This is a genomic window from Corallococcus sp. BB11-1, assembly GCF_026626625.1.
Lineage (GTDB): Bacteria > Myxococcota > Myxococcia > Myxococcales > Myxococcaceae > Corallococcus > Corallococcus soli.
Window position 1 is genome coordinate 287225 of record NZ_JAPNJY010000035.1, and the last position, 112662, is coordinate 399886.

Genomic DNA, 112662 nt, shown 5'->3' on the forward strand with positions numbered 1-112662 from the left:
CAAGTGCCCCAACGCGCCCGAGGACAAGGACGGCTTCCAGGACGAGGACGGCTGCCCGGACCCGGACAACGACAAGGACGGCATCCCGGACACGGCGGACAAGTGCCCGAACGAGCCGGAGACCATCAACGGCGTCACCGACGAGGATGGCTGCCCGGACAAGGGCAAGGTCAAGGTGACCGTCGAGGGTGAGCGCATCTTCATCCTGGAGAAGGTCTACTTCGCCACGAGCAAGGACGTCATCCTGCCGCGCTCGTTCCCGCTCTTGAAGCAGGTGGCCGCCGTGCTGCGCGCCAACCCGCAGGTGGAGCTGCTGCGCATCGAGGGCCACACGGACGACCAGGGCAAGGACGCCGCCAACCTGGACCTGTCCAAGCGCCGCGCCGCCAACGTGCGCACGTTCCTGGTGAACGAGGGCATCGCCGCGGAGCGCCTGGAGTCCGAGGGCTTCGGCGAAACGAAGCCGGTGGACACCAACAAGACGGCCGCGGGCCGCGAGAACAACCGCCGCGTGGAGTTCAACATCCTGAAGCTGGGCAAGGTCGAAATCGAGCGTCCGGCCCCGTAGTCCTCCACCGTCGTGCTTGAACGCGAAGGCCCGGTTCCCGTAGAGGGAGCCGGGCCTTTTCGTCATCCGGACCCCGTCGTCACACGTCCACCCGCGTACGCGGCACGCACAACCGACCACGGCGAGTCATGCGCGCGAGTCAAGAGGGCGTTTCACCCACCGCCGCGCACGCATGACTGCTGACGCCGCGCGCGTAAGTGGGCGTCAGGACTCGACACCGCAGCAGGGCGCTACAGGCTGGTAGCGGAATACTTGCCAAAGCGCCCGACTTCCTGATGATTGTCGACGGCGGCAGTCATCGCGGACGGCGCCGCGGTGCTTCCGCCACGAGGAACGACATGGACCAGTTCGAGCAGAACAAGCAGGCCGCGAAGATTCGTGTCGTGGGCGCGGGTGGGGCGGGCTGCAACGCGGTCAACACGATGATTCTGTCGAAGCTGGACCGCGTGGACTTCATCGCCGCCAACACCGATGTCCAGGCGCTCGCCGCCAGCAAGGCGCCCACCCGGCTGCAGCTGGGCCAGGCCCTCACCAAGGGGCTGGGCGCCGGCGCCAACCCGGAGATGGGCCGCGAGGCCGCCCTGGAGTCGCGCGATCAGATCGCCGCGGTGCTGGAAGGCGCCGACATGGTCTTCGTCACGGCCGGCATGGGCGGTGGCACCGGCACGGGCGCCGCGCCCATCATCGCGGACATCGCCAAGAGCCTGGGCTGCCTGACCGTCGGCGTCGTCACCAAGCCCTTCCTGTTCGAAGGCAACAAGCGCCGCAAGCAGGCCGAGCAGGGCATCGTGGAGCTCAAGGCCGCGGTGGACACGCTCATCACCATCCCCAACCAGCGCCTGCTGTCGCTCTCCAATGAGCCCATGCCGCTCCTGGAGACGTTCAAGCGCGCGGACGAGGTCCTGCTCAACGCCGTGCAGGGCATCAGCGATCTCATCCAGTACCACGGCTACATCAACGTGGACTTCGCGGACGTGAAGACCATCATGAGCGACAAGGGCCTGGCGCTCATGGGCACGGGCAACGCCTGCGGCGACCGGCGCGCGGTCATCGCCATGCAGCAGGCCATCTCCAGCCCGCTGCTGGAGGACGTCTCCATCGACGGCGCCACCGGCCTGCTCATCAACATCACCGGCGGCCGCGACATGACCCTGCAGGAGGTCAACGAGGCGCTGACGCTGGTGCACGACGCGGCGGACGGCGAGGCGGAGATCATCTTCGGGTCGCTCATCGACGAGCAGATCCAGGACGAGGTGAAGATCACCATCATCGCCACGGGCTTCGTGCACCGCGAGGCGGCGAAGGTGCGGCCCATGGCGCAGGTGGTCCAGGTCCCGCTGCCCAGCCGTCCGGCGCCGTCGGTGCTGTCCTCCTCCCGCGAGGAGGTGGCCAGCCTGGTCCCCGCGAAGGGCACGCCCCGTCCGTCGATGTCCACCGTGGAGAACCCGAAGTCCTCCATGCAGAGCGCGCGCACGTCGGTGGTGAAGGACGCGCCGCTGCCCCTGGACGAGGATCAGTTCGACATCCCGACGTTCCTGCGCCGCCAGGGCCAGACGGAGCTGCCGTAGTCGGGCAGGCGCCTAACGGCGGGGGAGGCGGGCGACGCTCGCCGTGCCCCGGCCAGTGAGGCGGTCACAGCGGGTGAACAGGCCGTCCACCTCGTTGTAGAGCGCGTCGATGCGCTCCGACGCACGGGGGGCGGGCAGGACGCCACTGCCGGCCAGTTCCTCCAGCTTGGGGCCAACGCGCTGCAGCAGTTGGAGGGCCTTCAGGAGCGAGCGGCCCTGCTTCGTGCCGTCCGGCGTGAAGAGGGTGCCACCCTGGTAGAGCGTCACCAGGTTGGCGCGAGTGTCCTGCACCCGCTCGTTGAGCCGGGTGCGGTACAAATCCAGACGGCGAGCGCGACGGGCACCATGCAGGTCCACGACGCCTTCCGTTCCTGTCGAGGGAGGCTTCACGTCGGGCAAGGTACGCCAGGGGTCCGCAGGCCCGCAAATTTACTGGACTGTACGGACCTGTTGCGCGACTGCCCGAGCGCTTGTCAGGCAGGGGGGTGGGGGTTAGTTTGGCCGCCCTTCGCAACGCCGGGGTTTCCGCCATGTTCCAGAAGCTGCTCATCGCCAACCGGGGTGAAATCGCGCGCCGCATCGGGACGGTGGCCCGGGGAATGGGCGTCCGTACGGTCGCCGTGCACTCGGACGCGGACGCGACGCTGCCCTTCGTGAAGGAAGCGGACGAAGCGGTGCGCATCGGTCCCGCGCCCGCGAAGGACAGCTACCTGAGCATCCCCGCCATCCTGGAGGCGGCGAAGAAGACGGGCGCGCAGGCCGTGCACCCGGGCTACGGCTTCCTGTCGGAGAACGGCGAGTTCGCGCAGGCATGCAAGGACGCGGGCCTGGTGTTCGTGGGGCCGCCGCCGGAGGCCATGGCGCGGATGAAGGACAAGAGCCAGGCGCGCAAGCTGGTGTCCGCCGCGGGCGTGCCGGTGGTGCCGGGCAGCGACGGCGTGTTGCCGGACGTGCAGAGCGCCCTGGAGGCCGCGGAGCGCATCGGCTACCCGGTGCTGTGCAAGGCCGCCAGCGGCGGTGGCGGCATCGGCATGGCGGCGGCGAACAACCCCGCGGAGCTGGAGAAGGTGTACCGGCAGTGCACGGACCGCGCGAAGGCCGCCTTCGGCCGCGAGGGCGTGTACCTGGAGCGCTACTTCCCCGCGCCCCGCCACATCGAGGTCCAGATTCTTGGGGACACCCACGGGCACCTCATCCACGGCCTGGAGCGCGAGTGCTCCATCCAGCGCCGGCACCAGAAGGTGGTGGAGGAGGCCCCGTCGGTGCTGTTCGCCAACGGGAAGAACCCAGCGCTGTCGGAGCAGCTCTTCACGGCGGCCGTCACCGCGGCGAAGGCGTTCGGCTACGCGAACGCGGGCACGGTGGAGTTCCTGTACTCGGACGGGCAGGTGTACTTCATCGAGATGAACGCCCGGCTCCAGGTGGAGCACCCGGTGACGGAGCTGACCACGGGCCTGGACCTCATCGGCTGGCAGCTGCGCATCGCGGCGGGCGAGCACCTGACGGTGAAGCAGGAGGACGTGAAGCGCCGGGGCGCCGCGCTGGAGTTCCGCATCTACGCGGAGGACCCGGTGAAGTACTTCCCGTCCCCCGGCCCGCTGAAGGTGTACCAGCCGCCCGCGGGCGAGGGCGTGCGCCTGGACTCCGGCTATGCCGAGGGCGACGTGGTGACGCCGAACTACGACCCGATGATCGCGAAGCTCATCATCACCGGCGCCACGCGCGACGAGGCGATTGCCCGCGCGGTGAAGGCGCTGGAGGACTTCCGCATCGAGGGCATCAAGACGAACATCCCGCTGCACCTGCGCATCCTGAAGGACCCTGCCTTCAGCGCCGGTGAGCTGGACACGCACTTCCTGGATCATCACGCGAAGCCGTAGGGAGCGCGGCAGGTCGCGCTTCGTTTTTCACACCCGAGGAGGGACTGGTTCATGGCGGACGTTGCGGCGCACATCACGGGAACGGTGTGGAAGATCGAGGTGAAGGTCGGCGACAAGGTGGAGCCCGGCACCACGCTCGTCATCCTCGAGTCGATGAAGATGGAGATGCCGGTGGAGACCGAGGAGGGCGGCACGGTGAAGGAGATCCGCTGCAAGGAAGCGCAGCCGGTCAACGAGGGCGACGTCCTCGTGGTGCTCGAGTAGTCCGGGCACCAATCCCAGGAGACGGCGATGGAGCCCACGCTGGAAGTGGAGGACCGCGAGGGCGGCGTCCGGGTGCTCACCGTCTCCAACCCCTCGCGGCGCAATGCCCTCAACGACGCGCTGCTGGCCCGCCTGGACGCGGCGCTGGAGCCGGCCCCCCACGTCCGCGTGCTGCTGGTGCGCGGGCAGGGAGGGCACTTCTGCGCGGGCTACGATTTGACGCACCTGGGCCCGCCGGGCGCGGACGGCCGGCTGCCGGATGACCCGCTGGTGGCGTGCCTGCTGAAGCTGGAGCGGCACCCGGTGCCGTCGGTGGCGCTGGTGCAGGGCGGCGCGGTGGGGGCGGGCTTCGACCTGGCGGCCTCCTGCGACTTCCGCGTGGGCGCCCAGGACGCCTTCTTCCTCATGCCTCCCGCCCGGCTGGGCATCGTGTACTCGCCGGAGGGGCTGGCGCGCGCGGTGCGGCTGGTGGGGCTTTCACGGGCCAAGCAGCTGTTCCTCACCGCGCGGCGGCTGCCGGCGGCGGAGGCCCTGGCGTGGGGGCTCCTGGACGCGTGTCCGGAGGACGCGGAGGCGCATGCGCTGGCGCTGTGCGCGACGCTGGCGGCGCACGCTCCGAGGGCGGTGTCGGGGATGAAGGAGGCGTTCGGGCTGCTGGCGCGCTCCGGCCTGTCACCGGAGGACGTCGCGCGGCTGCGCCAGGTGCGCGGCGAGGCGTTTGGCAGCGAGGATGCGAAGGAGGGGCGCGCGGCCTTCTTGGAGAAGCGCGCGCCCCTGTTCAACGGGCGCTAGGTGTCGCCGAACAGCTCGCCCATGCGCAACTGGAGCGCGGAGGCGATCTTGTAGAGCGACGAGATGGACGCGGAGGACTCCGCGCGCTCAATCTGCGACAGCAGGGACACGGACAGGCCGGTGCGGCGGGCAAGCTGCTTGAGCGTGAGCTCCTGCGTCTTGCGGGCGTCGCGGATGGTGCGGCCAATGGCGCGGTGAAGGTCCGCCTCCGGGTCCTGCGACAGACCCTTCTTCTGGAGCGCGTTGCGCACGGCGGCCGTGAACTGCTCCGGCTCCATGGGCTTCTTCACGTAGTCGGACGCCTGCGCCTTGAGCGAGGCGACCGCCGTGTCCACCGTGGGGTAGGCGGTGGCGACGATGACCGCGATGTCCGTGTCGTACTTGCGGATGAGCTCCAGCACTTCGGTGCCCGACATCTGCGGCATCATCATGTCGAGGATGACGAGGTGGAAGTCAGAGCCCCGGAGGATGTCCACCGTCTGGGTGGGGTCGGTGGTGGTGACCACCTCGTAGCCCTCGCGGGTCAGCACCAGCTTGAGGTAGTCGCAGTTGTCCTGCTCGTCATCAACTACCAGGATGCGAATCTGCACAGCGTCTCCTCGCTGCAAGGTTGAGGGAAGTGCTGCGGGGGGGAGTTACTGGCCAGTCTTCACGGCACTGGAATCCGGCGGCGGGGCCGTTCCTGAATTGGCCCGCGTGCTGGTGCTGCTCAGGATTTCGATCACCCGCGCCCGATTCTTGTGATCCTCGGGTGCGAGGACGAGGAACCGCTCGTAGTAGGTCTGGCTCTCTTTGAAGTTGTTGGCCTTGGCATAAAGGTAGCCCAGCATCAGCGCGCACTCGGGATTGTTGGCGGCAATTGCGGTGCATTCCTGGGCCACCTTGAGCGCCTGCTCGTACTTGCGCTCCTTGACCAGGGCCCAGGCATCCCTGTGGACTTCCTTGAACTTCGCGTCGGCCGCCGTCGTCTTCTCGGACGGGGGCGCACCCTCTGCACCCGAAGGCACTTCTTTCGCGGCGGCCTTCTTCGCTTCGTCCACCCGGGCGCCCAACTGGCTGTAGCGGCTGGTGAAGCGCGTGTCCTTGGAGACCTTCGCGAAGGCGCTGATGGCCTCAGCATCTTTGCCCGCGTTCAGGGCGGTCTCGGTCTCGGTAAGGCCCTTGTCGGCGGCGATCTCCCGCTTGAGCACGGTGTCCAACTCGTCCAGGGCCTTGGCGGACTGTCCCTTCGGGGTGGTCTCGCGCAGGCCCTTCAGGATGACGCTGGCGTTATCGAGGTTGCCTGACTCGAGGGCCGCGTAGAAGTCATCCCGGGTCACCGGCGGCGCGGCGGGCGCCTTCGGGGTTTCGGGCGTCTTCGCCGGAACCGACGGCTTATCGGGCGCCGCGACCACGGCGTCCGGCTGCGTCGGGGGCGCGCTGTCGGGCGGCTTCGGCGTCTCCGGCGTCGGCGTGTTGTCGGTGACCACGGCCGGCGGCGGCTGCTGCTGCGGGTTGCCCAGCCAGTCGTCACCCTTCGCGATGAAGAGCGCGGCGCCCGCGGCGATGGACACGAACGCGATGCCCGCGGCCAGCAGCATCTTCTTCGAGCCGGAGCGGTTCTGCGCGGCGATGTCCTCCGCCAGCGTGCCCGGGCCCACGAAGCGCAGCTTCACGTGGCCCATCTCGATGATGTCGCCGTGGGACAGGGTGGCCTGGGCGTAGCTCTCGCCGTTGACCATCATCCCGTTGGCGGACTGCATGTCGATGACCCGCCACTCCCCGGTCTCCTCGCGCACGATCTTCGCGTGCGTGCGGGACAGCGAGCGGTGGTCCAGCGCGACGTCGTTCTCCGACGTGCGACCGATGCGCAGCTCCGTGCGGTTGCAGTCGTACTCCTGCCCCTTGAACTCGTTGGGGGCGAGCACCAGCAGCCGAGGCTGTTCGTCCTCCGGGACGCGCTCCACCTTGCGGGGGCGGTCCGCCTCCATCTGATCCATGCGGATGATGGAGGTGGCGTTGCGCCGCATCTCCGCGGAAGGAGGCGTGTGGTCGTGTTCGTCGCCATCCTCGGCGTCGTCCTCGTCCTCCTCCTCTTCGTCTCGCGACGCGGCGGGCGCCGGGGCGTCGTCCTCGTCGTCGGGCTCGGCCCGGCGGGAGGCAGGCACCTTGGCGGTGATGGCGCCAGTAGGGGCGGCGGTGGCGGCCGCGCCTTCGACCTGCAGCGCCAGATCGTAGTCGCCGATCTGGATGAGGTCGCCCTCCTTGAGAGGGAGCTGGCCTGCGACGCGCTCTCCGTTGATCCGGGTGCCGTTGTAGCTCCCCAGGTCTTCGAGCACGACGTGGCCATTGAGGCGCACGAGCCTGGCGTGTCGACGTGACACGTTGCGCTCGGTCAGGCGGATCGTGTTGCCCTCCTGACGGCCAATGGTGATTTCGTCGCGCACGAAGGGAACAACGGTCTTGCGCCCCTCGTCGTCTTCGATGATGAGCTTCAGCACGGGTCCGGTCCGAGTACAGCTATAGCAGAATGCCCTTTGCCGAGACAAGCCATGTATCCCCCGGGAACAACAGGGTTTTTTGCCCATCCCAGGGTCAGGGAGGCAGTGTTGTCCATCGGTCGATTGGCCGGAAAGGGTGGGGAGTCGAGGCTACCTTGGCTCACGGTAGCACTGGTAGCGGCACAGGCCATTCTGTACGCGGTCCTGGCGCCCGGTGGCCCCCCCGGAGTGGATGCGCTCGTGCGATGGGGAGCCAAGACGGGCCCCCTGGTGACGGACGTGGGGGAGGGCTGGCGGCTCCTGGCGGCCAACCTCCTGCACCGGGACGGGCCGCACCTGGGGCTCAACCTGCTGGTGTTCGCCGTGGTGGGCTCGGCGGTGGAGCGGGCGTGCCGCTGGTGGGACTACCTGGCGCTGCTCGCGGTGGCGGGCCTGGCGACGATGGCGGGCTCGCTGTGGTGGTCCCCGGCGGTGAGCGTGGGCGCCTCGGGGCTGGTGTTCGGCTGCGTGGGCGCGCTGCTCGTGCTGGGGCGGCGCTCGCGGGCGGGCCCAGCGGCGCGCTTCCGGTGGTTCTCCGGGGAGAGCGCCGTGCCCACGGTGCTCGTCTTCCTGTGGCTCGGGTGGACGAGCGCGGGCGTGGACAACGCGGGGCACCTGGGCGGCCTGCTGGCGGGGCTCCTCGTGGGCGTCCTCCTGCGGTCCCGGACGTGGGGGCCCGGAGCGGGCGTCCCGGGCGTGGCGCGCGCGGCGGGGGTGGTGGCGCTGGCGGGGGTGGTGGCGGCGGGGGTGGTGGCGGAGCGCTCCGGGTGGCGGGTGGAGCGCGATGATGGCTTTGGACTGGCGGTGACGCTCCCGGAGGGCTGGCGGCGGGAGGACGATGGGCAGGGCCGGCGGGCCTTCTCCAACGGGCTGCCGGGGCGGGGGCGGGCCACGCTCGCGGCGGAGGCCATCGAGACGGGCGAGCCCGGGGATGGCTCGGCGCAGGCGCGGTACTTCCGGGACGAAGTGCTGGTGCCGGGCCTCGCGGGGCCGGAGGGGCGCACGGTGTCCGTGGGCGCCCTGGAGCCCGCGTCCCTGGGCGGCCGGCCCGCGCAGCGGATCCGCGCGGAGCTGGACGGCGCCGGCGGGCCCACGCACCTGGTGGCGTGGTTCGTGCCCCGGGGGGAGTGGGTGTACCGGCTCGTCTTCACCTGGCCGAGGGCCTATCCGGCCTACGCGCAGGTGGTGGGGCGGATGATGGCGGACGTGCGCTTCGAGGAGCCCTCGGGGCTGCGGGTCGCCCGGGCCCGGGCGTTGCTGGTGCCGGGCGTCGCGGGGCCGCTGCGCGACCTGGGGCAGGCGCTGCGGCGGTGGGGGCTGCCGGCGGACGCGGTGGAGCCGCTCGTCTCCGCGGTGCGGCTGGCGCCGGCCCACGTCGACACGCGGGTGGAGCTGGCCCGGGCCTACTTCGAGTCCGGTCAGGTGGAGGAGGGCTGCCACGCCGCGGCGGAGGCGCGGGTGTACGGCCCATCCGACACGGGGGCGATGGAGGCGGGCGTGCGGTGCGAACTGGCGCGGGGGGATACGGCGCGGGCCCTGCTGCGCCTGGAGGAGGCCCGCCGTCTGGATCCTCGCGATGCCCGGCTGCGCGCGGCCGAGGGTGCGCTGAAGGCGGCGCTCGAAACCCCCGGGCCGTAGGCGCGGGCATGCGGTCCCGGCCGTGCACAGCTGTGCTGTGCCCGCTGTACCCCGGAGACGCCCGCATCAGCGCCAGCCGAAGGGGCGCACCACCAGCCCGGCGCCCAGCATCGCCTCGTCGCGCCGGGCGAGCCCCGCGTCACCGAGCACCCCGGTGGCCGCGAGGCGCAGGGACACCGGCGCGTCGTTGACCGCGAGGAGCACATGCTCCACCGCGACGTCGCCCCGCGCCCGGAAGTGGGAGCCTCCGTCGAAGTCGAAGCTCCAGCCCGCGAGCCCCGTCACGCGCAGCGCCCACCGTCCGTCCCGCGTCTCCCAGCCCGTGTCGAGCAGCAGCGACGTGAAGGGCGACAGCTCGTGCGTGGTGCCGTCCCGCCCGTGGCGCAGGGCGTGGCTCGCGGCGGGTCCCACGGCCAGCCAGCCCCATTCGGTGTTCGTGCGCACGGGGTCCAACAGCAGGCCCACGCGGCCCGTCTCCAGCGTCCAGCCCGGCCCTTCCCAGCCGCGCCGCTCCAGGTGGGCCGCGCGGAGGGACAGGGCCACGTCGAAGGGGAAGGGGATGCGCGTGGGGCGCCCGAGGGAGACGAGGATGTTGCCCTCCTCGACGTGCCTTCGCAGCAGGCCCTCGTAGCCGGTGAAGGAGAGCCCCCTGCGAGCGCCTCCCCACGCCTCCGTCAGGAGCAGGCGGTGCGAATCGAACCAGCTCGAATCGACCTTGCTGTCGCTCGAACGCGCCACCCGCACGAGGAAGCCGGCGCGCAGGAGCAGGGCGGCGTCCCCGTCCTGCATGCGCAGCCCGGAGCCCAGCACCCACCCCGTCCCGGGGTCGAAGCAGGTGGGGAACGTCTCCCCGGACTCCGTCCAGCCCTGACACGCCGTGGACGGGGCGGGCAGGGTGCCCAGGAGCAGCGCGAGCGCGAGCGCGACCATCGCGCCTACCCCTTCCCGTCATGCGAGTCCGGGGCGGAGCGCCGCGCCGGAGCCCACAGCGAGAAGCGCAGCCCCGCCTGCGCGGACCACTCCCAGCCGGCGGGCGCGTTCGCCAGGTCGTCGCGCCACGTGCCCCGGCCATCCAGCGTCAGGCTCACGGGCTGGTCGTTGATGGCCAGGGCGATGACCTCGTAGCCCGCGCGCAGCCGCAGTCGCTCCGGCCGGAGGGGCCGTCCCTCCACGCGCTCCGCGAGGAGGATCTTCTGCGCCTCCGCGCCGAAGCGCAGGTGGTGGAAGCCGTTCTTGTCCAGCGTGAGGTCCCCCTCCAGCGCCGCGCCGGGCACCAGCGTGGCGAAGCCGTTCGTCCGGTCGCGCTCCAGCGTCGGTCCCGCGCGCACGCGCACGTATGAGACGAGGTCGCGCGAATGCCACAGGTCCAGCGTCACGTACGTGGAGCCCAGGGCCAGGAAGTCCGCCTTCACGTCCTCCCGGCGGACCTGTTCGGCGTGGAGCATCTCCATCCAGAAGCCCAGGTTGGCGAAGACGTCGAAGCGACGGGGCTTGCCGTAGAAGGTCGTCACCCGGAAGAGCGGCTCCTCCCGCTCGCTGCGGAAGTCGTAGCGCAGCAGCGTGGCGTCGAACGACGAGGCGTCCCCCAGGTACAGCTCCGTGTCCAGGAGCGTCATCCGGTGGAGCTGCCCCGGCTCTCCGGGCCACTCCAGGTCCACGCCGAAGTCCACCCGGACGCGGTGGTCGCGGCCTTCCGCCTCGCGCAGCCAGCGCGGCGCCCAGGCGCCCCCCACGCGGATCCGACGGTGCAGGTCGAAGTTGTACTGCAACACCCGACCGCGCTCGTCGCGGTACCACCCCGGCGCGGCCTCCGCGATGGCGGGCACCAGCCGGTAGCCGCGGGCCACCTCCGTGGACAGCACGTCATGGCACCCGGTCACCCGGGCCAGTCGCTGGCCGGTTTCGTGTCCTCCCGAGTCCAGCTCCCTCGTGGGGCTGACGAGACACTCCTTCTTCGCCTCGTCGCAGGATGCGCGCCACTCGCCCGACGGGACCGCGGGCGTGGGGGGAAGCCTCAGGCACAGCACCAGGCCGTCGGAGGGCTGGCGGGGGGAGTCCGCCTGCGGCACGGCCATCTGGAAGGCCCAGGTGTCCGGAGCGGCCTCATCGCGGGCCGGCGCCCCAGGCCTCGCATCCCGCACGGGCGTTTGAGCCGGCCCCCCCAGCGTCTCTTCCCGCACGGGCGTTTGAGCCAGCTCCTCAGGCATCGCTTCCCGCACCGGCGCCGCCAGCACCGCTCCCCGCACGGGCGCATCCGCCGGCACCGCCGCCTCCGGAGGCTCCACCTGTCCGAACAGGAGGGCACAGCCCAGGGTCACCGCTGGAACGAGCATCACGTCTCCTCGCAGGGTCCCGCGCTCCGGCCGCGCGGGTCGCACCTTGCGGCGCTCCCGCCACTACAAGGCGCGTGCCCGGGCGGACGGACGGGCTCTTCGCGGGCCCGCCCCGGCCGACTGTGCAGGCGCCTGCACATCGCCTGCACACCCGGGCCCCGCGACTGACGCGAGAATGGCGCACCCCCGCGCAGGTCGGTCGACCGGCGGGGGTGGGGGGGATATAAGCCCCCCGGCCCCGTGCCGTGCACGGAGGGCCCGTCCCGGACGACGAAGGAGCACGTGCGCGTGGCAAGCGACGGCGAACAGACCCCGCAGCGGGAAGAGACCTTCACCCAGGCCATCCTCGGTGAGGACACCCTGACGACGGCATGGGCGAAGAAGTGGTTGGCCCTGTCCCTCAGCGCGCGCGTGGTCCTGGCGACCGCGGGCTTCGCGGCGCTGCTCTTCGTGCCGTACCTGGGCGCGGTCGGCCTGTGGGACCCCTGGGAGACGCACTACGGCGAAGTGGGCCGGGAGATGATCCAGCGCAGCGACTACGTCTATCCCTTCTGGGAGAACGCGTGGTTCTTCTCCAAGCCGCCCCTCACCATGTGGATGCAGGCGCTGGGGATGAACATCGTCGGCGCCCTTGGGGGCGACGGCGGCATGGGCCTCTACACGGAGTGGGGCATGCGCATGCCCTTCGCGCTGCTGAGCATCGCGGCCGTGTCGCTCCTGTCCCTGGCCGTGGCGCGGGTGGTGAACACGCGCGCGGGCCTGGCCACGGGCTTCGTGCTGGCCACCATGCCGCTGTACTTCCTGCTCACCCGGCAGACCGTCACCGACACGCCCTTCGTCACCACCTTCGTGTGCGCGATGGCGTGCGCGCTCATCGGCCAGCTGGACGACACGACGAAGCACCGCGCGGGCTGGTGGTACGGCTTCTATGTCTTCGCGGGGCTGGCCTCGCTGGCCAAGGGCCTGCTGGGCGTGGGCCTGCCCGCGGTCATCCTCATCCTCTACGCGGTGGCCGCCGTCATCCCGTGGGACCGCGAGAGCCTGGAGTCCCACCTGCGCTGGCTCACGAGCGGCGACGTGCGCGCGCAGGTCCGCGCGGGCACCCGGCCGATGCCCGTCCTGTGGGCGCAGATGTACCGGATGAAGCTGGGCACGGGCATCCTCGTGTTCTTCGCGGTGGCGGCGCCCTGGTACCTGACGCTGTGCCTGTTCGACAAAGTGGACGATGAGGGCAAGCTGTTCTGGTACCGCTTCTTCGTCCACGACCACCTGAACCGCCTCACCGCGGGCGTGCACACCACCACCCCGGGCGGGTCGTTCACCTACTTCATCGAACAGGGCGGCTTCGCCATCTTCCCGTGGGTGGCGCTGCTGCCCGGTGCGTTCGCGGTCGTGTCGCGGCTCAAGCTGCGCTCGCGCGACAAGGCGGACCACCTGGCGCTCATCGCCGTCATCTGGGTGGCGTTCGCGTTCTACCTGCTGGCCTCCAGCGCGACGAAGTTCCACCACTACGTGTTCCCGGTGCTGCCGGGCCTGGCCATCCTCATCGCGCTGTTCGTGGACCGGCTGTGGCGGGACGGCGTCTCCGGGCACGCGGTGAGCCTCATCTTCGGCCTGGTGCTGTTCATCCTGGTGGGCAAGGACCTGGCGGAGAACCCCAAGGACTTCACCGACCTGTTCGTCTACAACTACGACCGGCCCTATCCGCAGGACCTGGTCACCAAGCCCATCGCGTTCTTCTCCTCGCGCCCGCTGTGGATGGGCGACCTGGTGACGCTGGTGCTGCTGGCCTTCGGCGTCTACCTCTCCTTCGAGGCGTTCTCCTCCAAGGACAAGGCGGAGCGCCCGGGCGCCGGGCGCGCGGTGGCGCTGGGCCTGCTGCTCACGGGCGCCGCCACGCTGGCCGCGGTGGCCACGCAGGGGCAGGTGTCCGCGCTGGGCCTGTGGGGCCTGGCGCTGGTGGCGCTGTCGGCCTTCGTCTTCTGGCAGGCGTCGCGGCCGGAGGAGGCGCCGGGGCGCACGATGCTCCAGGCGGTGGGGTTCGTGCTGGCGCTGCTGGGCGTGGTCCTGGCGGTGCGCGGCTTCCGGGGCCCGGCGGCCTCGGACTCGCTCTTCAAGGCCCTGTCCGCCACCATCAACGTGAAGGGCGCGCTGGGCTTCGCGTTCGGCGTGGCCGGCGTGCTGGCGGTGGTGGCCGCGCTCCAGCGCTCGCGCGTGATGCTGTTCGGCACGTTCTGGGCCCTGGCCGCGGTGTTCGCGCTCTGGTTCAACTGGAACCACTGGGTGGACCTGTCCCACCACTGGACGCAGCGCGACCTGTTCTGGCGCTACTACGCCCAGCGTCAGGCGGGTGAGCCCATCGCCGCGTACATGATGAACTGGCGCGGGGAGACGTTCTACTCGCGCAACACGGTGGAGCAGTTCCGCTCCGGGGACGCCAACACGCGCATGCGCCAGTACGCGGCGCGGCCGGGCCGCGAGTGGGCGCTGGTGGAGCACAGCCGCGTCTCCCTGCTGCGCAACGCGGTGGGCACCGACAAGACCGTCACCCTCATCGACCGGGACATCAACAACAAGTTCGTCCTGGTGACCATCGAGTGACGCGCTCCCTTCCCGTCCTACCCGTGGAGGCCCACGCGGAGGGCGGCATCCGCGTGCGGGGGCTCGCCAAGCGCTTCGGCGAGCGGCTCGCGGTGGAGGGCCTCACCTTCGACGTGCGGCCCGGGGAGGTGTTCGGCCTGCTGGGGCCCAACGGCGCCGGCAAGACGACGACGGTGCGCATGCTGACGGGCCTGCTGCGCCCCTCCGAAGGCCAGGCGGAGGTGTGGGGCCACTGCGTCGCGCGGGACGGTGAGGCGCTGCGCAAGGTGGTGGGCCTGCTCACCGAACAGCCCGGCCTGTACGACAGGCTCACCGCGCGTGAGAACCTGCGCTTCTTCATGAAGCTGCACGAAGTGGATGAGGCCACCGCGTGGCCCCGGGCCCTGCACTACCTGGAGCGCTTCGGGCTGGGCGGCCGGGAGAACGAGCCGTGCGGCGGCTTCAGCAAGGGCATGCGCCAGAAGCTGGCCATCGTGCGCACGCTGGTGCACGACCCGCGCGTCATCTTCCTGGACGAACCCACGAGCGGCCTGGATCCGGAGTCCGCGCGCACCGTGCGCGACGCGGTGGCGGAGCTGGCGTCGGAGGGGCGCACCATCGTCCTGTGCTCGCACAACCTGGCGGAGGTGGAGCGGCTGTGCGAGCGCGTGGCCGTGGTGCGCAGGCGCCTGCTGGCGCTGGGGCCGGTGCGGGAGCTGCGCCGCGCGGGACAGGCGCTGGACGTGCGCGTGGAGGGGGACGCGGAGGCCTTCCTGCCCGCGCTGTCCCGGCTGCCCTTCGCGCCCAACGTGCTGCTGGAGGGCGGGCGCCTGCGGGTGATGGTGGCGGACGAGTCCCAGGCGCCGGACGTGGTGGCGTGCCTGGTGGGCGCGGGCGCGCGCGTGCACAGCGTGGTGCCGTCGCAGCGGCCGCTGGAAGAGGTGTACCTGGACCTGCTCAAGGACGAGGCGGTGTGAACATGGCGTTCCGGCCGCGACGGGCGATGGCGGTGTTCTGGAAGGACTCGCTGGACCTGCGCAAGAACCTGGGCCTGCTCTTGTCCATGGCGGTGCTGCCGCTGGTGGTGGTGACGGTGCCCATCGGCGTGGTGTGGACGTACGTGTCGCAGCCGGACCACTCCGACCTGCGCACCGTGGCGCTCTTCTACGACCCCACGCTGCCCCTGGGCGCGAGCGCGGCGCGCTTCCTCATCGACAAGTCGCTCACCGACTGGTTCGGCATGTTCCTGGTGATGCCCGTCTTCATCCCCATCCTCATCGCGTCCCAGAGCGTCGCGGGGGAGAAGGAGCGCCGCACGCTGGAGCCGCTGCTGGCCTCCCCGGTGTCGGCCGCGGAGCTGGTGGCGGGCAAGAGCCTGGCGGCGCTGGTGCCCGCGGTCCTGATGACGTGGTTCGCCTTCGCCGTGTTCTGCGTGGGCGTGGACATCGTCGCGTGGCCGCTGGTGCAGGGGCCCCTGATGCCCAACGCGCTGTGGGGCTTCGGCGTGTTCGTGTTCGCGCCGCTGTTCGCCTTCTTCGGCAACGGGGTGGCGGTGCTCATCTCCGCCAGGGTGTCCGAGGCGCGCATGGCCCAGCAGCTCTCCGCGCTGGTCGTGCTGCCCCTGGTGGGGCTGGTGGGCGGGCAGGTGGCGGGCGTGCTCAAGGCGGACCTGAAGTACTACGCCATCCAGGCGGGGGTGGTGCTGGTGCTGGACCTGGTCCTGCTGGTGGCCAGCATTCGTGTCCTGGACCGGGAACGTCTGGTCAGCCGCTGGGGTTGAAGCTCTGGCGGGTCGGGGACTGGACTCCCGGCGGGCCGCCAGACGGGCAGGCGCTCGTGAAGCTGTTATGTTCCGGGCGGGACGTCGGGTCGAAAGCGGAAGCGCTTTCGTGCCGGTGGCCATGCATTTAGGGGATGGGGTTACGGAGCTTTGAAGACCTGCCGCCCAGGCGGCCACGGAGGCGCTGAAACACACATGGGGATCTTCGACAGCATCAAGGGCGAGGCGAAGCGGAACTTCATCGCCCGGTCGGACGAAGCGAAGGGCGAGATCGTCTACAAGTATCCGGAGAAGAACGTCCGGATGATGACGCAGCTCACCGTCGACGCCGACGAGGTGGCGCTGTTCGTCAAGGATGGCAAGGTGGAGGGCAAGCTGGGGCCCGGCCGTCACCAGCTGGACACCAGCAACATCCCGTTCCTGGGGAAGCTGATTGAGGGCTTCACCGGCGGCAACATGTTCATGGCGGAGATCTTCTTCGTCTCCACGCGTGAGCACACGGGCGTGAAGTTCGGCGGCCCCATCGGTGACGTGCGCGACCCGGAGACGGGCCTGGGCATCGGCACCATGGTGTACGGCGACTTCTCCATCCGCGTGACGGAGCCGGAGAAGCTGGTGGTGGGCCTGGTCGGCATGGGCCGCGCGAGCAACGAGGAGTTCCTGGGCTGGTTCAAGGGCCAGGTCCTCAAGGTGACGCGCGACCGCACCGCCGAAATGCTGGTGAAGAAGAAGTGGCCGCTGCTGGACGTGACGAGCGGCGCCTACCTGGAAGAGATGGAGGTGGAGATCCTCGCCGGCCTGAAGCCGCACGTGGACAGCTACGGCCTCACCATCGTCCGGATGGGCAACTTCCACGTCAGCATCAAGCCCGAGGACGAGGCGACGCTGAAGAAGCTGTCCAAGGACGTGGCGTACTCGCGGCTGGCGGGCGGCTTCCAGCAGTATGCGCAGGGCCAGGCGATGCTCGGCGCTTCCGAGGGCATGGCCAAGGGCGGCGGTGGATCCGACGGCGCGCTGCAGGGCATGGGGATGGGCATGGGCTTCGGCATGGCCCAGGCGTTCTCCAACCAGCAGCAGCAGCGGCCCCCGCAGCCGGCGGAGACGGCGGCGCCCGCGGGCGACACGCGCAGCCCCGCGCAGCGGCTCAAGGAGATCAAGGAGCTGAAGGACGCGGGCGTGCTCTCCGATGAGGAGTACACCGCCAAGCGCGCGGAGCTGATGAAGCTCCTGTAGTCGGGGGCTCCGGCTTGTAGGACCCGAGGGCCCTGTCTCCCAGGTGGAGGCGGGGCCTTCGTCGCGTTCAGGGGGAGGGCCTGCCGGGCGCGGCGAGGCGCAGGTGCTCGTGCAGCGTCTCCGCGCGCAGGTAGAGGAACTGCACGTCGCCGAAGGCCAGCGTGGCGCCGTCGTGGAGCATCACCTGGGCCTTGAAGCCCAGGGGGGCGCCGTTGATGAAGGTGCCGTTCATGGACTGGGCGTCGCGCACGGAGAAGTCCCCGGAGGCCGCGTTCCAGCGCAGGGTGGCGTGGTGCTGGGACACGGAGAGCTCCGGCACGACGAGGTCCGCGTCGGCGCGGCCCACGGTGAACTCCTCGCCGTCCTGGTTCGGCTGGAGGAAGTGCACCTCCAGGTTGTCGAAGTCGCGAAGCATCGCGAGCAGCCGCTCCGCCATGCGGGAGCGGTGCGCCATGCCCACCGTGCGCGCGCCGATGAAGTGGGGCGTCGGGTCGCGGAAGACGGCCTCCACGGGCTGCTGGATGAGGGCCACGGAACCGGAGGCGGCCCGGAAGGACTCCAGCGAAGCCTCCGCGAAGGGACGAAGCTGATTCACGGACACCATGGCCCGGAACCCTACGTGCTACCGGCGGGGACGGGAAGTGGCGTCCGGTGCCAGCCCCGGGGGGAGGGCACCGGTGTGCAGCACGGTGGGCGCCACGGTGCGGACACGGACGGCACCGTTGGATTTTTGCTGGCGCGCCTACGCGGCGGACGGCACCGACGCGGACGTCGATGACGGCTTCGCGTTGGGCGTCGCGGAAGGCTTCGCGGCGGGCGGCGCGGGCGCGGCTGGCGACGGGGGCGAAGGCGTGTCGTCCAGCCTGCGCAGGTCCAGCTTCATGGGCACCTGGAGCGTGGTGCTCAGCCGCAGCAGCAGCACGTCCGGCGCGAGCCCGTTCTCCCCGATGGCCTCGGTGATTTCGCGCGCGGACGGCGCGGTGCCCCTCGCCCAGAGCTCCTTCAGGAAGGCGCCCGCCTCCGGCGCGTGCCACCACGCCGGGCCGAAGCGCGCCTTCAACTGCCCCTGGAGCTGGCCCGCCAGGAACCAGGCCCGGAAGTTGTCGGCGGACTGGTAGAAGTCCTCCTGCTCCACGAGGTAGCGCTCCACGTCGTCCTCCGTCATGGGCATGGCGCCCGCGCGGGCCATCAGCGCGCGGTACAGCTCGCGCGGATCCACCTCCACGCGCCGGTGCAGTTCCATCTGGTAGAGCAGCCGGCCCGCCGCGTGGCGGATGAGGTACAGCTTGTGCGCGCTGGAGGCCGCCAGGAACGGGGCGCGCTTGTCGTTGTCCCCCAGCACGCCCGCGGCGTGCTCCTCCAGCCACACGGGGTCCTCCAGCAGGTCCTCGAAGAGCGCCGAGTACGCCAGGCCCACCGTGGGGTTGCCCAGCCGCGCCAGCTCGAAGCGGGGCTCCTGCGTGAAGGCCACGTGCAGCAGGTGCCCCACCTCGTGCAGCACCCGGCCCTGGTGCAGCACGCCCGTGCCGGGCTTGAACGACAGCCGCACGTCGGACGGCACGCGCACCCCCAGCGCCAGGGGGCGCGGGTTCTTGCGGGGCAGGTCGCGCGCGTCCACCTTCACGTTGGGCAGCGCCGCCAGGTCGATGCCCATCCCCGCCACCGTGGCCTGGGCCTTCGCGAGCGACTCGCCCTTGGGGAACGCGTCCTCCACCTCGCGCGAGCGGAACAGGCGCGGGATGTCCGCGCGGGTGATCTGCGCGAAGGGCTGCCCCAGCTCGCGCTGGCTCAGCCGCTCCATCACCAGCCGGTACGGTTCCTGGGTGGCCTGGAGCACCTCCTCCGCCAGCTGGGCCAGCCGCTCCAGGTCCGCCTGCCGCAGCTCGCTGCCGAAGGCCTCGTAGGACTCGAAGCCCATCTGCTTCACCAGCTCCTCCGTGCGCTCCGCCTTGCGGTACAGCGTCTGGTTGAGGCGCGTGAGCGCGGGCGTGGCGGACGCGTAGAGCGCCTTGCGCTTCGCGGCGCTCTTCTCGTTGGCGAGCAGCCGCTCCATGTCGCGGTAGCGCACCTCGCGCCCGTCCACGCTCAGCTTGAGCGACGCCTCCAGGTTGGCGGACGCGTCGTTGTACTCGGCCAGCTCGCGCGCCAGGATTTCGCCGGCGAAGTGGCCGTGCAGCGCGGTGAGGGCGCGCAGCTCGCGCGGGTCCTTCGTCAGGTGCCGGAGCCGGTCGATGCGGCGCAGGTTCTCCATGCTGAAGAGGACCTCCTTGCCCGAGTACGTCGCGGCGATGTCCGCCATCGTGCCCTCGGTCCAGAAGGCCCACACCAGCCGGTGCTGTTCCTCCAGGAGCAGGGCCGCCTCCTGGGTCAGGGCGTTCACCTCACCGGTCAGTTGCTGCTCCTCGCTGGGAGGGGGGAGCGGCCCCGTGGGTGGCGCCTTGTGACAGGCGCCCAGCAGACACAGGGCGGCGAAGAGGGCGGGAATCCTTGGGGACATGAGGCCGCCCATGTTACTTCCGACCCGCCGATGCCCAACGTAAACCCATGGCGGGCGGCCCGGGGACGCCAGGGCCTGTACTCCGCCCTGCGTCAGTTCTTCGCCGGCCAGGGATACCTGGAAGTCGAAACACCCCTGCTCGTGCCCACACCCGGCATGGAGCCGTACATCAGCGCCTTCGAGGCCCCCTTCGTCCCCGAAACGGACCTGGGCAGGGCCCGCACCCTGTACCTGCACACCAGCCCCGAATACGCGATGAAGCGCCTGCTCGCGCAAGGGGCCGGGCCGCTGTTCCAGATCTGCAAGGTGTTCCGCAACGGCGAGGTGTCCCAGACGCACAACCCGGAGTTCACGCTGCTGGAGTTCTACCGGCCGCACGCGGACTACCACGCCATCATGGATGACCTGGAGGGCGCGCTGGTGGCGGCGGGGACGGCCGCGGCGGCCGCGGGCGAGGAGGCCCCGGGCGCGGATCCGGCGTTCTTCACCCGCACCCCCTACGAGCGGGTGACGGTGCGGGACGCGGTGCTGCGGGCCACGGGCGTGGACATCCGGAAGCACGCGGACGGCGCGTCGCTCAAGCGGGCGGTGGAGGCCGCGGGCGTGCGCACCGGGGACGCGGAGTCCTTCGACGACGTGTTCTTCCACCTGTTCCTGCAGAAGGTGGAGACGGGGCTGGGGCACGAGCGGCCCACGTTCCTCATCGAATACCCGGCCTCCATGGCGGCCTTGTCCCGGCTGAAGCCCGGCGACGGCGCGGTGGCGGAGCGGGTGGAGCTGTACGCGAAGGGGCTGGAGCTGGCGAACGGCTTCTCCGAGCTGACGGACGCGGCGGAGCAGCGCGCCCGGCTCGTGGAGGAGCAGGAGCTGCGACGGCGGCTGGGCCGCCCGGTGTATCCTCTGGACGAGCGCTTCCTGGAGGCCGTGGGGCGCATGCCTCCGGCGGCGGGCATCGCCGTCGGGCTCGACCGTATCCTCATGCTGCTGCTCGGGGTCCAGCGCATCGAGGACGTCCTCCTGTTCCCCGCACACGGGTTCGTCTGATGCGCAAGGTGCTCCAGACGGTGTTCGCCGGCACGGCCGCGGTGGGACTCACGGGCGTGGCGTCGGTGACGGTGTCGGTGCTGTCCGGGGTGGACACCCGGGCGGCGGACCAGGTGCTGCGCGCCTGGGGCCGCTCCTCGCTGGCGGCGGCGGGCGTGCGACACGAGGCGTACGGCCTGGAGCACATCCCGGAGGACGGCAACGTCGTCTTCGTGTGCAACCACCAGTCGCACTTCGACGCGATGGTGAACTTCGCGCACATCCGCAAGCACACGCGCTACGTGGCCAAGGCGGAGCTGTTCAAGATTCCGGTGTTCGGCCGGGCCATGCGGCGGGCGGGCAACATCCCCGTGCAGCGCACCGGCGGCGCGGGCGACAAGGCGCGGCTGTCGGAGGCGGTGACGGCCGTGCGCGAGCGGGTGAGCGTGCTGTTCTTCGCGGAGGGCACGCGCAGCCCGGACGGGGAGCTGAAGCCCTTCAAGAAGGGCGCCGCGACGCTGGCCATCCAGGCGCAGGTCCCCGTCGTCCCGATGGCGCTCTCCGGGACGCGGCTCATCCTCCCCAAGGGAGGCCGGGCCGTCCGGTGGGGCCAGCGGGTGGCGCTGGTGGTGGGCAGGCCCGTGCCCACGCAGGGACTGACGCTGGATGACCGGGACACCCTCACGCGACGCCTGGAAGAAGCGGTCGCCGGGCTCTATGCCGAAGCGCGAGAGCGCTCGGGAGACACGCCATGAAGAAGTCGAACCAGACCACGTTCCAAAGCCACCCCTGGCACGGCATCTCGCCGGGTCCGGAGTCTCCTGAAGTCGTCAACGCGTACATCGAGATCGTCCCCACGGACGCGGTGAAGTACGAGCTGGACAAGGAGTCCGGCATCCTCAAGGTGGACCGTCCCCAGCGCTTCAGCAGCCAGTGCCCCACGCTCTACGGGTTCATCCCGCAGACGTACTGCGGCGACCAGGTGGCGAAGCGCTGCGCGGAGCGCACCGGCTACAAGGACATCCACGGCGACGGGGACCCCATCGACATCTGCGTGCTGACGGAGAAGGTCGTCTCCAACGGCAACCTGCTGGTGCACGCGGTGCCCATCGGCGGCTTCCGGATGGTCGACGGCAACGAGGCCGACGACAAGATCATCGCGGTGCTGGAGTCGGACCTGGTGTACGGCGAGCTCCAGTACATCGCGCAGCTGCCGCGCCCCCTGCTGGACCGCCTCAAGCACTACTTCCTCACCTACAAGCAGATCCCCGGTGAGGGAAAGCGCAGCGTGGAGATCGCGGAGGTCTACGACCGCTCGGAGGCCCTGGAGGTCATCCGCCGCAGCATGCGCGACTACGACAAGCTCTTCACGGAGCCGGTGGTGGAGAAGCCTTCCCGGAGGGCCGCGCCCGCGGCTTCGTCGCGTCGCAAGGCGCCGGCGGGCAAGGTGTCGTCGGGCAAGGCGCCAGCGGGCAAGGTGTTGTCGGGCAAGGCGCCGTCCGGCAAGGGCCTGGCGGTGAAGGGCGCGGGCCGGGGCGCGGGCAAGGGCTCGAAGTAGCCCCACGCTGTCCGGGAGGCGCGGAAGGGCGTGGCCCTGGGGCCCCTGCTTCCGCGCGGTCCCGGTGCCTCCTGGCTACGAGCGGCGCGCGCGCTTGGGCGTCGCGGCGGGCGTGCGCTTGCCCCGGGCCGGCGCCGCGGCCTTGCGGACGGGGGCGGCCTTCTTGGCGGCGGCGGGCACCTTCTTCGCGACCTTCTTGGCCACGGACTTCACCCGCGCGGCGGCCTTCTTGGCGGCGGACTTCACCCGGGCCACGACCTTCTTGGCGGCCTTCTTCACGGGGGCGGCGGCCTTGCGCGTGGCGGCGCCCGCGCGGGCGGTGCGGCTGGCGCCGCGCGAGGCGGACGCCCTGGAGGCCTTGGAGGGCTTCGCGGCGGGGCCGGGCACCATGGTGCCGCGCTCGGGCAGCTGGCTCACGAGCTTCTTGGGGGCGATGGCGCGGTAGCTCTCGTCGATCCACGCCTTGATGACGGGCACCGGCACTTGCGACGCCGCGCCGAAGTGGGCCGTCACCCAGCCGCTCTTGCCCAGGCCGTACTCGGTGGGCTCGGTGAAGGGCAGCGTGAGGGCGGCGTCCTTCGAATCCGGAAGCTTGGCGGAGAGGTTGAGCTTCTCGCCCTCCACGGTCATGAAGAGGAAGGTCTTGTCGTTGACCTTCATCGCGCGGTGCCCCCAGGGAAAGTCCTCGTGGGCGCCGGGATAGCTCAGCGCATGTTCGCGCAGTACCGCTTCGACCTTCTGCGTCTCGTTCTCTGCGGGCATGGGCACCTTGGCTTCGTTGTGGGTCAGGACCAGCTTAACCGCAGCCGTCGCGTCGGGCGTACCGCCAGATGTGTGGCTTCGTCCGGTCCGTGAAGAGGCGGGTGACAGGTCACCCGTGGCTCGCCCCCCGAGCCTCTTCACCCCGCATCCTTCCGGACGCGCGGCATTAGGTAACGGGCCGGCGCAACGCATAGTCTTTGGGTCAACAAGGAGCCCTGTCGCAATGCCCCAGTCGCTGCTCGCCACGGATGGTTACAAGTTCAGCATGGCGGAGGCCGGCTGGCCGCTGCGGAAGGAGACGTTCTACTACTCGCACCGCAAGGGCGGGCCCCAGGTCATGCCGCTGGACCTGGAGGCGTACGTGCGCAAGCTGCTGCCCGTGCCCCAGCCGGAGGACTACGCCTTCCTCGCGCAGCACGACTACGAGATGGGCGTGGGCTTCAAGGCCGCCATCCTGCGCACGGAGCGCCTCACCGTGCGCGCCGTGCCCAGGGGCGCGCTGTTCCTGCCGCGCGAGCCCCTGCTCACGGTGACGGGCCCCTCCGCGCTGGTGTCCTGGCTGGAACCGCTGCTGCTCCAGCTCAACTACCGCATCCAGGTGGCCACCCAGGCGCTGCAGGACCGCGAGGCGCTCGCGCGCGCGCTGACGACGGTGTCGTGCGAGGAGGAGAAGCGCATCGCGCTGGAGACGCTGGACCAGGTGGGCGTGAAGGCGGTGCCCATCCAGGTGGACACGGAGGGCTACCTGCGGCGCGTGCGGGCGCAGGTGAAGGAACTGGTGGACATCGTCGAGGACCCGTCCCGCATCTTCGAGGTGGGCCTGCGCGCGGCCACCTGCCTGGAGCAGCACGCGCTGGCCCTCAAGGCCTGCCAGGACGCAGGCGTGCAGCGCACGAGCAACGTGGAGGGCGCGCGCGTGCTGGGGATGATCCCCGTGGGCACCATGGGCCACGAGCACGTGCAGCGCTACGGCTCCGACGACGCGGCCTTCCGCGCCATGCACGAGCGCCGGCCGCAGCGCTCCAGCTACCTGCTGGACACCTTCGACACGCTGCTGTCGGGCATCCCCGCCGCGTTCAAGCTCATCTCCGAGGAGCCGCAGGGCGGGGACTCCATCCGGTTCGACTCCGGCGACAAGAAGCTCCAGTACCTGTACGCGGTGACGCGCGCCAAGGACATGGGCATCAAGCCGGTGCTCATCCTGGAGGACGGCCTGGACGCGCGCATGACGCGCGAGTTCGAGGAGCTGCGCCGGCAGGTGGGCTGGGAGCCGACGGCGCAGTTCTACGGCTACGGGGGCCACATCGTCGCGCGCACCATGGCGCATGCGCTGACGCGCGACCGGGTGGCGGCCGTCTACAAGTTGTCGTGCTCGGGCGCCTCTCCGGTGATGAAGTTCGGCAACGAGCTGGCGGAGGGCAAGCAGAGCGTCCCCGGCACGCCGGTCATCTTCCGGCGCCGCAAGGGCGAAGGGCCCCTGGGGCTGGTGGGACAGGCGGGGGAGGCGACGCCCCCGGGCTACTTCCCGCTGATGGAGTCGGAGGCCGTGACGCCGTCGCTGGCGGGCGTGGAGGGCGTGGCGCCGGAGGACCAGCGCATCGGCTACACTGCGACCACGCAGGCGCTGGTGGAATCGCTCACGCGGCGCCACTTCCCGCAGGGCCGCTGACGCCTCCGGAAGGGCGGGGCAGGCGGCTCCAGGCGGTCTGGAGAGGACCTCATGTTTCTGCCGCTGCCCCGGTTTCTCGACATCCACCGCGTCGGTGAGCTGTACCTGGAGCGCGTGGCGGAGGTCTCCGAGGAGGCCCACCGCTACGCCGCCGAGCACCGCGTGCGGCCGGCCCGCGAGGATCCCCTCCGCGTGGCGGCGTTCGGCATCGACGTGCAGGTGGGCTTCTGCCTGCCGGGCGCGAGCCTCTTCGTCCCCGGCGCGGTGGAGGACACCTCGCGTGCGCTGTTGTGGATGTACACGAACCTGGCGCACATCACGGAGCTGGTGTTCTCGTTGGACACGCACCGGGTGTTCCAAATCTTCCACCCGGCCTGGTGGAAGGACGCGGAGGGCCGTCCGCCCGCGCCCATGACGGTCATCAGCGCGCAGGACGTGCGGCAGGGCCGCTGGCGCCCCACGCGCCACCCCCGGGAGAGCCTGGCGTACTGCGAACAACTGGAGGCGAGCGGCCGGTACGTGCTCACCATCTGGCCGTACCACTCGCTGCTGGGCGGAATGAGCCACGCGCTGGTGCCGGCCATGTACGAGGCCAGCCTCTTCCACGCGCTCGTGCGCGACACGCCCACCCGGTTCGACCTGAAGGGCGAGCACCCGCTGACGGAGAACTACTCCGTGATGTCGCCGGAGGTGACGGAGGTGGGCGGCCAGCGCGTGGGCGAGTTCAACCAGGGCCTCATGGACCACCTGCTGACGTTTGATCGCGTGTACGTCTTCGGGCAGGCCAGCTCCCACTGCGTGCTGTCCACGCTGAGGGACTTGCAGCAGTACCTGGAGCGCACGGACCCGTCGAAGCTGTCGCGCATCCACATCCTGGAGGACGCGATGAGCCCCGTGCCCGCGCCCCCGTTGGAGCCGCTGCCCGCGGCGCTGGACTTCCCCCGCATCGCGAAGGAGGCGCTGGAGGGCTTCCGCGCCTCGGGGATGCGCGTGGTGCGCACCACGGATCCGGTGGGGGCGTAGCCGCGCGGAGCGCCTCTCAGCGGCCCAGCCGGCCCATGGCCCAGCGCGCCGTCGCTTCGCGCAGGGTTTCGTGGGCGCTGGCGCCGGGGCGGGCCTGCGCGCTCAGCTCCACCACCTCGCGGAACAGCGACAGGTCCAGCACGGCGTCGGCGTGCACGCTGCCGGTGAAGAGCACCACCTGGGTGCCGTGCTCGCGCGCCAGCCGCGCGAGCGCGCCGGGGCCCTTGCCCAGCCATGTCTGCCGATCAAAGCGGCCCTCGCCGGTGAGCACCAGGTCCGCGAGCAGCACGCGCCGCTCCAGCCCCAGCGCCCGGGACACCAGGACGTAGCCGGACGTCAGCTTCCCGCCCAGGACCGCGGCCAGCCCGTAGCCCATGCCCCCCGCCGCACCCGCGCCGGGAATGGACGCGGCCTGCTCCCCGGCGACGCGCGCGAACGTGGCCAGCGCGGCCTCCAGCTCCTCCACCACCTCCGGCGACGCGCCCTTCTGCGGGCCGAAGAGGCGCGCGGCGCCGTCGTCGCCCAGCAGCGGCGTGATGACATCCGTGGCCACCAGCAGCTCCACCTGCCCCAGGCGGGGATGGCGCGCGTCCGACTCCACGCGCGCGAGCCTCGCCAGGGCCGCGCCGCCGGGGGGCAGCGGGGCTCCCTGGGCGTCCAGGAAGCGGTAGCCCAGCGCCTCCAGCGCGCCCTTGCCCCCGTCCGTGCTCGCGCTGCCGCCCAGCCCGACGATGAGGCGCTCACAGCCCTCATCCAGGGCCGCGCGCATCAGCTCGCCCGCGCCATACGTGCACGCGGTGCGGGCATCCCGGCCCTCCGACGGCAGCAGGGAGAGTCCCGACGCGGCCGCCATCTCCACCACCGCGGTGCGGCCGTCTTCCAGGCGCGCCCACGCGGCCTCCACCGGCGCGCCCAGCGGGCCCCGCACGGTGCGCAGCCGCCGCTCGCCGCGGCCACCCGCGAGCAACGCGTCCACGGTGCCGGGACCTCCGTCCGCGAGCGGCGCCACGTCCAGCACCACGTCGAGCGACGCCTCCCGCAGTCCTTCGGCCATGGCGGCCGAGGCCTCGGCGGCGCTCAGGGTGCCCTTGAACTCCTGGGGCGCGATGAGCCAGCGCGGACGAATCACGGGCAGGGCCCCACCGTTCCGGTGCGCATGCGACGCAGCAGGGGCATGAGGGAGGGAGGGGACTTCGCGGACACGGCGGGACACCGGTGGGCGTCGCGCCGCCGCGTCAGCTTCAGGGTCTTCACGGTTCCTCCCGGGCCGGGGCGGTACGCGCCTCGGCATACCATTCCAGGAGGGGCCGGGGGCCCTGGAGCGACGGCATCACCCGCTGCGAAATGCGCTCCAGCCGAAGCAACAAGCGCGTCACGTCCTCGGCGGGCTGCCGGGCCGGGCCGCGGATCCGTTCACAGAAGAACGTCCGACAGCCGAACGGCCGATCCGCGTACACCGTGCAGCGCTTGCCGGCCGCGTCCAGGAAGGGACAGCCCCCATCCGTGCGGGGCGGTGGGAGTTCACGGCCCCGGGAGAGCACCTCCCACTCCGGGCGCCACAGCCAGGGCTGCCGCTTCGTGGTCGCCAACTGGCAGCACTCGCCGCTGGCGGGGCAGGAGTAGGGGACGTACGCCGCGTCCGCCTGCCGGTAGACGGTGCGCGTCTCCTGCATCGCGCGCTCCAGCTCACGCGTGCCGGACGCGGGGGCTTCGTCGTCTGCGTCGTCCCAGTCCCGGCGCGCCATCCCTATGAACCGTTCTCGCACGTCGGGGTCCGAAGGACGGACCCCTTGGGTCCTACCCTAACTCACAGCATGCGCAGGACGAAACATTTGAGGTAGCGCGTCTCGCGCAGGTTCATGAGCACGGGGTGATCCCGGCCCGCGCCGCGCCGCTCGATGATCTGCACCCGGCGCCGCGCGTCCGACGCCGCGGAGGCGAGCATGTCCTCGAAGGCCTGTTCGTCCACGTGGTAGGTGCAGCTGGCCGTCACGAGGATGCCGCCCGGGCGCAAGAGCTGGAAGGCGCGCAGGTTGAGCTCGTTGTAGCCGCGCACCGCCGCCGGAATGGCGTCCTTGTTCTTCGCGAACGAGGGCGGATCCAAAACGATGGTGTCGTAGCGCTTGCCCTCGTCCACCGCGTCGCGCAGGAAGTCGAACGCGTTGCCCGTCACCACGTCCAGGTTGGTGAGCTTGTTGGCCTGGGCGTTCTCGCGGAGCTGCGCGGAGGCCGCGTCGGAGATCTCCACCGCGGTGACGTGCTTCGCCTTCGTGGCCAGCTGGAGCGCGAAGCCGCCCACGTAGCTGAAGCAGTCCAGCGCGTCGCCGAAGGCGTAGTGCGCCGCCATGACGTGGTTCTCACGCTGGTCCAGGAAGGCGCCCGTCTTCTGGCCTTCGAGCAGGTCCGCGCGCATGCGCACGAGGCCCTCGTCGAAGGACACGGGGCCCGGCGGCAGCGCTCCGCGCAGCAGGCCCTTCTCCGGCAGCAGCCCTTCCAGGTGGCGCACGCTCACGTCGGAGCGGTTGACGATGCCCTTGGGGTGGAACTGCTCCTCCAGGAGGTCCGCGATGAGGTCCTTGCGCTGCTCCATGGCGGGGATGAGGAACTGCACGCTCAGGTAGTCGCCGTAGCGGTCCACCACGAGGCCGGGCAGGCCGTCCGCCTCACCATGCACCAGCCGGTACGTCGTCTCACCGGGGAGCGCCAGCTTGCGCAGGGCCTCCGCGGACTGGAGGCGCTTCCTGAAGAACTCCACGTCCACCGCGATGTCGTCGCTGGTGAGCCAGCGCAGGGAGATCTTGGACACCTTCGAATAGAAGGCCTTGCCCATGAACCAGCCGCGGCCGTCCACCACGCGGACGACTTCGCCGCCCTGGAGGCCGGGGTCGCCGTTGAGGTCCGCGCGGTAGATCCACGGCGGGCCCGCCTGCCAGCGGTCGCTGCCGCGGCGCAGCAGCATCACCTGGGGCGTGCCGTCCGGGCCCAGGTCGGGCGTCTTGCGGTCGGGGTGGTGCTTCTCCGGACGCGAGCCGGGCCTCCCGCGTCCGGGGGGAAGGGGGCTGGGGCCCGAGGGCCGGCCGGAGCGAGGGGGGGAGGAAGGCTTCATGAGGCGTTCTCGGAGGGAAAGGGGGCGGGGACCGCCCCGCGCGGCGTATACTCGTAACCCGCGTGAGATACGAGTTGGTCCTTCAAGCGATGGCCCCGGACGTCCCCTTCGACGCGGCGCGGGTGGATGCCCTCCTGGCGACGAGGTCGGGGGCCGCCCGCCCGGATGGCGTGCGCGACTGGGCCTTGTCCCAGGGCGGGGTGGAGGTGGCGCCGCTCCACGACAAGGGCCGGGTCGTGGCCACGGAGCTGCGCGTGCCGCTGCTGGCCCAGGCGGACCTCATCCGCGAGGTGCTGGCGGAAGCCGCGGCCCTGGCCCGCGAGGCGAAGGTCCGGCTGTTCGACCCGCAGCTCGGGCAGGTCCTGGCGTCCTCCGACACGGAGCGCGTGGTGGAGCAGTACACGCGCACGGAGCAGTACGCCCGCACGGCGCCCCGCATGGAGATCACCCCCGGCCTGGCGGAGGCGATGGACGCGGCGGCCCGGTACGCGCCCAAGGGGCCCGGGATGTCGCTGCCCCTGAAGCTCATCCTCTTCGGGGTGGGGGGCTTCGCCATCCTCTACTTCGTGATGACGTCGCTGCTCGGGCAGCTCAACGGCGAATGAGTGCGCCCGGGGCCCCACCGGCCCCGCTCCAGCAGGGCCGGCTGCCAGGCGCGGGAGACCGTCCCCTCCCGGCGGGCGCTCGCGGGCGTACAGCACGGGTTGTGTGACTGGAGATGAGCGCGGAGGCGGTTCTGGCGTTAACGTGCCCTCGTGCTCAAGGCCCTCGTCATCATCTGCATCCTGTTGCCCCTGGCGGAGCTGTACCTGCTGATCACGCTCGGTCATCACATCGGATTGGCCTCCACGCTCGGGCTGCTCGCGGCCTCCGCCGTGCTGGGGAGCCTCATCGCCCGGAAGCAGGGCGAGCGGGTGTTCCGCAACTGGCGTGAGGCCATGGCGGGGGGCGGCGTGCCCGAGGAGGGCCTGCTCAGCGGGGTGCTGGTGATGGTGGGCGGCGCGCTGCTCATCGCGCCGGGGTTCCTCTCGGACGTCATCGGGCTGGCGCTGATGGTGCCGCCGGTGCGCCGCTTCATGACGGCGCGCGTGCGGCGCTCGTTGGAGCAGACCCTGCGCTCGGGCGCGGTGCGCGTCGTGCACTTCGGGGGCGTCGGGCCGGTGCCGGATGGGAGCCCGCTCGACCCGAACCGGCCGCCGGGTCCCTTCCAGGACGCGCGGCGCTTCGACACGTCGGAGGTGCCCGCCTCGGTGGAGCCCGCGGAGGGCCCCGCGACCTTCCGCCGCCCCCGGAGCGAGGGCGGCGAAGTGGACGCGGAGTTCACCAGCGACGAGAAGTCCCGGGGCTGACGGGAGGCCGCTGGGGCGAGCCCATCTCCCCAGGAGTCCAGCGCGGCTGGAGGGGAACGGGCTTCGGCAGCGGAGCGGGAGCGCCTTCGGGCGCACCCGGCGCGGGCACTGCGGGGAGGCCCAGGGCGACGCGGGCCTCGGTGGCGTAGCGGCCGTTGGGGAACTCGGTCAGGTACTGGCGGTATTCGTCCTCGGCGGCGGCGGGTTGGCGCTGCTTCGTGAAGCAGCGACCCCGCAGGGCGCGGGCGTCCTCGCGGTGCTTGTCGCGGGGGCTGGCCTGGGCAATCTCTCCCAGCCCCACCAGGAAGCGTCCACACGTCGAGCCCTGTGATTGCAACCGGGCGTACCCGAGGAAGCGCTCGTCGGAGTCGTCCGACAGCAGTCCGCCCGGGACGAGCATGGCCAGCGACTTGCGACGGCGCGGCTGCACCGGAGGCGGCGGGGCGATGGACGGTGCCTGCACCGTGCCCGGAGCCAGCAGGGGCGCGGCGGACGCGAGCGCGTCACCGGTGGAGCCGGGGTAGGGCACGAAGTCCCCGTCAGCGGTCGCGGGCCCGGTGGGCGTCGCGGTCACGGCCTTGTCCGGTGCGGCGTTCCCCGGGGTCGTGGCTGCGGACGCATGGGCCGCGTCACCCGAGGCAGGGGGTGCGGTGGCCACGGACGGAGGGGACGCGGTGTCGGATGGGGGCGTGGAGCCTGGAGCCGGGGTAGGGACCTCCTCCAAGGGGTTGGAGGCGGTGGCAACGGATTGGCGCGGCGCGGTGCCATCCGTCGGCGCAGGAGCTTCGGGCCTGGCGTTCGGGGCCTCCACGTCATTGGAGGCGGTCGCGACGGCCTGGCGCGGCGGGGCGTCGTTCGCGGGCTGGGACCTCCCGCCCTTGGGCGTCAACGCCCGCGGGGCAGGGGACACCCCGGTCGGCGTCGGTTCCATCCTCGGAGGCGTGGCGCTCGCGACGGTCGGGCGAGGCTCGGCGGCACGCAGGTCGCGGAAGGCCTGCCGGTCTCCAGCGGAGAGCGCGCGAGGCTTCAGCGCGCCTCCGGCCTGGGCCAGCTCCACGCGTTCGCCTGCGTCCACGAAGCGCGGAGGTTGACCCTCCGCATCCACGCGCACGCGTCCTTCGAGCACCGCCACCGCGGCACCGCCCGCCGTGCGCTCCACGGAGAAGACCGTGCCGACCACGGTGACGCGCAGGCCGGCGGACTCCACGAGGAAGCCTTCCCGCTGCGCGTGCGAGGCCGTCACGGAGAGGCGTCCCTGTTGGACCGTGAGGTGCACCGCGTTCGTCTCCGCGCGAGCGAACACCACGTCCGAACCCGACGACAGCCGCACCCGGCTCGCGTCCGGGAGCCGCAGCACGGCGGAGGCCTTCGCGGGCGTGCGAACCGCCATGCCGGAGCGCAACCGCATGCCCGGAGCCAGCGCGTGCTCCGCTCCGGTGGCCTCGCGCACCACCGCGCCCGCGACCCGCTCCGCCTCGGTGGTGGACGCGGCCTCGGCGCGCGCCGCGACCGCCTCCCGTGCAGCCAACGCCGGAGCGGAGCCAACCGCCACGGCAGCCGCCTCCTGCTGCCCATTGCCCCCGGCAGGTGCGGATCCGGATCCAGCCGCCACGGCCGCCGCTGCTCCCACTGGAGCCTCCGCGTCGCGCGGCCCCTGCGTCGCGACAGCGGACGTCCCCGTGCCCGTGGTCCTCCCCGTGAGCAACGCCTCGCCCAGCCACAGCACGAGCGCGACGGCGCAGGCCCCCGCGAGGGTCAGCGCCCAGGGTGACAGGACCCTGCGCTCGGGCACGGCCATCCGCTTCGCCGCCGCCGCCTTCAGCCTGGCTCCCGCCTCCTCCCACCGCACGGCGGGCTCCACCTCGCGCGCGGTGCTCAGCAGCGCTCGGGCCTCCACCACCTGCTTCAGCGCCGCCGCGCAGGAAGCACAGGCCTCGACGTGTGTCTCCACGCGGGCTCGCGCCGCCGCGTCCAGCTCGCCCGCGGCCAGCGCCCACAGGGCCTGGGTCTCATGGCCGGCCATGGGGACCTCCCACCGGCCGGGCGACGACCAGGCGCTGCATGGCTTCGGTGAACTCCACTCTCGCGTGGTGCAGGCGGCTGCGCACGGTGTTGACCGAGCTTCCCACGGCCAGGGCGATCTCGTCCGGGCTCATGCCGCACAGCTCGTGGTAGACGAAGACGATCCGCTTCTTGGGCTTGAGCTTCTCCAGCGCCGCCTCCACCAACCGGGCCGCCTGACGGCGCTCCGCGGCGCGCTCGGGGTCCTCCCCGGGGGCCACCACCTCCGGCGGATCCGCGAACGCATCCTCCGGCCGGCGCCGCTTCCAGCGCAGGTGGCTCAGCGCCACGTTGGAGCATACCCGGTAGAGGAACGTCCGGAAGCGCGACTCGCCCCGGAAGCCCTTCACCGCCGTGAGCAGCCGGAGGTACGTCTCCTGGAGCAGGTCCTCCACCTCCACGCGGTTGCCCACCAGATGGCGCAGCGTGCGCGCCGCGTCCTCGCGCGTGGCCTCATAGAGCTGCTCGAAGGCGGTAAGCTCTCCGGCCTGGACACGACGCACCAGGGCGAGCAGGTGCGCCTCGTCCGTGGGCAGCGGCGCGCGCGCGGTCCCCTCGCCCGACCCGGTCCCGGGTGGGTTCGCGGCTGCCCATGAGCGCGCTCCACGGATGAACACCTGCGCTTCTCCTTCGAGGGTGGCGAGCGTACGCCGAGCGCACCCCCCATCCAGGAACGCCCCCCAGTCTGTGTCGGTGGTCCAGACGTGCACACTGCCTCCGTGCCCCTGGGTCTCCGGTCAGACGAAAAAAGATCAAAATAATTTGATCGATCCGACCCCCTCTTGCGTCGAAGCCTCACGAAATCGGATGACCCCCCCGGTGGCCGGTCCGGACCCATCCTATTCCTTTGGAGCCCCCACTCATGAGGAACACCTCGCTTCGCGGCACGCTGTTCGTGCCGTTCCTTGCGCTGTTAGGCCTGTTGTCGGGTTGCATCCTCGATACGCGTGGCGACGGGTACTGGCCCGACGATGACTACGACTACAGCTCCAGCTGCGTGAGCACCTCCGACTGTGGCAGCGACCAGTACTGTCGCGCCGGCAGTTGCTGGGACCTCTCGTCCGACACCGCGTCCTGCGTGTACTCCAGCGAGTGCCCCGACTCGCAGATGTGCATCAACGGCTGGTGCGCCCAGCCCTGCTACCGCGACTCCGAATGCGGCTCCTCCGGCCGCTGCCAGGACAACTTCTGCACCCCCAAGCCGGGCGGCTCCAAGCCGGACGCCGGCACGACGGACGGCGGCTCCAAGCCGGACGGCGGCGCCAAGCCGGATGGCGGCACGACGGACGGCGGCTCCAAGCCGGACGGTGGCTCCAAGCCGGACGCCGGCACGACGGACGGCGGCTCCGCCCCCACCTGCCGGGTCAATACGGACTGCGGCGAGGACCGCTACTGCATCAACAGCATCTGCAAGAAGGGCTGTGACACGGATGCCAAGTGCGGCCCCACGGGCATGTGCGTCCAGGGGCTGTGCGAGCCGCGCCAGCAGGACCCGAACGCCTGCACCACCCAGGCCCAGTGCCCGGCGAGCAAGGACTGCGTGAACGGCCAGTGCCGCGCGCCCTGCACCTCCACCACGGAGTGCTCGGCGGACACGAAGTGCGAGATCGGCTACTGCCTGCCCATCCCCCCCGGCGGCGCGTGCCAGGCCAACTGCGAGTGCCCCGCGGGCCAGGTCTGCAACAGCGGCCAGTGCAAGTCGCCGCAGCCGAACCCGGGCCAGTCGTGCCAGGCCAACTGCGACTGCCCCTCCGGTCAGGTCTGCAACGGCGGCTACTGCAAGGCGCCCACGCCGGACCCCGGCACGGGCAGCAACCAGTCCTGCACGGTGAACTGCGAGTGCCCGTCCGGTGAGGTCTGCACCAGCGGCAAGTGCAAGCTGCCCGCGCCGCAGCCGTCGCCCGACGCGGGCACGTCCGGCTCCGTGTGCCGCGCCAACTGCGAGTGCCCCGCCGGCCAGGCCTGCACCAGCGGTCAGTGCAAGCCCGTCAACAACGGCTCCGGCAACGCCTGCCAGGCCAACTGCGAGTGCCCGTCCGGCGAGCGCTGCCAGGACAACGTCTGCTGGCTGTAGTCACCGCCAGCGGGTGACGGCCTTCATCGCGAGGGGGCCACCATGCGCCAGCAGCGGTGGATCTCCTTGCGGTGGAAGTCCTCGGGGATGGAGCGGGGGGTGAGCTCCTCCACCTGCTCCAGGCCCCGGGTCGCGGAGTCCTTCAGTTCGAAGCCCAGGTAGTTCGTGGAGAAGTACAGGACACCTCCGGGCGACAAGAGCGCCTGGAGGTGTTCGAGCATCCGGACGTGGTCGCGCTGCACGTCGAAGTTCCCCGACATCTTCTTCGACGTGGAGAACGACGGCGGGTCGCAGACGATGAGCTCATACCGGTCCTCCCCGTGCCGCGCCTGGTCCTCCAGCCACGCCTTCGCGTCCGCGCGGATGAGCACGTGGCGCGGGTCCGCCAGGCCGTTGAGCACCAGGTTGTCCTCCGCCCAATCCAGGTACGTGTTGGACAGGTCCACGCTCACGCTGCCCGCCGCGCCGCCCGCCGCCGCGTACACCGTGAACGCGCCCGTGTACGCGAAGAGGTTGAGGAACTGCTTGCCCCTGGCCTCCGTGCGCACGCGCGCGCGGGTGTTGCGGTGGTCCATGAAGAGGCCGGTGTCCAGGTAGTCGCCCAGGTTCACCCAGAACTTCAGCCCCTGCTCCTCCACCACCAGTCGCTCGCTGCCCTGGCCCACGCGGCCGTACTGCGAGCGGCCCCAGGGCTGGGGCGTGTGCGTCTTCACGGACGTCTTCTCCGCGGGCACGCCCAGCACGGCGGTGACGGCGGCGAGCACCTCCGCGCGCTCCGACTCCGTGCTGGCGCCCTTCGCGTGGGCCTTGCGGCGCGGGTACTCCACGACGTGCGCGTGGTCGCCGTAGAGGTCCACCGCGTAGGAGTACTCCGGGATGTCCCGGTCATAGACGCGAAAGGCGGTGAGCCCCTGCGCGCGGGCCCACTTGCGCAGGCGCTTCGCGTTCTTGCGCAGGCGGTTCTCGAACATGCTCGTGCCCGCTGGCGCCGTGCCCTGCGTGTCCTCTTTGCCTTCGTCCGCCATGCCCGTCGGTCCTTCCTGTTTCGCACCCGCGCGCGCCCCTCATATTGCAGCCCGGACGCGGGGCGGGGGAAAACCCGGGGCCATGAGCGTGCGCGTCGAGAAGAACGGCCCCGTCACCACCGTCATCCTCCACCGCCCGGAGGTCCGCAACGCGGTGGACCGCGACACGGCCGCTGGGTTGGCGGACGCCTTCCGCGCCTTCGACGCGGACCCGGGCGCGCGCGTGGGCGTGCTCTTCGGCGACGAGGGCACCTTCTGCGCGGGCGCGGACCTGAAGGCCCTGTCCGAGGGGCGCCTGTCGCGCCTGGAGCCGGAAGGGGATGCGCCCATGGGCCCCTCACGCCTGCTGCTGTCCAAGCCCGTGGTGGCGGCCATCTCCGGCCACGCGGTGGCGGGCGGGCTGGAATTGGCCCTGTGGTGCGACCTGCGCGTGGCGGAGGAGGACGCGGTGCTGGGCGTCTTCTGCCGCCGCTGGGGCGTGCCGCTCATCGACGGGGGCACCGTGCGCCTGCCCCGGTTGATTGGCCTGTCCCGCGCCCTGGACCTCATCCTCACCGGCCGCCCCGTGCCCGCCTCCGAGGCGCTGGGCATGGGCCTGGTCAACCGCGTGGTGCCGAAGGGCGAGGCCCGGAAGGCCGCGGAGGCCCTGGCGCACCAATTGGCCGCCTTCCCCCAGGCGTGCATGAACGCGGACCGGACCTCCGCCTACACCCAGGACGGGCTGGGGCTGGAAGACGCATTGCGCCAGGAGTTCCGGGAGGGGGTGAAGGTGGTCCAGGCGGAGTCCCTGTCCGGGGCCGCGCGCTTCGCCGGGGGAGCGGGCCGGCACGGCCGGTTCGAGTAGCACCCGAAGACAGCCCGGGAGCGCTGCGCGGGCGTTGGGACTGTGTTAGTTCGCGGGCCATGCGCTTCGACACGCTCGCCATCCATGCCGGCCAGGAGCCGGACCCCACCACGGGCGCCATCATGACGCCCGTCTACCTGACCTCCACCTACGTCCAGGACGGGCCGGGGGAGCACAAGGGCTACGAGTACAGCCGCACGCAGAACCCCACGCGCAAGGCGCTGCAGGACTGCCTGGCCGCGCTGGAGGGCGCGAAGTACGGCGCCGCGTTCGCGTCCGGCCTCGCCGGCACGGACATGCTGATGCACATGCTGGAGGTCGGTGACCACGTCATCGTCTCCGACGACGTGTACGGCGGCACCTTCCGCCTCTTCGACAAGGTGTGGAAGCGCGCGGGCATCTCGTACTCCTTCGTGGACCTCTCCAAGCCGGAGAACTTCGAAGCGGCCATCACCCCCAAGACGAAGATGGTCTGGGTGGAGACGCCGACGAACCCGATGCTCAAGCTCATCGACCTGGGCCGCATCGCGGAGATCGCCAAGAAGCGCGGCATCCTGTCCGTCGCGGACAACACGTTCATGACGCCGTACTTCCAGAAGCCGCTGGCGCTGGGCTTCGACGTCGTCGCGCACTCCACGACGAAGTACCTCAACGGCCACAGCGACGTGGTGGGCGGCTTCGTGTGCACCAGCCGCGACGACGTCGCGGAGCGGATGTACTTCCTGCAGAACGCGGTGGGCGGCGTGTCCGGCGCCTTCGACAGCTTCCTGGTGCTGCGCGGCGTGAAGACGCTGCACGTGCGCATGGACCGCCACGCGCACAACGCGATGAAGGTCGCCCAGTACCTGGCCACGCACAAGCAGGTGAAGAAGGTCACCTACCCGGGCCTGGAGACGCACCCGCAGCACGCCCTGGCCCGCCAGCAGATGACCGGCTTCGGCGGCATGCTGACGTTCGACATCCACGGCGGCCTGGAGGCGGCGCGCACCTTCCTCAAGACGGTGAAGGTCTTCGCCTGCGCCGAGTCCCTGGGCGGCGTCGAGTCCCTCATCGAGCACCCCGCCATCATGACCCACGCCTCCGTCCCCCAGGAGACGCGGGAGAAGCTGGGCATCTCCGACGGCTTCATCCGCCTGTCCGTGGGCATCGAGGACTCGCAGGACCTCATCGACGACCTGGCGCAGGCGCTCGAGCGGGCGAAGTAGCCCCCGGTCGCCTCGCTGCTGGAACAGGAAGGGCCTTCACGCTCCCCCACACCGGGCGCGTGGAGGCCCTTCGCCGTTTCCGGACCTGGAGCGCGGCCCGCGCCTGCCTCCCCTCCAGGCTGCCTGGATGCCCTCCAGGGCGGGGGGAATGTTGATTGGAGCACAACGTTTCCGGCGCGATGCGCAATCGACTGCTTGTCTCCACCGGCCTCCTGGGCGCGTGGCTCGTGACTGGCTGCGAGTCCCCGCCTGTTCCCACCGACTCCGACTTCCCCCCCGTCGCACTTCCTTCACCGGAAGCGCAGGGGGATGAGTCCTTTCTCTCCGCCGCGAACTGCAACCAGCTCGTGACGAAGGCCGTGACGGCCAGCGGTGACGACGGCAACGTCGCCGCGAACACGCAGGACGACAACCTGGGCACGCGCTGGAGCGCGCAGGGGCAGGGCGTCTGGCTCCAGATGGACCTGGGCTCCGTGCAGTCGCTCACGGGCACCACCATCGCGTGGCACCGGGGCAACGAGCGGCAGAACCACTTCGTCATCGCCACCTCCGCGGACGGCGCCACCTTCACGCAGGCGTACGCGGGCGACAGCGCCCTCACCGCGTCCGCGCAGACGACGTCCTTCTCCGCCCGGAGCGCGCGCTACGTGCGCATCACGGTCAACGGCAACACGGTGAACGACTGGAACTCCATCGCGGAGACCCGGGCGTGCGCGGCGGCCGCGCCCCCGTCCTCGTCAGACGCCGGCCCCGCGCTGCCCCGGCTGCCGTACCTGCAGAGCGTGAAGCAGACCTCCGCCATCGTGGCCTTCCGCACCGCCAGCACCTGCACGCCCACCGTGCGCTACGGCGAGGGCACCAGCCTCACGAGCACCGTCAGCGCGGGCGTGTCGGGCACGCGCCACGCGGTGAAGCTGTCCGGCCTGTCCGCGGGCCGCACCTATGGCTACGTGGTGTCCGCGTGCGGCAGCACCACCGGCCTGCGCACCTTCCAGACCGCGCCCACGTCCTTGGCGACGAAGGTGCGCTTCACCGCGATGGGGGACTTCGGCACGGGCGGCAGCTTCCAGAGGAAGGTGATGGCGGTGATGGCCACGCCCGCGTGGCGCTCGGAGCTGCTGCTGGCGCTGGGCGACAACGCCTACCCGGACGGCACGGACGCGGAGTTCCAGGCGCACCTGTTCACGCCCATGGCCCCGCTGCTGCGCGAGGTGCCCATGTTCGCCACGCCCGGCAACCACGAGTACGTGACGAACCAGGCGCAGCCCTACCTGGACAACCTCTACCTGCCGGCCAACAACCCGGCGGGCACGGAGCGCTACTACTCGTTCGACTGGGGCCCGGTGCACTTCATCTCCCTGGATTCCAACTGCGCGGTAGGCCTGGCGTCCGCGGACCGGTGCACGCTCTCGGCGCAGAAGGCGTGGGCGGAGGCGGACCTGGCCGCGAACACGCGCCCGTGGACGGTGGCCTTCTTCCACCACCCGTCGTGGTCCAGCGGCGAGCACGGCTCGCAGCTCACCATGCGCCGCCAGTTCGGGCCCCTGTTCGAGAAGTACGGCGTGGACCTGGTCCTCACCGGCCATGACCACAACTACGAGCGCAGCAAGCCCATGTTCGGAGACACCATGGCGTCCGGAAGCCAGCGCGGCATCCCGTACCTCGTGGTGGGCAGCGGCGGCGCGACGCTGCGCTCCTTCCCCAGCAGCCAGCCCGCGTGGACCGCGCTGCGCGACAACCAGTCCTATGGCTTCCTGGACGTGATGGTGGATGGCGGCACGCTGACGGCGCGGCTCATCACCTCCACCAACACCGTGCGCGACACGCTCACCCTGCGCAAGACGCTGGTCAAGAGCGCGGCCCGGGCAGCGAGCAGCGCGGCGGCGGAAGCGGCGGCGGAGGAGGCCCAGGACACGCCCCCGGCCCCGACGGACGACCGCGCGGAGCCGCGCCTGCTCCGGCCGGTGCCTCCCGCGGACACGCTCGAGTCCGTGGCGGACCCCGAGGAGCCGCTTCCGCAGTAGCCGGAAGGGCCCGCCGGAAGGTAGGGAGGGGCGGACACCGCTCCACCTCTTCCATCGCCGGCGGGCCGGCACCTTCCGAGGGACACCATGCGCTACTTCGACGACTTCCCCATCGGTGAGATCCTGGAGCTGGGGCCGTACGGGGTGACGCGCGAGGAGATCCTCGCGTTCGCGAACCAGTTCGACCCCCAGCCCTTCCACGTCGACGAGGTGGCCGCCGGCCAGAGCATCTACGGCGGCATCATCGCCAGTGGCTGGCACACCGCCTCCATCTGCCACAAGCTGCTCGTGCAGGGCCTGCTGGCGACGTCCGCCAGCATGGGCTCGCCGGGCCTGGATGAGCTGCGCTGGAAGAAGCCGGTGCGCCCCGGCGACACCCTCAAGGTGCGCGTCGAGACGCTGGAGACCCGCCCCTCCACGAGCAAGCCCGACCGGGGCGCCATCAAGTTCCGCTTCGAGGTCGTCAACCAGCACGGCGACGTGGTGATGACCGAAATCGCCAACGCCCTCTTCGCCCGCCGCCCGCCGGCCCCGTAGCAAAACCCGGACACTTTGAGTTCCAGGGGCAACCTGGGCTAGCAATAGCCCCCAAGGAGATGCCCATGTCCGACAAGAACGAAGTGGTGCCGCCTCCGGCGCCGAGCCGCCTGAAGCGTCCCGTGGAGGTGGTGCGCGCGGAGCTGCTGGCCGACGCGGACGTGAAGCAGCAGGCGGAGATGCTCAAGCTGCCCGTGGAGGCGTACGTGGAGAAGATCCTCGACTACGCCATCCACCCGGACAAGCCGCCGCAGCTCCAGATCGTCCCCGACGAGGAGCTGAAGGCGCGCGACCCGAAGATCGCCACGGTGGCGGAGATCGAAACCCACCTGCAGAAGATCATCGACGGGGAGATCGTCATCAGCCCCGCCCAGCAGCGCGACGGCTTCAGCAGCGACAAGAGCCATGATCAGCGCTACAGCGCCGCGCTCGGCACGGCGCCCAAGCCCGGCGAGCCCGTGACCCCGAAGAAGCCCGGCCCCCCCGCCGACCCGGCCGTCACCAAGAAGGGCCCCATCCGGGGCTGAGTCGCGCAAGCGCCTGGAACTCCAGGGGTTTCCCCGGAAGAATCCTGATAATTCCAGGACCGGCAACTAATCGCCCCCGGCGCCGAGAATCCTTCAACGTCTCACTTCGAGGGCCGCCTGGCGGTCCTCCCCGAAAAGGATCACGACCATGGGTGGCATCGGCAAGGCGCTCGGCAAGGTGATGGACATCGTCAAGCCGTTCGTGACGATGGTGAATCCGCTGCTCGGCGCGGCGATGGGCTTCGCCAGCGGCCTGATGCAGGGCAAGAACCCCATCCAGTCGCTGCTGGGGGCGGCCACCGACCTCATCCCGGGCGGAGGCGTGTTCAAGAACGCGCTCAGTACCTTCGCCAACTCCGGCCTGATGGACGGAGCGGGCGGCAACAGCCTGCTGTCCGGCGCGCTGAACCTGGCGTCCGGCAAGAGCAAGGTCACGGACGTCATCGGCGACCTGTTCAAGGCGAACAAGAAGAACCCGCTCACGGAGCTGGGCACCAGCAACGCCGCCGAGCTGGCCGCGCAGCGCATGTCCACGCTCGTCGCCTAGTCCATGAAGCCCGTTCCCTTCGACCCCAAGCTGCACCATGGGTTGCTCGAGCTGTGGCGCAAGCCATGGGACGAGACCATGACCCCGGATGCCCTTCCCCAGACGGGCTTCGTGGTCCCGGACAAGGCCGCAGGCTTCCTGTACCGGACGGACAGCTCGGTGGCGCTGATCGAAGGCATCATCGCCGCCCCCGGGCTGAGCAAGGAAGTGCGCAACGAGGCGGTCAACGCCATCGTCGCCGCGATTCGCGACGAGGCCCGGCGGCTGGGCTTCAAGCTGCTCCTGGGCTACTCGCAGCTGGACGTCATCATGGAGCGCGCCAAGCGCTTCGGCTTCATCCACGTGGGCCCGGGCTTCCACATGGTGGCCCTGGACCTGACGAAGCCGGATCCCTGAAGCGCCGCTGAAGCGCTGGACGCACGAAGGGCCCGAAGGGAGGTTCGCTCCTCCTTCCGGGCCCTCGGTGTTTCAGGCGCCTGCTGCCGCGCGGTGCCTTCTCAGGCCGTGGTGCGGTGCAGGTAGTCGATGAGGTCGATCTTCGTGACGATGGCGATGACCTTCTCGCCGTCCTTCACCACGGCCACGTTGTCGCGCGCGAAGATTTCGCGCAGCCGGTCGATGCTGGCCTCGGCGGCCACGGCGCCCTGGAGCGGGGCGACGATGGGGTCGATGGTGTCCTGGAACTTCACCTTGTTGGCCACCAGGGCGTTGAGCAGGTCGTACTCGTGCACCATGCCCGCGGCGCGCCCGTCCTCGGACACCACCGGCATCTGGCTGATGCCGTGGCTGCGCATCGTCTCCACGACGTGGTCCACCCGGTCCCCGCGCTTCGCCGTCTTCAGCTCGCGCGGCTTCGCGCCGATGATGTCGCGCACGGTGCCGGCGCCCTTCTCCTGCATGAAGCCGTTGTCGCGCATCCACTCGTCGGAGTGGAACTTGGAGATGTAGCTGCTGCCGGAGTCGGGCAGGACGACGACGATGGTCTTGCCCTTGCCAATCTCCTTCGCCAGCTCCACCGCCACGTGCACCGCGGCGCCGGAGGAGCCACCCGCGAAGATGCCCTCCTCGCGCGCGAGCCGGCGGGCCGCGTTGAAGCACTGGCGGTCATCCACCTGGCGCACGTCGTCCACGACGGAGAAGTCCATCGCGCCGCAGAGCATGTCCTCGCCAATGCCCTCCACCTTGTAGACGTGCGGCTCGGTGAGCTTGCCCGTCTTGAAGTAGCCCTCGTAGACGGAGCCCTCCGGATCCACGCCCACGTTCTTCAGGCCGGGGATCTTCTCCTTCAGGAACTTGCCGGCGCCGCTCATCGTGCCGCCGGTGCCCAGGCCCGACACGAAGTAGTCGAACTTGCCCTCGGTCTGCTCGAGGATCTCCGGACCCGTGGTGTTGTAGTGCGCCTCGATGTTGTCCGGGTTGTGGTACTGGTTCAGCATGAACGCACCGGGCGTCTCGCGGTGCAGCCGCTTGGACGTCTCGTAGTAGCTGCGAGGGTCCTCGGCCGGCACGTTCGTCGGCGTCACGACGACCTGGGCGCCCATGGCCTTCAGGCGGTTGATCTTCTCCAGGGACATCTTGTCCGGCATGGTGAAGATGCACTTGTAGCCCTTCACCGCCGCCGCCAGCGCCACGCCCATGCCGGTGTTGCCGGACGTGTTCTCCACGATGGTGCCGCCGGGCTTGAGCTTCCCCTCCCGTTCGGCCTTTTCGATGATGTAGAGCGCCATGCGGTCCTTGATGGACGCGCCGGGGTTCATGAACTCGCACTTCACGAGCACGGTGGCGTCGTTCGGACCGACCAGCTTGTTGAGCTTCACCAACGGCGTGTGGCCAATGGCGGTGAGGATGTTCTCTTGGATGTCCATCGTGCGTGGCTTCCCGAAAAGGGGGGTATCGGGGCCTTATACGTGCTCCGCCCCGTCTGGGGGAACATGCCCGAAGGCCCCAGGCTTCCTGACGCGGGAGGACGCAAGGCGGGCCGGACGGGCGCTCGCGTCGCTTGGGCGACAGGTTGAACGGTCGCCGGGCATGCGCTCCACGCGGACTTTGACCCGCCGCGCCGTGCCTTCGATACTCGCGGGCGATTTTCCTTCCCCCGCTGGAGCACCCGTCCGCCATGGAACTTGAGGCCGCCCTTCGCGACCAGGTGGGACAGGCCATTGGCCGTCCCGTTCCCCACGCAGCCATCACGAAGCTCAAGGGCGAGGCGAGCAGCCGCTCCTACTACCGCGTCGGCGCGCCCCCGGAGAGCTGGGTGGTGATGGTGATGCCGCCGGACGCGACGAAGAAGAGCGACGAGGCCACCAAGGGCGAGCCCCCCAAGGAGCTGCCCTTCATCAACGTCCACCGCTACCTGGAAGGGCTGGGCGTGCGCGTGCCGCGCATCCTTCGCTACGACGAGCCCGCCGGCTTCATGGTGCTGGAGGACCTGAGCGACATCACCTTCGAGTCCGCGCTGGAGGGCGGCCGCCACAACCAGGCGCTCTACACGCGCGCGGTGGAGCTGCTGGCGCGCCTGCGCGTGCAGGCGGAGAAGAAGCGGGATCCGGAGTGCCTGGCCTTCACGCGCGCCTTCGACGAGGACCTCTACGACTGGGAGCTGCACCACTTCCGCGAGTGGGGCCTGGAGGCCTGGAGCGGCAAGCAGCCCACGGCCGCGGAGCGCGCGGAGCTGGACGCCACGTTCAAGGACATCGCGAAGCAGCTGGCGGCCGCGCCCAAGGGCTTCACGCACCGCGACTACCAGAGCCGCAACATCATGGTGAAGGAGGGCGAGCTGGTCGTCATCGACTTCCAGGATGCGCTCCAGGGCCCGCGCCAGTACGACCTGGTGGCGCTCCTGCGCGACAGCTACGTGGAGCTGGACCGCGGGTTCGTGGACACGATGCTGGACGTCTACATCGCCACGTTCGAGCAGGAGAGCGGGGAGAAGATCGACGCGAAGGAGTTCAAGGCGTTCTTCGACCTGCTCACCATCCAGCGCAAGCTGAAGGACGCGGGCCGCTTCGAGTTCATCAACCGGGTGAAGGGCAACCCGGGCTTCCTGGTGTCCATCCCCGCGTCGCTGCGCTACGTGAAGGACGCGTTCGCGCTCCGGCCGGAGCTGTCGAAGCTCCAGGCGCTGGTGGCGAAGTACGTGCCCGAGCTGGCGGCCTGAGCGCATGAAGGCCATGGTCCTCTGCGCGGGCCTGGGCACGCGCCTGCGCCCGCTCACCGAGCGCTGGCCCAAGCCGGCCATGCCGTTCCTCGGCCAGCCGCTGTTCCGCTACCACCTGGCGGTGCTGAAGGCCGCGGGCGTGACGGCGGTGGGCATCAACACGCACCACCTGCCGGACACGATGGCGGCGGTGGCCCGCGCGGAGTGCGAGCGCGCGGGGCTGTCCCTGCACGTCGTGCACGAGCCCGTCATCCAGGGCACCGGCGGCGGCATCCGCGGCCTGCGCGACTTCCTCGCGGGCGAGGACTTCGTCGTGTTCAACGGCGACATCCTCTTCCCGGTGGACCTGCGGCCCGTGGTCGCGGCGCACCGGGAGTCCGGCGCCGTGGCGACCATGGTGCTGCTGCCCATGCCGGCGGGGGAGACGTACGCGGCGGTGGAGGCGGACGCGGGCGGGCAGGTGCGGAGAATCGCGGGGTACGGGCCGGGCGGTGACGGGCTCAAGCCCTGGCACTTCACCGGCGTGCACGTCATGTCCCCCAGCGTGTTCGACTTCATGACGGCCGAGGGGCCCGAGGACATCAACCGCGAGGTCTACGTGCGGGTGATGCAGGCGGGGCTCCCGGTGCGCGGGCACGCGGTGGACGCGTACTGGTCCGACCTGGGCATGCCGTCGCGCTACCTGGCCACCGTGCGGGACGTGCTCGAAGGGCGCGTGCCGCTGGCGGCGTTGGGAGCGGACTCACCGCTCGCGGGGCTGGAGGCGGACGGCGCCGGGGCGTGGGTGCATCCGGAGGCCCGCGTCGCGGGGACGGTGCGGGGCCCCGCCTACGTGGGCCCGGGCGCCGTCGTGGACGCGGGCGCCACCGTGGGCCCGGGCGTGTCCGTGGGCCCGGGGGCCCGGGTGGGGCAGGGCGCGAGGCTGGAGCGCTGCGCCGTGTTCGAGGAGACGCAGGTGGCGCCGGGCGAGGCCCTCACCGAGGTGCTCGCGTGGGGCCCCCACCGGGTGCCCGCTTCGCTCGCGGGGCGCTGAGGCTTCGGGCTTCCGGCTGACGGGGCCCGTCCTCCTGTGGGAGGCCGGGCCCTTGTCATGTGCGCGTCAGGCGGCGTGGTAGCGCGCGAGCACGCACGTCACGTTGTCGTTGCCGCCCGCCGCGTTGGCCAGGTCGATGAGCTGGCCGCACGCCTTCTCCAGCTCCGGGGTGCGCGACAGGATGTCCTGCATCTGCGCGTCGGAGATCATGCCGCTCAGGCCGTCCGAGCACAGCAGGAAGACGTCGTTCTCCAGCGGATCCACGCGGGTGACGTCCACCTGCACCTGCTCCTTCATCCCCAGCGCGCGCACGATGACGTTCTTGTGGGGGAAGTTTTCAATCTCCTCCGGCGAGAGCTTCTTCGCCTTGAGGTAGTCGTTGAGCAGCGAGTGGTCTTCCGTCACCTGCTGCAGCATGCCGCCCCGGAAGAAGTACACCCGGCTGTCGCCCACGTGGCCCACGTAGGCCGCGCTGTCGGCGAAGTGCACGGACACGATGGTGGTGCCCATGCCCTTGTACTTGGTGTCCACGGTGGCGCGCTCGAAGATGCGCGCGTTCGCCAGCTTGATGCCGGTGGACAGCCGGTTCTCATCGTAGTTGCGCTGCTTGTCCATCTTGAACGGCCAGGTGGCGTCCTGGTCCTTGGACGTCATGCGGAAGAACTCACCCAGCTCGTCCACCGCGATGCGGCTGGCGATCTCACCGGACGAGTGACCGCCCATGCCGTCCGCCACGACCACGAGGTTCTCCTCGGTGAGCACGAGGTAGTTGTCCTCGTTGTGGTTCCGCTTCATCCCGACGTGGGTGCTGCCAGCGACCTCGATGCGCATGCGTGGGGACTCTTCCGGAAGAGGCGTGAAAATCGGGCCGTGACGTTAACAAAGCGTTCCGAAAGGGGTCAAAAAGCTCTCGCTGATGATGCGCCCCCACCCTCCGGGTGTGGGCGGGCAGGGAGGCGGATGCGGGGGCCCCTCAGGCGCCGGCCGGCTCCGCTGGGGCGAACACCAGCCGGTCCCCCTCCTGGGTGCCGCTGGCCTGGAGGACGCCCGAGGGCAGCTCCAGGACCGAGCGGGCCCGCCGGTAGATGGCGGTGGCGCGCCAGGGGGGAAGCGCGGACAGTTGCTTGACGATGCGCCCTTCCGCGTCCAGGAAGGCCACGTCGATGGGGATGCGCATGAAGAACGTGTGGATGGAGTCGCAGGGCTCGATGTGCATCCCGGCCCCCATCGGCAGCGAGGCGCGGCCCATGAGGCCCTGGAAGCGCTGGACGAAGGACTCGGCCCGTTCGGCGCGGTCCGCGAGCAGCCGCTGCCGCGTTTCGTTGGTCACCCTCCAGTGCATGCCCCGTGTTCTACCCCATGCTTGAGCCCCTGGCGTCCCCCCTGCATCTGGTCCTGGTCTCCCCGCAGATTCCGCCCAACACCGGCAACGTGGCCCGCCTGTGCGCGGTGACAGGCTGCCGGCTCATCCTGGTGGAGCCCCTGGGGTTCTCCATCGACGACCGGAACCTCAAGCGGGCGGGGCTGGACTACTGGGACAAGGTCTTCCTGAAGCTGTATCCGACCTATGACGCCTACGTGGCGGAGTACCCGGCGGCCCGCCGCTGGCTGTTCTCCGCCCGGGCGGAGACGTCGCTCTACGCGGCCCGGTTCCAGGCGGGGGACCACCTGGTGTTCGGCTCGGAGGTGACGGGGCTCTTGCCGGAGGTGATGGCGGGGGGGACGGGGACGGCGGTGTCCATCCCCATGCTGCCGGAGCGCCGGAGCTTGAATCTTTCGACGTCGGTGGGGATTGGGGCCTACGAGGCCCTGCGGCAGGTGCAACTGGGGGCGGCGGGCGGGCAGGCACCGCCGTCGAATTGAGGGTCGGGCGGGAAGGGCTACACTCTGGAGCCGAATGTCCGCCTCGCAGGTCGCCGAAGCGCTGTATGCCGCCCACAAGTCCCGAGCCACCGGCCGGCTGACGCTGCACGCCGGAGGGCGTGAGTCCGCGCTGTGGCTGCGCGAAGGCGACCTCGTGGGCGCGAGGCTGGGCTTTGGCTACCAGAGTCCGGCGCAGGCGCTGTTCCAGACGGGCCTGCTGGGCGTGGACGCGCTGGACGCGCTGTGGGCGCGGGGTGGGGCGGGGGCGCCGGACGAGGAGCTGCTGGAGGACAGCGGGCTGAAGCCGGCGGTGGTGCACGAGCAGCAGGTGCTCGCGCAGGTGCGGCGGCTGAGTGCGCTGGCGGAGCGCGCGGACTTCGAGGCGGAGGCGGTGGAAGCGGCGGGAGACTTCGCGCCGATCGCGGGCATGCGGGTGGTGCGCGCGGCGCTGGAGCCGACCCCGCGAGAGGCGGTGCCCGCGAGGGTGTACCGGTGCCCGGAGGTGGCCGCCTGCGAGCCGTGGCTGACGGATGCGTCCGAGCGGCGACTGCTGGAGACGCTGGGAGCGTTCCGGCAGCCGGAGGCGCTGACGGGGGCGCAGCAGGCGCTGCTGCGCGTGCTGGAGCGCGAGGGCCGCATCGAGGCCCTGTCGGTGGAGGACTGGGAGGAGCGCGAGCGGCTGCGGCGCGAGGAGGAGCTGCGCCAGGCCGAGGAGGAGGCCTGGATCATCGAGGAGGCCCGCCGGCGTGAGGAGGCAGCGCGGCTGGCGGAGGAGGCTCGGCTGGCGGAGCTCGCGCGCATCGAGGCGGAGCGGCTGGCGGAGCTCGCGCGCATCGAGGCGGAGCGGCTGGCCGAGGAGGCCCGGCTGGCCGAGGAGGCCCGGCTCGCGGAACTCGCGCGCATCGAGGCGGAGCGGCTGGCGGAGGAGGCTCGGCTTCGGGCGATTGAAGAGGCCCGGCTGGCGGAGGAAGCGCGGCTTCGGGCCATTGAAGAGGCGCGACTGGCGGAGGAGGCCCGGCTCGCGGAGGAAGCACGGCTGGCGGAGGAGGCTCGGCTTCGGGCGATTGAGGAGGCTCGGCTCGCCGAAGAGGCTCGACTCGCGGAAGAGGCCCGGCTGGCTGAAGAGGCTCGGCTGGCGGAAGAGGCTCGCCTCGCTGAAGAGGCCCGGCTGGCGGAAGAGGTTCGACTCGCGGAAGAGGCTCGACTCGCTGAAGAGGCTCGACTCGCTGAAGAGGCTCGGCTGGCGGAAGAGGCTCGACTCGCGGAAGAGGCCCGGCTCGCTGAAGAGGCTCGACTCGCGGAAGAGGCTCGACTGGCGGAAGAGGCCCGACTGGCGGAAGAGGCTCGACTGGCCGAAGAGGCTCGACTGGCGGAAGAGGCCCGGTTGGCCGAAGAGGCTCGGCTCGCGGAAGAGGCTCGACTGGCGGAAGAGGCCCGGCTGGCGGAAGAGGCCCGGCTGGCTGAAGAGGCCCGGCTGGCTGAAGAGGCTCGGCTGGCTGAAGAGGCCCGGCTGGCTGAAGAGGCCCGGCTGGCGGAAGAGGCCCGCCTCGCTGAAGAGGCCCGGCTGGCGGAAGAGGCCCGCCTCGCTGAAGAGGCCCGCCTCGCTGAAGAGGCTCGGCTGGCTGAAGAGGCTCGCCTCGCCGAAGAGGCTCGCCTCGCTGAAGAGGCTCGCCTCGCCGAAGAGGCCCGCCTCGCTGAAGAGGCCCGCCTCGCTGAAGAGGCCCGCCTCGCTGAAGAGGCTCGGCTGGCTGAAGAGGCTCGCCTCGCCGAAGAGGCTCGCCTCGCTGAAGAGGCTCGCCTCGCCGAAGAGGCTCGACTCGCTGAAGAGGTTCGACTCGCTGAAGAGGCCCGGCTGGCTGAAGAGGCTCGACTGGCGGAAGAGGCCCGGCTGGCTGAAGAGGCTCGGCTCGCTGAAGAGGCTCGGCTGGCGGAAGAGGCTCGACTCGCTGAAGAGGCTCGGCTGGCGGAAGAGGCTCGACTCGCGGAAGAGGCCCGGCTCGCTGAAGAGGCTCGACTCGCTGAAGAGGCCCGGCTCGCTGAAGAGGCTCGACTCGCTGAAGAGGCTCGACTCGCTGAAGAAGCCTGGGCGCGGGCGACGGAGGAGGCCCGGCTCGCGGAAGAAGCTCGGCTTCGTGCTGAGAAAGAAGCACGAATCGCGGAGGAGATCCGTCTTGCTGAAGAGGCTCAGCTTCGTGAGGAGGAAGCTCGGCTTGCGGAGGAGGCCCGTCTTGAAGAAGAGGCGCGGCTGCGTGCAGAGGAGGAGGCGCGTCTAACAGAGGCCCGGCGCGCAGAAGAAGCCCGCCTCGCAGAAGAAGCCCGCCTCGCGGAAGAGGCTCGCCTCGCGGAAGAGGCTCGCCTCGCGGAAGAGGCTCGCCTCGCGGAAGAGGCTCGCCTCGCGGAAGAGGCTCGCCTCGCTGAAGAGGCTCGGCTGGCTGAAGAGGCTCGGCTGGCTGAAGAGGCTCGCCTCGCGGAAGAGGCTCGGCTGGCTGAGGAAAGTCGCCTAGCCGAAGAGGCCCGGCTGGCTGAAGAGGCTCGCCTCGCCGAAGAGGCTCGGCTGGCTGAAGAGGCCCGGCTCGCGGAAGAGGCCCGCCTCGCTGAAGAGGCCCGGCTCGCGGAAGAGGCCCGCCTCGCTGAAGAGGCTCGCCTCGCGGAAGAGGCTCGGCTGGCTGAGGAAAGTCGCCTCGCGGAAGAGGCTCGTCTCGCAGAAGAGGCTCGGCTCGCTGAAGAGGCTCGGCTCGCTGAAGAGGCCCGCCTCGCGGAAGAGGCCCGCCTCGCGGAAGAGGCTCGGCGCGCAGAAGAAGCCCGGCTGGCTGAAGAGGCCCGCCTCGCGGAAGAGGCTCGGCGCGCAGAAGAAGCCCGGCTGGCTGAAGAGGCTCGGCTGGCTGAAGAGGCCCGGCTCGCGGAAGAGGCCCGGCTCGCGGAAGAGGCTCGGCGCGCAGAAGAAGCCCGGCTGGCGGAAGAGGCTCGCCTCGCGGAAGAGGCTCGACTGGCGGAAGAGGCTCGACTGGCGGAAGAGGCTCGACTGGCGGAAGAGGCTCGGCTGGCTGAAGAGGCTCGGCTGGCTGAAGAGGCTCGGCTGGCTGAGGAAGTTCGCCTCGCCGAAGAGGCTCGACTCGCTGAAGAGGCTCGGCTGGCTGAGCAAAGTCGCCTCGCGGAAGAGGCTCGGCTGGCTGAAGAGGTTCGCCTCGCTGAAGAGGCCCGACAGGCCGAAGAGGCTCGACTCGCTGAAGAGGCTCGACTCGCTGAAGAGGCTCGACTCGCTGAAGAGGCTCGACTCGCTGAAGAGGCTCGACTCGCTGAGGAAATTCGCCTCGCCGAAGAGGCTCGGCTGGCTGAAGAGGCCCGGCTCGCGGAAGAGGCTCGCCTCGCCGAAGAGGCCCGCCTCGCGGAAGAGGCCCGACTCGCTGAAGAGGCTCGACTCGCTGAAGAGGCCCGGCTGGCTGAAGAGGCTCGCCTCGCCGAAGAGGCTCGGCTGGCTGAAGAGGCCCGGCTGGCCGAAGAGGCTCGACTCGCTGAAGAGGCTCGACTCGCTGAAGAGGCTCGATTCGCTGAAGAGGCCCGACTCGCTGAAGAGGCTCGACTCGCTGAAGAGGCCCGACTCGCTGAAGAGGCCCGCCTAGCCGAAGAGGCCCGGCTTGCCGAAGAGGCTCGACTCGCCGAAGAGGCTCGACTCGCCGAAGAGGCTCGACTCGCCGAAGAGGCTCGACTCGCCGAAGAGGCTCGACTCGCCGAAGAGGCTCGACTCGCCGAAGAGGCTCGACTCGCCGAAGAGGCTCGACTCGCTGAAGAGGCTCGACTGGCCGAAGTGGCCCGCCTCGAAGAAGTGGCCCGTCTTCGCGCGGAGGAACAAGCGCGGATCGCCGAAGAGATCCGTCTCGCGGAGGAAGCCCAGCTTCGTGAGGAAGAGGCCCGCCTCGCGGAGGAGGCCCGCCTCCTCGCCGAAGCCGAGGCCCAGCAGGCGGAAGCCCAGCGTCAGGCTGAACAGGCCCGCCGTGCGCAGCAACCCGCCCAGCCTCCGGCATTGCCGCGGCGGGACCGCCCGACCACTCCTCCCACGCCGCCCCCCGTGCTCGTCCCGGTCGCCGCGGCCGAACCGGAGCTGCTGGCGCTCGAACCCGAGGACATCGTCCTCACCGCGGATCCCGAACCGTCCACGGAATCGAACTCCTGGGCGGACTCCATCCCCGCGTCTCCTCGCGACGCGCTGGAGCTGCCCGCCACCGAGAACACCTCCGCCCTGCGTGACGCCCGCAAGCGCGCCCAGGCGGCCCTGCTCGAGGACATGGCGGAGGCGCTGCGCCGCTCGGCCTCACAGCCCCTGGATCCATGGCTCACCGAGGAGCCCTCGCGCTTCCCCACCGCGCCGCCTCCGGAAGCGGACCTCCCCCTCCTGGAGGTGGAACCGGAGAGCTGGGGCGACGTCGTGCCGGCCGCGGCGCCCCTTCCGGCCCTCGTCGAGTCCGCCCCCGCACCCTCCGTCCTCCCCCCGGAGGCCGCGCCCCAGCCGGACCTCTGGTCCGTCCAGCCCCCGAAGTTCCCCGCCGCCGCCACCCCGCCGCTGCGCCTGGGCCCGGTGCGCGCCAGCGAGGACGACCTGTGGCGCATCGTCTCCTTCGACGAATCCAACGACCCCGCCCAGAACCTCACCGCGTCCTTCGAGGCCGCCCTCCAGCAGGTGGATGCCCACCTGGAAGCGCTCATCCGCTCGGACGTCGGGCCGGCGGCGGGGGAGGCGAACGAATTCCTCGTCGAAGCCATCGTCGAGACGACCTTCGAGCCGGAAGCGAGCTTCGAACCGCTCCCTTCCCCCCGCTTCGCTGCCTTCCCCGGTGACAACGGTGGGGGTTCTGGCCAGACTGATGAATCCGAGCTGTCCGGTGACCTGGACGACTGGGACTTTGACGAGGACGACGTGGCGGCCGAAGACCCCTCCAACCCCGACGAAGCCTCCAAGCTCCGGCGCCAGCGCCTCCTGCGCCGCGCCATGGAGAACATGGGTGCGCTCGGCGGACGCCCGCTCCCGACCCCCGCCGCGCCCACCGCCGTCGAACCCGCCGCCGTCGCCGCGGCGCCCGCCGCGCCGCTGGAGCCCCCCAAGCCCGACGAGGGCCGGCTCGCGCAGCAGATTGAGCAGCGCTACGCGGACATCCAGGCCAAGCGCGACCACTTCCTGGTGCTCGGCGTACCCCAGGACGCCTCCCGCGACACCGTGAAGGCCGCCTTCCTCAGCCTCGCGAAGGTCTTCCACCCGGACCGGCTGCCCCCGTCGCTGCCCCACCTGGCGCAGAAGATCACCTCCGTCTTCGAGTCCATCCGCGAGGCCTACGAAGTCCTGCACGACGACACGCGCCGCAACACGTACCTGCAGTCGCTGCAGGTGGCCCAGGCCGCGCCCAAGCCCGCGCCCCAGGCCGCCCGTCCCGGGGGCGCCGCCGCCCGGGGCAACACGAACGCGGAGGACCTCTTCAAGATGGCGGAGGTCTACTTCCGCAAGCGCGACTTCGTGGCCGCCAACGAGCATTACGAGCGCGCGCACGCCCTGGACCCCAAGCCCCTGTACCTGGCCGCCCGCGCGTGGGCCGTCTACATGGACCCCAGCCGCAAGGCCGACATGGCCCGCGCCAAACAGTGGATGGCGGATGCGGTGCGCATGGACCCGAACTGTGATCGCGCCCACTACCAGCTGGGCGTCATCGCGCGCGTGGAGAACGACATGGACCGCGCCGAACGCCACTTCCGTGAGGCCGTGCGGGCGAACCCCAAGCACCTGGAGGCCAATCAGGAGCTGCGGCTCATCGACATGCGCAAGAAGAACCCTCCCAAGAAGGGCCTCTTCCGCTGACCTGCCTGTCCTCCAGGGAGGGAACCGGACGGTTTTCCGGACAGTCCCGCCCATTGACACACCTGGAAACCGGGCCCGATGCTTGCCCCCACGGGGCGCGTCCGTTGGATCCGCCGCCCCTCCCGTTTTGAAAGGCATGCAACGTGGCCAAGCAGCACCTGCTCCTGGTCGATGGTGACGCGAAGAGCCTGCGCGTGATGGAGGTCAGCCTGAAGAAGGCCGGCTTCTCCGTCACGACGGCGATCCACGGCAAGGATGCGCTGGAGAAGGTCCAGATCAGCCCCCCGGACCTCGTGCTGGCGGACACGAAGATGCCGGAGATGGACGGCTTCGAGCTCTGCAAGACGCTCAAGTCCGACGAGCGCTTCAAGTCCATCCCCTTCGTCTTCCTGACGAACCAGAAGTCGGTCGAGTTCAAGGTGCGCGGCCTTGAGCTCGGCAGCGACGACTACCTGACGAAGCCGATCTACATCAAAGAGATCGTCGCCCGCGTGAAGATGATCCTTCAGAAGGCCGAGAAGGAACGCATCGAGAAGCGCGAGACGACCAAGGGCGGCTTCGCGGGCAGCCTCGCCGACATGGGCGTCGTGGACCTGGTCCAGACCTTCGAAATCGGCCGCAAGACGGGCGTCATCGCCATCCAGGGCGAGCGCACCGGCACCGTCTACTTCAAGGAAGGCCGCGTCGTGGACGCGGAGCTGGGTCGGCTCAAGGGCGAGAACGCCTTCTACCGGCTGCTCAACACGTTCGAAGGTCAGTTCGACGTGCAGTTCACCACGCTGGACAGGCCCGAGCGCATCGAGGTCTCCACGCAGGGCCTGCTCATGGAGGGCATGCGCCGGCTCGACGAGTGGGGCCGGATGCTCGAGCAGCTTCCGCCGCTGGAGACGGTCTTCGAGATCGACTACCACCAGCTGGCGGATCGCCTGTCGGAGATCCCCGATGAAGTGAACGGCCTCCTGCGCCTGTTCGACGGCAAGCGCGCGCTGTCGCGCGTGGTGGAGGACTCGGACTTCGAGGACCTGGCCGCGCTGGGCATCATCAGCAAGCTGTACTTCGAGGGGCTGATCCGCGAGCTGGGCAACGCGCCGCTGGAGCCCGTGCAGAGCAGCAAGCCCGGCATCGAGCAGTGGCTCAACGCCGCCCCGCCCATCCCGGTGGAGGTCGCGCCCGCGCCCGTCGAAGCCGCGCCCGTGGAGGCCACCCCCCCGGAGCCGGAGCCCGCGCCCGTGGCGGAGGCCGCGCCCCTGGAGGACGTGGCGCCCGAACCGGAGCCCGCGCCCGTCGAGGACGTCACGCCCGTCGCGGACGTGGCACCCCCGCAGGCCGGGGTGCAGCCGGCGCAGGTCATCCTCTTCCCGCCGCGCTCCCGTCCCGGCGAAGGCGCTCCTCCGCCCCCCGCGTTCGAGCAGGAGGCGGGAGAGCCCGTCGTCCCGCCGCTGTCGCAGGAAGGGTCCGCCTTCCTCGTGGAGCCGCCCCCGGCGCACCGCGCGGTGGACCACGCGCGGCGCAGCCTGCTGCTCGACTGGGGCCGGGTGGACACGGAGGGCCTGAGCGCCTCCAGCACCTGGGGCCCCGGCTCCATCTGGTCGCCGGCGCCCCGCGCGCCCGTCTCCCCGCAGGGCCCCGCCGTCACGCCCGCGCCGTCCGCCGCGCTCGCGCCCGTCGCCGCGCCGCCGCTCACGCGCGCGCCCATCTTCGGGGGCGCCGCCACCGAGCCCAGCCCGCTGGCCCCCGTGCCGCCGCCGACGCCCGCGCCGCCTTCGTCCGAGGTCACGCTGGTCAGCGGCCACGGCGTCACCCACGAGGAGGCGGCCACCGACCTGGAGCCGATGGACGAGGCCTCGGAAGCGGCCCCGCCCCAGCAGCTCGCGCTGCCCCCGTATCCGGGACACGGCATCGTCCCGCCCCAGGTGGGACCCGCGAGCCTCAACGTCGAGTTCCCCGCGACGACGCCCTTCGAGGCGACCGCGCCCGCCGTCGTCGCGCCGGTGGAGCCCGTGGCGTCGGTGGAGCAGGAGCTGCCGGTGTCGGAGGCGTCCTTCACGGATCCCCCGCCCCCGGAGCCCGTGCCCGCGCCGGTCGCGCCCGCGGTGACGGCCCCGGTCGCGGCCTCCGCGCCGTCGACCCCGAAGAAGCAGGCGCACGACGAGGACGACGCGGCCCTGCACGCCGCGCTGAAGCCCAAGCGCACGGGCCTCTACGTCGCGGGCGGGCTGGTGCTCCTGGCGGCCGTGGCCGCGGTGGTCATCTCCCGGGGCTCGGGCACTGAGACGCCCCCGGTGCTGACTCCGAAGGAGACGCCGGCCCCGAAGCCGGTGGAAGCGCGCAAGCCTCCGGAGACCCCGACGCCTCCGGCGGTCGTCCCGCCCGTGAAGACCGTGGAAGCCCCGGTCGAGGCCCCGGTGGACGCGGGCACCCCGCCTCCCCAGACGGTGGCCGTCGTGGCCGCGCCGGATGCGGGCGCCCCCGTGAAGCCCGTCACGCCGGAGCCCGTCCCGGTCCCCGCTCCGCCCGACGCGGCGCCCAAGGCCACCTACGCGGATCTGATCAAGGAAGGCCGCACGGCCATGGGCAGCAAGCGCTGGAAGTCGGCGGTGGCGGCCTACCGCAAGGCGCTCGTGCTCAACGCGGACTCGACGGAAGCCAAGGCCGGCCTGGGCATCTCGCTCGCCAACAACAGCAACGCGAGCGAGGCGGGCTTCCGGGAGGCGGCCAGGCTGCTCCAGGACGTGGTCCGCGAGGAGCCGAAGAACGCGAAGGCCTGGTTCTGGCTGGGCAGCTCGCTCCAGCTCTCCGGTCAGGAACCCCGAGCGGCCGAGGCCTATAAGAAGTATCTGTACCTGGAACCGACGGGGAGCTCGGCGGAAGAGGTGCGCGTCCTGCTCAAGGGGATGGGCACCTAGGCGACCGTCGTTCCGCCTCTCCCGTCCTTCCTGGAGTCGTCGTGCTCGTCCTCGGACTCGAAACCTCGTGCGATGAAACCGCCGCCGCCGTCGTGGAGGATGGCCGGCGCGTGTTGTCGGACGTCGTCTCCACGCAGGTGGACATCCACCGCCGGTGGGGCGGCGTGGTGCCGGAGCTGGCCAGCCGCAACCACATCGTCCAGGTGATGCCCGTGCTCCACGAGGCCCTCACCCGCGCGGGCAAGACGCTGGACGACATCGACCTGCTGGCCGTCACGTCCGGCCCCGGCCTCATCGGCGCGCTGCTCGTGGGGCTCCAGGTGGCCAAGGGCCTGAGCCTCGCCACCGGCAAGCCCTTCGTCGGCGCCAACCACCTGGAGGGGCACCTGCTCGCCATCCGCCTGCTGGAGGACGCGCCCTCGCCGCCGTTCCTGGGGCTGGTGGTGTCCGGCGGGCACACGAGCCTCTACGAGGTGCGCGACTACGGGAACTACCGCCTCATCGGCCGCACGCGCGACGACGCCGCGGGCGAGGCCTACGACAAGACGGCGCGCATCCTGGGCCTGCCGTACCCCGGCGGGCAGCCCATCGACGAGCTGGCGCAGCAGGGCAACCCGGAGGCCATCCGCTTCCCGCGCGCGCTGCCGGGCGACAACTTCGACGTGTCCTTCTCCGGCCTGAAGACGGCGGTGCTGCACCACGTGCAGAAGCACGGCGTCCCGGAGGGGCAGGCGCTCCACGACCTGTGCGCGTCGTTCCAGGAGGCGGTGGCGGACGTGCTGTCGAAGAAGCTGGTCGCCGCGGCGAAGCGGCTGGGCCACACGCAGCTGGTGCTGTGCGGCGGCGTGGCGGCCAATTCGCGGCTGCGGGCCCTGTGCAAGCAGCGCGCGGAGGAGCGCGGGCTGCGCATGTTCCTGCCCCCGGTGCGGCTGTGCACGGACAATGGCGCGATGATCGCCGTCGCGGGGTATGAAGCGTGGCGCCGCGGTCTGCGCGGTGACTTCCGCCTCGCGGCCGACCCCGCCTGGCGCATGGAGTAGGGAAGGGAATCCCCCAAGTGGAATCGCCGCGCGAAATCCTCAAGCGCCACGGCCTGCGCGCCAAGCACAGCTGGGGCCAGAACTTCCTCGGAGACGCGGACGCGCTCCAGTCCATCGCGGACGCGCTGGAGCTGCGCCCCGGTGAGCCCGTGGTGGAGCTGGGCCCGGGCCTGGGCCACCTCACGCGCTTCCTCGCCGCCACCGGCGCGCAGGTGACGGCCGTGGAGCGCGACCGCGACATGGTGGCCGTGCTGGAGAAGGAGGCCATCCCCGGCGTGCGCGTGGTGTCCGGCAACGCCGCCACGGTGGACTTCGCCCAGGTGTCCGGCGCGCCGGAGGTCGCCCTGGTGGGCAACCTGCCTTATCACCTCACCAGCCCCATCCTCTTCCAGGTGCTCGCGCAGCGCGCCCACCTGTCGCGCGCCGTCTTCACCCTCCAGAAGGAGGTCGTGGTGCGCCTGGCCGCCGAACCCGGCAACCGCGACTACGGCCTGCTCACGGTGCTGCTCGGCCTGCACTTCGACATCGAGCAGGTCCTCACGCTGGAGGCGTGGCGCTTCCATCCGCCCCCGAAGGTGGACTCCGCGGTGCTGCGCCTCACGCGGCTGTCCAAGCCCCGCGCGCCGCTGGTGGACGAGGCCCGCTTCACCCGGCTGGTGAAGGCCGGCTTCGCGCAGCGCCGCAAGACGCTGATCAACTCGCTCAAGTCCGACAAGGGGCTCGCGACGCCGGAGGCGATGCTCGCCGCGCTCCAGACGGCGGGCATCGACCCGGGCCGCCGCGCGGAGACGCTGTCGCCCGCGGAGTTCGCCGCCATCGAGCGCGCATTGGGCCCCGTCACCGCGATGGCGCCTCCGCCTCCGGACGCGCCCGAGGCCGACACGGACTCCGGAGCGGACGCGGACTAGCGGTTCAGTGCTTCTGGCCCAGCGCGGCCAGGAGCCCACCCTGCTGGGCGAGGAAGGCGCGGAACTCGCCCTCGTCGATGCGCAGGCGCGCGAGCACCGCGCTGAGCACCTCGTCCACGGAGCCGTCCGGGCGGCGCTTCAATTCGAAGGCCGTCTTGAGCAGGGCCACGCCATAGAGTGGATCCACGTCCACCGGAGGTGCGGGCGGGGCCGTGGCCGGACGCTGTGCGGGCGCGGCTTCCTCGTGCGCCTCCAGTTCCACCACCGCCGTCTTCACCCGCTGCCTGCCGCGCATCTGGCCGACCACTCCCGTTGTCCGTGCCTGTTGGCGGGCACCGTAGGGGATGGCCCGGGGGCAGTGCAAGGCCGGGATGGGCCGGCGAAAATTGCCGGATGCGCGAGGGCATGGTTGTGTTATCCGCCCCCCGCGCGCATGCGCCGCATGCGTTGTCACCGGGGGCGGAGGCCTCGGGCCGATGGACCACCGCTACATCGTCGTCGAAGGGCCCATCGGCGTGGGCAAGACGAGCCTCGCCAACCTCCTCACGGAGCGCCTGGGCAGCCGCCGCATCCTCGAAGTGGTGGAGGAGAATCCCTTCCTCTCCAGCTTCTACGCGGACCGGCAGAAGTTCGCGTTCCAGACGCAGGTGTTCTTCCTGCTGTCGCGCTTCCGCCAGCAGCAGGAGCTGTTCCAGCAGGACCTGTTCCGCTCCGTCACGGTCAGCGACTACCTGTTCGCCAAGGACCGCATCTTCGCCAACCTCACGCTGGCGTCGGACGAGCTGGCCCTCTACGACCGCGTCTTCGAGGCGCTGGGGCCCCGCGTCACCCGGCCCGACCTGGTCATCTACCTCCAGGCGCAGCTGGACGTGCTCCTGCACCGCATCAGGAAGCGCGGCCGTGAGTTCGAGCGCAAGTTCGACGCGGGCTACCTGGAGTCGCTCACGCACGCCTACAACGACTTCTTCTCCCACTACACGGACACGCCGCTGCTCATCGTGAACACCTCGGAGATCGACTTCGTGCACAACGAAGGCGACCGCGAGGAGCTGATGCACGCCATCCAGACGGCGAAGCCCGGCGTTCAGCACTACGTGCCCAAGGCGTCCCGGCGGCCCTGACGCCGCCCGCCTGCCCGGGCGGTTCATCGTGCGGTGATCCCCCACGGAGGCCCGGGGGGCGTTAGAGTGCACCTTCGTGGAACCCTGGCCTCCGGCGATCCCCCTGGGGACGGCGAGGGGCCTGACGCTCCACGAGGCTGTCCCACCCGTCTCCACAGGAGGTGAACCGTGAAGGACAAGGTCACCATCCACACGCTGAAGCGCCTGAAGCAGTCCGGTCAGAAGATCTGCATGGTCACCGCCTACGACGCGACGTTCGCGCGCATCCTCGACGAGGGTGGGGCGGACGTCCTCCTGGTCGGTGACTCGCTGGGCATGGTCATCCAGGGGCAGGACTCCACGCTCCCGGTGACGATGGACCAGATGGTCTACCACTCGGCCGCGGTGAGCCGGGGCGCGAAGCGGGCGCACGTCGTGGGCGACCTGCCCTTCATGAGCTACCAGGTGTCGCCGCAGGAGGCGGTGCGCAACGCCGGCAGGCTCGTGGCCGAAGGCAACGTGGGCAGCGTGAAGCTGGAGGGTGGCGCGGAGTTCGCCGACACCGTGCGCGCCATCGTGCGCGCCAGCATCCCCGTCATGGGCCACCTGGGGCTGACGCCGCAGTCCGTGCACAAGATGGGCGGCTACGTGGTGCAGGGCCGCGACGAGGACGCCGCGCGCCGCATGCTGGATGACGCGCTGGCGCTGGAGGAGGCCGGGGCGTACGCGCTGGTGCTGGAGGGCGTGCCGCTGGAGCTGGCGCGCACCATCACCCAGAGCCTGAAGATTCCAACCATCGGCATTGGCGCGGGCAAGCACTGTGATGGCCAGGTGCTGGTCTGCTACGACCTGCTGGGCATGAACCCGGACTTCAAGCCGAAGTTCGTCAAGCGCTTCGCCAACCTGCACGGCAACATCACGGAAGCGGCGAACACGTACTTCGCGGAGGTCCGCGCGGGCACGTTCCCCGACGAGGACCACAGCTTCAAGGCGAACAAGAACGTCCGCCTCGTGGCCGCGACGCCCGTGGGCCCCGGAGTGGTGGATGCGCCCGCCGAGGGCGTGGAGAAGGTCGGCGCCATCTACGGGGCCCCGGTCTAGCCATGGCCCCTCGCGTCCTGCGCACCGTGCCGGAGGTGAAGGCCTGGGTGGAGACCCTCCAGCAGGAGGGCCGCCGCCTGGCGCTCGTGCCCACCATGGGCTTCCTCCATGAGGGCCACGTCTCGCTCATGAGGGAGGGCGGCCGGCGCGCGGACGTGGTGGCTGCCTCCATCTTCGTGAACCCCACGCAGTTCGGTCCCCGCGAGGACCTGGCGCGCTACCCGCGCGACTTCGAGGGGGACCTGGGCCGGTGCGCGAGCGCGGGCGTGGAGGCCGTGTTCGCGCCCGAGCCGAGCGGGATGTACCCGCCCGGCTACCAGACCTACGTGGACGTCACCGACGTCAGCCAGGGGCTGTGCGGCGAGCGGCGTCCCGGACACTTCCGGGGCGTCGCCACCATCGTCACGCAGCTGCTGGCGCTGTTCCGGCCGAAGGTGGCGCTGTTCGGGGAGAAGGACTACCAGCAGCTCCAGGTCATCCGGGCGCTCAACCGCGACCTGCACCTGGGGGCGGACATCGTGGGCATGCCCACGGTGCGTGAAGCGGACGGGCTGGCGATGAGCAGCCGCAATGCCTACCTGTCCGCCGACGAGCGCCAGCGGGCGCTCGCCCTGTCGAAGGGCCTGCGAGCGGCCCAGGCCCTGCTGTCCTCCGGCACGCGGGACACGGGCGTGCTGGTGGACGCCGTCCGGCGCGAGCTGAAGGCGGCGGACCTGCGCGAGGACTATGTGGAGGTGCGGGACGCGGAGACGCTCTCGCCCCTCGGGACAGTGGCGCCGGGCCAGACGGCGCGCGTGCTGGTGGCGGCCTTCTGTGGCGCCACACGGCTCATCGACAACATGCCCCTGGACGGTTAGGAGACTCGGGACACGTTATGGCCGGAAAGTCGAAGGGTGTGGGTGCGGAGCCGGGGGTGAAGGTCATTGCCGAGAACCGGCGTGCGCGCTTCGACTACACGGTGGACGACACGATCGAAGCGGGGCTGTCGCTCACCGGGAGCGAGGTGAAGTCTTTGCGGGATGGAATCGCCAACCTGTCGGACGCCTATGCGCTGCAGAAGGGCACGGAGCTGTTCCTGCTCAATGCGCACATCGGCTCCTACAAGGCGGCGAGCGTGTTCGACCACCTCCCCACCCGGGGCCGGAAGCTGCTGATGCACCGGACGGAAATCGACCGCTGGACGGCGAAGGTCCGCGAGCGCGGTTACTCCATCATCCCGCTCGTGCTGTACTTCAGGAAGGGACGGGCCAAGGTGGAACTGGCCCTGTGCCGCGGCAAGACGCACGAAGATCGCCGTCACGACATCAAGGAACGGGAGACGAAGCGGGAGATGGACCGGGAAGTGCGCCGTCGTTGAGGGGCGCGCCCGAATTTCCCCGCTGACAGGCTGGAATGGACAAGAAGGTTTCCGACAAGAAGGAGCGGCTCCTGGCCGCGCTGGATCAGGGGATGGTGATGATCCACCTGGACGCGCGCCGCCCCGGCGTGCTCGTCCCCGCCAGCCTCCGAGGCGAAGCGCACCTGCGCCTCAACCTCTCCTACCGCTTCGAGCCGCCCGACCTCACGGTGGGCGAGTGGGGCGTGCGCTCCACGCTGAGCTTCTCCGGTTCGCGCTTCACGGTGGCGGTGCCCTGGTCGGCGCTGTTCGCCATCGCCAGCCACGTGACGAAGGAGTTCTGGATGTACCCGGAGGAGATGCCGCCAGAGCTGCTCCAGCAGCCCCCGGTGGCGTCCGCCTCCGTCGTGCGTCCGCCGCAGCCTGTTCCGGTGCCCATGCCCGTCGCCGCGGAGCGCCCCCGCGCCTTCCTGCGCGAAGTGCAGAGCGAACACTCCGACGAGCCTGAGACGCGCCCGGAGGTCGCGGCCGTGCCCGCACCCGCGCCCGAGGGAGGCCCGCCCGAGGAGCCACAGCCCCCGCGCCGCGGTCACCTGCGGCTGGTGAAGTAGGGCCGGCCCCCCTCAAGGGGCCGGGGGCGGCACGGCGGGCCTCAGCGCCGCAACTGGGCGTCCAGGTCCGCCTTCTTGCCGCCCATGAACGAGCCCGTCCACATGCGGTGCCCTCGCAGCTTGATCTGCACGGGGACGGAGCGGGGCGGGTAGACGTTGTCCATCACCAGCGGCGTCACGCCCACCTCCACGCCGTCCACCGTCACCTGCGCCCCGGGGGGCTCGCTGCGGATGGACAGCGGAGGAGGCGGCTGGAGGCTCTTGAGCTTCTCCATGATCTGGGCTTCGTAGCGCGGCCACAGGAACATCACGCTGCCCGCGAGCACCGCGGTGACCCCGAACAGCGCCACCGTCCGTCCCCAGCGTCCACGCCTGCGCGGAGAGGCTGGGACGGGCGGTTCCAGCTCCCATGACGTGCCCTCCGGACGGGGGGCGCGCTCCTCCAGCTCCAGGTCGCCCGCGCCGGCCTGCTGGATGCTGGGGCGGCTGCTGTGCCCGGCATCGTCGAAGTCCGCGAGCGACTGCTGGACCCGCTCCTCGCTGTTCGTGTGCGCCGCGCCTGACGCGGAGCCCCGGGGCCCACCGGGCAAGGCGCGCCCCCCCGACGCCACGGCTCCGGGAGCCCCCTGGCGCACGGCACCCGGTGCCGGACGTCCGTGCGCGCCAGGAACTCCCATGGCGGTGGAGGTGTCGGCGGCGGAGCTCCAGGGCGCGGACGCCGGCCCCTGCGTGCACGCTTCACAGGGGGCGGTTGGCGAAGCCAGGGCGGCGCCGCACAGCGCGCAGGCGTGGATCACCTCGCCCGAGGCGGACAGCGCCAGCCCGCCGGGGCTCGGGTTCCACGGCTCTTCTTCGTCACGGCCCACGGGCACGGCCGCCGTACCCGCCGTCCACGGCGGCATGCCCGAACCGAAGGGCGACGTCCCCGTGCCGGCCCTTGGGGCCCCGCTGCCCTGACGCCCGGCGGCGGAGTCCATGACCGACGCGGAGGGCGCCTGCGCGCTCTCGCGAGGCCCGGCGGACGTCACGAACGACACGGCCGCGCCCTTCATGTCGCCACCCTCCAGGGCCGCGGCCCGGGCCACTTCTCCCACGGAAGGAGGCAGCCGCACGCCGCGCAGGAACGAGGCCAGGGCGTGCGACGATGCGGGCTCTCCTGCCTGCGCGAGCCACCGCGCGAGCGCCTCGGACACGTCCTCCGGCTCCGGGAAGCGGCTCTCCGGGTCGCGCGACAGCATGCGCAGCACCAGCGTGGCCAGCGACGCCGGCACGTCCGGCAGCGACGCGGGCGCCCGGTTGAGGATGGAGTACGCCACCGCCACCGGCTCCGCGGAGGGGCCGAACGGGTGCTGCCCGGCGAGCAGCTCCGACAGGATGATGCCCAGCGAGAACTGGTCGCTGCGCGCCGTGGCGGGCGCGCCCTTCAACACCTCCGGCGCTGCGTAGGGCACCTTGCCCTTGAAGGCCCCCGGCTCGGTGCGCGAGATGCCCTCCATCCGCGCGATGCCGAAGTCGGTGACCTTCACCTCCCCTTCGCGCGACACCAGCAGGTTGGACGGGGACACGTCCCGGTGCGCGGTCATCACCGGCTGCCCGTCATGCTGGCGCCGGTACGCATGGAGCAGGCCCGCCTGGGCCTGGCTCGCGATGAACACGGCCAGGTGTGGCGGAAAGCGCAGCCCCTGCCGGTTCACCGCCCGCAGGAGCGCGCCCAGGTCCCAGCCGTCCACCAGCTCCATCACCAGGAAGAGCCCCTCGGAGCCCTCGCCCACGTCGTGCACGGTGACGATGTTCTGGTGCTGCAGCAGCATGGCCAGCCGCGCCTCCGCGACGAACATGCTCGCGATGCCCGGCTCGCGCGCCAGGTGCGGCAGCACGCGCTTGATGGCCACGGTGCGCTCGAAGCCCTCCGCGCCCTTCGCCACCCCCAGGAAAAGCTCCGCCATGCCACCCGTGGCCAGCGGTTGCAGCAGCCGATAGCGCGAAGTCACGAAGTGCTCCGAAAGGTATTGGGGCTTCAGCCCTGGGACTGGGTGATGTCGCGCAGGTGCTTCCACGGATAGATGCCCGTGTTGTGCTGGTCGCTGAAGACGAACGCGAGCGCGTAGTTGCCCACCGGCTGCATCTGCAACACGCGCAGGTTCGCGGGCACCTGCGCGGGGTCCAGCGTCCGCTTCGCCGTCCATTCGTCCACGCACGCGGCGCACGGGCACTGCTGGCGCAGCACCTGCGCGGTGGCGCTCGTCGTCACGCCGTCATCCCACGTGAGCGTCAGCGATTCTCCGTCCGCGGACAGCCGGGCGTCCGTCGCGCTGAGGGGCTTGGCCGCGGGCTTGATGCGGTCCCAGAAGTTGCTCACCGATCCACCTTCCAGAGTCTTGGGCAGGAAGCCCCTCCCTACCATCCTTCTGGCGGGGTGGGGGACCTGCCGCGCGCGCCCGGCGAAGGACGCGGGCGCGGGGGCGCTCAGGACGCCAGCTTGACGGGCTGCCGGTGGCCTTCCAGCCGCACGCCCCGCTGGGCGAGCACCGCGCGCAGGGCCAGCACCACCTTCGGGTCCAGCTGCGCGCCGCTCAGGTTGTCCAGGATCTCCATCGCCTTCTCCAGCGGCATGGCCTTCTGGTAGGGGCGCGTGGAGGTGCACGCATCGAAGGTGTCCGCGCACGCGACGATGCGCGCCAGCAGCGGGATGGACTCCCCCTTGAGCTTGTCCGGGTAGCCCGTGCCGTCCCAGCGCTCGTGGTGGTGGCGCACGCACGCGCGCACCGGCCCCAGGAACGTCACCGGCCCGATGATGGCGTCACCGATGGCGGGGTGCTCCCGCATCGTGGCCATCTCCTGATCCGTCAGCCGGGACTGCTTGGTGAGGATGCTCTCCACGATGCCAATCTTCCCGATGTCGTGGAGGATGCCGCCGTACTGCAACTGCCGCAGCTCACGCTCGGTGAGCTTCAGCTCCCTGCCGATCTCCACCGCCACGTCGCCCACCCGCTGGCTGTGGCCGCGCGTGTACGCGTCCTTGGAGTCGATGGAGTTGGCCAGCGCGACGATGGTCTCCAGGTAGCCCTTCTCCAGGCTCTCGTAGAGGCCGCGCGTCTCCATGTCGTACGCGAGCAGCTGCTTGCTCATGTAGTTGAACGTCTGGGCCAGCTCCCCCAGCTCGTTCTTCTGGCGCAGGTTCACCTCCACGCCGAACTTGCCGCGCGCCAGCTCCAGCGACGTCGCCATGAAGGTCTTCAGGGGCTGCGTCAGGTTGCGGGAGAAGATGGCCGCCAGCACCAGCGCGACCAGGATGGCGCCGCCCAGGCCCGCCAGGATGCGCCGCTCCATCGTCTCCACCTGCCGGTAGGCGTGCTCCACCGGCTGCTCGGACACGATGGCCCAGCCCGCCTCCGGCAACACGGAGTACGCCGCCACCACCGCGTCGCGTCCCTCGCCGAAGTTGCCCACGTGGAACAGCTCCGTGTCGGGGGTGCCTTCGCGCTGTTTGATCAGATGCGCCAGGGGCGTCCGCTTCGACACGTCCTCGCCCACCGCGCCCAGGTCTCCGCCGCCGGTGATGAGCCGCCCGTGCCGGTCCGCCAGGTACGCGAACCCCGTGCTCCCCACGCGCTCCTGCGCCAGCATCTGCCGCAGGCCCGCGAGCGTCAGGTCCGCCGCCATGTAGCCCTGCACCGGGTCCCCCACCGGGAACGCCAGCGTCACCACTGGACCGCCGCCACCCGGGGACGCCACCACGTCCGAATAGCGCACCCCCGTCAATCCCGCGTTGAGCAGGGCCCGGGCGCGCTCCTCGTGCTCGGCCACCGCGCTGGGCGCCATGTCGTGCACCGCGAAGGCCTGGAGGCCCGGCTGCCGCTGCTTGTCCGCGCTGAACACCGTGAGCGCCAGCACCTCCTGGCGCTGGTTGAGCACCGCCGCGATGTGCGAGCGCTGCGTGTCGCGCGGCAGGGTGAAGAAGCCGCCCGGCACGCTGGACAGCCCCACCACCATCTCCGTGGGGTCCTCCAGGAAGCGCTCGGCCTTGAGCCGCAGCTGCTTCACGCGCTCCTGCGCCAGCTCCTGCGCGTCGCGGATGAGCAGCTCGCGCGTATGCGACACCGACAACCAGCCCACCATCACCGTGGGGATGATGCTGACCACGAGCATCAGCAGGAGGATGGCTTTGAAAAGACGCACGGGCGGTCGCTCCTCACGGGCCGGCTACTTCTGCCAGCCGTCCTTCACCTTGATGTTGAGTTCGAGCGCGTCCGCGGCCAGCTCGAAGCGCCGCGCCGGCGAGGGCACGGACCGGCCCTGTCCCGGACTCACCGCCGTCACCGTCCAGCGGTAGCGGCCGGCGGGCAGCGCGGGCAGCGCCCACTGCCGGGCGCCCAGCACCTCGCGCACGGGCGAGGGCAGGGGGCCCGACTCCACCGCCTCCGGGATGACCTCCACCTCGTACCGCGTGGCGCCCTCCACCGCGGCCCACGACAGCGTCACCGGGCCCAGCAGCCCCCCGGGCGACGGCTTCAGCGTGAAGCGGTACTTGTCCGTGGGCTGCACCGGCTGGGGCGCGGGGGGCGGCTCCGGCAGGACGGTGCCCTGCTGCACCCGCACGGACTCGCCGCTGGCCAGGACGCGGGTGGCGTGCTGCGCCTCCACGGTGACGGGCGGCCCCTGGCGGTGGGTGACGGTGGTGGTGCCGCCGTCGTGGCCCACCTCCACGGTGAAGAGGGAGGGCTGGGGCGGGTTGAGCAGCGCCCAGGCCTCGTCCGCCTTGTGCAGCGCGTCCGCGTAGCGCGCCTGCTGGAAGTGCGCCTCGGCGTCCTTCAGCCGGTCCTCGGCCTCGCGGCGCCGGGCGTCGTCCGGGGCGGCCTTCACCGCCGCGCGCGACATCTCCAGCGCCTTGCGCGCCGTCTGCGGCACCGCGCTGGGCGCCTTCGGCGTGGCCCCTGAACCGCCGCTGCCCCGGAGGGCGGTGGCCTCTGGGGCCTCGCGTCCCACCACCGTCGGGGTGGACGGCACCACGGACAGCCCCATCCACGCGCTGAGCCAGAGGGCGGCCTTCATTGGAACTCGATCTTCCTGCCAGCACGAACCGTGGCGGATGGCGTGGTGACGGACAAGGACTGCGTGGCCGGCTTCTCCAGCGTGGCGTCCACCCGTCCCCGAAGGACGGTGACATCCGTGCGCAGCTTGCTCTCCGCGATTCCCACCAGGGAATCGCCCCCCAGGTGCACCATGCTGCCGTTGGCGAACACCACCTGGGCACTGGCCCCGGACTCGGTGCGCACCTTGTCGTTCTCGTACAGCGGAAGCTCGTCCCTCGCGGCGCTCCACTCGTCCGCGATCGCGCGTTTGATCTGCACGTCTCCCTTCAGGCCCCGCAGGTGCGCGCGGGGCACGGGCGGAGGCAGCGGCGCTTCGGTGGGCCCACGCGGCTTCTCATCGGCGGTGCAGCCGAAGGGGAGGGCCGCGAGCGCGACCGCGAGCAACAAGGGAGGCCAGCGTCGTCCGTTCACCAGTGGGTCTTCCGTGGAACGGGAGTCTAACCGCAAAGCGGCCCGGGAAGGGGACACCCCCCAGGGCATCGCGACCCGGCTAGTCCAGCCGCCGGTGCTCCAGACACGGCAGGTTGCGTCGGATGCGCGCCTGCAGCTCCGGGTCCACCGGCGCCACCGCCAGCCCCTCTCCCTCGGAGGCCCGCGCCGTGACCAGACCCCAGGGGTCCACCACCATCGCGTGCCCGTACGTCAGCCGCTGGGCGGAGTGCCGCCCGCCCTGGGCCGGCGCCAGCACGTACGCCTGGTTTTCAATCGCCCGGGCGCGCAGCAGGACCTCCCAGTGGTCCTTGCCCGTCATCATCGTGAACGCCGCCGGCACCGCCAGCAGCGTCGCCCCGTCCTTCGACAGCCGCCGGTACAGCTCCGGGAATCGCAGGTCGTAGCAGACGCTCAGCCCCAGCCGGCCCACCGCCGTGTCCGCCGCCACCACCTCCGTCCCCGGCGCCACCGCCGCGGACTCCTGGTAGGTGGCACCATCACCCACATCCACGTCGAACAGGTGCATCTTCCGGTAGACGGCCAGCCGCGCGCCGTCCGGGCCGAACAGGACGCTGGTGTTGTAGAGCCGGCCGCCGGGCGCGCCCTCTTCCAGGATGGAGCCGGACAGCAGGGTGAGCTTCGTCTCCCGGGCCAGGTCCGCCATCCGGCTCAGGGTGGGGCCGTCCAGCGCCTCGGCGGCGCTGGCCCGTTCGGGCTCGGGACCCATCCAGGAGAAGTTCTCCGGCAGGCCCACCAGGCGGGCTCCCAGTCCGGCGGCCTGGCGCACGAGGCGGGCAGCCACGTCCAGGTTGTGGCCCTTGTCCGCGGTGGACACCATCTGGGCGGCGGCGATGAGGTGCATGGCGGCCTTTATAGCGTCGCTCCAGCACGCGAACCCCTGGGAATCCTTCGTTCCAGGGCTGCGTTGACCAGGAGCCTCGGGGTGTGTCCTTCCTTTACACCCCGAGGGGGCGTGTGTTACGGACGCCCCGACATTTTTCGACGCACGACATCGAAAAGTGGGCCGCCGTGCCCGCTTTTCGCGTTTTTGGAGACCTGCATCCCGGTATGGAGTCGAAGAACATCAAACAGACGGTGGAGGAACAGGCGGCGACGCTGCTCGACCCCATCGTGGCGAACGAAGGCCTGGAGCTGGTGGACCTGGAGTACGTCCGCGAGCGTGAGGGCTGGGTGTTGCGGTTGTTCATCGACAAGCCAGGTGGCCGGGTGGGTCTGGAGGAGTGCTCCCAGGTGTCGCGCGCCGTGGATCCGGTGCTCGACGTGGAGGACTTCATCCCCCAGGAATACAGCCTGGAGGTTTCCAGCCCCGGCGTGAACCGGCCGTTGAAGAAGCCGGTGCACTTCGAGCGGGTGAAGGGACAGAAGGTCAAGGTGAAGACCTTCGGTCCGTTGGGCGATCCTCCGCGAAAGAACTTCGCCGGAACGCTCACCGACGTGGCGGCCGACGCCATTTCCGTGGACGTGGAAGGGGGCGGCAACTTCCGCATCCCCTTCAAGGACATCGCCAAGGCCAATCTGGAGTTCGAGTTCTAGTCGTCGACATACAGGGGACCCTGATCGCGCCAGGGCCGCCCGTGGACCCATTTTAGGAGAACGTCATGGCAACCCCAGCCAACCCGGCCGTCAACCTCAACCTCGTTCTGGACCAGGTCGCCAAGGACAAGGGCATCGAGCGGGCTGTGCTCATCGCGACCCTCGAGGACGCGATGAAGACCGCGGCCAAGAAGCACTTTGGCCAGGAACGCAACCTCGAGGCCAAGTACGACCCGGACAAGGGCGTGGTGGAGCTGTTCCAGGCCATCACCGTCGTCGACCAGATCGTCGACCCCATCCAGGCGGTCAACCAGATCGCCATGGAAGAGGCCCACAAGAAGGGCATGGAAGTGGAAGCCGACGACGAGCTCGTCTTCCAGATCTTCTACCGTGACGAGGACGCTGCGGAGGCCAAGGCCCAGGACGACCAGTACGGGGACATCCTCCGGCTGAAGACCTTCCGCCGCGGCTTCGGCCGCATCGCGGCCCAGACGGCCAAGCAGGTCATCCTGCAGCGCACGCGGGACGCCGAGCGCGAGAACGTCTTCAACGAGTACCGCGACCGCAAGAACGAGATCGTCACCGGCATCGCCCGCCGGTTCGAGCGCGGCAACATCGTGGTGGACCTGGGCCGCGCGGAAGCCGTGCTGCCCGTGCGCGAGCAGGTCCCGCGTGAGACCTACCGCCCGGGCGACCGCGTCCAGGCCTACGTGCTGGACGTGCTGCGCGAGTCCAAGGGCCCGCAGATCGTCCTGTCGCGCGCGTCCGTGAACCTGCTCACCAAGCTCTTCGAGATGGAGGTGCCGGAGATCGCCGAAGGCATCGTCGTCATCGAGGCGGCGGCCCGCGAGCCCGGTGGCCGCGCGAAGATCGCCGTGTCCAGCCGTGACTCGGACGTGGACCCGGTGGGCGCGTGCGTCGGCATGAAGGGCAGCCGCGTGCAGGCGGTGGTGCAGGAGCTTCGCGGGGAGAAGATCGACATCGTCCCCTACGACGAGGATCCGGCCCGCTTCGTGTGCTCGGCCCTGGCCCCCGCGGAGGTCAGCCGCGTCATCATCGACGAGGCGAACCACGCCATGGAGCTCATCGTCCCGGACGACCAGCTGTCGCTCGCCATCGGTCGGCGCGGGCAGAACGTGCGCCTGGCCGCCCAGCTGACCGGCTGGAAGCTGGACATCAACAGCGAGAGCCGCGTGCGGGAGATGCGCGAGTTCGCGAGCCGCTCGCTGGGCGCGCTGCCGGGCGTCAACGAGATGCTGGTGGAGACGCTCTACGCCCACGGCTTCCGGCAGGCGAGGGACGTGGCGGACGCGAACGCGGAGATGCTGGCGCAGATCCCCGGCATCGACCCCGCCCGCATTCCCTCCATGCAGGAGGAGGCGCGCAAGCGCATGGTGGAGGACCAGCAGGAGCTGTCGCGCATGGACCACGAGCGCGAGCAGGCCCGCCTGGCCGAGGCCCGCCGCCACCCGGACGAGCTGTCCCAGCCGGAGCGCATGGCGCGCGTGCGCGGCGTTGGCGAGAAGACCATCGAGCAGCTCATCCTCGCCGGCTACCGCACGGTGGAGGACATCGCGAACGAGAAGGACCTCACCCGCCTGGGTGACGTGCCAGGGGTGGGCATCAAGAAGGCCCGCCAGCTCAAGAGCGCCGCGGAGAACTACCTTGTGGAAGAGGCCAAGCTCCGCGCGGAACTGAACGCGGAGAGGAGCCTGCTGGCGTCGGCCGGCGGCTCGGAGGGCGCGGAAGCGGCCAAGGCACCGTAAGCTGGAGGGGGACGGGGAGATGCGCCGCGCAACGAAACGGCCTGGGACACATCCGATTGAAATCACGACGTCAGGTCCGGTCAGGACCTGCGTCGGGTGCGGTTCGCGCAAGGCACAGGCGGAACTCACCCGGTTCGTGGTAGGTCCCCAGGGCGGCGTGGTGGCGGACAGGCAGCGAAGGCTGCCGGGGCGGGGGGCGTACCTGTGCGGTGCCGGTTGTTTGACGGCAGCGCTCAAGCGTAAGGCGCTGGGCAGGGCCTTCCGAGGCAAGGCGGGGCAGGTTGACCCGTCGCAGCTCGGACAGGCTTGGGAGTGAGGGCGGGTGGGTGGAGAGGTTGCGGGGGGGCGGCTGTTAAGCACCACTCGCACACAATTTCGGCTTTGGACTAGGGTGCTCGGCCTCGTCGCTGGCGGAGCAGAAGGCCAATCAAGGTATGTCGAAGAAGCGCGTTCACGAAATCGCCAAGGAGCTCAAGAGCCACGGGATTGAGCTCGACAACAAGGAGGTCGTGACCGAGCTCGCCGGGCTGGGTTACGACGTCAAGAGCCACTCGTCCTCGCTGGATGACGACCAGGCCACCGCCGCGGTCCAGAAGATCCTGGACAAGCGCAAGCCGAAGCAGGCCGCCGCGCCCGTCGCCGCCAAGGGGTTCGTGGTGCGCCGTCGGGTGGGTCCGCCCGCGGGTGCCTCCAACACGGAGGCCCAGGACAGCTACGCCCAGTCGAACGACCAGGGGTACGACAACCCCGACACCTCGTACGAGCAGTCCGCTTCGTCCGAGCAGCCGGAGGCCTACCAGGCCCCCGCCGTGGAGACCGCTCCCGACGCCGTGGAGCAGGCCCCCCAGGCGAACGTCGCTCCGGAGGCGCCCGCCGTGACGGCCGCGTCCCCCGAGACCGCCGCCACCCCCGCCGCTCCGGAGGCGCCGTCCGCCCCCGAGACCCCGGCGACGCCGTCCGTTTCCGCAACCCCGCCCGTGACGCCGCCTTCCACTCCGCCGACCGCGGCCGTGGTGGAGACGCCGCGGGCCGCCGCGCCGACCCAGGCTCCGGCGACACCGCGCACCCCTGCTCAGGAGAGCACCCACTTGCCCAACCCCCCTACGCGCTCGCCGGTTCCGCCCACCGCACGGACGCCTTCTACGTCGACGTCCGCGACGGTCATCTCCCGCGGTCCCGGTTACGTGCAGCGCCCGGGCTCGACGGGTGGGCGCCCTGGTGGCCCCCCGGGCAGTCGCCCCGGAGGCCCCGGTGGACCTGGCGGTCGTCCCGGAGGGCCGGGGGGGCCTGGCAGCCGTCCTGGCGCGCCCATGCAGGGTCGCCCGGGTGGGCCGCCCATGCAGAGCCGTCCGGGAGCGCCCATGCAGGCGCGTCCGGGCCAGACGGGTCCGGTGCGTCCGTCCTCGCCGCCTCCGGGCGCCGCGGGGGCCCCCGTGCAGCCCAGCGGTCCGACGATCATGGTGGGCGGCGTGCCGCACGCCCAGGTCGCGCCCACGCCGGGCGCCCAGGCGCGCCCCACGGCCACCCAGGCCGTGGTCATCTCGCGCCCGCTCATCCAGGTCCGCCGCGTCACGCCGACCACGACCCAGGCCAAGCAGTACCCCATGGCCCCGGGCCGCACGGCGCTCGGCACCGAGAAGCGCGAGTACAAGGTCGTCCCGGATCACCTGGGTCGCGGCCGTGAGCTGGTGGACGTCTCCAAGAGCAAGGAGCGTGGCCAGCGCAAGCGCACGGGAGGCCCTGAGACGACCACCGTGTCGAAGCAGGAACTGTCCGACATGGTCTGGGGCCGGATCGCGATTCCGATCCGCGGCAAGAAGCGCAAGCCGACCAAGAAGGGCGCCAAGACGCAGATCACCCAGATGGCCGAGGACAAGAAGGTCATCAAGCTCCAGGAGGGCATCAGCGTGTCCGACCTGGGCCAGCGCATGGGTGTGCGCACCACGGAGCTCATCAAGAAGCTGATGGCCATGCAGAAGATGTCCACCGCGAACTCCATCCTGGACGCGGACACCGCGGAGCTCATCGCCACCGACTACCACTGGAAGGTGGAGCGCGTGGGCTTCGAGGTGGAGGACTACCTGCCGGAGGTCGCGACCAAGGTGGAGGACGAGCGTCCCCGTCCGCCGGTCATCACCATCATGGGCCACGTCGACCACGGCAAGACGTCCCTGCTCGACGCCATCCGCCAGGCCAGCGTGGCCGCGGGCGAGGCGGGCGGCATCACCCAGCACATCGGCGCGTACAGCGTCACGACGGCGCGCGGCGACGTCACGTTCCTGGACACGCCGGGCCACGAAGCCTTCACGTCCATGCGCGCCCGTGGCGCCAACGTGACGGACATCGTGGTGCTCGTGGTGGCCGCGGACGACGGCGTGATGCCCCAGACCATCGAGGCCATCAAGCACGCCAAGCAGGCCGAAGTGCCCATCGTCGTCGCCATCAACAAGGTGGACGTGCCGGGCGCGAACCTGGACCGCGTGAAGAAGGACCTGGCCAGCCACGAACTGGTCCCGGAAGAGTGGGGCGGCGACACCATCATGGTGCCCGTCTCCGCGAAGACGAAGCAGAACCTGGACCTCCTCCTGGAGAACCTGGCGCTGCAGGCGGAGGTGTTGGAGCTGACGGCCAACCCCACCCGTCCGTCCGTGGGCGCCATCGTGGAAGCCAAGCTGGATCGTGGCCGCGGTCCCGTGGCCACGGTGCTGGTGCAGGAGGGCACGCTCAAGCTGGGCGACGCCATCGTCACCGGCACGCACTACGGCCGCGTCCGCGCCATGAACAACAGCCGTGGCGAGTCCGTGAAGGAAGTGAAGCCGGGCTACTGCGCGGAGGTCATCGGTCTGTCCGGCGTGCCCACCGCGGGTGATGCCATCAACGTGGTGGCGGACGAGAAGGCGGCCAAGCAGATCGCCGACCACCGCGGCATGAAGGAGCGTCAACAGGAACTCGGCAAGGTCAGCCGCGAGTCCCTGGAGCAGCTGTTCGCCAAGACGAAGGCGGGCGGCGGTCCCAAGGAGCTGCGCGTCGTCATCAAGGCGGACGTGCAGGGCTCGGCGGAGGCGGTGCGCCAGGCGGTGGAGAAGCTCACCACGCACAAGGTGCGGGTGGTCATCATCGACGCGGGCGTGGGCGCTGTCACCGAGACGGACGTCATGCGCGCCGCTGCTTCCAAGGGCGTCGTGCTCGCCTTCAACGTGAAGCCGGAGTCCGGTGCCGAGGCCGCGGCCAAGGTCCAGCAGGTCTCGCTTCAGAGCTACTCCATCATCTACGAGCTCATCGACGGCGTTCGCCTGGAGATGGAGAACCTCCTGGAGCCCATCCGCACCGAGCGCAAGCTGGGCCGTGCGGAAGTGCGCAACACCTTCAACGTGCCCAAGCTGGGCACCATCGCCGGTGCGGCCGTCCTGGACGGCGTCATCAAGCGCGGCTCGTTCGTGCGCCTCATGCGCGAGAACAAGCAGCTCTTCTCCGGCAAGATGGCGTCGCTCCGTCGCTTCAAGGACGACGTCAAGGAGGTCGCGCAGGGCTTCGAGTGCGGTATCGGCATCGAGAACTTCAACGACCTCAAGGCCGGCGACATCATCGAGGCCTACGAGATCGAGGAGACGCGTCAGAGCCTCTCCTGAGCCCCGCGGTACACACTCGACGGACCCCCGGGAAGGCCCCACCTTCTCCGGGGGAATGACGATGTGCCGGCGGTGGACGCACGCGGTTGATGCGCTGCGTTTCCGCCGGCCTGGGGGACCATCATGTTCGTGGGTGTCGCACGCCTGACCCTCCAGATTCCGGAGAGCGCCTCGCTGAAGTCCAAGCGACAGGTGCTCCGCCGGGTGACGGAGCGGGTGAAGGCTCGCTTCAACGTGGCCGTCGCCGAAGTGGATGACCAGGACCTCTGGCAGAAGGCTTCGGTGGCGTTGGCGGTGGTGGGCAACGACCGCCGCCACGTGGATGAGCAGCTGGAGAAGATCATCCACTTCATTGAAGAGATGTATGTCGCGCCGCTGATGGCCCGGGAGACGGAGATCCTGGGCTTCGGAGACCGGCTCTACCCGGACCAGGGCGCGGGGATGTTCCGGGCCCCGGCCAAGGTGCCGGAGCCGGACCTGGACGCCGAAGCGGGGCTTTCGCCCGAGGATGCGCACGCGCACTCGGAGGCGGCCATTGCCCGCTTCCTGCGCAGCGACCGTTCGCTGGCGGAGGCCGAGGGGCTGGGCTCCTGGGAGCAGCGGCACGAAGGCGCGGCCCCGGGGACTTCCCGGCCGGCCGCCGAAGGTGGAAATCTGTCGCTGGACGACGCGCGGGCCCGGGCCCGCGCGCTGCGCAACCCGCGAGATTGGGAGAAGAAATGACGACGCATTCACGACCCGAGCGCGTGGGGCAGGAAATCCAGGCGGCCATTGGCGCCCTGCTGACGCGGGGGGAGCTGCGCGACCCGCGCATCGGCTTCATCACCATCACCGGCGTGAAGGTGTCGCCCGACCTGCGCGTGGCGAAGGTCTTCTATTCGATGCTCGGCACCGAAGAGGAGAAGAAGGCCACCCAGGAGGGGCTGGACGCGGCCAAGGGCTTCGTGCGCCGCGAGGTGACGTCCGCCGTGAAGCTGCGCGTGTCGCCGGAGGTCTTCTTCGCCTTCGACGCCTCCGTGGGCGAGGGCGACAAGATCGACCGCCTCCTGCGCGAGGTGCGCGGCAAGGAAGGTTGGTAGAACCCAGGTCATGGACGGCGTCCTCGTCATCGACAAGCCGCTCGGTCCCACGTCGTTCGACGTGGTCCGTCAGGTGCGCAGCCTGCTGAAGGTGAAGAAGGCGGGCCACACGGGCACGCTCGACCCCATGGCCACCGGCGTGCTGCCGGTGTGCCTGGGCGAAGCCACCAAGGTGGCGGGCTACATCACCGAAGGCGACAAGGCGTACGACGCCGTGGTGCGGCTGGGCGTGGAGACGGACACCCAGGACGCCCAGGGCAAGCCGACCTCGGAGGCCCCGGTGCCGCCGCTGACGGCCGCCATCCTGGAGGCGGCGCTCGCGCCCTTCCGGGGCACCTTCGAACAGGTGCCGCCCATGTATTCGGCGGTGAAGATCGCCGGCAAGCGCCTGTATGAACTGGCGCGCGCGGGCGAAGAGGTGGAGCGCGCCAGCCGCACCGTGACGGTGCATGAGCTGGTGCTGCGCGACTTCTCCGCGGACCGGCTGACGCTGTCGGTGCGCTGCTCGAAGGGCTTCTACGTGCGCACGCTCGCGTATGACCTGGGCCGCGCGCTGGGCTGCGGGGCGCACCTGGAGGCCCTGCGGCGCACCGCGAGCGGGCCCTTCACGCTGGCGCGCGCGCTGCCCCTGGGAGAGCTGGCGTCGCTGTCGCGGGAGGCAGTAGCCGGGCGCCTGGTGTCGCTGGGCGAGGCGCTGACGGAGCTGCCCTCCGTGCGCGTGAGCGCGGAGGAGGCGAAGCGGGTGTCGCACGGCGTCCCCGTGGAGGTCGCGCCCCAGCCGGGCAAGGTGCGGGTGCTGGGCCCGGGCGGCGCGCTGCTCGCCATGGCCGAGGTGGTGGGCGGGCGGCTGCGCTACCTGCGGGTCTTCGCCTGAGTGGCCACCCGCTCGCATGACATCTCCGTGAGCGTCGCGCCGGGCCTGCGAGGCGCCTTCGACGGCCGGCGTGAGCTGACGCTGGGCGTGCCGGCAGCGGCGGGCATCGGCGACGTGGTGGAGGCGCTGCTGCGGCTGTACCCGCGCACGCGCGCCCTGCTCGCGGGGGATGGCGGTGAGCCCGGTGGCCTGTACCTGCATGTGGCCCTGGACGCGGCGTCGGCGCGGGAGCTGGCGACCGGGGAGGTGGGACTTCCCACCGGCTGCCGGTTGTACGTCTTCGCACTGTCGCGTCCCCCGAGGGGCGGACGGGCAGGCGGCGAAGGTTGACCCTACGGGGGGTGAAGCTTATAAGCGGCCCGCTCGTTAGAAGAACAATGACCGGGTCTGTACCCCTCCACGGACCCTGGCGGCGCGAGCAGTCACCCCGGAGTGGGATTCAGGAAGAAGCCCCATGTCGCTGCATCAGGATCGCAAGAGCGAGCTGGTCTCGAAGTTCCGCACCCACGAGTCCGACACGGGCTCCCCCGAGGTGCAGGTTGCGCTGCTGTCCGAGCGCATCAACATGCTCACCGAGCACTTCAAGACCCACAAGAAGGACCACCACTCCCGGCGCGGTCTGCTGAAGCTGGTCGGTCAGCGCCGCCGTCTGCTGGACTACCTCAAGTCCAAGGACGTGGCGCGCTACAAGAAGCTCATTGAGAGCCTCGGCATCCGCAAGTAGGCACTCACAAGCACCCGGGGCGCTGGCAGTCACCAGCGCCCCGCGCGTTTGCGCGGCACCGTTTTTTCCATCGCCTGGGGATTCACGCTCCAGGCGGTGGGTTGTTGGAAGTGTTCAAAGAAGCGCGGGCGTGGGTGAGGTGGCGGGCAAGGGAGTGATGGAGACGGGCTCTTTTGGTTTCCGTTCAGACCGGCCGACCTGAAGCAACGGGTGGGCGGGTGTGATCAGGGATCAAGAGGTCCGAGTCATCCCTCCGGCGCTCCGCAACGGAGCCCATTTCCGCAGTACAGGCAGCGGTGGTCTGGCACGTGCCTGCTTCAAGGCCCTGGCGACCGCTCATTCCCCAGAGGGCCCCTGTTCGGGCGGCCCGGCCCCGCTCATGCGGGCCGGCCGTGGCTGACGCGGGTCTTCGCACGCGAAGCAGGCACAGAGGCCACACGACATGTTGAAGAAGAGCGTCAAGATTGGTGAGAGCGAGCTGAGCATCGAGACGGGCCGTCTGGCCAAGCAGGCCGACGGCTCCGTGGTGGTCCGCTACGGCGACACCATGCTGCTCGTCACCGCGGTGAGCGCGCGGGAGAAGAAGGACATCGACTTCCTGCCCCTCACGGTGGAGTACCAGGAGAAGCTGTACTCGGCGGGCCGCATCCCCGGCAGCTTCTTCAAGCGTGAGGGCCGGCTGACGGAGAAGGAGACGCTGACGAGCCGTCTCATCGACCGCTCCTGCCGTCCGCTGTTCCCGGAAGGCTACGCGTACGAGACGCAGGTCATCATCAGCGTCATCTCCTCGGACCCGGACAACGAGGGCGACATCCACGGCCTCACCGGCGCCTCCGCGGCGCTGTGGGTGTCGGACATCCCGTTCAACGGCCCCATCGCGGGCGTTCGCGTGGGCCGCGTGGGTGGCCAGTTCGTCGCCAACCCCACCGCGAAGCAGCGTGAGCAGAGCGACCTGGACCTCGTCATGGCGGTGAGCCGCGAGGCCATCGTGATGGTGGAGGGCGGCGCGGAGGAGGTCAGCGAGCCGGACATGGTGGCCGCGCTGGAGTTCGGTCGCGCCGCGGCCAAGCCCGCCCTGGACCTCCAGGACGAGATGCGCGCGGAGCTGAAGAAGCAGGTGCGCTCCTACGACAAGCCGGCCGCCATCGACGAGGGGCTGCGCGCCCAGGTGCGCGCCCTGGCCATGGACGGCGTCAAGGCCGGCTACGCCATCAAGGAGAAGGGCGCGCGCTACGAGGCGCTCTCCAAGGCCAAGAAGGCGGCCGTGGCGGCTCTCAAGGAGAAGATGGGCGCGGAGTTCACGCCCGTGGTGGAGAAGCACGCCAAGCAGGTCATCGAGGACCTGAAGTACGACCACATGCGTGAGCTCACCGTGAACGGTGGCCGCATCGGCGACCGTGGCCACGACGTGGTGCGCACCATCACCAACGAAGTGGGCGTGCTGCCCCGCGCGCACGGCAGCGCGGTGTTCACCCGTGGCGAGACGCAGGCGCTCGTGGTGGCCACGCTGGGCACCAGCGAGGACGAGCAGCGGCTGGAGCTGCTGAGCGGCCAGGCCTTCAAGCGCTTCCTGCTGCACTACAACTTCCCGCCCTTCAGCGTGAACGAGACCAAGCCCCTGCGCGGCCCCGGTCGTCGTGAGATTGGCCACGGCGCGCTGGCGGAGCGCGCGCTGCGCAACATGCTGCCGGCGGGGGAGAACTTCCCGTACACGGTGCGGCTGGTGTCGGAGATCCTGGAGTCCAACGGCTCCTCGTCCATGGCCTCCGTGTGCGGTGGCACGCTGGCGCTGATGGACGCGGGCGTCCCCATCAAGGCGCCGGTGGCCGGCATCGCCATGGGCCTCGTGAAGGAGGGAGAGAAGATCGCCATCCTCTCCGACATCCTCGGTGACGAGGATCACCTGGGCGACATGGACTTCAAGGTCTGCGGCACGTCCAAGGGCATCACGTCCATCCAGATGGACATCAAGATCACCGGCCTCACCACGGAGATCATGAGCCGCGCGCTGGAGCAGGCGCGTCAGGGCCGCGTGCACATCCTGGCGGAGATGGCGAAGACGCTGGACGCTCCCCGCAAGGAGATCAGCCAGTTCGCGCCGCGCATCACCACCATCCAGATCCGCCCCGAGTTCATCAAGAACGTCATCGGGCCGGGCGGCAAGGTGATCAAGGACATCATCGCGCGCACGGGCGCGGCCATCAACATCGAGGACACGGGCCGCGTGGACATCGCGAGCGCGAACGGCGAGGCCGTGAAGGCCGCCATCGCGATGATCCAGGCGCTCACGCGTGAGGCGGAGATCGGGAAGATCTACACCGGCACGGTGCGGAAGATCGCCGAGTTCGGCGCCTTCGTGGAGCTGTTCCCGGGCACCGACGGCCTCATCCACATCTCCGAGCTGTCCGACAAGCGCGTCAAGGCGGTGTCGGACGTGCTGAGCGAGGGTGACGAGGTGCTGGTGAAGGTCGTCAGCATCGACAAGACGGGCAAGATCCGCCTGTCCCGCAAGGAGGCCATGGCCGAGCGCACCGCCGCGCAGACGCCTCCTCCGGCCGCGGCCCCCACGGCGCCCACGCCCGACGCGAAGGCCTGATTCAGGCTGGGGCCTTCGCGCGACGGCCGCTCTTCGTGAAAGAGCGGCCGCCTTCGTGGAGGGCCCCACCCGGTCGCCCCGTTCTCTTCGCCTCCGGGCGAAGGGGCGGGGCGTTTTCGTTGCGGGGGCCCGTGGTTTAAACCCTCCAGAGGGGTTCCCGCGTTGATGGGAGTGGCCCTGGAGGCCGTGCATGCCGTCCCATCCGTCCAGCCCACCCGAAGCCTCGAGCGGCTTCCTCACGGACGTCTCCCGGTTCCTGGGCGCGTTCCGCTGGGCGTTCATGCCGCTGGGCCTGGTGGCGCTGGTGGCGGTGGGCGTGCACGCGGCGGCGGACACGCTGGATGACCGGCTGCTCACGGCGGTGGACCGGCTGGACTCGGCCTTTGACGCCTTCGTGGGCCGCTACCCGGCGACGGCGTCCCTGGTGGACTGGGTGTCCCTGGAGCGGCGCACCCAACTGGCGCGGGCCCTGGCGTTGGCGTGGGAGCTGGCGGCGGACCTGCTCCTGGCGCTGCCCGCGCTGGGCTACCGCGAGGTGGAGGCCCGCCGGCCGGTGGAGGCCTGGCGCGCGATGCTGGAGGCGTCGGACCCGGAGACTCCGGGGCCCGCTTCGTGGCGCGTGCTGCTGCGGCGCTGCGTGCGGCGGCCCACGCCCATGCGGTGGGTGCGGCCCCTGGCCACGGCGGGCGTGGTGCTGGCGGGCGCGTGCACGCTGGCGCGGCTGGTCCAGGGCACGGTGTACCTGTCGTGGCGCCCGTTGTTCGGAGACACCGTGGCGGACCTGTCCGCTCGGGGGTTGGCGGTGGCGGCGCTGGTGGGCGTGGGCGTGTCCCTGGGGTGGCGCGCGGTGCTGCGCAACCTCCAGCACGCGGACGCGGCCTGTGAGGCGGTGGGCCCCCGGCGGGCGTGGACGCGCGGACTGCTGGGCTGCGTGCTGGTGGCGCCCCTGGGGCTGGCCGCGGTGTGGGACGCGTCTCCGGTGCTGTCCTTCCTGCGCTGAGGCCCCGCCATGTTCGCTCGACGCGCCCGGGGACTGCTGGACTTCACCTTCGCGCTGCTGTGCGTGTGGTGCGCGTACCACCACACGCCCGCGGGCGCGCTGCTGCGGCGCACGGCGGCCTGGGCCTTCAACACGCGCACCACGGCCCGGCCGCTGCTGGCGTACTACGACGGGGTGAGCGGCACGTCGGTGCCCACGCCGGGCGCGCTGCCCCCGTCCATGCTCACGCGGGTGCCCACGAGCGCGGAGGCCCTGGCGTGGGGGACGCACTCGGCGCTCAAGTCCCTGGAGCCCAAGGCGCGCGAGCCCGCGCTGGCGCTGGCGCGTGAGGCGGGCATCGCGCCGGAGACGCTGTTGGATCCGGCCCGGGGGCTCGCGGCGACGCGGCGCCTGCTGGACTCGCTGGCGGGGGACTTCCCGTCGGAGGAGGCGCGGCTGACGGCGGTGTTCGCGGGGCGGGTGCCCGCGCGCTTCGCGCTGGAGCGCGTGGACGCGGAAGGGGGTGGGGCGCCCACGCTGGAGCGGCTGGCGAAGCAGCTTCCCCCGGGCTTCGACGGCGCGTCCGTGGGGGCGGCGCAGGCGCTGGCGCTGTCGACGGCGCTGATGCTCGGGTGGCCCGTGTCGGAGAGCGCCCACGTGACGAGCCCCTTCGGCTACCGCGTCCACCCGACGCTGCGCACGCGCCGGATGCACACGGGCGTGGACCTGGCGGTGCGCACGGGCACGACGGTGTCCGCGGTGGCGCCCGGGGTGGTGCGCCGCGCGAGCGAGGACTCGGTGAACGGCCGCGTGCTGGTGCTGGACCACGGGCGGGGCGTGACGACGGCGTACTGCCACAACTCGGAGCTGCTGGTGAAGGCCGGCGCGCGCGTGGAGAAGGGGCAGGCCATCGCCCTGTCCGGCAACACCGGCCGCTCCACCGGGCCGCACCTGCACTACCAGTTGGAGCTGGCCGCGCGGCCCGTGGATCCCTTCAGCTTTCGCACCGCCCTGCGCGTGGCGGAGGGCGCGACCGACCTCTGAGGGCTACACCCCCGGGTGTGGGCGGGGGACCCGTGACGTCGGGTGGAAGAGAGCAGGGGGCGCGTGCTAGGGCGTGGGCGCATGGCCTCCACGCTGACCGTCGCCGTGCGCCGGGTGCGCTCGCATCCGGACCCGCTGCCCCTGCCCCGCTATGAGACGGAGCAGGCCGCCGGCATGGACCTGCGGGCGGACATCGACGGGGAGCGGGTGCTCCAGCCCCTGGAGCGGATGGCGGTGCCCACGGGCCTGGCGTTCGCGCTGCCCCCTGGCTTCGAGGGCCAGGTGCGGCCCCGCTCCGGACTGGCGCTGCGCCACGGGGTGACGTGCCTCAACTCCCCTGGGACGGTGGACGCGGACTACCGGGGGGAGGTCCAGGTGCTGCTCATCAACCTGTCCAGTGCGCCCTTCACGCTGCGTCGGGGGGACCGGGTGGCCCAGCTGGTGGTGGCCCCCGTCACCCTGGCGGCGCTCCATGAGGTGGACCTGTTGGAGGGGACTTCCCGGGGTGACGGAGGTTTCGGGTCCACCGGCCGCTGACACCCGGCGCGCAACGTCATTCCTCAATGGCGCCGGAGCGGGCAGAATGGGGCCCCCGGCCGTCCGCCGGGAGGTCGCTCCCCCCGCGACCTCGTTCCGGAGTTTCACTGCTTTGCTCTGCTATCGCTGCGGCAGCCATGTCCCCGACACGAGTGAAACCTGTGCCACGTGTGGCCAGAAGTTCGACGCGGCCGCGCGTCAGGCGGCGGGGGCGGCGCGCAAGCGGGGCACGGAGGGCGCGCCCTACAAGCCGGGCGACGTCGTCGCCAACCGCTACGCCATCCAGGAGGTGGTGGGGTCCGGGCCGCTGGGGTTCGTCTTCCGCGCGCAGGACCAGTCCATCGACGTGGAGGTGGCGCTGAAGGTCATCCAGCCCCGGCTGGTGCAGCAGCCGGAGGAGCGCACGCAGTTCGCGCTGTCCATGCGGGTGGGCAAGAAGCTCAACCACCCCAACCTGGTGCGCGTGTACGAGGAGGGCGTCGACGGGGACCGGCCCTGGTTCGCGATGCAGATGCTGGAGGGCATCACGCTGCGCCGGATGATGGAGCAGCGCGCGTCGAAGGGGCAGTTGTTCTCGCTGAAGGAAGTGGAGCCGCTGCTCGCGCAGATGGCGGCGGCGCTGGACGGGGCGCACCGCTTTGGGCCGCACTCGAACCTGAAGCCGGAGAACGTCTTCGTCCTGCCGGACCTGCTGAAGGTGACGGACTACGGACTGGGGCTCGCGGTGCCGCACCTGCCCTTCGTGCAGGCGCAGCGAGGGCACCGCGCGGCGGCGTACATCGCGCCCGAGTACGTGAATGGCGCGGAGCTGGACGCGCGCATGGACGTGTACTCGCTGGGCGTGTTGATGGGGGAGATGGTCACGGGCCTGCTGCCGGAGGACGGCGGCGTGCCCGAGGTGACGGTGCGGCACCCGGACCTCCCGCCCGCCTTCGAGTCGCTCTACCGGCGCGCGCTCAACCAGAACCCGCTGGCGCGGCCCAAGTCGGGCGGGGACCTGCACGCGGAGTTCGTGGCGCTGGTCCAGCGTCACCCGGCCGCCGCGTCCCGGCAGCGCGCGGTGCCGCCCACGGGCGCGCTTCCCCCGGCTGCGGTGGCCGCGCGGGCGGCGAACAAGCCGCTGCCGCCGGTGCCCACCGGCATGCTCCCCATCGCGACGGCGCCCACGCCGGCCGCGCCCATCCCGGTGGAGGACGCGCCCCCGCCGGATGCGACCCAGCCGCTGGATGCCGCGACGCTGGCGGCCATCCTGGGGTCGAACGCGAAGGCGCTCGACTACATCACCGGCCCCGAGGCGCGCTCGGTGTCGGATGCGTCGACGCAGCAGGAGATGCGCGCCGTGGCGGAGCGTCCCTCGGGACGAGGCGGACGTGGCGCGGACGCGTCGCAGGATCCGCGGCTGCTGGGACAGTCCCCGGAGGCCGCGACCCAGCAGGAGCCCCGTGCGGCTCGCGCGGGTGACGGCGCGGCGGCTTCCGAAGCGCGGCCGTCGTCCGCGAAGGCCGCCGAGCCGGTGATGCGCATCTTCGCGAAGGCGGAGGAGCCGTCGTTCCCGGCGGATCCCCGCGCGGCGTCCCGCTCCGCCGAGTCCGGGGCGGACGGCAGGCCGGGGAACCGGAGCGCGGAAGGGGCCGCCGCGGGCGATGGACGCCAGACGGGCCGCGGCAGCGATGCCGGCGTGGAGTCACGGCGCGGCGGTGAGGCCTCGTCCGGTGATGCGCGGCAGGGCGGCCGAGGCACGGACTCCGGTCAGGATGGGCGGTCGGGTCGCGGTGGTGAGGCCTCTTCAGGCGGCTCCAGTGGTCGCGGTGGTGAGGCGTCGTCCGGCGGGCGTGGAACGGACTCCGGCCAGGATGCGCGCTCCGGTGGTCGCGGTGAGGCCTCCTCCGGTGGTCGAGGAACGGACTCCGGCCAGGATGCGCGGTCGGGTCGCGGCGCGGAGGCATCTGGAAGCGACGGACGTCAGGGCGGACGGAGCGTCGACGACGACGAGTCCTCCGATTCCCGTTCGTCGAGCCGGGGCGGTCGCAACGCACGCGGCGCGGCGAAGGCTCGCGGTGCGGACGCCGCTCCTCCTCGCGGTTCGCGTGCCTCCGCGGCGCAGGGGGCGGCCCGCGCTTCCAGCGCGCAGGCCGAGGCTTCCTCTGGCGGACGCACGGGAGCCCGCAAGGCTGAACCCTCGCCCGAGACGTCCGGGGTTCGTGGCTCGTCGCGCAGACTGCCTCCTTCGGTCTCCGGCCTGCACACGATGCCTTCCACGCGCGCCACGCAGGCGAAGCCGGCCCGTTCGGGGCCCAGCTCGATGATGTGGATGTTGATCCTCGCGGTGGTGGGCATCGGTCTGGGCGCCGGGGGCGGCTACCTCTGGCTGCGCATCCGCCAGGCCCAGCAGGCGAAGAACGCGCCCGTGCCGTCCACGCCCAGCGCCTCCGAGGGTGTTTCGGGGGGCCTCATGGCGACGGAGCGGTGTCCCGACGGCATGAAGCTGGTGAGCGGCGGCGCCTTCAAGCGGGGCTCCACCAAGGAAGACCGCGTGTCGTCCGGCTCCAGTGACGAACTGCCCCTCGAAAGCGTCATGGTGGGCTCGTTCTGCGTGGACGAATTCGAGTTCCCCAACACGCCGGGCCGCCTGCCGAGGGTCTCCGTGAGCCTGCTCGACGCGAAGTCCCTCTGCGAGGGCGCCGAGAAGCGGCTGTGCTCGGAGGATGAGTGGGAGAAGGCCTGCAAGGGCCCGGGCAGCGCGCGCTTCTCGCGCGGCGAGGAGAGCCCCACGGCCTGCAACGCCGGCACGGGTGCCTCAGGGAAGCTCGCGCACTCCGGTGCCTTCCCGGCCTGCCACCACTCCGAATTCCTGCCGTCGGACATGTCGGGGAACGCGGCGGAGTGGACCGACACCCAGTTCAAGAAGGGCGGCACCGACATGACCATCAAGGGTGGCTCCTTCTCGGGCTCCAGCGACAGCTCGCGGTGCGCCGCGCGCAAGCAGGGCGCTCCGGAGCTGAAGGCCCCGGACCTGGGCTTCCGCTGCTGCTCGAACGTGCTGCCATGACCCTGCTCCGGGGCCTGCCGCTCCTGATGCTCCTGCTCCCCGCCGTCGCCCTCGCGCAGGCCCCGGCGCGCAGTCCGGCCCGGCCCCGCGTCGTCGCCGTGAAGTCCGCGAGCCTCGCGCCGTACGCCTCCTTCCTCGCCGGCTTCAATTCGGAGGCGCGCGCGGACGTCACCGAGGTGACGCTGGAGGAGAGCCCCACGGAGGCGGCGCGCGTCTTCAAGTCGCTGGCCGCGCAGAAGCCCGCGCTGGTGCTGGCCCTGGGGCCGCTCGCCGCCAACGCCGCGCGACGCTCGCTGGGCGGGGACGTGCCGGTGCTGTTCGCGATGGTGCCGTACCATGAGAAGTACGGCCTGGAGGCGCCGCACGTCACCGGCATCGCGCTCACCAGCGACTTCGGGCCGGAGCTGGCCGCGCTCAAGGCCCTGGCGCCCGGGGCGAAGCGCGTGGGCATCCTGCACGACCCGCGCTCCTCGGCGGGCGCGGTGGCGCAGGCGCGCTCCGCGGGGGCCGGGCTGGGGCTCTCCATCGTCCCGCTCGCCGTGGAGTCGCAGGAGCGCGTGGGCGAGGTACTGGAGGGCGCGGTCGGGAAGGTGGACGGCCTGCTGATGGTTGCGGACAAGACCGTGGGCAACGCATCCGTCGTCCAGACGCTCATCGCCTTTGGTGCCGCACGCCGCATCCCGCTGGTGGCGCTCACGGCCAGCCAGGTGAAGGAGGGCGCGACGCTCGCCCTCTCGCCGGCCCCGCTGGCGCTCGGGCAGCAGGCGGGGAGGCTGGCCAACCGCATCATCCACGAGAGGGTCGATCCCGGTGCGCTGGCGGTGGCGCGGCCTGAAGGCCTGGACCTCTCGTTCAACCTCACCGCCGCGAAGAAGTCAGGTCCGTCCTGTGACGTCGCGCTGGAAGTGCTCCGGTTCGCGGCGCGCCGGGACTTTGCCGTGAAGGTCTACGAGTGATTCCACGATACAGCCGTCAGGAGATGGCCTCCCTCTGGTCCGACGTCGCCCGCTACCGCCGCTGGCGCGACGTGGAGCTCGCCGCGCTGGAGGGCATGGTCGCGCAGGGACTCGCCCCGAAGGAAGCGCTGGTGGACTGCCTGGAGCGCGCCGGGGACTTCTCCGCCGAGGACGCCGCGCGCATCGACGAAATCGAGCGCACCACCAAGCACGACGTCATCGCCTTCCTCACGTTCGTGGAGGAGCGCGTGGGGCCCAGCGCGCGCTGGCTGCACCTGGGCATGACGTCCTCGGACGTGCTGGACACGTCGCTGGGGCTCACCCTGCGCGACGCGGTGGACCTCATCCTCAAGGGCATGGACCGCGTGATGGCCGCGGTGGAGAAGCGCGCCTTCGAGCACAAGCACACGCTGCAGATGGGCCGCAGCCACGGCATCCACGCGGAGCCCATCACCTTCGGCCACAAGCTGGCCATCTGGTACGACGAGCTGCGCCGGGGCCGCATGCGCCTGGAGCACGCGCGTGACAGCATCGCGGTGGGCAAGATTTCAGGCGCGGTGGGCACGTTCGCGCACCTGCCGCCCGCGGTGGAGGAGCACGTCTGCCAGAAGCTGGGCCTGAAGCCCGCGCCCGCCTCCAGCCAGGTGGTGCAGCGCGACCGGCACGCGGAGTTCTTCACCGCGCTGGCGCTCGTCGGCTCCAGCCTGGAGAAGTTCGCCGTCGAAATCCGCCACCTCCAGCGCACGGAGGTGCGTGAGGTGGAGGAGGCCTTCACGCCGGGCCAGAAGGGCTCCAGCGCGATGCCGCACAAGCGCAACCCCATCCTGTCGGAGAACCTCACCGGCCTCGCGCGCCTCTTGCGCGGCTACGCGGTGAGCGCCATGGAGGACGTGGCGCTGTGGCACGAGCGGGACATCTCCCACTCGTCCGTGGAGCGCGTCATCGGGCCGGACGCCACGGGGCTCCTGGACTTCATGCTCCACCGCTTCGCGGGGCTGGTGGAGAACATGCGCGTCTACCCGGAGCAGATGCGGAAGAACCTGGACCTGCTGGGCGGCGTGGTGAACTCGCAGCGGCTGCTCCTGGAGCTGGCGCGCAAGGGCATGGACCGGCAGGCCGCGTACGTCGTCGTCCAGCGCAACGCGATGAAGATGTTCGAGGAGGGCGTGGACTTCCGGCAGGCGCTGCTCGCGGACGCGGACCTGCTCAAGATGATGACGCCCGAGGAAATCTCTGACTGCTTCTCCCCGGGCTACCACACGCGCCAGATGGACGCGGTGTTCCAGCGCGTGTTCGGCCGCGCCAGCTAGCGCGGCCTCACCGGGCGGGCGACGGGGCTACAGGTAGCCCTTCGCCCGCAGGTTCTGTTCGATGCGCGCGTGCACGTCCCCGGGCGTCAGCGTGAGCGACGTGCCGGTGATGCGCTCGTAGGCGGCCACGTACTTGGTGGCCAGGTCCACGCGCACGTCGTCGGGGATGGCGGGCAGCTCCCCGTGGCCGGAGAAGTTCCGCTCGCGGATGAGCCACTGGCGGATGTTCTCCTTGTCCAGCATCCGCTGGTCCTCGCCCCTGGCGAAGCGCGCCTCGTACTCGCCCGCCACCCAGTAGCGGCTGGAGTCCGGGGTGTGCATCTCGTCGATGACGTAGAGCTCGTCGCCCACCTTGCCGAACTCGTACTTGGTGTCCACGAGGATGAGGCCGCGCGTCAGCGCCCACTTCTGACCCTCCTGGAACAGGCCCCGCGCGGCCTCCGTGATGCGGGCCCAGTCGCGCGGCGTGGCAAGGCCCCGCGCCAATATCTCCTTCTCGGAGATGGGCTCGTCGTGCTTGCCGTACTCGGCCTTGGTGGACGGCGTGAGGATGGGCGCGGGGAAGGCGCTGTCCTTGCGCATGCCGTCCGGAAACGGCAGCCCGTAGGCCGTGTGCGTGCCCTTCTCGTAGTCGCGCCACAGGCTGCCGGTGAGGTAGCCGCGCACCACCACTTCCACGGAGAACGGCTGGCACGCGCGCGCCACGGTGACGTTCGCGTCGGGCACGTCCAGGACGTGGTTGGGGCAGATGTGCTTCGTGCGCTCGAACCAGAAGGCCGCCAGCCGGTTGAGCACCTCGCCCTTGAAGGGAATGGTGGTGAGGACGTGGTCGAAGGCGGACAGCCGGTCGCTCGTCACCAGGATGAGCTCGTCGCCCCGCCGGTAGGTGTCGCGGACCTTGCCCTTGTAGGGCTGGCCGAGCTTGGGCAGGTCCGTCTGCCGGAGCGTGTGGGGAAGCTGCGCGTGGAGGGCGGAGGTGTTCACGTCGGAGGCGCCTCGCGGCCCCGGCCACTCCGCCGGAAAGGGGCGGGAGCGGGGCCAGCTCATGAGGCGCGCGACTCTACTGGAGGCCCGCCGCCATGGAAGCGGGACCGTAGGCCGACGCCAGATAGAGGAACGCCGGGTTGATCCGCAGGATGCCGTCCACGTAGGCGACCGCGTAGGGCGCGCCGGCGGCCCGGTCCACCTGCACCGCGCCCTCCGGGTGGATGTCCCAGAGCGCCAGCAGCGTGCGCGCCACCAGCTCCGCGGCCTCGCGCTCGGACAGCCCCTGCAGGCTCTCCCGGCGATCCTCCGGCCACCGCTCGGCGGCCCGGCCGTCGAAGACGAACTGGAGGCCGCTGCCCGCATCCGGCGGCTGGAGCAGGTCCGCGCGCGCCTCGAAGCCCGGCGCCGCGACGAACTCGTTGCCCTGGATGATGGGGAACAGCGCCACGCCCTGCGCGGACTGCCCGGCCTCCATCTCCGACTGGCGGGCGATGTCCCGGAACAGCTCGTAGCGGACGGCCGGGGACTCGAACTCCACGACCTCGGGCGAGCTGGTGAGCGCCTGCCGGGACGTCAGCGACGGACGCACGGGCGTGCCCGCGCCACCGCACGCGGTGGTGAGGAGCGACAGCAACAGAAGCAAGCCAGGGACCCAGCGACGCATCAGCGGGAATATACCGATCACCCTGACGCACCACCAGCTAAACTCGGGGGCATGCGTCCTGGTTCGGAACTCACTGTCATCCTTCATCAGACCCGTTCACCCGACAACCTCGGGGCGGTCTGCAGGATCATGGCGAATTTCGATTTCCAACGCCTCATCCTCTCCGAGCCCATCACCCGGGACTTCGTGGCCGCGGAACGTCTGGCCGTCAAAAGCGACCACGTCCTGAAGGCCCTCACTGTCGCCCCTACGCTGGCGGAGGCCGTGAAGGACTGCGTGTACGTGGTGGGGAGCACCTCGCGCACCCAGGTGGAGGGGCGGTCCCCGCTGACTCCGGAGGAGGCGGCGCGGCGGCTGGCGGAGGAGAGCAAGCGGGGCCGGGTGGCGCTGCTGTTCGGCGGCGAGCAGCGCGGCCTGTCCGACGAGGACCTGACGCATTGCGCGGACGTGCTCGTCATCCCCACGTCGGACGTGCAGCCGTCCATGAACCTGGCGCAGTCAGCGTCGGTGCTGCTGTACCTCTGCCACCGTCAGGGCGTGGAGCCTTCGGGGCCGCCGGCGGAGGAGCCCGGGGCGCGGCTGGGGACGCTGGGCGCGCTGAGCAAGCGCATGCGCGAGACGCTGCTGGCGGCGGACTTCCTGAACCGGCAGGCGCCGGACCACGTGCTGCACGAGCTGGAGCAGACGTTGATGCGTTCGCGGCTGACCCAGCGGGAAGCGGAGCTGTGGCTCAACGCCTTCAAGCACCTGGGCCGCGCGGTGACGCCGGGGACCCCCCGCGAGTGAGGGCGGGAGGGGTGGCCGGCGCCACGTGAAGCGGGAACGACGGGCGACTTAAGCCGCGTCCTTCTTGTACGTCTCGGCGTAGTGCTTCTCGCACAGGCCGCCCTTGAGCACCTTGATGCGGCACTCGGGCTTGGAGCACACGCGGTAGCGCGAGTGCGGCAGGTCGCCCTGGCGCCACTGCTTGTAGTGGAAGAAGCAGTAGTTCTTGGCGCGGTAGGGGCGCTTGCAGCCCTCCACGGTGCACGCCTTCTTGCCGTTGCCCTTGGCGGTGCGCGGCCAATGGGTGGACTTCTTCGTCTGGGTGGCCTCGGCCATGGTGCGGACTCTCCTGCGAATCGATGCGCGAAAACCCGCGGCGCCACGTGGGTGGACCCGCCGCAGTATGGAAGGCGCACGGTGTATCGCCCGATTTCGCGGAACGCAAGGAGGCTGGCGGCCCGGGAGGGCCCTGGAGGCCCCGCCTGTCAGGGGGCGGGCGCGCTTCCCGAGGCGCCGGAGCCGCCCGTGGCCTGTCCGGCCGCCTGCCCCGCGCTGGCGCGAGGCACCGGGGACAGGAGCTCCTCCAATACGGACTTCGCTCCGGCGGGGCGTCCTCCCGGGGCGGCGCCGGACGCCAGGGTGGCCGGCGGAGCGTCCGCCTCCGCGAAGGGCAGGGCGTCCAGCTTCACCCGCACCGTCAGGGGGCGGCCCACGCGGCGCACCTGGAGGCGGATGTGCTTGCCCACGCCCCGCGCGGCCACCTGCCAGCGCAGGGTGTGGGCGCGCTCCACGGAGCGGCGGTCCAGGTCGAGGATGACGTCGCCGGCCTGGAGGCCCGCGCGGGCGGCCGGGCCGTCCTCCACCACGTCGGTGACGACGACGCCCCGGCCGCGCGGCATCAGGTTGAACGCCGCGGCCACCTCCGGGGAGAAGTCCTGCACGCTGATGCCAATCCACCCGCGGCGCATGCGGCCGTGGGCCTTGAGCTGCGGAATCACCGTCTTGGCGATGTCGATGGGGATGGCGAACCCGATGCCCTGGCCGGACACGTTGACGGCGTTGGCCACCGCCACCACGTCGCCGTGCAGGTCCAACACCGGCCCGCCGGAGTTGCCCGGGTTGATGGACGCGTCGATCTGCACGTAGTCGAAGTCGCCGTCGCGCCCGTTGGGCGTCACGTCCGTGCGGCCCAGGTAGCTCACCACGCCCACCGTCACCGAGTGCGCCAGGCCGAACGGGTTGCCGATGACGACCACCCAGTCCGCGATGCCCACGTGTGACGCGGACGCCAGCTTCAGCACCGGCAGCTTCCGGGGCGCGTCCACCTTGAGCAGCGCGCAGTCGGTGCGCTCGTCCTCGCCCACCACCGTCGCGGGGAACTCCTCCACGTAGCCGTTGGCGCTGCGCACGGAGACGGTGACCTCGGAGGCCCCCTCCACCACGTGCGCGCTGGTCAGGATGTAGCCATCCGGGTGGATGATGAAGCCGGAGCCGATGCCGCGCTGGGGCTCCTCGCCCTCGGGCACGTCGGCGCTGTCCTGGCGCGTGGTGATGGACACCACGGCCGGCATCGCCTTGCGGGCGACTTCACTGATGTTGGAGTGCTGACGGGACACGGCGCGGTTGCGGGCCTCCAACCAGAGCCCCTTGTCCCGAGCCTCGGCGCGCGCCGTCGCTCCCAGCGCGCATGCCAACACCGCCACCTTGATGACGCCCCCGAACTGCGTCCAACCCATGGGCCCGCCTCTCCACCGCCGTCCACCCCAACGCCCCGGCGCAAGGTATGGACGGTCCCGGGCGGGCGGAAGGGGGCGGCAGTGCGATCAGCGGGGCCGTCGGGTGACGCCCGCGCCGCCTCCTTCGTCGCCTACTTCTTCTTGGCGATGATGTCGTTGATGGCCGCGCGGTCCTCGGCGGTGATGCGCTCGCGCGGCGGGGAGGCGTTGGCGGACTTCTGGGACACGACCTGCTTCGCGTCGTCCAGCGCGTCCTCGAAGCCACCCTTCAGCTTGTCCATCGCGGAAGGGTTCACCGAACGCTTCCAGGTGCGCTCCATGTGCTCCAAGGGAGAGCGCCCATCCACGTTGCCCCGCGCCAGGAAGACGCCCAGACCCACCGCGCATGCCGTCCAGACCAGGAACTTCAACACACCCATGATTCACATCCTCCTACGTCAGCTTACATTGTCTCCGCGTCCATGGCGAGTTTCCGACCGGCGCGACGGGAGTCGCTGACAGGGGGCGGGCGGGCCCTTAAGGTCCACGACCTTGCTGCCCGAAGAACTCATCAGGGCCGCCCAGACACGGGCGGCGGGATTGGATGTGGGGCGGGGTGACGCGGCGCTGGAGCGCGTGCGGACCTCGGCCTCGGCGCTGTTCGCGAAGCTGCCGGAGCCCCCGGTGTACCGGCGGGCGGAGGATCCGTCGCGCAAGGCGGCCCAGGCGCTGCTCCCGGAGCTGGAGCGGGTGCTGGCGGAGGCCTTCGCCGTGGCGCGCGAGCCGGCGATGTCGCCGCTGGTGGACCGGCTGGTGGCGGCGCTGAGCGCGCACGCGGAGGCGCTGGTGCACACGGCGGACGGCCGGCTGGAGGCGGCGGAGCTGGCGTGGCGCCGGGCCCAGGAGCTGGAGCGCGCGGCGCACCCCACGCGGCAGATGGTGGGCCCGCCGTCGCGGCCGCCGCCGGTGTTCGACAAGACCAGCGGCCAGTCGCGCTACGACCCGCGCAACGCGCCCCAGGTGAGCGTGAAGCTCATGTGCCCCAACACCGGCTGCAAGCGGCTGGGGGACTACGCCTTCCTGCCGACGCACGCGTACCACCGCTTCGTGTGTCCGGCGTGCCGGGTGCCCTTCATGGCCTACTTCGGGGAGCTGAAGGGGCTGGAGGTGGAGAGCCGTCGCAGCTCCAGGCGCTACCGCTTCACGGTGGACGAGGTGGGCAGCGCCGTCACGACGCGCATCGACTTCGAGGAGGCCAGCGGGCAGGAGTTCCCGGCGGCCCGTCGCGACCTGCTGGCGTTCCTCTACACGGAGCAGCGCGAGCTGAAGGTCGTGATGAACCACACCAACATGAAGCTCATGTGGGTGAGCCCCGCGTCGTCGTGCTTCGTGGTGACGGCGGCCTTTGGCGAGGGCGCGCCGGAGCTGGTGGCGTTCCGTGCGTACCGGGACGAGGTTCTCAGGAAGAGCCGGCTCGGTCAGGGGTTCATCGACGGCTATTATCACTGGGGTCCTCCGCTGGCGGCCTGGGTGGTGCGTCGGCCGCGCGTGCGGGCCGGGGTGCGCTGGGCCTTGACGCGGGTGCACGGCCGCCTGACACGAAGGGAACGCGGATGACACAGCAGGCAGGGACCGAGGGACCGAAGCCGCCGGGCGGACGCGGGGATGGCGTGAAGACGGCGCTGTCGGTGGTGGCGGTGCTGGGACTGGCGGCGCTGGCGTTCCTGGGCGTGCGCGAGGCGCAGCGGGCGCGGCTGGTTCCGGATGGCGCGGCGCCGCAGTCCTTCACGATGCGCAAGCACGATGGCGGCTCGCTGGCGCTGGCGGACCTGAAGGGCAAGGTGGTGATGCTCGACTTCTGGGCGACCTGGTGCCCGCCGTGCCGCGAGGAGATGCCGTACCTGGTGAAGCTGGCGAAGGAGTACGAGCCCCAGGGGCTCGTGTTCGTGGCGGCCAGCCGGGACGAAGGCCCCTCGGCGGAGCAGGAGGTGGACTACTTCCTCCAGCGCTTCCAGCCGGACCTGCGCCCCTACGTCGTCTACGCGGACGACGACGTGGCGCGAGCCTTCCAGGTGAACGCGCTGCCGACGCTCTACTTCCTGGACGGCGACGGCAAGGTGACGGACGCCCAGCGCGGCATGCTGTCCGAAGCCGGCCTGCGCCGCCGCATCGAGCGGGCGCTGAAGAAGTAGTGCCGCGGGCGCCGGGGCTGGCCCTTGTTCCAGGGCCGCCCACCGGGCTCCAGGCGGCCTGACGCGGTGACGGGAGCGGCGCTGCTCCCGGCCGTCCAGGTCCTTCACGGTGAGGCGGCGCGACTTCGAGCCCGGGCTCACGCGCACCTCGCGCAGGGCCCTCCGCTCCTGCCAGGACGGAGCCGAATGGCCCGTGCGTGGGCCCTTCCTGTTCCTTCCAAAGTGAAGCGGGGACGGCCCGTGTACCGGACCGTCCCCGCGATTCTTCGGAGGTATGGGACGGCCCGTGGTGTGCGGGACCGTCTCTTGCGCCCGTGGCTACTTCTTGCCGGCGGGCGTGCCCGCGTCGGGCGCCGGAGGGCTGCCGGGTCCGGGCACGGGCTCGGTGCCGGGCGGCGGCGGCTGGCCGTGGGGGACGATGGTCTCCCTGGGGCCGCTCTCGAGCTCCGACTTGACCAGCTTGAAGTCGACGCGCCGGTTCTTCGCGCGGCCGAGCGCCGTCTCGTTGGTGTCGATGGGTCGGTCGAATCCGAAGCCCTGCGACGTCAGGCGCTTGCGGTCGATCTTCTTGCTGGCCAGGTAGTCGAGCACCGACTTCGCGCGCCGCTTGGACAGGTCCAGGTTGAGCGAGCGCGAGCCCTTGTTGTCCGTGTGCCCTTCAATCTGCACCGGCCCCAGCGTCGGGTTCTTGGCGAGCACGGCGGCCACCTCGTCCAGCAGCGGGTACGACTGCTTCTGGATGACGGCGGAGTTCGTCTCGAAGAGGATGTTGCCCTTGATGCGGATGCGGTCCGACTCCACGACCACGTAGGGCGGGGCGTCGTACGGGCAGCCGTTGTTCTCCGGCGGGCCGGCCACGTCGGGGCAGTCGTCCTCGCCGTCCGGAATCTCATCCAGGTCCGTGTCCGGGCAGCCGTCGAAGTCCTTCAGGCCGGGCACGTCCGGGCACTTGTCCAGCTTGTCGATGATGCCGTCGCCGTCGGTGTCCTTGTCCGGCTCCACCGGGCAGCCCTTGTTCTCCACGGGGCCCGCCTTACTGGGGCACGCGTCGTCGCCGTCCGCCACGCCGTCGCCGTCGTTGTCCGGATCCGGGCAGCCGTCGTAGTCCTCGAAGCCGTCCTTGTCCTCGGCCTGCGCGGGGCAGCGGTCGCGCACGTCGGGCACGCCGTCGCCGTCCGAGTCCAGACCGGACTGGTCGTAGCGGACCGCCAGCATCACGCGCAGGGCCTCCCGGCCATAGCCGGTGGTGACGTTGAGGCCGCGGCCCACGTCCAGCTCCACGCCCCAGTTGCCCCACACCTTCGCCCGCGCGCCGACGAGCAGCTCCCACGGCGTCTTGAGCGAATCCGCCTGGTCGAAGTTGAACGGGCGCGCCAGCGGCGTGCGCAGGTGCATCTCCGCCACGCCCTGCACCTCGCGCAGTCGCCAGATGTCCGGCAGGTCCACGATGCCGCCCGCGCCCAGCGTCAGCTCGTCGTCCACGCGCAGGTTCAGGTATTGCGCCGCGGGGCGCAGCAGCACGCCGGCGTTGCCGAGCACGCGCAGCGGCAGGGGCCCCACCTTCCAGTCCACCGCGAGGCGCGGGGCGAACACCACGCCGCGCTCACCGGTGAAGCTCTGCGCGCTGCCGGTGGGCAGGCGCACCTCCGTCACCACCGCCAGGCCCACCGGGAAGCGGTTCGGGTTGAGCAGGCTCACGCGCGGCAGCAGGCGGATGTCGCCCAGCGTGGTGCCGCTGACGCCCGCGGCGCCCGGGAAGTCCGGCGCGTTCAGCGCGTTGCCCAGCAGCGAGAAGTTGTCGCCCTGGAGGAGCGTGACGGGCAGGTCCACGCCCAGCTCCAACCGCTCCAGCAGTTGGTAGGAGAAGAGCAGGTGCGCGTCCAGCCGGTAGGGCAGGAGGTCACCCAGCTTCTCGTTGCCCAGCTTGAGGGCGAGGATGCGCCAGTTGAAGTCCAGCAGCAGCGCGCCGCGGTAGCTGCCCACCGTTTCGGTGGTGGCGCCTTCCAGGGCGATGCCGCTGGACTGCGCGGCCGTGGGCTTCACGGGGACGGCGTCGAAGCCGCGGGTGAACGGGTCGGGCTGTGCGTGGGCCGCTGCCGTGGAGAGCAGCAGGCCCAGGGCCGCGAGCCGGATGGCTGCGCCGCCTGCGGACCGGCTCCACGAAACGTGCCCGGAGTCGGGGCATTGCATGCTGAGGCTCTTAGCACCCACCTTCCCAGGCCGGAAGAAAAGCCACCCTCCCGGTGTGAGCTACAGCCCTGTGCCATTTGTACAATTCGCGGCCCCGTCTCAGAGGGGAAACCCTCCGCCCGCGAGGCGATATGTCCTGTTGGTTACGTCACAATTCCGGGAGGCCTTCTGGATTCCCGGAGCGCCGGAGGCCATGCGAGAAACAGCGCCATGAATCGCTGGCTCCTGTGGGGATGTGTCCTGGTGGTGGGTTGCGGCACCCGTGAGGTGAACGTGCGGCGCGAAGCGCTCGCGTCCCCACCGCCAGCGGTGCAGCCCGAGGGCGCGGTCGTCTTCGAGGGAAGCTGTGACGCGTCCGGCGCGGTGGAGCTGGGCGAGGGCCTGTTCGTGGTGGCGGACGACGAGGACAACATCCTGCGCCTCTACGACGCGCGCGCGGGAGGCCGTCCGCTGAAGACCGTGGACCTGTCGCCGTCGCTGGAGCTTCCGGTGAAGAAGAAGCCCCCGGAGACGGACATCGAGGCGGGCTCGCGGCTGGGGGACCTGGCCTTCTGGCTCACGTCGCACGGCCGCAACAGCTCCGGCAAGAAGCAGCCCGCGCGCCTGCGCTTCTTCGCCACGAGCGCGGCGGACGCGGAGCACGTCCAGCTCATCGGTCAGCCGTACACGCGGCTGCTGGAGGACCTGCTCGCGGAGCCGCGCCTCGCCCCATACGGGCTGGCGGACGCGGAGCCGCTGCCGCCGAAGCAGGCCGGGGGCCTCAACATCGAGGGCCTGACGGCGATGCTGGATGCGCCCGGGATGCTCATCGGCTTTCGCAGCCCGCTGACGCAAGGCAAGGCGCTGGTGGTGCCGCTGCTCAACCCGGAGCAGGTGGTGCGCGAGGGCGTCAGCGCGCGCTTCGGTGCGCCGAGGCTGCTGGACCTGGGCGGGCTGGGCATCCGCTCGCTGTCGTCGTGGCGGGGCCGCTACCTCATCATGGCGGGCGCCACCGCGTCGGAGGCGCGCTCGCGGCTGTTCACCTGGAAGGGCGGGGACGACCCGCCGGTGCCGGTGGACGCGGTGGACCTGTCGCGGCTCAACCCGGAGGCCTTCTTCACGCCGGACACGTCGGACGAAGTCCTGCTGCTGAGCGACGACGGCACCGTGTCGCTGGACGGGGTGGAGTGCAAGCGCCAGAAGGATCCGGCGCTCAAGCGCTTCCGCGGCGTGTGGACGGCGTTGCCGGAAAGCCCCTGAGCGCCGGAAGCCCGCGCGCTTCAGCGCTCCATGAACCCCGAGGCCGGGGCGACCTGGATGGCGTCCGGCCGCACCGGCAGCTTCTGCTGGATGAGCGTCTCATCCAGCTTCAGCAGCTCCGGCTCCTTGGGTGACGCGTAGGTGATGGGAGACGGCGCCCCGGACTTGAGCGTCTTCGCGAGCGCTTGCGCGTCCTCCGTGACGAACACGAACGCGAGCTTCTCCGGCTGGAGCTGGCGGCGCACGGCGGCGTTCACGGACTCCGGCGTCATCGTCTTCAGCGCCTCGCGGTAGGACTCCAGGAAGTTCGGCGTGCCGTAGAAGAGCGAGTCGATGGCGTACCCCAACCTGCGCTGGTCGCTCTGCTCCCACAGGCGCGTGTAGCCCTGGAGGAAGCCGCGCACCAGGTCGAAGCGCTCCTGGGAGAGGGGCTCCTTCGACATCCGCTCCAGGAAGTACACCGCGCCGCGCGTGGCGAACACGCCGTTGGCGGGCACCACGGGGCGCAGCCACACGGACACGTCCTGCTGGGTGCGCACGATGTTCGTGCGGTTGAACGTGCCGTTGCCCCGGTCCTCGATGAAGTGCTCGGCGTAGGCGTAGTCGCCGTAGTTGAGGCCGCGCTGCTCGCGCAGCTCGTTGAAGAGCACGCCCACGAACTGGCGGTGCTCGCCCAGGTTCGACAGCGCGAACGCCACCGGGAAGAAGTCCGGGTCGCCCCGGCGCATCGGCGTGACGAAGCCCATGCTCACGGCGGTGGAGAGCGTGGGCTTCTGGAGGATGAGCGTGCGGCCGGCCGACGACGGCACGGACGGCAGCGCCACGCGGGGCGCCCCCGTGGCGGGCAGCGCGGACAGGCGCGAGGTGACGGTCTGCTGGAGCGTGGCGTCCACCGGACCCGCGAGCCCGACGACGAGCCGGTCCTGGGTGAAGACGCGGCGCGCGTGCGCCTTCACGTCGTCCAGCGTGAGCGACTGGAGCCCCTGCACGGTGCCGCCGGTGAAGTGGGCGTAGGGGTGGCCCGCGTAGAGCAGCGCGTCCAGGCCCACCTTGCCCAGCGTCTCGTCGTCCTCGCTGCGCAGGCCGTTGCGCACGGCATTGAGCGCGTTGGCGCGCAGGCGCTCGAACTCCGCGGGGTCGAAGCGGGGCTCCAGCAGCGTGTCCGTGTACAGCTCCAGGAAGCGCGGCAGGAAGTCCTGGTGGACGCGGCCGGAGAGGGTGGTCATCTCCTTGTCCGTGAACACCTTGAGCTCGGCGGCCATGGGGTAGAGCGCTTCGAGCAGCTGCGCGGCGGTGAGCTTCCGCGTGCCGCCTTCCGCCATCAGCTTCGCGGTGAGGGCGGTGAGGCCCTCCTTGCCCTTCGGATCATCAATGGAGCCCGTGTGGAACACGAGCCGCAGGCTGACGAGCGGCGTGTCCTGCCGGGCCTGCACGACGAGCTCCAGGGGCTTGGGCTGCTTCAGCGGCACGGCCGGCACCTCGGCGTCGGACTTCGCGGCGCCGGTGGTGGCCGGAGGCGTGGCGGGCGGCGCGGCCTCGGGCAGGGGCTTGGGGGTGGAGGCGCAGCCGGCGAAGGACAGCGCGGCGGCGAGCACCAGGGACACGGACGGGGTGGACTTCATCACGGCGTCCCTCCAGCGGCGGGCTTGGGGGTGAGGGTGAGGACGGTGAGGTTCGCGTCGGTGAAGTGCTTCTTCGCGAACGCGGTGAGCTGCTTCGGCGTCACGCTGCCCAACTGCTTCAGGTAGCTGGCGAGCGCGTCCGGCGGGCCCATGACGCCCGCGTAGTAGGCCAGGTCGATGGCCACGTCGCGCGGGGTGTCCATGCCCATGAGCAGGCCGTAGCGCAGGTGGTCCTGGATGGCCTTCACGCGGGCGGCGTCCACCTTGCCGTCCACCAGGGCCTTCACGTCGCGGCGCAGCGTCGCGTCCACGGCGGCGCGGTGCTTCTCGTCCTGGAGGGTGGCGTCGATGGGGAACAGGTACGGGTCACGGTGGGGCGCGGAGGAGACGTACAGCGACTCGACGAGCTGCTTCTCCAGCACCAGCTCCTTGTAGGCGGGGCTGGTGTCGCCCACGACGTACTCGGCGAGGATGGCCTGGAGGGCGGCGTCGGGCGTGTCGGCGCGGGCGGCGGGCGTGCGCCATGCGAGCACGTGGCGCGGCTGGGTGGGCTGCGCCCAGTCCACGTGGACGGCGCGGGCCTTCGTCTGCGCGGGCTCGGCGGGGATGGCGACGGTGGTCAGCTCGCGCTTCCACGGGCCGTAGTGCTTCGTCACCGCCTCCAGCACCTGGGCGTCGTCGAAGTCACCGACGATGAAGAGGGTGGTGTTGGCGGGCGTGTACCAGCGCTCGAAGAAGGTGCGGCTGTACGCGTAGGCCTTCGGCATGGCCTTGATGTCGTCGTAGAAGCCGAGCGTGGTGTGCTGGTACGTGTGGCGGGTGAAGGCCGTCTTCGCCAGCGACTCCTCCATCTTGAGGTCCGGGGCGGCGGCGCTCTTGTGGTACTCGCCGAGCACCGCGAGCGCCTCCGTCTGGAAGGACGGCTCGGAGTACTCCAGGTTCTGGAAGCGGTCCGCCTCCAGCTCGATGAGCCGCGGCAGGCCGGCGGTGGGGCCGTAGGCCTGGTAGACGGTGATGTCGTCGGTGGTGAAGGCGTTGTCGTCGAAGCCGAAGCCTCCCAGGATGCGCTCGCGCTGACCTTCGGGGTTGGACTTCGTGCCCTTGAACATCATGTGTTCGAAGAAGTGGGCGAAGCCGGTGCGGCCGGGCTCCACCTCGTTGCGCGAGCCCACGCGCACGGACGTGATGTACGCGACGATGCCGGGCGAGTTGAACGGCACGCGCACCACGGTGAGCCCGTTGGGCAGCTTCGTGGTCTTCAGTGCGTAGGGGAAGAAGCGGGAGGACTCCTGGGGCTGGGCGGACGCCGGGAAGACGGGCGCCAGCAACAGCAGCAGGAGGGGCAACAGGCGGGGCATGCTCGGACCCTTTCGGTGCCGGGCCCGCCCCTGCGCTCGCGAGCGGTCCCGGAAGTCGCGCGGGACGTTACGCCCAAGGTCGTGCTGCCAGGGGAGGGAATCGTCGGGTGGGGGCCGGGGTGTCCGCCAGCGTCACACGGAGACGACGATCTTCCCGAAGTGGCCGCCGGACTCCATGTAGCGCAGGGCTTCGCGCGCCTGCTCGAAGGGGAAGACGCGGTCGATGACGGGCTTCGTCTTCTGGGGCTCCATGGCGCGCAGCATGTCCTCGAACATGGCGCGGCTGCCCACGTAGGTGCTGACGACGCGCAGCTGCTTGTTGCCGGTGGCGGTGTTGTCGGGCTTGCCCGGGGCGCCGGTGAGCAGGCCGATGAGCGCGATGTGGCCGCCGGGCTTCGTGGCGCGCACGGACTGGGGCAGCGTCGCGACACCGCCGACCTCCAGCACGTGGTCCACGCCCTGGCCCTCCGTGAGCGCGAGGACGTCCTCTTCCCAGGCCGGTGACTTCTTGTAGTTGACGAGCCCGTCCGCGCCCAGGTGCTTGCCGCGCGCCAGCTTGTCGTCGCTGCTGGAGGTGAGGATGACGCGGGCGCCGAGGATGCGGGCGAACTGGAGCGCGAAGACGGAGACGCCGCCGGTGCCCTGGGCGAGCACCGTCTGCCCGGGCTTCAGGCCGCCCTGGGGGACGAGCGCGTTCCAGGCGGTGACGGCGGCGCAGGGCAGGGTGGCGCCCTCCTCGTAGGAGAGCCAGTCGGGCAGGAGCACGAGCCCCTCCGCGTCCAGGCAGACGTACTCCGCGAGCACGCCGGGCACGCCGCCGCCGAGCGCGTGGGCGACCTTCTCCGGGGTGGCCTGCCCGTCGGTCCACACCTGGAAGAAGGTGGGGGCGACGCGGTCCCCGGGTTTGACGCGGGTGACGCCGTCCCCGACGGCGACGACCTCGCCCGCGCCGTCGGAGACGGGGACGAGGGGTGTCTTCGCTCCCGGGTAGGTGCCCCGGGCGATGATGAGGTCGCGGTAGTTGAGGGACACGGCGTGGATGCGGACGAGCGCCTGGCCAGGGCCGGGCTGGGGCCGGGGCTTTTCGACGGGGACCCAGCCGTCGATGCCGGTGGTGTGCTGGAGCTCGTACGCCTTCATGGGAGGTGCCTCCGGGAGGGGCGGGGGGCCCGGGGAGGGCCCGGTGGGCTGCCCGGTGGGGAGGGGCAGGATGTTGGCGGAGCGACCCCATCGTCGCAGGAGAGGATTGACGGGGGGCGTTCAGCGGTTAATGTAAGTCGGGTGCGGAGCAGTCGCGGCCGCATGCAGTACGGCGAATCTGGGGGCGACCTGGCTTCGACGGGGGCATTGAAGTTCGAGACGCGTGCCGAGCTTGTTGGGACCTCGTTAAACTGCCGACAACAACACAAAAGCCAACGACAACGTTGAGCTCGCGCTGGCTGCCTAATTAGCAGTCTTTAGTGCGCGGTCCCCCTGCTCTCGGTCCGTGGGGTGGGGATGGGCCGTCATAATGCGGACTGGTCGCTGAGGGTGCCTGGGCCCGAGGTGACGAGATCTTTCCAGGACCGGCATCGGGAATCCCGTCCGTGGGAGTCCAGGTGACGTAGCAAATCGCGGACTACGCACGTAGGGTCAAAGAGCAGACGGCTTTCGGACGAGGGTTCGATTCCCTCCGCCTCCACAGTGAGAAGCTTGGCAAGCCAGCAAGGGTTGCCAGGCTTTTTCTTTGTCTGTTCCATGTCACCTCCAGAGCGTTTGGGATGCGCTTCATGCACGCACGTCCTCCCATGAAATGGGACCTGCGAGGGGCGGAGCGGGCAGTCGCACCAACGAAGGCACATGCAGGTAGTCGCGGCGTGTGGGGAACCCCTTGCGCTCCGCCAAAGCCACCAGTGCAAGTCCTTCAATGCTGACGCAGCCTTCGGTCGCGATTTCCCAACGGGGAACAGCATCCCCGTCAGCGAGTCGCTGATATCGCGCGGCCCGTGCGGCCAGCAGCGCCTCCAGACCCCGTTCGAACATCGCGCCGTCGTTCCCGAGGAACGCCTGCACGAGGACCAGCCGTGCTTCTTCCGCATCGCCCACGAGCGCTGCATACCGCTCCGCGAGCGCAAGATCCCGCACGCCATCCGGCGGCAGCAGGAAGTGTGAGCAAAGAAAGCTCACATAGAGGAAGTCCTCTTCGTATTCGGAGCGGGAGTCCCAGTCCACACCCAGCTTCCGGGCGAAGGTTTCAGCCAACTGGAACTCCCCACCGCAGAGGGCATCCAGAAGGAGCGGCAGGGCACGGACCCGCGTGAAGGCAGGCACGCCCGCCGATAGATAAAAATCCAGAACTGCGCCGCTCTTGCGCAGGAAGTGATGGAACTCCAGCGCCGACGCTGACATCAGGAGCGAGCAAATCCCCGCGACGCGGTAGTTCCGGCAGACCTCCAAGATGTCCGCAGCACTCGCGGTCCCTGCGCGCACCGTCGGGATCTTCCGCTCGTTCTCGTACAGCGCGTTCTTGCGGAAGACAGGCAGGAAGGAGGACGCCGGTGTCATGGCGTCGCAACCTCGAAGGGGTCAAGGACCACATTGGTGAACCCCCCTGCCTTCAGGGCTTCCGCCAGGAGTTCGCTGATGACGTAGAAGTGAGGGGCTTCTCGCACCCGGAACAGGTGGGGATGCTGCGCCAACTTCGCTTGAGAGAGCACGATGCGCTCCACGCTGATGATCTCACCCTCCATCATTGTCACCTCGCTTCGGTCCGGGTCGATGCAGTCCACCGTTCCTAGCGGGTTGATGATGCTGTAGTCGTCGGCGTGGAGCCGGCCGCGATGGTTGTAGATGAGTACAGGAAGGTATTCGACCTCCTGTCCCTTGCACCACTCCTCAAGAAGCGTGCGCAAAGGTCGGGATGCCACCAGCATCCGTTTGCTGTTGCCGATAAAGGACTCCAGTCGAAGCCCTGGGTGCTCCTCACTCAAGTCAATACGAGGTGATTGCGGATAGACTCCCTTGACGGGACGACCTCGTGCCAGGAAGGAACTCCGTGCTCCGAGTTCCTTGGGTGCGGCATCCAGGAAACACTGATCCACGTCCGGCAGTCCGAGGGTTGTCCAACGGTAGAATTTCATGGGGCCTCCTCTGGGTGATTGGGCTCACGCGCGCCGCTGCTCACGACATCGACTCGAGCGCTACCTTCAATCCTGGCACCCGTTCTTCCAAGGATCCGGCGCCCACATAAGGTGCGCTCAATGGAGGTGCACCTCGAAGGCAGTCCTTGGTGAGCTGCGCGTAGAGTTTCTCGGACAGGCGCTCAAGCCGCATCTTCTGCAACCGTCGATCCTTGTCGGACAAGTGCTCCTTGTCGGGCAAGTCACTGAAGCTGTCGCGGAAGTTGTCCATGATTTCGTCCAGTGTGTCCTTGAGGAATCTGTTGTATTCGACGTGGTTGTTGGAGGTGGGGCCGCCATGCTTGGGTAGCCGCAGGACGTGCGAGATGGCGTTGTCCATGGGCAGGATGAGCATGTTCGACTTGTGGTTGATGTTGTACCCGGCGCGAAGCAGGGCCTCTTCGAAGTAGAGGCGGATGTCCGAGGCGGAAATCATCCTTTCCTTGCCCTCGTTCAGGCGCGTCGTGGCGAGCCCACCAGCCGTTACCTCAAGGCTCTTTTCAAGAGCGCCTATGGGAATGAGGTGGTGGGCATCGTTCCAGTAGGGTTTGAGACCGCCCTTGAAGTTCTTGCCTTTGACGCCCCACTCCCTGCCGGTCGCGGTGGGGGCGTCGAGTTCGGCGGAGTACCATCTGGGATAGCCTGTCTCCGCCCGGTAGTCCGTCTGGGTCTTCTTCCCTGTCGCGGAGTCCTGGTAGGCGGGCCAGTTATAGATGGCTTTATCCTCCGTCGCCCTTCCGTGTGCTTGATACCGGTAGCTGCAGGAGTGCACGGAATATTTGTAGAGGCCTCGCCACAGGCATTTGCCTCCGTCGAACCCTTGGGTGAAGTGGTGGGAGCGCCCTTGGACGGCATCCAGGTGCTCTTCCTTGGGGGACTTCTTCTTCGGGCTGTTCGTGTCGTGGGACATGTCAGTTTCGAGCCCTTTCCAGAAACATCGCTCCTGCGTGGCCTCGTTCGGACAGCATGAGGATGAGTGAGGTATCCGAGTAGGCGTAGCCACGCCGCCAGGCGCGGCATGCAACGCAGATGGAGACGGCACCGCTCGCGGCGCCCACGTCCCCCAGGGAGAGCGCCGTGGCGAGGATGCGGATATCTGAAGACAGCCTCTCCGAAAGACGGACCCTGGCATACGCCAGCTGCGATGCGCGCCAGTTCTCTCCGTTCAAGTCGGTATGAAGGTCTCCCGCGAAGGGCGCGGCAAGACCCGCCGTGTCGAGCGCCTGTCCGGTCACCTGGGCCAGCATTGCTCCGGTGTGAGGCTCCGCCAGCGAGAAGCGCTCGTCATGCGCCGTGACGACGCCTCGAAGAATGGCTTCTGGCTTCACCTTGCGTCCCCTTGCGCTCCGCAAGGTTTCGAGCAGGAAGCAGGCTGCTGCCTCACCCGGCATCAGCCCAGAAGGGACGGATGGAGATTTCATCCGTCGCTGGTCAAGCAACTCCTCCAGCATGACTTCGTCCAGGTATGAATCGGCTGCGATCACGACCACCCTCTCGACGCGCCCTGCCTCCATCATGTGCTGCGCGCGCCTCACGGCATCCAGGGCGCCGACATGTCCACTCCAGAGCACCTGCGTGTGCTCGGGTGGAATGGGGATGTTGGCAATCTGCAGGAGTGGCAGCACATACGTCCTCCTGAGAAGCTCCAGGTCTCTTTGAAGGTGCCCGCTCAGGCTTTCTTCCTCCGGAAACGGGAGGGCCGCGACGAGCCCTGTGTGCTTCCAGAAAGCTGTGTCGCTCCGGCTTGGTGACGTGCCATAAGCAAGGAGATCGTCGAGGGCGCCTGCGGCAAGGCGCAGCCAGCGCCCCACGGAGATGAACCCTTTCGTGTAGCCCTCGACTGGATGCCCGAACATTGGCACGGGCTCGATGGGCTCGCTCTCAAGGATTTGGAAGGACCGCAGCGGCCGTGGGCGCGTGATGCCTGCCCGGATGGCTGCACAAGCGGGAGCGACTCCGAGGCCCACCGATGACACCATGCCCAAGCCCGTAATGGCGAGTTCCATCGACCCTCGATTCCGAGACCGGCGATGCCATTTTTCTCTATTGAGCGTCTGGCGTCGAGGGACTTCTTCAGGCGTGCAGGTGCCAACGGCCGGGGTAATGGCTCGCAGCCGGTTCGGCCAAGCGGATCGCAGCCGGATACGACCGAAACTTCTGGGAGGAGGGCTTCCAGCGCCGGGCCAGGGCCGGGGCGAATTGCGGAAGCTGCCGCCTTCGATGACGAGGACGTGGGAGTGGTGGAGGCGCCCGTCCATGGCGGCGCTGAGAAAGCGGCCCTGGGCAGGAAGAGCTTCCTCTTCGCCGACCACGAAGCCGCGGGCGAGAACCTCGCCGGCCTCTACGCCCTCGTCGCCACCTGCGAGGCCAACGGCGTCAATCCCGAAGACTACCTCGCCGACGTGCTCCTGCGCGTCCAGACGCACCCGAACGCCCGCGTCGGCGAGCTGCTGCCGCATGCGTGGAAGCGTCTGCGCAGCCGAAGCGGCCTGAAGCCTCCGGCTCTATCCATCGCGGCGCGTCACCGCACGCCTCCCGTCTGCCTTCAGGCGATCCGACACGTCGTTCGCCGGACGGTTACCGGCCAACGACGTGCTGCGGGCCATTGGCGGTCTGCCCGTTTTCCACACTTCCCATCCGAAAAGGCCGGTGCGGCCGCGTCAGTCCAGGTCCTCCAGTGCCAGCTCCGCTTGCTCGCGGTAGAGGGGCACCATTTCCACGGCGAGCAGGTCCTCCAGCAGCTTCCTCGCCCCAGCCTTGTTGCCTGCCAGCCGGAGTCTCCTGGCCGCCGGCAAGGTGAGCATCATCCGCTGGGATCCGGTGCGAATGCGCGCGCGGACTTCGCCGAGCAGCGCGGTGGCCGCCTCCACGTCTTGAATGGCGGAGTGGGCAGCGGCCTCTGGAATCGCCACCTGTTGGGCCGTGCGCAGGAGCAACTCGCGGACGTCTGGTGTAAGCGTCAACGCCTCGCCTGCCCCAACGCGGGCGAAGAGCGCTCGCACGTCGTCCCAGTCGGTGTCCTCGGACATGCTCAGTTGCCCTTCTTGGGCCGTCGGCAATTGTTCGCCGGCCATTCTTTCTGCCCCTGGCAGGAGCGGAAGCAGTCATGGCAGGAACCGAGCCATTTTTCCTCCTGGCACAGCACGTATGTGTCGATGCAGGCCTGCTTCCAATCTGGCATGTCGTCCCCGGCCAGGTCCGATGCCGCTTTGAGCGCGCGCAGGAGCCCGGCCGCCTCGAATTCCGTGAGGCCACAGCGCTCCGGTGAGCCCGGGTGCGTCTTCACGCAGCAGCTCACCGTGGAGCCCCTGGGGGGGCACTGCGCCTGCGCCAGGGGCACCGGAGCGCGGCCGGTTTGGGCGTGCGCTGTCCCGCTACGTCCCGCTGCCGCCAGGACGAGGCCGAGGACCACCCGCATGCCCCATGAACGGATTCTCAACTTGTTCATGTATGACATTTTATCCGGCTTCGTGCGGGCGGCGCACCCCTCTTGAGAAGGAGGCCCGGGGCCGCACATGCAGGCCGGCCCCAAGGGCGACTCCTACGACGAGAAGAGGCAGAGGCGGTAGCGGCACAGTGAGCATGCGCCGACGTGAGTCCTGGGAAATCGGTCAGGTCATCCCCCGAGCAAATCATGCTGCGAGGAATGGCCAGCTCACGCCCCGCAGTCAGGTCCGGGCCTGCCAGGTCAGCCACTCCCCTGGACGTGCCAACTCCACGTTCACCTTCCGCTTGCGCGCGGAGGCCAGGAGCAGCGCTTCCGCGTCTGGAACCTCCTGATAGTCTTCAGAGGCGGCGACACCGTAGTGGATGGGCACGAGCAGCCGTGCTCCCAACACCACGGCCGCGGCCACTGCCTGCTCGGGCGTCAGGACGGCATGCACGTCGCTCACGGGCTTCCGCCAGCCGAAGCGCGCCCCATTGATGGGCAGGAACGCCGCATCGAAGGGGCCGAACTGACGCCCGATGCGCCACCAGGACCCGTGCCAGAGCGTGTCGCCGCAGTGGATGACGCGGCGGCCTCCGCCAGAGACGATCCACGAAACCTGGGGATCCCCATAACCGTCCGCCGCGGGGACGGCGGTGGCGGTGAAGTCATTGAGCAGGATGGGTTCGTAGAGCGGAGCGGGCCGCACACGGAAGCCCGACGCGGCGGCCGCCACGGCCACGTCCGGGGCGCACACCAGCGTCCCGGTGTCCCCCAGCGCCTGACGGACGGCCACCGGGTCGAAGTGGTCGGGATGGCGATGCGTCACCAGGACGAAGCGGCTCCCGCTCTTCACGTCCATCGGGACGAGCGGGTCCTTCAGCGCGGCCCCCCACACGGTGGGATCGATCAACGGGTCCAGGAAGAGCGTGTCCTGTCCGAGCCGCAGCCGCACTCCGGCCCAGGCCAACCGCTGGGCACGAAGCGCGGCGCTGTCGACAGGCTTCGTCGCGCGGCCCGTGCCAGGGGGGAGCAGGACCGCACCCGCCGAGAGCGCAGCCGCCGCACGCAGGAAGTCCCGGCGGCCCGTCCGGGAGGGCCGAACCAATGTGTCCCGCCTCTCGGTGTTCGATGGCCCCTTCTGGAATGGGGAAGGGGAGGTCAGCGCGTCATGGCTCATCGAGCCTCCGGAGGGACCACGAGATTGATGCCGAAGAGGCGCACGCCAGTCTCGGTCCTCGGCTGATGGCGGCTCGCCGGCGGGAAGAACAGGTACGAGCCCGGTCCCAGGCGCTGCTCCCCCTCGATGAGTTCACCGCTCATCACGAGGACCTCCTCGCCGGTGTCGTGAACGTCCACATGGGGCCACTGGCTCCCGGGAGCCATGTCCACGACCCAGACCCTCACGTCATGCGTACTCGGCAAGTCCCTCCGAAGGCAGCCGGGGCCGACGACGACCGGTTCAACGTCGTCGATTCGCACCGACGACCATGAGAGGACGACAGGGCCCTGCGTCCTCGGGAAGCTGTCTGTAGGGGGCATCCGTTTGCTCTCCTGGCATTGGGACGCCAACGTTACGGAGGAGTATGCAATGAGCGCAGCGAAACGATTTCGCGACGATGATGAATCTGGTTCATGTGAAGCTGTCCGACATGCTGGAACTCCGTCACTTCAAGCTGATTGCCGCGGTCGCCGACACGGGAAGCCTGGCTGCGGCGAGCCGGCAGCTTCACCTCACGTCCTCGGCGCTGAGCCACCAACTGCGCGACGCCGAGGAGCGCCTGGGCGTGCAGCTCTTCCAGCGCCGCCAGCGACGCCTGCTCCTGACCGGCTCGGGAGAGAAGCTGCTCCTCTCCGCTCGGCGGGTCCTGAACGAGGTGGCCCAGGCCGAGGCGGTCTGCCGTGCGCACCCGCAGGACGACCTGCTCCGGCTCAGCACGGGCTGCTACACGGTGTATGGCTGGCTGCCGCCCATCCTGGGGCGGTGGCAGGCCGAGCACCCTCGCGTCGAGCTGCGCATCGTCCTGGAGGCCACGCGTCAGCCTCTTGGGGCGCTGCTGAATGGCGAGCTGGATCTCGCCTTGACCCCGGACGTCCCGAAGCAGGCCCGCCTGGCACAGACCACGCTCTTCGAGGACGAGCTCCTGCTGGTGGTCCCTGCGGACCATGCGCTGGCGCGGCGGGGGCATGTCACGGCGCAGGACCTGGTGCGGGAGCACCTGCTCACCTATGCCGCGCCTCGGGAGCAGCTCGATGTCTTCACGCGCGTGCTCTGGCCCGCGGGCATCGAGCCGCACCGGGTCTCTCCCGTGCCGCTCACCGAGGCGCTGATCGAGCTGGTGCGTGGCGGTATCGGCGTGACGGCACTGCCCGAATGGATGCTGCCGACCCAGCGCCACGGGCTGCAGACCGTCCGGCTCACCCCTCGGGGAATCCGACGACGCTGGAGCGCGGTCACCCGGGCATCCCGCCAGCATCCTGCCCCGCTGACCCACTTCATCCAGCTCCTCCGCGAGCGCTTCGCCGCCCACGGTAAGGCAGCGCCGCGGGCTTTCTCACGGCCAGGAGTGCCGCCGCGCATGGGTGGAGCTCCGCGCGTCTCGCCTTGAGACTGGCAGCGGTGCTCCGTCGCACGGAACAGCAGGGGCAACTCCACGGTCTCCAGGCCTCCGTGGTCTGCCCAATCGTCCGCACTCCCCACCCGACAAGGCCGGCGCAGCCGCGTCAGTCCAGGTCCTCCAGCGCTATCTCCGCCAATTCGCGGTAGAGCGGCACCTCTTCCACGGAGAGCAGTTGCTCCATCACTTCCCGTGCTCCTGCGATGTCGCCTGCCTGCCGAAGGCGCCGGACTTCGGATCTGGCTTTCATCAACCTCATGGAGCAGTTGCGGATCCGCGCTCGGATCTCGCGGAGGAGAGTCGTCGCGGTGGCCACATCCTGGACGGCTGCTTGTGCCTCGGACTCGGGCATGGCCACCTGCTGGGCCGTGCGCAGCAGCAGTTCGCGCACGCCTGGGGTGAACTCAAGCGCTCTGCCCGCCTCGACACGGGCGGCCAGCCCCCGCACCTCCTCCCAATCGATGTCCTCGGCCATGCTCAGCGTCCCTTCTTCGGGCGGCACATGTTGTCCGGCCACTCGCCCTTCTGCCCTTCGCAGTTCCGGAAGCAGTCGTAGCAGGACCCCGTCCAGTGGTCTTCCTTGCACTGTACGTAGGTTTCGATGCAGTCCTGCTTCCACGCCGGTAGGTCGTTCCGGGCCAGCTCCGCCGCCACCTTGGCGGCGAAGAGGATTTCCTCCACCTCCCGCTTCGTGGCACCACAACGCTCCGGAGCCAGCGGGTGTGTCTTCACGCAGCAGCTCACCGTGGAGTCCGTGGGCGTGCACTGCGCCTGCGCCAGGAGCACCGGTGCGCTGCCGGCTTGGGCGTGCGCTGTTCCGCTACGGCCCACGGTCGCCAGGACGAGCCCGAGGACCACCGGCATGCCCCATGAAGGGGTGTTCCATCTGTTCATGCATGGCGGTCTATATGGCTTTGGGTGAACGGCGAACCCTCGCTGCCCCCGCGCCCTACAGCTCCGTCGAACGCTCCGCTTCGTCCGCAGTCCTGGCCGCGCCTGGCCTTCCCGCTGGCGACAGCAGGAGTCGGCCGAGGATGAGGCCCAGGACGGCCGCGATGCCGCTCGCCGCCAGGACGCCCAGCTTCGCCGCCGCGAGGTGCGCCGGATCCGTGAACGCGAGCTGCGCGATGAACAGCGACATGGTGAACCCGATGCCCGCGACGACGCCGAGCACGAGCAGGTCCTTCGGGCTCATCCCCTTGGGCAGCGTCCCCAATCGCAGACGCAGGGCCAGGCCGCACGCAAGGAGGACGCCCAGGGGCTTGCCCACGACGAGGCCCACGGTCACGGCCGTGGCGACGCGCCAGGAATCTCCGTCGAACGACCCACCGGAGATGGACACGCCCGCGTTGGCCAGGGCGAACAGCGGCATGATGCCGAACGCGACGAAGGGATGCAGGGAGTGAATCAGGCTCTCCGAGGGAGACAGCGCCTCGCGACGCGCCACGTTGACCCGCTGCAGGGAACCTGCGAACTCGTGGGATGACAGCGTGTCTGGCTTTGTCCTGGAAAGTTCCTCCAGCGTGTTCCGGGTGTTCGTGACGAATCCATCCGGCCCCAGCCAGGCCCGCACCGGCGTGATGAGCCCGACGATGACTCCGGCAATCGTCGGGTGGATGCCCGCGGAGTAGACGCCGGCCCAGGTGACGAACGCTGGAACGACATAGGCCAGCTTGGACCGGACCCCCAGACGCTGCATCAGGAAGATGCCGCCCAGCCCGAGCAGCGCGACGCCCAGCCCGGAGAGCGCCACCCCTGACGAATAGAAGAGGGCGATGACGATGATGGCGCCCAGGTCGTCGATGACGGCGAGCGCGAGCAGCAGCACCCGCAGCGCCGCGGGCACGCGATTGCCCAGCAGCGTGAGGATGCCGACCGCGAAGGCGATGTCCGTGGCCATGGGCACGCCCCAGCCAGAGCGCGTCTCCGGGGTGCCAGCGAACAGGAGATAGAGCCCGGCTGGCGCGACCATTCCGCCGAGCGCGGCCACCGCGGGCAGCGCGGCGCGACGCCACTCGGACAGTTCGCCCTGGTACACCTCGCGGCGGATCTCCATCCCCACGACGAAGAAGAAGATCGCCATCAGGCCATCGTTGACGACCCACTCGAGGCTGCGCTCGAAGGTGAAGTCCCCCAGCTTCACGCCGACCGGCGTGTGCCAGAACTGGAGGTAGCCCGCCGCCCAGGGCGAGTTGGCCCAGAGGAGCGCGCCCGCCGCCGCGACCAGCAGCAGGATGCCGCTCGCTGCCTGGATGTGGAGGAAGCGCTCCAGCGGGCGCCCCGCCCATCGCGCGAACCGCAGGAGGGGTCCCCAGGCCTCGGGAGGGGATGACTCAAGGGGGCCCTGCCCTGGAGTGGAGGAGGTCGACATGCACTGTCCCTGCCGGCTCACTTGCCGGCGGGGATGGCGGCCCGACCATCCTCGAACCTGCGGCGTTCATCGCCGCACCCTTGCTCAGGCGCGCACCTTTCCATGGAACGCCGCACGCGTCGAGACATCCCGACGTGGCCTGCCGGGCGATGAGCGCCCACCCAGGCAGGCTCCCCCTCTTCCCGCCCGTCCGCTCACGGCGCCTGCAACACCTGCCGCAGGAACACCCGCCAGTCTTCGACGAGCGGGGGCGCTGCATCGTGGCCGACGCCCGGGTAGGTCCGCACGTCGATGGGGACGCCCACGGCCTTCAGGTCCGCGACGCGCGCGAGCGTCTGCTGCACGGGGATGATGGCGTCTTCCTCCCCCTGGAGCACCAGCACCCGGTGCGCCGGGGGAAGCGACCTCGCGGGCTCTCCCAGCAGGCGCGTGCCCATGGGGACCGCCACCTCCACCAGCTCCGGGTGGCGCAGGGCGAGCATCCACGCGAGGTCGCCGCCGTAGGAGAAGCCCGTCACGGCGACGCGGCGGATTTCAGGGTGGGCGCGGCGGACCTCTCGAATGAGGTCCGCGAGCTGGGCGGCCACGCGTTCCACGTCCGCTGTCTTCCCAACCCCGTCCTTCTTCTCGTGGTCCACCGGGAACCAGGTGAAGCCCTCCCGGCGGGGCCTCGAACCCCGGGGCAGCACCACCCGCACGGCGATGTCCAGGGCCTTGACCGACGCATCCCAGGATTCGGGCGTGGACCCGGACGAATGCAGGGCGACGAGCAACGCCTCCGGCTTCTCCGCGCCCAGCGCGTAGGTTTCGTAGGAGAGGGGCGGGGCGGTGTTCGCGGCTCCAGGCCCAGG

General features: G+C 70.5%; 103 protein-coding genes, 1 other RNA gene and 1 pseudogene (2 of these 105 only partly in view). 60 read left to right on the forward strand and 45 right to left on the reverse strand.

Annotated elements, in window-relative coordinates:
* Positions 1–568, forward strand: the end of a protein-coding gene (agmC, locus tag OV207_RS30415) for an adventurous gliding motility protein AgmC (RefSeq protein WP_324291577.1). The gene continues 6278 nt to the left of window position 1, outside the view; 568 of the gene's 6846 nt are visible here — the last part of the coding sequence; its start codon lies off the left edge, out of view; the stop codon is at positions 566–568.
* 338 nt (positions 569–906) lie between these two features.
* Positions 907–2136, forward strand: a complete 1230-nt coding sequence (gene ftsZ, locus OV207_RS30420) for a cell division protein FtsZ (protein WP_193349468.1) — start codon at positions 907–909, stop codon at positions 2134–2136.
* A gap of 12 nt (positions 2137–2148) precedes the next feature.
* Here ftsZ and OV207_RS30425 read toward each other — a convergent pair whose 3' ends face one another.
* Entirely contained in the window at positions 2149–2493 is a 345-nt protein-coding gene (locus tag OV207_RS30425) for a hypothetical protein (protein ID WP_267558529.1), read from the reverse strand.
* Positions 2494–2666: 173 nt separating this feature from the next.
* Here OV207_RS30425 and OV207_RS30430 point away from each other — a divergent pair, with 173 nt between their 5' ends.
* The 3 genes from OV207_RS30430 to OV207_RS30440 are packed head-to-tail and all read left to right on the forward strand — an operon-like array spanning position 2667 to position 5072.
* Entirely contained in the window at positions 2667–4016 is a 1350-nt protein-coding gene (locus OV207_RS30430) for an acetyl-CoA carboxylase biotin carboxylase subunit (RefSeq protein ID WP_267558530.1), read from the forward strand.
* A 51-nt stretch (positions 4017–4067) separates the two neighbouring features.
* Positions 4068–4280, forward strand: coding sequence for a biotin/lipoyl-binding carrier protein (locus tag OV207_RS30435; protein WP_193349471.1), 213 nt, complete (start codon positions 4068–4070; stop codon positions 4278–4280).
* Positions 4281–4307: 27 nt separating this feature from the next.
* A complete protein-coding gene (locus tag OV207_RS30440; protein WP_267558531.1) occupies positions 4308–5072 on the forward strand; it encodes an enoyl-CoA hydratase/isomerase family protein in 765 nt (254 codons plus the stop codon).
* Here OV207_RS30440 and OV207_RS30445 read toward each other — a convergent pair.
* Together OV207_RS30445 and OV207_RS30450 are read right to left on the reverse strand one after the other, a co-directional pair.
* A complete protein-coding gene (locus tag OV207_RS30445; protein ID WP_014398871.1) occupies positions 5069–5662 on the reverse strand; it encodes a response regulator in 594 nt (197 codons plus the stop codon). The two genes, OV207_RS30440 and OV207_RS30445, sit on opposite strands and share 4 nt — an antisense overlap.
* A gap of 45 nt (positions 5663–5707) precedes the next feature.
* On the reverse strand, positions 5708–7552 hold the full coding sequence (locus tag OV207_RS30450) for an FHA domain-containing protein (RefSeq protein ID WP_267558533.1): 1845 nt from the start codon (positions 7550–7552) through the stop codon (positions 5708–5710).
* Between the two features lie 240 nt (positions 7553–7792).
* Here OV207_RS30450 and OV207_RS30455 point away from each other — a divergent pair, with 240 nt between their 5' ends.
* The gene (locus tag OV207_RS30455; RefSeq protein ID WP_324291578.1) at positions 7793–9229 is read left to right on the forward strand and encodes a rhomboid family intramembrane serine protease; all 1437 of its coding nucleotides are present in this window, start codon (positions 7793–7795) and stop codon (positions 9227–9229) included.
* A gap of 66 nt (positions 9230–9295) precedes the next feature.
* Here the strand turns inward: OV207_RS30455 and OV207_RS30460 are convergent, their stop codons facing one another.
* Together OV207_RS30460 and OV207_RS30465 are read right to left on the reverse strand one after the other, a co-directional pair.
* Positions 9296–10159, reverse strand: a complete 864-nt coding sequence (locus tag OV207_RS30460) for a hypothetical protein (protein ID WP_267558535.1) — start codon at positions 10157–10159, stop codon at positions 9296–9298.
* A gap of 5 nt (positions 10160–10164) precedes the next feature.
* The gene (locus tag OV207_RS30465) at positions 10165–11562 is read right to left on the reverse strand and encodes a hypothetical protein (protein WP_267558737.1); all 1398 of its coding nucleotides are present in this window, start codon (positions 11560–11562) and stop codon (positions 10165–10167) included.
* Between the two features lie 288 nt (positions 11563–11850).
* Here OV207_RS30465 and OV207_RS30470 point away from each other — a divergent pair, with 288 nt between their 5' ends.
* From OV207_RS30470 to OV207_RS30485, 4 genes are all read left to right on the forward strand, one after another.
* Positions 11851–14163: an ArnT family glycosyltransferase gene (locus OV207_RS30470; protein WP_267558536.1), complete on the forward strand. Its 2313-nt coding sequence runs from the start codon at positions 11851–11853 to the stop codon at positions 14161–14163.
* Positions 14160–15119 (forward strand): ABC transporter ATP-binding protein, encoded by a 960-nt coding sequence (locus tag OV207_RS30475; protein ID WP_267558537.1) that lies wholly within the window; start codon positions 14160–14162, stop codon positions 15117–15119. Before OV207_RS30470 ends, OV207_RS30475 begins: the two co-directional genes overlap by 4 nt.
* A gap of 2 nt (positions 15120–15121) precedes the next feature.
* Positions 15122–15922, forward strand: coding sequence for an ABC transporter permease subunit (locus tag OV207_RS30480; protein WP_193349476.1), 801 nt, complete (start codon positions 15122–15124; stop codon positions 15920–15922).
* 195 nt (positions 15923–16117) lie between these two features.
* The gene (locus OV207_RS30485; protein ID WP_193349477.1) at positions 16118–17155 is read left to right on the forward strand and encodes an SPFH domain-containing protein; all 1038 of its coding nucleotides are present in this window, start codon (positions 16118–16120) and stop codon (positions 17153–17155) included.
* Between the two features lie 67 nt (positions 17156–17222).
* Here the strand turns inward: OV207_RS30485 and OV207_RS30490 are convergent, their stop codons facing one another.
* Positions 17223–17759: an FHA domain-containing protein gene (locus OV207_RS30490; protein WP_193349478.1), complete on the reverse strand. Its 537-nt coding sequence runs from the start codon at positions 17757–17759 to the stop codon at positions 17223–17225.
* A gap of 138 nt (positions 17760–17897) precedes the next feature.
* Positions 17898–19652 (reverse strand): chromosome segregation protein SMC, encoded by a 1755-nt coding sequence (locus OV207_RS30495; RefSeq protein WP_267558538.1) that lies wholly within the window; start codon positions 19650–19652, stop codon positions 17898–17900.
* Between the two features lie 30 nt (positions 19653–19682).
* Here OV207_RS30495 and epmA point away from each other — a divergent pair, with 30 nt between their 5' ends.
* From epmA to OV207_RS30510, 3 genes are read left to right on the forward strand one after another with little or no spacing between them, the layout of a single operon-like run.
* Positions 19683–20696, forward strand: coding sequence for an EF-P lysine aminoacylase EpmA (gene epmA, locus OV207_RS30500; protein ID WP_267558539.1), 1014 nt, complete (start codon positions 19683–19685; stop codon positions 20694–20696).
* Entirely contained in the window at positions 20696–21430 is a 735-nt protein-coding gene (locus OV207_RS30505) for a lysophospholipid acyltransferase family protein (protein WP_227027342.1), read from the forward strand. The genes epmA and OV207_RS30505 overlap by 1 nt, the downstream gene beginning before the upstream one ends.
* Complete coding sequence (locus OV207_RS30510) at positions 21427–22233, forward strand: inorganic pyrophosphatase (protein ID WP_267558540.1); 807 nt, start codon at positions 21427–21429, stop codon at positions 22231–22233. Before OV207_RS30505 ends, OV207_RS30510 begins: the two co-directional genes overlap by 4 nt.
* A 75-nt stretch (positions 22234–22308) precedes the next feature.
* Here the strand turns inward: OV207_RS30510 and OV207_RS30515 are convergent, their stop codons facing one another.
* Positions 22309–22995, reverse strand: coding sequence for an MmcQ/YjbR family DNA-binding protein (locus tag OV207_RS30515; RefSeq protein ID WP_193349482.1), 687 nt, complete (start codon positions 22993–22995; stop codon positions 22309–22311).
* Positions 22996–23218: 223 nt separating this feature from the next.
* Between OV207_RS30515 and OV207_RS30520 the strand changes: the two genes are divergently transcribed.
* Entirely contained in the window at positions 23219–24664 is a 1446-nt protein-coding gene (locus OV207_RS30520) for a nicotinate phosphoribosyltransferase (RefSeq protein ID WP_267558541.1), read from the forward strand.
* 51 nt (positions 24665–24715) lie between these two features.
* On the forward strand, positions 24716–25687 hold the full coding sequence (locus OV207_RS30525) for a nicotinamidase (protein WP_267558542.1): 972 nt from the start codon (positions 24716–24718) through the stop codon (positions 25685–25687).
* A 16-nt stretch (positions 25688–25703) separates the two neighbouring features.
* On the opposite strand, the gene OV207_RS30530 is transcribed toward OV207_RS30525, so the two are convergent.
* The 4 genes from OV207_RS30530 to OV207_RS30545 form a co-directional block, all read right to left on the reverse strand.
* Entirely contained in the window at positions 25704–26816 is a 1113-nt protein-coding gene (locus tag OV207_RS30530) for a glycerate kinase (protein WP_267558543.1), read from the reverse strand.
* Positions 26813–26941: a hypothetical protein gene (locus OV207_RS30535; protein WP_267558544.1), complete on the reverse strand. Its 129-nt coding sequence runs from the start codon at positions 26939–26941 to the stop codon at positions 26813–26815. Before OV207_RS30535 ends, OV207_RS30530 begins: the two co-directional genes overlap by 4 nt.
* Complete coding sequence (locus OV207_RS30540) at positions 26938–27432, reverse strand: YkgJ family cysteine cluster protein (protein ID WP_267558545.1); 495 nt, start codon at positions 27430–27432, stop codon at positions 26938–26940. Before OV207_RS30540 ends, OV207_RS30535 begins: the two co-directional genes overlap by 4 nt.
* 62 nt (positions 27433–27494) lie before the next feature.
* The gene (locus OV207_RS30545; protein WP_193349487.1) at positions 27495–28793 is read right to left on the reverse strand and encodes a class I SAM-dependent rRNA methyltransferase; all 1299 of its coding nucleotides are present in this window, start codon (positions 28791–28793) and stop codon (positions 27495–27497) included.
* A gap of 89 nt (positions 28794–28882) precedes the next feature.
* Between OV207_RS30545 and OV207_RS30550 the strand changes: the two genes are divergently transcribed.
* Together OV207_RS30550 and OV207_RS30555 are read left to right on the forward strand one after the other, a co-directional pair.
* Complete coding sequence (locus OV207_RS30550) at positions 28883–29398, forward strand: hypothetical protein (RefSeq protein ID WP_267558546.1); 516 nt, start codon at positions 28883–28885, stop codon at positions 29396–29398.
* A gap of 150 nt (positions 29399–29548) precedes the next feature.
* Positions 29549–30142, forward strand: a complete 594-nt coding sequence (locus OV207_RS30555; RefSeq protein ID WP_267558547.1) for an FxsA family protein — start codon at positions 29549–29551, stop codon at positions 30140–30142.
* Here OV207_RS30555 and OV207_RS30560 read toward each other — a convergent pair.
* Positions 30114–32165, reverse strand: a complete 2052-nt coding sequence (locus OV207_RS30560; RefSeq protein ID WP_267558548.1) for a FecR domain-containing protein — start codon at positions 32163–32165, stop codon at positions 30114–30116. The two genes, OV207_RS30555 and OV207_RS30560, sit on opposite strands and share 29 nt — an antisense overlap.
* The gene (locus tag OV207_RS30565; RefSeq protein WP_267558549.1) at positions 32152–32820 is read right to left on the reverse strand and encodes an RNA polymerase sigma factor; all 669 of its coding nucleotides are present in this window, start codon (positions 32818–32820) and stop codon (positions 32152–32154) included. Before OV207_RS30565 ends, OV207_RS30560 begins: the two co-directional genes overlap by 14 nt.
* Positions 32821–33065: 245 nt before the next feature.
* On the opposite strand from OV207_RS30565, the gene OV207_RS30570 reads away from it, so the two are divergent.
* Positions 33066–34277, forward strand: a complete 1212-nt coding sequence (locus tag OV207_RS30570) for a hypothetical protein (RefSeq protein WP_267558550.1) — start codon at positions 33066–33068, stop codon at positions 34275–34277.
* Between the two features lie 23 nt (positions 34278–34300).
* Here the strand turns inward: OV207_RS30570 and OV207_RS30575 are convergent, their stop codons facing one another.
* Positions 34301–35302 (reverse strand): class I SAM-dependent methyltransferase, encoded by a 1002-nt coding sequence (locus OV207_RS30575; protein ID WP_267558551.1) that lies wholly within the window; start codon positions 35300–35302, stop codon positions 34301–34303.
* A gap of 82 nt (positions 35303–35384) precedes the next feature.
* Here OV207_RS30575 and OV207_RS30580 point away from each other — a divergent pair, with 82 nt between their 5' ends.
* The 7 genes from OV207_RS30580 (at position 35385) to OV207_RS30610 (ending at position 41382) form a co-directional block, all read left to right on the forward strand.
* Positions 35385–36146, forward strand: coding sequence for a crotonase/enoyl-CoA hydratase family protein (locus tag OV207_RS30580; RefSeq protein WP_267558552.1), 762 nt, complete (start codon positions 35385–35387; stop codon positions 36144–36146).
* A gap of 59 nt (positions 36147–36205) precedes the next feature.
* Positions 36206–37351, forward strand: a complete 1146-nt coding sequence (locus OV207_RS30585; RefSeq protein ID WP_267558553.1) for a cystathionine gamma-synthase — start codon at positions 36206–36208, stop codon at positions 37349–37351.
* Between the two features lie 179 nt (positions 37352–37530).
* Positions 37531–39375 carry a discoidin domain-containing protein gene (locus OV207_RS30590; protein ID WP_267558554.1) on the forward strand — a complete coding sequence of 615 codons (1845 nt, stop codon included), beginning with the start codon at positions 37531–37533 and terminating at the stop codon, positions 39373–39375.
* 87 nt (positions 39376–39462) lie between these two features.
* Entirely contained in the window at positions 39463–39912 is a 450-nt protein-coding gene (locus OV207_RS30595) for a MaoC family dehydratase (RefSeq protein WP_267558555.1), read from the forward strand.
* 65 nt (positions 39913–39977) lie between these two features.
* Positions 39978–40439: a hypothetical protein gene (locus tag OV207_RS30600; protein WP_267558556.1), complete on the forward strand. Its 462-nt coding sequence runs from the start codon at positions 39978–39980 to the stop codon at positions 40437–40439.
* A 148-nt stretch (positions 40440–40587) separates the two neighbouring features.
* Complete coding sequence (locus tag OV207_RS30605) at positions 40588–40986, forward strand: hypothetical protein (protein ID WP_193349503.1); 399 nt, start codon at positions 40588–40590, stop codon at positions 40984–40986.
* Positions 40987–40989: 3 nt separating this feature from the next.
* Positions 40990–41382, forward strand: a complete 393-nt coding sequence (locus tag OV207_RS30610; protein WP_193349504.1) for a hypothetical protein — start codon at positions 40990–40992, stop codon at positions 41380–41382.
* Between the two features lie 101 nt (positions 41383–41483).
* Here the strand turns inward: OV207_RS30610 and OV207_RS30615 are convergent, their stop codons facing one another.
* Positions 41484–42851 (reverse strand): pyridoxal-phosphate dependent enzyme, encoded by a 1368-nt coding sequence (locus OV207_RS30615; RefSeq protein WP_193349505.1) that lies wholly within the window; start codon positions 42849–42851, stop codon positions 41484–41486.
* Between the two features lie 251 nt (positions 42852–43102).
* Between OV207_RS30615 and OV207_RS30620 the strand changes: the two genes are divergently transcribed.
* Positions 43103–44143, forward strand: coding sequence for an aminoglycoside phosphotransferase family protein (locus OV207_RS30620; RefSeq protein ID WP_193349506.1), 1041 nt, complete (start codon positions 43103–43105; stop codon positions 44141–44143).
* Between the two features lie 4 nt (positions 44144–44147).
* A complete protein-coding gene (locus tag OV207_RS30625; RefSeq protein WP_267558557.1) occupies positions 44148–45176 on the forward strand; it encodes a nucleotidyltransferase family protein in 1029 nt (342 codons plus the stop codon).
* Positions 45177–45242: 66 nt separating this feature from the next.
* Here the strand turns inward: OV207_RS30625 and OV207_RS30630 are convergent, their stop codons facing one another.
* Together OV207_RS30630 and OV207_RS30635 are read right to left on the reverse strand one after the other, a co-directional pair.
* Complete coding sequence (locus OV207_RS30630; protein WP_193349508.1) at positions 45243–46007, reverse strand: Stp1/IreP family PP2C-type Ser/Thr phosphatase; 765 nt, start codon at positions 46005–46007, stop codon at positions 45243–45245.
* A gap of 142 nt (positions 46008–46149) precedes the next feature.
* Positions 46150–46518: a DUF192 domain-containing protein gene (locus OV207_RS30635; protein WP_267558558.1), complete on the reverse strand. Its 369-nt coding sequence runs from the start codon at positions 46516–46518 to the stop codon at positions 46150–46152.
* 17 nt (positions 46519–46535) lie between these two features.
* Here OV207_RS30635 and OV207_RS30640 point away from each other — a divergent pair, with 17 nt between their 5' ends.
* The 5 genes from OV207_RS30640 (at position 46536) to rsmA (ending at position 57735) form a co-directional block, all read left to right on the forward strand.
* A complete protein-coding gene (locus tag OV207_RS30640; protein WP_193349510.1) occupies positions 46536–47039 on the forward strand; it encodes a tRNA (cytidine(34)-2'-O)-methyltransferase in 504 nt (167 codons plus the stop codon).
* 34 nt (positions 47040–47073) lie between these two features.
* Entirely contained in the window at positions 47074–52881 is a 5808-nt protein-coding gene (locus OV207_RS30645; RefSeq protein WP_267558560.1) for a DnaJ domain-containing protein, read from the forward strand.
* Positions 52882–53024: 143 nt separating this feature from the next.
* Positions 53025–55787 (forward strand): response regulator, encoded by a 2763-nt coding sequence (locus OV207_RS30650; RefSeq protein ID WP_267558561.1) that lies wholly within the window; start codon positions 53025–53027, stop codon positions 55785–55787.
* Between the two features lie 41 nt (positions 55788–55828).
* Entirely contained in the window at positions 55829–56827 is a 999-nt protein-coding gene (gene tsaD, locus OV207_RS30655; protein ID WP_193430888.1) for a tRNA (adenosine(37)-N6)-threonylcarbamoyltransferase complex transferase subunit TsaD, read from the forward strand.
* 17 nt (positions 56828–56844) lie between these two features.
* A complete protein-coding gene (gene rsmA / locus OV207_RS30660; RefSeq protein WP_267558562.1) occupies positions 56845–57735 on the forward strand; it encodes a 16S rRNA (adenine(1518)-N(6)/adenine(1519)-N(6))-dimethyltransferase RsmA in 891 nt (296 codons plus the stop codon).
* Positions 57736–57739: 4 nt separating this feature from the next.
* On the opposite strand, the gene OV207_RS30665 is transcribed toward rsmA, so the two are convergent.
* A complete protein-coding gene (locus OV207_RS30665) occupies positions 57740–58030 on the reverse strand; it encodes a hypothetical protein (RefSeq protein WP_193430886.1) in 291 nt (96 codons plus the stop codon).
* A 181-nt stretch (positions 58031–58211) separates the two neighbouring features.
* Between OV207_RS30665 and OV207_RS30670 the strand changes: the two genes are divergently transcribed.
* The 5 genes from OV207_RS30670 to OV207_RS30690 all read left to right on the forward strand — a co-directional run bounded on the left by OV207_RS30670 (position 58212) and on the right by OV207_RS30690 (position 61883).
* Complete coding sequence (locus OV207_RS30670) at positions 58212–58856, forward strand: deoxynucleoside kinase (RefSeq protein ID WP_193430885.1); 645 nt, start codon at positions 58212–58214, stop codon at positions 58854–58856.
* A 168-nt stretch (positions 58857–59024) separates the two neighbouring features.
* Positions 59025–59936, forward strand: a complete 912-nt coding sequence (gene panB, locus OV207_RS30675) for a 3-methyl-2-oxobutanoate hydroxymethyltransferase (RefSeq protein WP_193430884.1) — start codon at positions 59025–59027, stop codon at positions 59934–59936.
* 2 nt (positions 59937–59938) lie between these two features.
* The gene (gene panC, locus OV207_RS30680) at positions 59939–60793 is read left to right on the forward strand and encodes a pantoate--beta-alanine ligase (RefSeq protein ID WP_267558563.1); all 855 of its coding nucleotides are present in this window, start codon (positions 59939–59941) and stop codon (positions 60791–60793) included.
* Between the two features lie 17 nt (positions 60794–60810).
* Positions 60811–61293 carry an SsrA-binding protein SmpB gene (smpB, locus tag OV207_RS30685; protein WP_120542977.1) on the forward strand — a complete coding sequence of 161 codons (483 nt, stop codon included), beginning with the start codon at positions 60811–60813 and terminating at the stop codon, positions 61291–61293.
* A 35-nt stretch (positions 61294–61328) separates the two neighbouring features.
* A complete protein-coding gene (locus tag OV207_RS30690; protein ID WP_267558564.1) occupies positions 61329–61883 on the forward strand; it encodes a ClpXP protease specificity-enhancing factor SspB in 555 nt (184 codons plus the stop codon).
* A gap of 41 nt (positions 61884–61924) precedes the next feature.
* Here OV207_RS30690 and OV207_RS30695 read toward each other — a convergent pair whose 3' ends face one another.
* The 6 genes from OV207_RS30695 to OV207_RS30720 form a co-directional block, all read right to left on the reverse strand.
* Positions 61925–63874, reverse strand: coding sequence for a protein kinase domain-containing protein (locus tag OV207_RS30695; protein ID WP_267558565.1), 1950 nt, complete (start codon positions 63872–63874; stop codon positions 61925–61927).
* A 26-nt stretch (positions 63875–63900) separates the two neighbouring features.
* Positions 63901–64287 (reverse strand): DUF971 domain-containing protein, encoded by a 387-nt coding sequence (locus tag OV207_RS30700; protein ID WP_267558566.1) that lies wholly within the window; start codon positions 64285–64287, stop codon positions 63901–63903.
* Positions 64288–64349: 62 nt separating this feature from the next.
* A complete protein-coding gene (locus tag OV207_RS30705; protein ID WP_267558567.1) occupies positions 64350–66062 on the reverse strand; it encodes an HD domain-containing phosphohydrolase in 1713 nt (570 codons plus the stop codon).
* A 24-nt stretch (positions 66063–66086) separates the two neighbouring features.
* Positions 66087–66935 (reverse strand): peptidoglycan-binding protein LysM, encoded by an 849-nt coding sequence (locus OV207_RS30710; protein WP_267558568.1) that lies wholly within the window; start codon positions 66933–66935, stop codon positions 66087–66089.
* On the reverse strand, positions 66932–67387 hold the full coding sequence (locus OV207_RS30715) for a FecR family protein (protein ID WP_193430877.1): 456 nt from the start codon (positions 67385–67387) through the stop codon (positions 66932–66934). Before OV207_RS30715 ends, OV207_RS30710 begins: the two co-directional genes overlap by 4 nt.
* Before the next feature lie 79 nt (positions 67388–67466).
* Complete coding sequence (locus OV207_RS30720; RefSeq protein ID WP_267558569.1) at positions 67467–68270, reverse strand: carbon-nitrogen hydrolase family protein; 804 nt, start codon at positions 68268–68270, stop codon at positions 67467–67469.
* A gap of 206 nt (positions 68271–68476) precedes the next feature.
* On the opposite strand from OV207_RS30720, the gene rimP reads away from it, so the two are divergent.
* From rimP to purB, 16 genes are all read left to right on the forward strand, one after another.
* Positions 68477–68962 (forward strand): ribosome maturation factor RimP, encoded by a 486-nt coding sequence (gene rimP / locus OV207_RS30725; RefSeq protein WP_120648407.1) that lies wholly within the window; start codon positions 68477–68479, stop codon positions 68960–68962.
* Between the two features lie 65 nt (positions 68963–69027).
* A complete protein-coding gene (nusA, locus tag OV207_RS30730; RefSeq protein WP_193430875.1) occupies positions 69028–70728 on the forward strand; it encodes a transcription termination factor NusA in 1701 nt (566 codons plus the stop codon).
* A 19-nt stretch (positions 70729–70747) separates the two neighbouring features.
* Positions 70748–71044, forward strand: a complete 297-nt coding sequence (locus tag OV207_RS30735; protein ID WP_267558570.1) for a YlxR family protein — start codon at positions 70748–70750, stop codon at positions 71042–71044.
* Positions 71045–71162: 118 nt separating this feature from the next.
* Entirely contained in the window at positions 71163–74357 is a 3195-nt protein-coding gene (gene infB / locus OV207_RS30740; protein ID WP_267558571.1) for a translation initiation factor IF-2, read from the forward strand.
* Positions 74358–74480: 123 nt separating this feature from the next.
* Positions 74481–75080 (forward strand): DUF503 domain-containing protein, encoded by a 600-nt coding sequence (locus OV207_RS30745; RefSeq protein WP_193430872.1) that lies wholly within the window; start codon positions 74481–74483, stop codon positions 75078–75080.
* The gene (gene rbfA / locus OV207_RS30750; protein WP_193430871.1) at positions 75077–75436 is read left to right on the forward strand and encodes a 30S ribosome-binding factor RbfA; all 360 of its coding nucleotides are present in this window, start codon (positions 75077–75079) and stop codon (positions 75434–75436) included. The genes OV207_RS30745 and rbfA overlap by 4 nt, the downstream gene beginning before the upstream one ends.
* Before the next feature lie 10 nt (positions 75437–75446).
* A complete protein-coding gene (gene truB / locus OV207_RS30755) occupies positions 75447–76310 on the forward strand; it encodes a tRNA pseudouridine(55) synthase TruB (protein WP_267558572.1) in 864 nt (287 codons plus the stop codon).
* Positions 76311–76337: 27 nt separating this feature from the next.
* Positions 76338–76640, forward strand: coding sequence for a hypothetical protein (locus OV207_RS30760; protein WP_267558573.1), 303 nt, complete (start codon positions 76338–76340; stop codon positions 76638–76640).
* A gap of 124 nt (positions 76641–76764) precedes the next feature.
* On the forward strand, positions 76765–77034 hold the full coding sequence (gene rpsO, locus OV207_RS30765; RefSeq protein ID WP_120536218.1) for a 30S ribosomal protein S15: 270 nt from the start codon (positions 76765–76767) through the stop codon (positions 77032–77034).
* A gap of 442 nt (positions 77035–77476) precedes the next feature.
* Positions 77477–79630, forward strand: coding sequence for a polyribonucleotide nucleotidyltransferase (gene pnp, locus OV207_RS30770; RefSeq protein WP_193430868.1), 2154 nt, complete (start codon positions 77477–77479; stop codon positions 79628–79630).
* Positions 79631–79820: 190 nt separating this feature from the next.
* Entirely contained in the window at positions 79821–80630 is an 810-nt protein-coding gene (locus OV207_RS30775) for a hypothetical protein (RefSeq protein WP_267558574.1), read from the forward strand.
* A gap of 9 nt (positions 80631–80639) precedes the next feature.
* Entirely contained in the window at positions 80640–81653 is a 1014-nt protein-coding gene (locus OV207_RS30780; RefSeq protein ID WP_267558575.1) for a M23 family metallopeptidase, read from the forward strand.
* Between the two features lie 81 nt (positions 81654–81734).
* The gene (gene dut / locus OV207_RS30785; protein ID WP_267558576.1) at positions 81735–82190 is read left to right on the forward strand and encodes a dUTP diphosphatase; all 456 of its coding nucleotides are present in this window, start codon (positions 81735–81737) and stop codon (positions 82188–82190) included.
* 112 nt (positions 82191–82302) lie between these two features.
* Entirely contained in the window at positions 82303–85239 is a 2937-nt protein-coding gene (locus tag OV207_RS30790; protein WP_267558577.1) for a protein kinase domain-containing protein, read from the forward strand.
* Positions 85236–86195, forward strand: coding sequence for an ABC transporter substrate-binding protein (locus tag OV207_RS30795; protein ID WP_193430863.1), 960 nt, complete (start codon positions 85236–85238; stop codon positions 86193–86195). Before OV207_RS30790 ends, OV207_RS30795 begins: the two co-directional genes overlap by 4 nt.
* Positions 86192–87505 (forward strand): adenylosuccinate lyase, encoded by a 1314-nt coding sequence (gene purB, locus OV207_RS30800; protein WP_267558578.1) that lies wholly within the window; start codon positions 86192–86194, stop codon positions 87503–87505. Before OV207_RS30795 ends, purB begins: the two co-directional genes overlap by 4 nt.
* Positions 87506–87532: 27 nt before the next feature.
* Here the strand turns inward: purB and OV207_RS30805 are convergent, their stop codons facing one another.
* Both OV207_RS30805 and OV207_RS30810 read right to left on the reverse strand, forming a co-directional pair.
* Positions 87533–88489: a phosphoribosylaminoimidazolesuccinocarboxamide synthase gene (locus tag OV207_RS30805; protein ID WP_267558579.1), complete on the reverse strand. Its 957-nt coding sequence runs from the start codon at positions 88487–88489 to the stop codon at positions 87533–87535.
* Positions 88490–88565: 76 nt separating this feature from the next.
* Positions 88566–89135 (reverse strand): hypothetical protein, encoded by a 570-nt coding sequence (locus OV207_RS30810; protein ID WP_267558580.1) that lies wholly within the window; start codon positions 89133–89135, stop codon positions 88566–88568.
* A gap of 72 nt (positions 89136–89207) precedes the next feature.
* Here OV207_RS30810 and OV207_RS30815 point away from each other — a divergent pair, with 72 nt between their 5' ends.
* Complete coding sequence (locus OV207_RS30815; RefSeq protein WP_267558581.1) at positions 89208–89942, forward strand: RNA methyltransferase; 735 nt, start codon at positions 89208–89210, stop codon at positions 89940–89942.
* 48 nt (positions 89943–89990) lie between these two features.
* On the opposite strand, the gene OV207_RS30820 is transcribed toward OV207_RS30815, so the two are convergent.
* The 3 genes from OV207_RS30820 to OV207_RS30830 form a co-directional block, all read right to left on the reverse strand.
* On the reverse strand, positions 89991–90257 hold the full coding sequence (locus OV207_RS30820; protein ID WP_193430859.1) for a vegetative protein: 267 nt from the start codon (positions 90255–90257) through the stop codon (positions 89991–89993).
* A gap of 149 nt (positions 90258–90406) precedes the next feature.
* On the reverse strand, positions 90407–91657 hold the full coding sequence (locus tag OV207_RS30825; RefSeq protein ID WP_267558582.1) for a S1C family serine protease: 1251 nt from the start codon (positions 91655–91657) through the stop codon (positions 90407–90409).
* A 131-nt stretch (positions 91658–91788) separates the two neighbouring features.
* Positions 91789–92076 carry a hypothetical protein gene (locus OV207_RS30830; protein ID WP_193430857.1) on the reverse strand — a complete coding sequence of 96 codons (288 nt, stop codon included), beginning with the start codon at positions 92074–92076 and terminating at the stop codon, positions 91789–91791.
* Positions 92077–92188: 112 nt separating this feature from the next.
* Between OV207_RS30830 and OV207_RS30835 the strand changes: the two genes are divergently transcribed.
* Positions 92189–93253, forward strand: coding sequence for a CFI-box-CTERM domain-containing protein (locus OV207_RS30835; protein ID WP_267558583.1), 1065 nt, complete (start codon positions 92189–92191; stop codon positions 93251–93253).
* The gene (locus OV207_RS30840; protein ID WP_267558584.1) at positions 93250–93828 is read left to right on the forward strand and encodes a TlpA family protein disulfide reductase; all 579 of its coding nucleotides are present in this window, start codon (positions 93250–93252) and stop codon (positions 93826–93828) included. Before OV207_RS30835 ends, OV207_RS30840 begins: the two co-directional genes overlap by 4 nt.
* 318 nt (positions 93829–94146) lie before the next feature.
* Here the strand turns inward: OV207_RS30840 and OV207_RS30845 are convergent, their stop codons facing one another.
* Complete coding sequence (locus OV207_RS30845; protein WP_267558585.1) at positions 94147–96018, reverse strand: OmpA family protein; 1872 nt, start codon at positions 96016–96018, stop codon at positions 94147–94149.
* Between the two features lie 210 nt (positions 96019–96228).
* Between OV207_RS30845 and OV207_RS30850 the strand changes: the two genes are divergently transcribed.
* The gene (locus tag OV207_RS30850; protein WP_267558586.1) at positions 96229–97257 is read left to right on the forward strand and encodes a DUF3616 domain-containing protein; all 1029 of its coding nucleotides are present in this window, start codon (positions 96229–96231) and stop codon (positions 97255–97257) included.
* Between the two features lie 20 nt (positions 97258–97277).
* On the opposite strand, the gene OV207_RS30855 is transcribed toward OV207_RS30850, so the two are convergent.
* The 3 genes from OV207_RS30855 to OV207_RS30865 all read right to left on the reverse strand — a co-directional run bounded on the left by OV207_RS30855 (position 97278) and on the right by OV207_RS30865 (position 101377).
* On the reverse strand, positions 97278–98879 hold the full coding sequence (locus OV207_RS30855; protein WP_267558738.1) for a M16 family metallopeptidase: 1602 nt from the start codon (positions 98877–98879) through the stop codon (positions 97278–97280).
* Positions 98879–100237, reverse strand: coding sequence for a M16 family metallopeptidase (locus OV207_RS30860; RefSeq protein WP_267558587.1), 1359 nt, complete (start codon positions 100235–100237; stop codon positions 98879–98881). The genes OV207_RS30855 and OV207_RS30860 overlap by 1 nt, the downstream gene beginning before the upstream one ends.
* 132 nt (positions 100238–100369) lie before the next feature.
* Positions 100370–101377, reverse strand: coding sequence for a zinc-dependent alcohol dehydrogenase family protein (locus OV207_RS30865; RefSeq protein ID WP_267558588.1), 1008 nt, complete (start codon positions 101375–101377; stop codon positions 100370–100372).
* Between the two features lie 180 nt (positions 101378–101557).
* Between OV207_RS30865 and ssrA the strand changes: the two genes are divergently transcribed.
* Positions 101558–101921: a transfer-messenger RNA gene (ssrA, locus tag OV207_RS30870) on the forward strand.
* Positions 101922–102004: 83 nt separating this feature from the next.
* On the opposite strand, the gene OV207_RS30875 is transcribed toward ssrA, so the two are convergent.
* From OV207_RS30875 to OV207_RS30885, 3 genes are read right to left on the reverse strand one after another with little or no spacing between them, the layout of a single operon-like run.
* Positions 102005–102781 carry an Imm49 family immunity protein gene (locus OV207_RS30875; RefSeq protein ID WP_267558589.1) on the reverse strand — a complete coding sequence of 259 codons (777 nt, stop codon included), beginning with the start codon at positions 102779–102781 and terminating at the stop codon, positions 102005–102007.
* The gene (locus OV207_RS30880) at positions 102778–103356 is read right to left on the reverse strand and encodes an imm11 family protein (RefSeq protein WP_267558590.1); all 579 of its coding nucleotides are present in this window, start codon (positions 103354–103356) and stop codon (positions 102778–102780) included. Before OV207_RS30880 ends, OV207_RS30875 begins: the two co-directional genes overlap by 4 nt.
* A gap of 40 nt (positions 103357–103396) precedes the next feature.
* Positions 103397–104305, reverse strand: a complete 909-nt coding sequence (locus OV207_RS30885; protein ID WP_267558591.1) for an AHH domain-containing protein — start codon at positions 104303–104305, stop codon at positions 103397–103399.
* A gap of 1363 nt (positions 104306–105668) precedes the next feature.
* Between OV207_RS30885 and OV207_RS30890 the strand changes: the two are divergent.
* Positions 105669–105860: pseudogene (locus tag OV207_RS30890) on the forward strand (transposase domain-containing protein); the annotation flags it as partial.
* Between the two features lie 195 nt (positions 105861–106055).
* Here the strand turns inward: OV207_RS30890 and OV207_RS30895 are convergent.
* The 4 genes from OV207_RS30895 to OV207_RS30910 all read right to left on the reverse strand — a co-directional run bounded on the left by OV207_RS30895 (position 106056) and on the right by OV207_RS30910 (position 108364).
* Positions 106056–106424, reverse strand: coding sequence for a DUSAM domain-containing protein (locus OV207_RS30895; protein ID WP_267558592.1), 369 nt, complete (start codon positions 106422–106424; stop codon positions 106056–106058).
* 2 nt (positions 106425–106426) lie between these two features.
* A complete protein-coding gene (locus OV207_RS30900) occupies positions 106427–106681 on the reverse strand; it encodes a hypothetical protein (RefSeq protein ID WP_267558593.1) in 255 nt (84 codons plus the stop codon).
* 382 nt (positions 106682–107063) lie between these two features.
* Positions 107064–107792 (reverse strand): MBL fold metallo-hydrolase, encoded by a 729-nt coding sequence (locus OV207_RS30905; RefSeq protein WP_267558594.1) that lies wholly within the window; start codon positions 107790–107792, stop codon positions 107064–107066.
* Positions 107793–107998: 206 nt separating this feature from the next.
* Positions 107999–108364 carry a cupin domain-containing protein gene (locus OV207_RS30910; RefSeq protein ID WP_267558595.1) on the reverse strand — a complete coding sequence of 122 codons (366 nt, stop codon included), beginning with the start codon at positions 108362–108364 and terminating at the stop codon, positions 107999–108001.
* Between the two features lie 77 nt (positions 108365–108441).
* On the opposite strand from OV207_RS30910, the gene OV207_RS30915 reads away from it, so the two are divergent.
* Entirely contained in the window at positions 108442–109431 is a 990-nt protein-coding gene (locus OV207_RS30915) for a LysR substrate-binding domain-containing protein (RefSeq protein ID WP_267558596.1), read from the forward strand.
* A gap of 115 nt (positions 109432–109546) precedes the next feature.
* On the opposite strand, the gene OV207_RS30920 is transcribed toward OV207_RS30915, so the two are convergent.
* The 4 genes from OV207_RS30920 to OV207_RS30935 form a co-directional block, all read right to left on the reverse strand.
* A complete protein-coding gene (locus tag OV207_RS30920; RefSeq protein WP_267558597.1) occupies positions 109547–109915 on the reverse strand; it encodes a DUSAM domain-containing protein in 369 nt (122 codons plus the stop codon).
* A 2-nt stretch (positions 109916–109917) separates the two neighbouring features.
* The gene (locus OV207_RS30925; protein WP_267558598.1) at positions 109918–110334 is read right to left on the reverse strand and encodes a hypothetical protein; all 417 of its coding nucleotides are present in this window, start codon (positions 110332–110334) and stop codon (positions 109918–109920) included.
* Between the two features lie 55 nt (positions 110335–110389).
* Positions 110390–111811, reverse strand: a complete 1422-nt coding sequence (nhaA, locus tag OV207_RS30930) for a Na+/H+ antiporter NhaA (protein ID WP_267558599.1) — start codon at positions 111809–111811, stop codon at positions 110390–110392.
* Between the two features lie 194 nt (positions 111812–112005).
* A protein-coding gene (locus tag OV207_RS30935; protein ID WP_267558600.1) for an alpha/beta hydrolase crosses the window boundary here: on the reverse strand, positions 112006–112662 show its 3' portion. Its footprint extends 69 nt past the window's final position; only the last 657 of its 726 coding nucleotides appear in the window; the start codon falls outside the window, past its right edge; it ends in the stop codon at positions 112006–112008.

What these genes read in the sequence shown, in the direction of transcription:
- OV207_RS30485 (WP_193349477.1), top strand. Translation starts at nt 16,118, where the DNA reads ATGGGGATCTTCGACAGCATCAAGGGCGAGGCGAAGCGGAACTTCATC.
- OV207_RS30585 (WP_267558553.1), top strand. Translation starts at nt 36,206, where the DNA reads ATGCGCTTCGACACGCTCGCCATCCATGCCGGCCAGGAGCCGGACCCC.
- OV207_RS30440 (WP_267558531.1), top strand. Translation starts at nt 4,308, where the DNA reads ATGGAGCCCACGCTGGAAGTGGAGGACCGCGAGGGCGGCGTCCGGGTG.
- rpsO (WP_120536218.1), top strand. Translation starts at nt 76,765, where the DNA reads ATGTCGCTGCATCAGGATCGCAAGAGCGAGCTGGTCTCGAAGTTCCGC.
- OV207_RS30925 (WP_267558598.1), bottom strand. Translation starts at nt 110,334, where the DNA reads ATGAACAGATGGAACACCCCTTCATGGGGCATGCCGGTGGTCCTCGGG.
- OV207_RS30745 (WP_193430872.1), top strand. Translation starts at nt 74,481, where the DNA reads ATGTTCGTGGGTGTCGCACGCCTGACCCTCCAGATTCCGGAGAGCGCC.
- OV207_RS30605 (WP_193349503.1), top strand. Translation starts at nt 40,588, where the DNA reads ATGGGTGGCATCGGCAAGGCGCTCGGCAAGGTGATGGACATCGTCAAG.
- smpB (WP_120542977.1), top strand. Translation starts at nt 60,811, where the DNA reads ATGGCCGGAAAGTCGAAGGGTGTGGGTGCGGAGCCGGGGGTGAAGGTC.
- OV207_RS30525 (WP_267558542.1), top strand. Translation starts at nt 24,716, where the DNA reads ATGTTTCTGCCGCTGCCCCGGTTTCTCGACATCCACCGCGTCGGTGAG.
- OV207_RS30795 (WP_193430863.1), top strand. Translation starts at nt 85,236, where the DNA reads ATGACCCTGCTCCGGGGCCTGCCGCTCCTGATGCTCCTGCTCCCCGCC.
- OV207_RS30560 (WP_267558548.1), bottom strand. Translation starts at nt 32,165, where the DNA reads ATGGCCGGCCATGAGACCCAGGCCCTGTGGGCGCTGGCCGCGGGCGAG.
- OV207_RS30580 (WP_267558552.1), top strand. Translation starts at nt 35,385, where the DNA reads ATGAGCGTGCGCGTCGAGAAGAACGGCCCCGTCACCACCGTCATCCTC.
- OV207_RS30840 (WP_267558584.1), top strand. Translation starts at nt 93,250, where the DNA reads ATGACACAGCAGGCAGGGACCGAGGGACCGAAGCCGCCGGGCGGACGC.
- OV207_RS30520 (WP_267558541.1), top strand. Translation starts at nt 23,219, where the DNA reads ATGCCCCAGTCGCTGCTCGCCACGGATGGTTACAAGTTCAGCATGGCG.
- truB (WP_267558572.1), top strand. Translation starts at nt 75,447, where the DNA reads ATGGACGGCGTCCTCGTCATCGACAAGCCGCTCGGTCCCACGTCGTTC.
- OV207_RS30910 (WP_267558595.1), bottom strand. Translation starts at nt 108,364, where the DNA reads ATGCCCCCTACAGACAGCTTCCCGAGGACGCAGGGCCCTGTCGTCCTC.
- OV207_RS30780 (WP_267558575.1), top strand. Translation starts at nt 80,640, where the DNA reads ATGTTCGCTCGACGCGCCCGGGGACTGCTGGACTTCACCTTCGCGCTG.
- OV207_RS30670 (WP_193430885.1), top strand. Translation starts at nt 58,212, where the DNA reads ATGGACCACCGCTACATCGTCGTCGAAGGGCCCATCGGCGTGGGCAAG.
- OV207_RS30850 (WP_267558586.1), top strand. Translation starts at nt 96,229, where the DNA reads ATGAATCGCTGGCTCCTGTGGGGATGTGTCCTGGTGGTGGGTTGCGGC.
- OV207_RS30595 (WP_267558555.1), top strand. Translation starts at nt 39,463, where the DNA reads ATGCGCTACTTCGACGACTTCCCCATCGGTGAGATCCTGGAGCTGGGG.
- infB (WP_267558571.1), top strand. Translation starts at nt 71,163, where the DNA reads ATGTCGAAGAAGCGCGTTCACGAAATCGCCAAGGAGCTCAAGAGCCAC.
- OV207_RS30635 (WP_267558558.1), bottom strand. Translation starts at nt 46,518, where the DNA reads ATGCACTGGAGGGTGACCAACGAAACGCGGCAGCGGCTGCTCGCGGAC.
- OV207_RS30430 (WP_267558530.1), top strand. Translation starts at nt 2,667, where the DNA reads ATGTTCCAGAAGCTGCTCATCGCCAACCGGGGTGAAATCGCGCGCCGC.
- epmA (WP_267558539.1), top strand. Translation starts at nt 19,683, where the DNA reads ATGCCCAACGTAAACCCATGGCGGGCGGCCCGGGGACGCCAGGGCCTG.
- OV207_RS30825 (WP_267558582.1), bottom strand. Translation starts at nt 91,657, where the DNA reads ATGGGTTGGACGCAGTTCGGGGGCGTCATCAAGGTGGCGGTGTTGGCA.
- OV207_RS30710 (WP_267558568.1), bottom strand. Translation starts at nt 66,935, where the DNA reads ATGAAGGCCGCCCTCTGGCTCAGCGCGTGGATGGGGCTGTCCGTGGTG.
- OV207_RS30610 (WP_193349504.1), top strand. Translation starts at nt 40,990, where the DNA reads ATGAAGCCCGTTCCCTTCGACCCCAAGCTGCACCATGGGTTGCTCGAG.
- OV207_RS30465 (WP_267558737.1), bottom strand. Translation starts at nt 11,562, where the DNA reads ATGCTCGTTCCAGCGGTGACCCTGGGCTGTGCCCTCCTGTTCGGACAG.
- OV207_RS30540 (WP_267558545.1), bottom strand. Translation starts at nt 27,432, where the DNA reads ATGGCGCGCCGGGACTGGGACGACGCAGACGACGAAGCCCCCGCGTCC.
- dut (WP_267558576.1), top strand. Translation starts at nt 81,735, where the DNA reads ATGGCCTCCACGCTGACCGTCGCCGTGCGCCGGGTGCGCTCGCATCCG.
- OV207_RS30615 (WP_193349505.1), bottom strand. Translation starts at nt 42,851, where the DNA reads ATGGACATCCAAGAGAACATCCTCACCGCCATTGGCCACACGCCGTTG.
- pnp (WP_193430868.1), top strand. Translation starts at nt 77,477, where the DNA reads ATGTTGAAGAAGAGCGTCAAGATTGGTGAGAGCGAGCTGAGCATCGAG.
- OV207_RS30775 (WP_267558574.1), top strand. Translation starts at nt 79,821, where the DNA reads ATGCCGTCCCATCCGTCCAGCCCACCCGAAGCCTCGAGCGGCTTCCTC.
- OV207_RS30735 (WP_267558570.1), top strand. Translation starts at nt 70,748, where the DNA reads ATGCGCCGCGCAACGAAACGGCCTGGGACACATCCGATTGAAATCACG.
- OV207_RS30860 (WP_267558587.1), bottom strand. Translation starts at nt 100,237, where the DNA reads ATGCCCCGCCTGTTGCCCCTCCTGCTGCTGTTGCTGGCGCCCGTCTTC.
- OV207_RS30865 (WP_267558588.1), bottom strand. Translation starts at nt 101,377, where the DNA reads ATGAAGGCGTACGAGCTCCAGCACACCACCGGCATCGACGGCTGGGTC.
- OV207_RS30895 (WP_267558592.1), bottom strand. Translation starts at nt 106,424, where the DNA reads ATGTCCGAGGACACCGACTGGGACGACGTGCGAGCGCTCTTCGCCCGC.
- OV207_RS30820 (WP_193430859.1), bottom strand. Translation starts at nt 90,257, where the DNA reads ATGGCCGAGGCCACCCAGACGAAGAAGTCCACCCATTGGCCGCGCACC.
- OV207_RS30480 (WP_193349476.1), top strand. Translation starts at nt 15,122, where the DNA reads ATGGCGTTCCGGCCGCGACGGGCGATGGCGGTGTTCTGGAAGGACTCG.
- OV207_RS30505 (WP_227027342.1), top strand. Translation starts at nt 20,696, where the DNA reads ATGCGCAAGGTGCTCCAGACGGTGTTCGCCGGCACGGCCGCGGTGGGA.
- OV207_RS30545 (WP_193349487.1), bottom strand. Translation starts at nt 28,793, where the DNA reads ATGAAGCCTTCCTCCCCCCCTCGCTCCGGCCGGCCCTCGGGCCCCAGC.
- OV207_RS30495 (WP_267558538.1), bottom strand. Translation starts at nt 19,652, where the DNA reads ATGTCCCCAAGGATTCCCGCCCTCTTCGCCGCCCTGTGTCTGCTGGGC.
- OV207_RS30885 (WP_267558591.1), bottom strand. Translation starts at nt 104,305, where the DNA reads ATGTCCCACGACACGAACAGCCCGAAGAAGAAGTCCCCCAAGGAAGAG.
- OV207_RS30625 (WP_267558557.1), top strand. Translation starts at nt 44,148, where the DNA reads ATGAAGGCCATGGTCCTCTGCGCGGGCCTGGGCACGCGCCTGCGCCCG.
- OV207_RS30915 (WP_267558596.1), top strand. Translation starts at nt 108,442, where the DNA reads ATGATGAATCTGGTTCATGTGAAGCTGTCCGACATGCTGGAACTCCGT.
- panC (WP_267558563.1), top strand. Translation starts at nt 59,939, where the DNA reads ATGGCCCCTCGCGTCCTGCGCACCGTGCCGGAGGTGAAGGCCTGGGTG.
- OV207_RS30645 (WP_267558560.1), top strand. Translation starts at nt 47,074, where the DNA reads ATGTCCGCCTCGCAGGTCGCCGAAGCGCTGTATGCCGCCCACAAGTCC.
- OV207_RS30875 (WP_267558589.1), bottom strand. Translation starts at nt 102,781, where the DNA reads ATGACACCGGCGTCCTCCTTCCTGCCTGTCTTCCGCAAGAACGCGCTG.
- OV207_RS30575 (WP_267558551.1), bottom strand. Translation starts at nt 35,302, where the DNA reads ATGGCGGACGAAGGCAAAGAGGACACGCAGGGCACGGCGCCAGCGGGC.
- OV207_RS30665 (WP_193430886.1), bottom strand. Translation starts at nt 58,030, where the DNA reads ATGCGCGGCAGGCAGCGGGTGAAGACGGCGGTGGTGGAACTGGAGGCG.
- OV207_RS30550 (WP_267558546.1), top strand. Translation starts at nt 28,883, where the DNA reads ATGGCCCCGGACGTCCCCTTCGACGCGGCGCGGGTGGATGCCCTCCTG.
- OV207_RS30845 (WP_267558585.1), bottom strand. Translation starts at nt 96,018, where the DNA reads ATGCAATGCCCCGACTCCGGGCACGTTTCGTGGAGCCGGTCCGCAGGC.
- OV207_RS30830 (WP_193430857.1), bottom strand. Translation starts at nt 92,076, where the DNA reads ATGGGTGTGTTGAAGTTCCTGGTCTGGACGGCATGCGCGGTGGGTCTG.
- OV207_RS30600 (WP_267558556.1), top strand. Translation starts at nt 39,978, where the DNA reads ATGTCCGACAAGAACGAAGTGGTGCCGCCTCCGGCGCCGAGCCGCCTG.
- OV207_RS30690 (WP_267558564.1), top strand. Translation starts at nt 61,329, where the DNA reads ATGGACAAGAAGGTTTCCGACAAGAAGGAGCGGCTCCTGGCCGCGCTG.
- OV207_RS30700 (WP_267558566.1), bottom strand. Translation starts at nt 64,287, where the DNA reads ATGGTAGGGAGGGGCTTCCTGCCCAAGACTCTGGAAGGTGGATCGGTG.
- OV207_RS30490 (WP_193349478.1), bottom strand. Translation starts at nt 17,759, where the DNA reads ATGGTGTCCGTGAATCAGCTTCGTCCCTTCGCGGAGGCTTCGCTGGAG.
- OV207_RS30620 (WP_193349506.1), top strand. Translation starts at nt 43,103, where the DNA reads ATGGAACTTGAGGCCGCCCTTCGCGACCAGGTGGGACAGGCCATTGGC.
- OV207_RS30460 (WP_267558535.1), bottom strand. Translation starts at nt 10,159, where the DNA reads ATGGTCGCGCTCGCGCTCGCGCTGCTCCTGGGCACCCTGCCCGCCCCG.
- OV207_RS30920 (WP_267558597.1), bottom strand. Translation starts at nt 109,915, where the DNA reads ATGGCCGAGGACATCGATTGGGAGGAGGTGCGGGGGCTGGCCGCCCGT.
- OV207_RS30570 (WP_267558550.1), top strand. Translation starts at nt 33,066, where the DNA reads ATGAGGAACACCTCGCTTCGCGGCACGCTGTTCGTGCCGTTCCTTGCG.
- OV207_RS30855 (WP_267558738.1), bottom strand. Translation starts at nt 98,879, where the DNA reads ATGAAGTCCACCCCGTCCGTGTCCCTGGTGCTCGCCGCCGCGCTGTCC.
- ftsZ (WP_193349468.1), top strand. Translation starts at nt 907, where the DNA reads ATGGACCAGTTCGAGCAGAACAAGCAGGCCGCGAAGATTCGTGTCGTG.
- OV207_RS30630 (WP_193349508.1), bottom strand. Translation starts at nt 46,007, where the DNA reads ATGCGCATCGAGGTCGCTGGCAGCACCCACGTCGGGATGAAGCGGAAC.
- OV207_RS30435 (WP_193349471.1), top strand. Translation starts at nt 4,068, where the DNA reads ATGGCGGACGTTGCGGCGCACATCACGGGAACGGTGTGGAAGATCGAG.
- nhaA (WP_267558599.1), bottom strand. Translation starts at nt 111,811, where the DNA reads ATGTCGACCTCCTCCACTCCAGGGCAGGGCCCCCTTGAGTCATCCCCT.
- OV207_RS30880 (WP_267558590.1), bottom strand. Translation starts at nt 103,356, where the DNA reads ATGAAATTCTACCGTTGGACAACCCTCGGACTGCCGGACGTGGATCAG.
- rbfA (WP_193430871.1), top strand. Translation starts at nt 75,077, where the DNA reads ATGACGACGCATTCACGACCCGAGCGCGTGGGGCAGGAAATCCAGGCG.
- nusA (WP_193430875.1), top strand. Translation starts at nt 69,028, where the DNA reads ATGGCAACCCCAGCCAACCCGGCCGTCAACCTCAACCTCGTTCTGGAC.
- rimP (WP_120648407.1), top strand. Translation starts at nt 68,477, where the DNA reads ATGGAGTCGAAGAACATCAAACAGACGGTGGAGGAACAGGCGGCGACG.
- OV207_RS30515 (WP_193349482.1), bottom strand. Translation starts at nt 22,995, where the DNA reads ATGCCCGCAGAGAACGAGACGCAGAAGGTCGAAGCGGTACTGCGCGAA.
- OV207_RS30590 (WP_267558554.1), top strand. Translation starts at nt 37,531, where the DNA reads ATGCGCAATCGACTGCTTGTCTCCACCGGCCTCCTGGGCGCGTGGCTC.
- OV207_RS30640 (WP_193349510.1), top strand. Translation starts at nt 46,536, where the DNA reads ATGCTTGAGCCCCTGGCGTCCCCCCTGCATCTGGTCCTGGTCTCCCCG.
- OV207_RS30720 (WP_267558569.1), bottom strand. Translation starts at nt 68,270, where the DNA reads ATGCACCTCATCGCCGCCGCCCAGATGGTGTCCACCGCGGACAAGGGC.
- OV207_RS30510 (WP_267558540.1), top strand. Translation starts at nt 21,427, where the DNA reads ATGAAGAAGTCGAACCAGACCACGTTCCAAAGCCACCCCTGGCACGGC.
- OV207_RS30815 (WP_267558581.1), top strand. Translation starts at nt 89,208, where the DNA reads ATGCGTCCTGGTTCGGAACTCACTGTCATCCTTCATCAGACCCGTTCA.